This is a genomic window from Calidithermus chliarophilus DSM 9957 (genome assembly GCF_000430045.1).
Lineage (GTDB): Bacteria > Deinococcota > Deinococci > Deinococcales > Thermaceae > Calidithermus > Calidithermus chliarophilus.
In genome coordinates, this window is the sequence record NZ_KE387023.1 from 2,588,929 (window position 1) to 2,681,287 (window position 92,359).

Annotated in this window: 95 protein-coding genes; 44 read left to right on the forward strand and 51 right to left on the reverse strand. The window is 69.2% G+C overall.

Going from position 1 to position 92,359, the window contains the following annotated elements; all coding sequences use genetic code 11:
• Window positions 1-87: 87 nt before the first annotated feature.
• Window positions 88-837 (reverse strand): hypothetical protein, encoded by a 750-nt coding sequence (locus MEICH_RS24930; RefSeq protein WP_157202767.1) that lies wholly within the window; start codon window positions 835-837, stop codon window positions 88-90.
• A 66-nt stretch (window positions 838-903) separates the two neighbouring features.
• Window positions 904-1,749, reverse strand: a complete 846-nt coding sequence (locus tag MEICH_RS0112535) for a hypothetical protein (protein WP_036218542.1) — start codon at window positions 1,747-1,749, stop codon at window positions 904-906.
• A gap of 117 nt (window positions 1,750-1,866) precedes the next feature.
• On the opposite strand from MEICH_RS0112535, the gene thrB reads away from it, so the two are divergent.
• Window positions 1,867-2,751, forward strand: a complete 885-nt coding sequence (gene thrB / locus MEICH_RS0112540; RefSeq protein ID WP_036218543.1) for a homoserine kinase — start codon at window positions 1,867-1,869, stop codon at window positions 2,749-2,751.
• Window positions 2,736-3,500, forward strand: coding sequence for a DUF4388 domain-containing protein (locus MEICH_RS0112545; protein WP_027892910.1), 765 nt, complete (start codon window positions 2,736-2,738; stop codon window positions 3,498-3,500). Before thrB ends, MEICH_RS0112545 begins: the two co-directional genes overlap by 16 nt.
• Before the next feature lie 384 nt (window positions 3,501-3,884).
• Here MEICH_RS0112545 and MEICH_RS24935 read toward each other — a convergent pair whose 3' ends face one another.
• From MEICH_RS24935 to MEICH_RS0112560, 3 genes are all read right to left on the reverse strand, one after another.
• The gene (locus MEICH_RS24935) at window positions 3,885-3,971 is read right to left on the reverse strand and encodes a 30S ribosomal protein THX (protein WP_036218544.1); all 87 of its coding nucleotides are present in this window, start codon (window positions 3,969-3,971) and stop codon (window positions 3,885-3,887) included.
• A gap of 11 nt (window positions 3,972-3,982) precedes the next feature.
• Window positions 3,983-4,276, reverse strand: coding sequence for a 30S ribosomal protein S20 (gene rpsT / locus MEICH_RS0112555; protein ID WP_027892911.1), 294 nt, complete (start codon window positions 4,274-4,276; stop codon window positions 3,983-3,985).
• A gap of 136 nt (window positions 4,277-4,412) precedes the next feature.
• Complete coding sequence (locus MEICH_RS0112560; protein ID WP_157202768.1) at window positions 4,413-4,796, reverse strand: hypothetical protein; 384 nt, start codon at window positions 4,794-4,796, stop codon at window positions 4,413-4,415.
• 50 nt (window positions 4,797-4,846) lie between these two features.
• Here MEICH_RS0112560 and tyrS point away from each other — a divergent pair, with 50 nt between their 5' ends.
• The gene (gene tyrS / locus MEICH_RS0112565) at window positions 4,847-6,133 is read left to right on the forward strand and encodes a tyrosine--tRNA ligase (RefSeq protein WP_027892913.1); all 1,287 of its coding nucleotides are present in this window, start codon (window positions 4,847-4,849) and stop codon (window positions 6,131-6,133) included.
• Between the two features lie 204 nt (window positions 6,134-6,337).
• Here the strand turns inward: tyrS and MEICH_RS0112570 are convergent, their stop codons facing one another.
• From MEICH_RS0112570 to MEICH_RS0112620, 11 genes are all read right to left on the reverse strand, one after another.
• Window positions 6,338-6,910, reverse strand: coding sequence for a Rieske 2Fe-2S domain-containing protein (locus MEICH_RS0112570; RefSeq protein WP_027892914.1), 573 nt, complete (start codon window positions 6,908-6,910; stop codon window positions 6,338-6,340).
• On the reverse strand, window positions 6,907-7,893 hold the full coding sequence (locus MEICH_RS0112575; protein ID WP_084542290.1) for a c-type cytochrome: 987 nt from the start codon (window positions 7,891-7,893) through the stop codon (window positions 6,907-6,909). Before MEICH_RS0112575 ends, MEICH_RS0112570 begins: the two co-directional genes overlap by 4 nt.
• Complete coding sequence (locus tag MEICH_RS0112580; RefSeq protein WP_027892916.1) at window positions 7,890-8,357, reverse strand: cytochrome c-type biogenesis protein; 468 nt, start codon at window positions 8,355-8,357, stop codon at window positions 7,890-7,892. Before MEICH_RS0112580 ends, MEICH_RS0112575 begins: the two co-directional genes overlap by 4 nt.
• Window positions 8,354-8,890 carry a TlpA family protein disulfide reductase gene (locus MEICH_RS0112585; protein WP_027892917.1) on the reverse strand — a complete coding sequence of 179 codons (537 nt, stop codon included), beginning with the start codon at window positions 8,888-8,890 and terminating at the stop codon, window positions 8,354-8,356. The genes MEICH_RS0112580 and MEICH_RS0112585 overlap by 4 nt, the downstream gene beginning before the upstream one ends.
• Window positions 8,887-10,908 carry a heme lyase CcmF/NrfE family subunit gene (locus tag MEICH_RS0112590; RefSeq protein ID WP_027892918.1) on the reverse strand — a complete coding sequence of 674 codons (2,022 nt, stop codon included), beginning with the start codon at window positions 10,906-10,908 and terminating at the stop codon, window positions 8,887-8,889. The genes MEICH_RS0112585 and MEICH_RS0112590 overlap by 4 nt, the downstream gene beginning before the upstream one ends.
• Window positions 10,909-11,014: 106 nt before the next feature.
• Window positions 11,015-11,443, reverse strand: a complete 429-nt coding sequence (gene ccmE / locus MEICH_RS0112595) for a cytochrome c maturation protein CcmE (RefSeq protein ID WP_027892919.1) — start codon at window positions 11,441-11,443, stop codon at window positions 11,015-11,017.
• Window positions 11,444-11,522: 79 nt separating this feature from the next.
• Window positions 11,523-11,645 carry a hypothetical protein gene (locus MEICH_RS30475; protein ID WP_275052618.1) on the reverse strand — a complete coding sequence of 41 codons (123 nt, stop codon included), beginning with the start codon at window positions 11,643-11,645 and terminating at the stop codon, window positions 11,523-11,525.
• A gap of 13 nt (window positions 11,646-11,658) precedes the next feature.
• Window positions 11,659-12,351 carry a cytochrome c biogenesis protein CcsA gene (gene ccsA / locus MEICH_RS0112605; RefSeq protein ID WP_036218545.1) on the reverse strand — a complete coding sequence of 231 codons (693 nt, stop codon included), beginning with the start codon at window positions 12,349-12,351 and terminating at the stop codon, window positions 11,659-11,661.
• A gap of 101 nt (window positions 12,352-12,452) precedes the next feature.
• Window positions 12,453-13,127: a heme exporter protein CcmB gene (locus MEICH_RS0112610; RefSeq protein ID WP_027892921.1), complete on the reverse strand. Its 675-nt coding sequence runs from the start codon at window positions 13,125-13,127 to the stop codon at window positions 12,453-12,455.
• 142 nt (window positions 13,128-13,269) lie between these two features.
• Complete coding sequence (locus MEICH_RS0112615) at window positions 13,270-13,857, reverse strand: ABC transporter ATP-binding protein (RefSeq protein ID WP_027892922.1); 588 nt, start codon at window positions 13,855-13,857, stop codon at window positions 13,270-13,272.
• 53 nt (window positions 13,858-13,910) lie between these two features.
• Window positions 13,911-14,600 (reverse strand): cytochrome c biogenesis CcdA family protein, encoded by a 690-nt coding sequence (locus tag MEICH_RS0112620; protein WP_027892923.1) that lies wholly within the window; start codon window positions 14,598-14,600, stop codon window positions 13,911-13,913.
• Between the two features lie 119 nt (window positions 14,601-14,719).
• Between MEICH_RS0112620 and MEICH_RS0112625 the strand changes: the two genes are divergently transcribed.
• The 5 genes from MEICH_RS0112625 to MEICH_RS0112645 all read left to right on the forward strand — a co-directional run bounded on the left by MEICH_RS0112625 (window position 14,720) and on the right by MEICH_RS0112645 (window position 19,017).
• A complete protein-coding gene (locus MEICH_RS0112625) occupies window positions 14,720-15,283 on the forward strand; it encodes a cob(I)yrinic acid a,c-diamide adenosyltransferase (RefSeq protein ID WP_027892924.1) in 564 nt (187 codons plus the stop codon).
• Window positions 15,284-15,334: 51 nt separating this feature from the next.
• Window positions 15,335-16,117: a cobalamin-binding protein gene (locus tag MEICH_RS0112630; protein WP_036218546.1), complete on the forward strand. Its 783-nt coding sequence runs from the start codon at window positions 15,335-15,337 to the stop codon at window positions 16,115-16,117.
• Window positions 16,114-16,416: a hypothetical protein gene (locus tag MEICH_RS0112635; RefSeq protein ID WP_027892926.1), complete on the forward strand. Its 303-nt coding sequence runs from the start codon at window positions 16,114-16,116 to the stop codon at window positions 16,414-16,416. The genes MEICH_RS0112630 and MEICH_RS0112635 overlap by 4 nt, the downstream gene beginning before the upstream one ends.
• A 262-nt stretch (window positions 16,417-16,678) precedes the next feature.
• Window positions 16,679-17,662: a GlxA family transcriptional regulator gene (locus MEICH_RS0112640; protein ID WP_051304141.1), complete on the forward strand. Its 984-nt coding sequence runs from the start codon at window positions 16,679-16,681 to the stop codon at window positions 17,660-17,662.
• Window positions 17,659-19,017 (forward strand): DJ-1/PfpI family protein, encoded by a 1,359-nt coding sequence (locus tag MEICH_RS0112645; protein WP_027892928.1) that lies wholly within the window; start codon window positions 17,659-17,661, stop codon window positions 19,015-19,017. Before MEICH_RS0112640 ends, MEICH_RS0112645 begins: the two co-directional genes overlap by 4 nt.
• Here the strand turns inward: MEICH_RS0112645 and MEICH_RS0112650 are convergent.
• Complete coding sequence (locus MEICH_RS0112650) at window positions 19,004-20,770, reverse strand: WD40 repeat domain-containing protein (protein ID WP_245587647.1); 1,767 nt, start codon at window positions 20,768-20,770, stop codon at window positions 19,004-19,006. The genes MEICH_RS0112645 and MEICH_RS0112650 overlap by 14 nt on opposite strands.
• A gap of 115 nt (window positions 20,771-20,885) precedes the next feature.
• Between MEICH_RS0112650 and MEICH_RS0112655 the strand changes: the two genes are divergently transcribed.
• Together MEICH_RS0112655 and MEICH_RS0112660 are read left to right on the forward strand one after the other, a co-directional pair.
• Complete coding sequence (locus MEICH_RS0112655; RefSeq protein ID WP_027892930.1) at window positions 20,886-21,794, forward strand: biotin--[acetyl-CoA-carboxylase] ligase; 909 nt, start codon at window positions 20,886-20,888, stop codon at window positions 21,792-21,794.
• A 12-nt stretch (window positions 21,795-21,806) separates the two neighbouring features.
• On the forward strand, window positions 21,807-22,400 hold the full coding sequence (locus MEICH_RS0112660) for a biotin transporter BioY (protein ID WP_027892931.1): 594 nt from the start codon (window positions 21,807-21,809) through the stop codon (window positions 22,398-22,400).
• A gap of 165 nt (window positions 22,401-22,565) precedes the next feature.
• On the opposite strand, the gene MEICH_RS24940 is transcribed toward MEICH_RS0112660, so the two are convergent.
• Window positions 22,566-22,811: a magnesium transporter gene (locus tag MEICH_RS24940; protein WP_036218548.1), complete on the reverse strand. Its 246-nt coding sequence runs from the start codon at window positions 22,809-22,811 to the stop codon at window positions 22,566-22,568.
• Between the two features lie 37 nt (window positions 22,812-22,848).
• Here MEICH_RS24940 and MEICH_RS0112670 point away from each other — a divergent pair, with 37 nt between their 5' ends.
• Together MEICH_RS0112670 and MEICH_RS0112675 are read left to right on the forward strand one after the other, a co-directional pair.
• Entirely contained in the window at window positions 22,849-23,439 is a 591-nt protein-coding gene (locus MEICH_RS0112670; protein WP_027892932.1) for a cysteine hydrolase family protein, read from the forward strand.
• Window positions 23,432-24,055, forward strand: coding sequence for a DNA-3-methyladenine glycosylase family protein (locus MEICH_RS0112675; protein ID WP_338025493.1), 624 nt, complete (start codon window positions 23,432-23,434; stop codon window positions 24,053-24,055). The genes MEICH_RS0112670 and MEICH_RS0112675 overlap by 8 nt, the downstream gene beginning before the upstream one ends.
• Window positions 24,056-24,264: 209 nt before the next feature.
• Here the strand turns inward: MEICH_RS0112675 and MEICH_RS0112680 are convergent, their stop codons facing one another.
• From MEICH_RS0112680 to MEICH_RS0112690, 3 genes are read right to left on the reverse strand one after another with little or no spacing between them, the layout of a single operon-like run.
• Window positions 24,265-25,392, reverse strand: a complete 1,128-nt coding sequence (locus MEICH_RS0112680) for a PQQ-dependent sugar dehydrogenase (RefSeq protein WP_027892934.1) — start codon at window positions 25,390-25,392, stop codon at window positions 24,265-24,267.
• 33 nt (window positions 25,393-25,425) lie between these two features.
• On the reverse strand, window positions 25,426-26,262 hold the full coding sequence (locus MEICH_RS0112685) for a hypothetical protein (protein ID WP_027892935.1): 837 nt from the start codon (window positions 26,260-26,262) through the stop codon (window positions 25,426-25,428).
• A gap of 24 nt (window positions 26,263-26,286) precedes the next feature.
• A complete protein-coding gene (locus MEICH_RS0112690) occupies window positions 26,287-26,751 on the reverse strand; it encodes an Lrp/AsnC family transcriptional regulator (RefSeq protein WP_084542291.1) in 465 nt (154 codons plus the stop codon).
• A gap of 95 nt (window positions 26,752-26,846) precedes the next feature.
• Between MEICH_RS0112690 and MEICH_RS0112695 the strand changes: the two genes are divergently transcribed.
• From MEICH_RS0112695 to MEICH_RS0112745, 11 genes are all read left to right on the forward strand, one after another.
• On the forward strand, window positions 26,847-27,200 hold the full coding sequence (locus MEICH_RS0112695) for a cupin domain-containing protein (RefSeq protein WP_084542292.1): 354 nt from the start codon (window positions 26,847-26,849) through the stop codon (window positions 27,198-27,200).
• Window positions 27,201-27,208: 8 nt separating this feature from the next.
• Window positions 27,209-28,093, forward strand: coding sequence for a drug/metabolite exporter YedA (gene yedA / locus MEICH_RS0112700; RefSeq protein WP_051304229.1), 885 nt, complete (start codon window positions 27,209-27,211; stop codon window positions 28,091-28,093).
• A gap of 30 nt (window positions 28,094-28,123) precedes the next feature.
• Window positions 28,124-29,353, forward strand: coding sequence for an MFS transporter (locus MEICH_RS0112705; protein WP_036218550.1), 1,230 nt, complete (start codon window positions 28,124-28,126; stop codon window positions 29,351-29,353).
• 305 nt (window positions 29,354-29,658) lie between these two features.
• Complete coding sequence (locus MEICH_RS0112710; protein ID WP_027892940.1) at window positions 29,659-30,231, forward strand: hypothetical protein; 573 nt, start codon at window positions 29,659-29,661, stop codon at window positions 30,229-30,231.
• A 12-nt stretch (window positions 30,232-30,243) separates the two neighbouring features.
• Window positions 30,244-31,041 carry a histidinol-phosphatase HisJ family protein gene (locus MEICH_RS0112715; protein ID WP_027892941.1) on the forward strand — a complete coding sequence of 266 codons (798 nt, stop codon included), beginning with the start codon at window positions 30,244-30,246 and terminating at the stop codon, window positions 31,039-31,041.
• Between the two features lie 7 nt (window positions 31,042-31,048).
• Complete coding sequence (locus tag MEICH_RS0112720; RefSeq protein WP_027892942.1) at window positions 31,049-31,834, forward strand: DUF4037 domain-containing protein; 786 nt, start codon at window positions 31,049-31,051, stop codon at window positions 31,832-31,834.
• A 41-nt stretch (window positions 31,835-31,875) separates the two neighbouring features.
• The gene (locus MEICH_RS0112725; RefSeq protein ID WP_027892943.1) at window positions 31,876-33,462 is read left to right on the forward strand and encodes a DNA polymerase/3'-5' exonuclease PolX; all 1,587 of its coding nucleotides are present in this window, start codon (window positions 31,876-31,878) and stop codon (window positions 33,460-33,462) included.
• Window positions 33,463-33,536: 74 nt separating this feature from the next.
• Entirely contained in the window at window positions 33,537-33,971 is a 435-nt protein-coding gene (locus MEICH_RS0112730) for a prepilin-type N-terminal cleavage/methylation domain-containing protein (protein WP_027892944.1), read from the forward strand.
• Between the two features lie 14 nt (window positions 33,972-33,985).
• A complete protein-coding gene (locus MEICH_RS0112735) occupies window positions 33,986-34,471 on the forward strand; it encodes a prepilin-type N-terminal cleavage/methylation domain-containing protein (protein WP_027892945.1) in 486 nt (161 codons plus the stop codon).
• A 9-nt stretch (window positions 34,472-34,480) separates the two neighbouring features.
• On the forward strand, window positions 34,481-35,329 hold the full coding sequence (locus MEICH_RS0112740) for a PulJ/GspJ family protein (protein WP_027892946.1): 849 nt from the start codon (window positions 34,481-34,483) through the stop codon (window positions 35,327-35,329).
• Window positions 35,326-37,242: a DUF4900 domain-containing protein gene (locus tag MEICH_RS0112745; RefSeq protein WP_338025495.1), complete on the forward strand. Its 1,917-nt coding sequence runs from the start codon at window positions 35,326-35,328 to the stop codon at window positions 37,240-37,242. The genes MEICH_RS0112740 and MEICH_RS0112745 overlap by 4 nt, the downstream gene beginning before the upstream one ends.
• Before the next feature lie 256 nt (window positions 37,243-37,498).
• Here the strand turns inward: MEICH_RS0112745 and lpdA are convergent, their stop codons facing one another.
• The 5 genes from lpdA to MEICH_RS0112770 form a co-directional block, all read right to left on the reverse strand.
• The gene (lpdA, locus tag MEICH_RS0112750) at window positions 37,499-38,893 is read right to left on the reverse strand and encodes a dihydrolipoyl dehydrogenase (protein ID WP_027892948.1); all 1,395 of its coding nucleotides are present in this window, start codon (window positions 38,891-38,893) and stop codon (window positions 37,499-37,501) included.
• 50 nt (window positions 38,894-38,943) lie between these two features.
• A complete protein-coding gene (locus tag MEICH_RS0112755) occupies window positions 38,944-39,318 on the reverse strand; it encodes a four helix bundle protein (RefSeq protein ID WP_027892949.1) in 375 nt (124 codons plus the stop codon).
• 36 nt (window positions 39,319-39,354) lie between these two features.
• Complete coding sequence (locus MEICH_RS0112760) at window positions 39,355-40,791, reverse strand: dihydrolipoamide acetyltransferase family protein (RefSeq protein ID WP_027892950.1); 1,437 nt, start codon at window positions 40,789-40,791, stop codon at window positions 39,355-39,357.
• Between the two features lie 83 nt (window positions 40,792-40,874).
• Window positions 40,875-41,849, reverse strand: coding sequence for an alpha-ketoacid dehydrogenase subunit beta (locus MEICH_RS0112765; RefSeq protein ID WP_027892951.1), 975 nt, complete (start codon window positions 41,847-41,849; stop codon window positions 40,875-40,877).
• Between the two features lie 77 nt (window positions 41,850-41,926).
• Complete coding sequence (locus MEICH_RS0112770) at window positions 41,927-43,033, reverse strand: thiamine pyrophosphate-dependent dehydrogenase E1 component subunit alpha (RefSeq protein WP_027892952.1); 1,107 nt, start codon at window positions 43,031-43,033, stop codon at window positions 41,927-41,929.
• Between the two features lie 327 nt (window positions 43,034-43,360).
• Here MEICH_RS0112770 and MEICH_RS0112780 point away from each other — a divergent pair, with 327 nt between their 5' ends.
• Complete coding sequence (locus MEICH_RS0112780) at window positions 43,361-43,795, forward strand: 23S rRNA (pseudouridine(1915)-N(3))-methyltransferase RlmH (protein ID WP_027892954.1); 435 nt, start codon at window positions 43,361-43,363, stop codon at window positions 43,793-43,795.
• 158 nt (window positions 43,796-43,953) lie between these two features.
• Here the strand turns inward: MEICH_RS0112780 and MEICH_RS0112785 are convergent, their stop codons facing one another.
• Window positions 43,954-45,120 (reverse strand): MFS transporter, encoded by a 1,167-nt coding sequence (locus tag MEICH_RS0112785; protein ID WP_027892955.1) that lies wholly within the window; start codon window positions 45,118-45,120, stop codon window positions 43,954-43,956.
• A gap of 66 nt (window positions 45,121-45,186) precedes the next feature.
• On the opposite strand from MEICH_RS0112785, the gene MEICH_RS0112790 reads away from it, so the two are divergent.
• Window positions 45,187-45,516, forward strand: a complete 330-nt coding sequence (locus tag MEICH_RS0112790) for a hypothetical protein (RefSeq protein ID WP_027892956.1) — start codon at window positions 45,187-45,189, stop codon at window positions 45,514-45,516.
• Window positions 45,517-45,711: 195 nt separating this feature from the next.
• Here the strand turns inward: MEICH_RS0112790 and MEICH_RS0112795 are convergent, their stop codons facing one another.
• Both MEICH_RS0112795 and MEICH_RS0112800 read right to left on the reverse strand, forming a co-directional pair.
• Complete coding sequence (locus tag MEICH_RS0112795; protein ID WP_027892957.1) at window positions 45,712-46,362, reverse strand: TapB family protein; 651 nt, start codon at window positions 46,360-46,362, stop codon at window positions 45,712-45,714.
• Between the two features lie 47 nt (window positions 46,363-46,409).
• Window positions 46,410-47,303 (reverse strand): DMT family transporter, encoded by an 894-nt coding sequence (locus MEICH_RS0112800; RefSeq protein WP_027892958.1) that lies wholly within the window; start codon window positions 47,301-47,303, stop codon window positions 46,410-46,412.
• Between the two features lie 95 nt (window positions 47,304-47,398).
• Between MEICH_RS0112800 and MEICH_RS0112805 the strand changes: the two genes are divergently transcribed.
• From MEICH_RS0112805 to MEICH_RS0112830, 6 genes are all read left to right on the forward strand, one after another.
• Window positions 47,399-48,523 carry a Re/Si-specific NAD(P)(+) transhydrogenase subunit alpha gene (locus MEICH_RS0112805; RefSeq protein ID WP_027892959.1) on the forward strand — a complete coding sequence of 375 codons (1,125 nt, stop codon included), beginning with the start codon at window positions 47,399-47,401 and terminating at the stop codon, window positions 48,521-48,523.
• A 24-nt stretch (window positions 48,524-48,547) separates the two neighbouring features.
• The gene (locus MEICH_RS0112810) at window positions 48,548-48,841 is read left to right on the forward strand and encodes an NAD(P) transhydrogenase subunit alpha part 2 (protein WP_027892960.1); all 294 of its coding nucleotides are present in this window, start codon (window positions 48,548-48,550) and stop codon (window positions 48,839-48,841) included.
• Window positions 48,842-48,898: 57 nt separating this feature from the next.
• Entirely contained in the window at window positions 48,899-50,254 is a 1,356-nt protein-coding gene (locus MEICH_RS0112815; RefSeq protein ID WP_027892961.1) for an NAD(P)(+) transhydrogenase (Re/Si-specific) subunit beta, read from the forward strand.
• Window positions 50,255-50,634: 380 nt separating this feature from the next.
• Window positions 50,635-51,903 (forward strand): ABC transporter substrate-binding protein, encoded by a 1,269-nt coding sequence (locus MEICH_RS0112820; RefSeq protein ID WP_027892962.1) that lies wholly within the window; start codon window positions 50,635-50,637, stop codon window positions 51,901-51,903.
• A gap of 105 nt (window positions 51,904-52,008) precedes the next feature.
• Window positions 52,009-52,887, forward strand: a complete 879-nt coding sequence (locus MEICH_RS0112825) for a carbohydrate ABC transporter permease (RefSeq protein WP_027892963.1) — start codon at window positions 52,009-52,011, stop codon at window positions 52,885-52,887.
• Window positions 52,880-53,725, forward strand: a complete 846-nt coding sequence (locus tag MEICH_RS0112830) for a carbohydrate ABC transporter permease (protein WP_027892964.1) — start codon at window positions 52,880-52,882, stop codon at window positions 53,723-53,725. Before MEICH_RS0112825 ends, MEICH_RS0112830 begins: the two co-directional genes overlap by 8 nt.
• 341 nt (window positions 53,726-54,066) lie before the next feature.
• Here the strand turns inward: MEICH_RS0112830 and MEICH_RS27215 are convergent, their stop codons facing one another.
• The 10 genes from MEICH_RS27215 to MEICH_RS0112880 all read right to left on the reverse strand — a co-directional run bounded on the left by MEICH_RS27215 (window position 54,067) and on the right by MEICH_RS0112880 (window position 66,627).
• Window positions 54,067-55,944: a glycoside hydrolase family 36 protein gene (locus MEICH_RS27215; protein ID WP_051304143.1), complete on the reverse strand. Its 1,878-nt coding sequence runs from the start codon at window positions 55,942-55,944 to the stop codon at window positions 54,067-54,069.
• Window positions 55,941-56,930 (reverse strand): Gfo/Idh/MocA family protein, encoded by a 990-nt coding sequence (locus MEICH_RS0112840; RefSeq protein ID WP_027892965.1) that lies wholly within the window; start codon window positions 56,928-56,930, stop codon window positions 55,941-55,943. The genes MEICH_RS27215 and MEICH_RS0112840 overlap by 4 nt, the downstream gene beginning before the upstream one ends.
• Window positions 56,927-57,973 carry a zinc-binding dehydrogenase gene (locus MEICH_RS0112845; protein ID WP_027892966.1) on the reverse strand — a complete coding sequence of 349 codons (1,047 nt, stop codon included), beginning with the start codon at window positions 57,971-57,973 and terminating at the stop codon, window positions 56,927-56,929. Before MEICH_RS0112845 ends, MEICH_RS0112840 begins: the two co-directional genes overlap by 4 nt.
• A gap of 109 nt (window positions 57,974-58,082) precedes the next feature.
• On the reverse strand, window positions 58,083-59,765 hold the full coding sequence (locus tag MEICH_RS0112850) for a sugar phosphorylase (RefSeq protein WP_027892967.1): 1,683 nt from the start codon (window positions 59,763-59,765) through the stop codon (window positions 58,083-58,085).
• A gap of 114 nt (window positions 59,766-59,879) precedes the next feature.
• Entirely contained in the window at window positions 59,880-61,163 is a 1,284-nt protein-coding gene (locus tag MEICH_RS0112855) for an MGH1-like glycoside hydrolase domain-containing protein (protein ID WP_027892968.1), read from the reverse strand.
• 2 nt (window positions 61,164-61,165) lie between these two features.
• Complete coding sequence (locus MEICH_RS0112860; protein ID WP_027892969.1) at window positions 61,166-62,230, reverse strand: ABC transporter ATP-binding protein; 1,065 nt, start codon at window positions 62,228-62,230, stop codon at window positions 61,166-61,168.
• A 142-nt stretch (window positions 62,231-62,372) separates the two neighbouring features.
• Window positions 62,373-63,173, reverse strand: coding sequence for a carbohydrate ABC transporter permease (locus MEICH_RS0112865; protein WP_027892970.1), 801 nt, complete (start codon window positions 63,171-63,173; stop codon window positions 62,373-62,375).
• Complete coding sequence (locus MEICH_RS0112870; RefSeq protein WP_027892971.1) at window positions 63,170-64,021, reverse strand: carbohydrate ABC transporter permease; 852 nt, start codon at window positions 64,019-64,021, stop codon at window positions 63,170-63,172. Before MEICH_RS0112870 ends, MEICH_RS0112865 begins: the two co-directional genes overlap by 4 nt.
• A gap of 258 nt (window positions 64,022-64,279) precedes the next feature.
• A complete protein-coding gene (locus tag MEICH_RS0112875) occupies window positions 64,280-65,566 on the reverse strand; it encodes an ABC transporter substrate-binding protein (protein WP_027892972.1) in 1,287 nt (428 codons plus the stop codon).
• Between the two features lie 17 nt (window positions 65,567-65,583).
• Entirely contained in the window at window positions 65,584-66,627 is a 1,044-nt protein-coding gene (locus tag MEICH_RS0112880) for a LacI family DNA-binding transcriptional regulator (RefSeq protein WP_027892973.1), read from the reverse strand.
• A 204-nt stretch (window positions 66,628-66,831) separates the two neighbouring features.
• On the opposite strand from MEICH_RS0112880, the gene MEICH_RS24950 reads away from it, so the two are divergent.
• Window positions 66,832-69,189 (forward strand): glycoside hydrolase family 31 protein, encoded by a 2,358-nt coding sequence (locus tag MEICH_RS24950; protein ID WP_051304144.1) that lies wholly within the window; start codon window positions 66,832-66,834, stop codon window positions 69,187-69,189.
• A 270-nt stretch (window positions 69,190-69,459) separates the two neighbouring features.
• On the opposite strand, the gene MEICH_RS0112890 is transcribed toward MEICH_RS24950, so the two are convergent.
• The 4 genes from MEICH_RS0112890 to MEICH_RS0112905 form a co-directional block, all read right to left on the reverse strand.
• The gene (locus tag MEICH_RS0112890; protein WP_027892974.1) at window positions 69,460-69,786 is read right to left on the reverse strand and encodes a DUF503 domain-containing protein; all 327 of its coding nucleotides are present in this window, start codon (window positions 69,784-69,786) and stop codon (window positions 69,460-69,462) included.
• 6 nt (window positions 69,787-69,792) lie between these two features.
• Window positions 69,793-70,647, reverse strand: coding sequence for a formate dehydrogenase accessory sulfurtransferase FdhD (gene fdhD / locus MEICH_RS0112895; protein WP_027892975.1), 855 nt, complete (start codon window positions 70,645-70,647; stop codon window positions 69,793-69,795).
• Complete coding sequence (locus MEICH_RS0112900) at window positions 70,577-72,856, reverse strand: FdhF/YdeP family oxidoreductase (protein ID WP_027892976.1); 2,280 nt, start codon at window positions 72,854-72,856, stop codon at window positions 70,577-70,579. The genes fdhD and MEICH_RS0112900 overlap by 71 nt, the downstream gene beginning before the upstream one ends.
• 322 nt (window positions 72,857-73,178) lie before the next feature.
• Window positions 73,179-74,168, reverse strand: a complete 990-nt coding sequence (locus tag MEICH_RS0112905; RefSeq protein WP_027892977.1) for a malate dehydrogenase — start codon at window positions 74,166-74,168, stop codon at window positions 73,179-73,181.
• 373 nt (window positions 74,169-74,541) lie between these two features.
• On the opposite strand from MEICH_RS0112905, the gene MEICH_RS0112910 reads away from it, so the two are divergent.
• The 3 genes from MEICH_RS0112910 to MEICH_RS0112920 all read left to right on the forward strand — a co-directional run bounded on the left by MEICH_RS0112910 (window position 74,542) and on the right by MEICH_RS0112920 (window position 78,524).
• Window positions 74,542-76,266: an NAD-dependent malic enzyme gene (locus tag MEICH_RS0112910; protein WP_027892978.1), complete on the forward strand. Its 1,725-nt coding sequence runs from the start codon at window positions 74,542-74,544 to the stop codon at window positions 76,264-76,266.
• A gap of 104 nt (window positions 76,267-76,370) precedes the next feature.
• Complete coding sequence (gene hspR, locus MEICH_RS0112915; protein WP_027892979.1) at window positions 76,371-77,090, forward strand: heat shock protein transcriptional repressor HspR, fused homodimer type; 720 nt, start codon at window positions 76,371-76,373, stop codon at window positions 77,088-77,090.
• 114 nt (window positions 77,091-77,204) lie between these two features.
• Window positions 77,205-78,524, forward strand: coding sequence for a dipeptidase (locus MEICH_RS0112920; RefSeq protein WP_027892980.1), 1,320 nt, complete (start codon window positions 77,205-77,207; stop codon window positions 78,522-78,524).
• A 196-nt stretch (window positions 78,525-78,720) separates the two neighbouring features.
• On the opposite strand, the gene MEICH_RS0112925 is transcribed toward MEICH_RS0112920, so the two are convergent.
• From MEICH_RS0112925 to MEICH_RS0112945, 5 genes are all read right to left on the reverse strand, one after another.
• Window positions 78,721-79,830, reverse strand: a complete 1,110-nt coding sequence (locus MEICH_RS0112925) for an acyltransferase family protein (RefSeq protein WP_027892981.1) — start codon at window positions 79,828-79,830, stop codon at window positions 78,721-78,723.
• A 152-nt stretch (window positions 79,831-79,982) separates the two neighbouring features.
• Window positions 79,983-80,822, reverse strand: a complete 840-nt coding sequence (locus MEICH_RS24955) for an SGNH/GDSL hydrolase family protein (protein ID WP_157202769.1) — start codon at window positions 80,820-80,822, stop codon at window positions 79,983-79,985.
• A gap of 176 nt (window positions 80,823-80,998) precedes the next feature.
• On the reverse strand, window positions 80,999-81,766 hold the full coding sequence (locus MEICH_RS0112935) for a 2-phosphosulfolactate phosphatase (protein WP_027892982.1): 768 nt from the start codon (window positions 81,764-81,766) through the stop codon (window positions 80,999-81,001).
• Entirely contained in the window at window positions 81,763-82,440 is a 678-nt protein-coding gene (gene rpe / locus MEICH_RS0112940; protein ID WP_036218551.1) for a ribulose-phosphate 3-epimerase, read from the reverse strand. The genes MEICH_RS0112935 and rpe overlap by 4 nt, the downstream gene beginning before the upstream one ends.
• A gap of 81 nt (window positions 82,441-82,521) precedes the next feature.
• Window positions 82,522-83,199, reverse strand: a complete 678-nt coding sequence (locus MEICH_RS0112945; protein WP_027892984.1) for a Crp/Fnr family transcriptional regulator — start codon at window positions 83,197-83,199, stop codon at window positions 82,522-82,524.
• 89 nt (window positions 83,200-83,288) lie between these two features.
• Between MEICH_RS0112945 and MEICH_RS0112950 the strand changes: the two genes are divergently transcribed.
• The 4 genes from MEICH_RS0112950 (at window position 83,289) to MEICH_RS0112965 (ending at window position 86,799) form a co-directional block, all read left to right on the forward strand.
• On the forward strand, window positions 83,289-83,915 hold the full coding sequence (locus tag MEICH_RS0112950) for an ABC transporter ATP-binding protein (protein WP_036219268.1): 627 nt from the start codon (window positions 83,289-83,291) through the stop codon (window positions 83,913-83,915).
• 234 nt (window positions 83,916-84,149) lie between these two features.
• Window positions 84,150-84,866, forward strand: coding sequence for a phosphorylase family protein (locus MEICH_RS0112955; protein WP_027892986.1), 717 nt, complete (start codon window positions 84,150-84,152; stop codon window positions 84,864-84,866).
• Window positions 84,867-84,874: 8 nt separating this feature from the next.
• Complete coding sequence (locus MEICH_RS0112960; protein ID WP_027892987.1) at window positions 84,875-85,678, forward strand: enoyl-CoA hydratase/isomerase family protein; 804 nt, start codon at window positions 84,875-84,877, stop codon at window positions 85,676-85,678.
• A gap of 212 nt (window positions 85,679-85,890) precedes the next feature.
• Window positions 85,891-86,799 (forward strand): phosphohydrolase, encoded by a 909-nt coding sequence (locus tag MEICH_RS0112965; protein ID WP_051304146.1) that lies wholly within the window; start codon window positions 85,891-85,893, stop codon window positions 86,797-86,799.
• 285 nt (window positions 86,800-87,084) lie between these two features.
• On the opposite strand, the gene aroH is transcribed toward MEICH_RS0112965, so the two are convergent.
• A complete protein-coding gene (aroH, locus tag MEICH_RS0112970; RefSeq protein ID WP_027892989.1) occupies window positions 87,085-87,453 on the reverse strand; it encodes a chorismate mutase in 369 nt (122 codons plus the stop codon).
• A gap of 131 nt (window positions 87,454-87,584) precedes the next feature.
• Here aroH and rpmE point away from each other — a divergent pair, with 131 nt between their 5' ends.
• Window positions 87,585-87,800, forward strand: coding sequence for a 50S ribosomal protein L31 (rpmE, locus tag MEICH_RS0112975; RefSeq protein WP_027892990.1), 216 nt, complete (start codon window positions 87,585-87,587; stop codon window positions 87,798-87,800).
• Window positions 87,801-87,972: 172 nt separating this feature from the next.
• Window positions 87,973-88,587, forward strand: coding sequence for a thymidine kinase (locus tag MEICH_RS24960; RefSeq protein WP_036218552.1), 615 nt, complete (start codon window positions 87,973-87,975; stop codon window positions 88,585-88,587).
• A 54-nt stretch (window positions 88,588-88,641) separates the two neighbouring features.
• Here MEICH_RS24960 and MEICH_RS0112985 read toward each other — a convergent pair whose 3' ends face one another.
• Window positions 88,642-89,064: a hypothetical protein gene (locus tag MEICH_RS0112985; RefSeq protein WP_027892991.1), complete on the reverse strand. Its 423-nt coding sequence runs from the start codon at window positions 89,062-89,064 to the stop codon at window positions 88,642-88,644.
• A 79-nt stretch (window positions 89,065-89,143) separates the two neighbouring features.
• The gene (locus MEICH_RS0112990) at window positions 89,144-89,788 is read right to left on the reverse strand and encodes a TetR/AcrR family transcriptional regulator (protein ID WP_027892992.1); all 645 of its coding nucleotides are present in this window, start codon (window positions 89,786-89,788) and stop codon (window positions 89,144-89,146) included.
• A gap of 83 nt (window positions 89,789-89,871) precedes the next feature.
• Between MEICH_RS0112990 and MEICH_RS0112995 the strand changes: the two genes are divergently transcribed.
• The 3 genes from MEICH_RS0112995 to xth form a co-directional block, all read left to right on the forward strand.
• Window positions 89,872-90,531 (forward strand): GntR family transcriptional regulator, encoded by a 660-nt coding sequence (locus MEICH_RS0112995; RefSeq protein WP_027892993.1) that lies wholly within the window; start codon window positions 89,872-89,874, stop codon window positions 90,529-90,531.
• Entirely contained in the window at window positions 90,528-91,541 is a 1,014-nt protein-coding gene (locus MEICH_RS0113000) for a 1-aminocyclopropane-1-carboxylate deaminase (RefSeq protein WP_027892994.1), read from the forward strand. The genes MEICH_RS0112995 and MEICH_RS0113000 overlap by 4 nt, the downstream gene beginning before the upstream one ends.
• Window positions 91,542-91,638: 97 nt before the next feature.
• The coding region (gene xth / locus MEICH_RS24965) for an exodeoxyribonuclease III (RefSeq protein ID WP_036218553.1) at window positions 91,639-92,359 on the forward strand (721 nt) is incomplete at its 3' end.

Below are 92,359 nucleotides of genomic sequence, written 5' to 3' on the forward strand. Positions count from 1 at the left end.
GGGACCGGCGGGGCCGGGTGGGGCTCTTAGCCCACGAGCTGGCCGACGCGCTGCCCGAGGCTCGAGCGGCGCTCGAGCGCGGGGAGGTCAGGGCTTTCTGGGCGTGGGGGTCGCCCCCAGGCTCGGCCCGCGGGTAGGGATCGCCACCCGGGAGCCGGTCCACACCAGCAGGCTGATCCCGCCGAGCCAGAAGAGGTCGTAGAGCACCGTGACCCACCGGGCGTCGCCCCCCAGCACCGCGACCACCCGCGCCAGGCTCACCAGCACCAGCGCCAGGCTCAGGGCGCTCAGGCTGCGGGCGATGCGGCCACCCGCCAGCACGGCGGTCTGCTGGAGGTAGAGCACGGTCAGGAAGAACACCACCCCCTGGAAGAGCATGCTGAGGGCGCTCGAGTCGCGGAAGGCCTGCACGAACACCACCAGCAGCGCCGCGGTCAGCCCGGCGATCAGCGTGAAGCGCAGGGCGTTGCCCTGCGGGTAGAGGCCGTTGCGCTCCATGGCCCACGGCAGCAGCGCCCCCATGGCCAGCACCAGCAGGGCGCTCAGCAGGTAGAGCCCCTCCCGCAGGCCGTCGGCGCTCGTGAAGCCGGGGTTCAGGCGCGTCAGGGAGAGCAGGAAGTCCCCGGCGCCCAGCACCGCCAGCCCCAGCGCCAGGCCGAGCAGGGGCAGGCGCACCACCGAGGGCGAGCGGTAGGCCAGGCCCACCAGCATCGCCGCGCCCAGGAAGTCGGCCAGGGTTACGGAAAGGCTACGCACGAAGTCGCTGGATAGGGCACCGACGGCCCAGGCCAGCCACAGCCCGGCCATCAGGTACATCGGAATTGTCAGGCTCCCCATGAGGCGATTGTAACAGCACGCACACCTCTACCCCGGTCTCGCCGAACCGGGCGCGCCGCGACCCCTTCAGCGCGGCCGCTGGATGAGCTGTTCGAAGAGCTTGGCCGCGCCGGGCTCGAGGGTCTGGGTAAGCCACCGCGCCAGCCCCTGGCGCAGCAGCTCCGGGTTTTCCTCGGGGAGCGACTTGCGCAGGCGCTCGAGCGCCCCCGCCGCCCCCCGGCCCATGTACTCGCGCAGCACCTGCTCCACCGACTCCCACATGCGGTCGCTCTGCTGGCGGCGGCGCTCCTCCTCCTCGCGCTGCAGCACCTCGAAGAGGTCCTGGGGGGCCTTGCCGGGCGACTGCAGCAGGTGGACCCGCCCCTCGCGTAGGTCGCGCGGGAGGTCGGGGGAGAACACCGGCTGCCCGCGGTAGAAGTACCAGGCCCGCCCCGCGCTGCCGTCCTCGACCACCAGGGCCCCGCTGAAGTGCTCCTGCCGCAGCGAGTCGAGCAGGGTCTCCAGTTGCAGCGAGCGCGGCGCCACGGCCAAAAAGCGCGGCGAGCCCTGGGTGAGGGCCAGCAGGCAGGGGATGCCCTCCAGGCGCAGCTTATAGAGCGAGAGCCCGCCCAGGGCGAGCTCGGCCATGAGGTTGCGGTAGGCGGTGGTGCCCGCCTCGTAGCCCTGGGGTTCCTGGCGCCAGGCCTCGAGCAGCCGCCCCTTGTAGAACACCAGCAGGCCGTGGCCCTTGGGCAGCTTGGCGAGGGCGAAGCCGGTGAATTGCGACTCGCGCAGGCGCTGGACGAACTCCGGGGTCAACAGTTCGCCGGGGACCCACTCGGTGAGGGGGTCGTTCTGGGGGAGGAAACCGAAGAGGTAGGCCAACAGGGCAGGACTGACGGTGTCGAGAAGACCACGCGAAGCTGTATCCATCAACGTTTACCCCCGGTTTTTGCGCCACGCGGTGTTCGTCCCGTCATCCGCCGAGGCGGGCGTGCGAGCCGGAAAGCTAGGCCCCAGTGTAGCATGGCCCCCCGCGCTGCTTTCGGTATGATTACGGGCGTGCTAGAGGTACTGGTTCCGGCAACCCTCGCCAACCTGGGCTCCGGCTTCGACGCGTTAGGGGTGGCCGTGGACGTCTACCTCACGGTCCGGGCCGAGCCCGCCCCGTGCGACCGCTTCGTGTACGCCGGGGAGGGCGCCGTTCCCCCCACCCCGGACAACCTCGTCCACCAGGGCTACCGCGCCGCCTGGGCCGAGCTGGGCCAGGCCGCCCCGCCCGTCGCGCTGTGGGCCGACAACCCCATCCCGCTGGCGCGGGGCATGGGCAGCAGCTCGGCGGCCCTGGTCGCGGGGGCCGCCGTCGCCGACCGCATGAGCGGGGGCAAGCTGGGCAAGGACGGGGTCTTCGCCGTCACCGCCCGCATCGAGGGCCACCCCGACAACGTTGCCCCGGCCGTTTACGGGGGCTTCGTGGCGGCCCTGGCCGATCCCCCCCTCGCCATCCCGCTGCCCGTCCCCGACGTGCGCTTCGTGCTGGCGATCCCGGCCTACGAGGTGCCCACCCCGCTGGCCCGGGCCGCGCTGCCGAAGCTTTACCCGCTGCAAGACGCGGTGTTCAACCTCGCCCGCAGCGCGCTGTGGCCGGCCGCGCTGGCGAGCGGGCGCCTCGAGGTGCTGCGCGAGGCCGCCCGCGACCGCCTGCACCAGCCCCACCGCGCCCACCTGATGCCGGGGCTGGAGGGGGCGCTCGAGGCCGCCTACGCCGCCGGGGCCCTCGCGGCCTTCGTAGGGGGCGCAGGCCCGACCCTGGCGGCCGTCGTCCGGCCGGGCCTGGAGGCGCCCGTCCGGGAGGCGCTCGGCGGGTATGCCGGTTCGGGCGGCCGAACCCTTATTCTAGGACCGGGAGCAGGGTACACGTGGAAGGAGACCTGAGCACCATTCCGATCGCCGACGTCATGGAGTTGCTGCATGGCGGGCGTCGCACGGGGCGTCTGGAGCTGAAAGTCGGCGACTTGCCCCTGACCTTGCACTTCGTAGGCGGCGAGGTGGTGGACGGGGGGATCTGGGACTGGACGGGCCTCGAGGCCATCAGCACCTTCCCCCTCTACGCCCACGAGGGCCGCTTCGAGTTCATCAACGAGCCGCACAGCGGCACGCCCCTCATGGGCTTCAAGACCTTCATGGGCGAGTGGGCCCGCCTCAACGACGAGTGGAGCCGCTTTCACCGCCTGCTCGACTCGCCCAGCCGCGTGGTGGAGAGCCCCCGCCCCATCGAGCCCTTCACCGTGCTGGTGGGCGGCAAGAGCGTCAGGGCCGCGGCCAAGGCCTGGGGCGTCCCCCTGATCGTGGCCGCGGAGCGGGCCTGGCGCGGCCTGCACGAGGGGGACCTGGTGCCCCTGCGCAAGTACGCCTGGTTCGCCCTGCGCATCCGCCACCCCTCCGCCCGCCGCACCCAGGCCGGGGCCCTCACCCGCCTCGAGGACCGCATCACCGTCGCCCTCGACGGCACCCGCAACATCGGCGAGATCGTCCAAACGGGGGGCCTCGAGCTCAGCGCCGTGCGCCGCTACCTCATCGGCGCCCTGCTCTCGGGCGAGATCCAGCCCCCCGGCCGCGGCTGGCTGCTGCGCGACCTGCTGTGGGAGCTCGAGGCCGAGACACGGACCACGTCGCCGGCTTGAGGGTGCGTGTTGGGCACTCGGTGCCCAACGCCGATGGCCGAACGCCGATAGCCCATAGCCGATAGCCGATAGCCTCGTTGAAATCAATCATCCACTGGGGTTGTGCCCGGCCCAACAGCTAACTACAGCCCCACCTCCCAGGAGACGGGCGCTCGTGCCGTGCTGCCCGCCCCGGCCGGGGTGTGCGGCTCGCGAGGGAGGGGGTGACGGGGGTGTCGGGGGAGCTGAGGGGGAGGTGATGGGGAATCGCCTCTCCCTAGCTCCCCCGACGGCGGAACCGTGGTCGCCAAACCAAAGCACCGCAAACCAACCCCATCCCCCACAAGCACTAGAAGAAAAACCCTCGAGCGCTGGGCTCGAGGGGAACGGGTCAGGCCTTGACGGTTACTTCTTGTTGGAGCGGGGGCGGTACTTGCCGAAAGTGCCGCGCCAGATCTTGCCCCGCCGGGTGCGACGATCGCCCTTGCCCATGTTCAGCTCCTTCAGGCGTTAGCCGGGTTCAGCAGCTTGTGGATGCTCGCCATCAGCCGCGACTTGCGGCGGGCGGCGGCCCGCTTGTGCAGGGTGGAGCCCTTGGAGGCCTTGTCGATCAGGCTCTCCGCGTAGCGCATGACCTTGGTAGCCTCCTCGGCGTTGCCGGATTGGGCCAGGGTCAGGGCCTTCTTGGTCACGGTCTTGATGGTCGCCTTCTTCGAGCGGTTGAGGGCCCGCCGCTTGAGGGACTGGCGGTGCCGCTTCATCGCGGAAGGGTTACGGGTGCTTTTCTTCTGTGCCATGTTTCTCCTGAATCAAGACTGCCGGGCCACACCTTTGGGGCTCCGGGCAAACCGCTCACAAGTCTAGCACATGCATGAGCGATTTACCAAGCCGCCACCGGCCACGCAACCCCCAAGCGCGGCGGGGCGGCCCGCGTCAATACTCGAAGCGGGTGCCCACCCAGTCCATGCGGACGTAGCCCTTGGCGTCCTGCAGGCGGAAGCGCACGGTGTAGAGCCCAGGGTTGACGTAGAACAGCGCGATGTCGTTGAAGCGGCCCTTGTAGCGCCGGGCCTGCCCGACCTGGCGGCCCCCCTGGAGGAGACTGAGCTCGAGCGCCCCGTCGTTGAGCTGGCCGTCGAGCTTGACCTTCACGGCGGCGTTGACCCCGGTGACGCGGAGGTTGTACTTCTGTTCGCCGTTGTATTTCCAGTACACCATCGGGACGAAGGGCGGATAGCCCACCCCCAGCCCCACCTGCTCGGCGTAATAAGCCAGGGCTGCACCCAACAGCACCAGTATCAACAGTAGACGCAGCACGGCCCCAGTATATGCAGGAAAGGGCTTTTTCAGCGGTTATACTTGTGCGCATGACGGTTGAGGAAACCCTTAACTCACTCAAACGCGCTGCCGTGGAGGTCATTCCCGAGGAGGACCTGCGCCGCAAGCTCGAGTCGGGCCGGCAGCTCACCATCAAGCTCGGCCTCGACCCCACCCGCCCCGACATCCACGTCGGGCACGCGGTGGTGCTGCGCAAGATGCGCGAGTTCCAGGAGCTCGGGCACAAGGTGGTCATCATCATCGGCGACTTCACCGCCATGATCGGCGACCCCTCCGGCCGCAGCGCCACCCGCCCGCCCCTCACCCTGCAGGAGACCCGCGAAAACGCCAAGAGCTACGTCGAGCAGGTCTCCAAGATCCTGCACCGCGACCCCGAGCGCTTCGAGCTGCGCTACAACTCGGAGTGGCTCGAGCGCCTCACTTTCGCCGAGGTCATCAAGCTCGCCTCGCAGGTGACCGTGGCGCAGATGCTCGAGCGCGAGGACTTCAAGAACCGCTACACCTCGGGCACGCCCATCTCGATCCACGAATTCCTCTACCCCTTCGCCCAGGGCTACGACTCGGTGCCCATCCGGGCCGACGTGGAGATGGGCGGCACCGACCAGAAGTTCAACCTGCTCGTGGGCCGCGAGGTGCAGCGCGCCTACGGCCTCGAGGAGCAGGTGGCCTTCATCATGCCGCTGCTCGAGGGCTCCGACGGGCGCAAGATGTCGAAGAGCTACGACAACTACATCGGCATCAACGAGGAGCCCGCGGTGGTGTTCAAGAAGCTCATGCAGGTGGTGGACCCGCTCCTGCCGCGCTACCTCGAGCTGTGCACCGACCTCACGCCCGAAGAGATCGCGCAGGTGCTGGCGAAGGGCGGCCCCGTGGGGGCGCACCGCGTGCTCGCCCGCCTGGTGACGGGCGCCTACGCCCAGGGCCTCGTCCCCACGCGCATCGACCGCGCGTTCTACGAGGAGCTCGGCTACAGCCTCGAGGCCGCCGGCCACGACCGCGACGCTGGGTCCGTCGAGGCCATCCGCCAGGCCGAGGAGCGCTACTACCAGGTGGCCCGCAACGTCATCCCCGACGACATCCCCGTGGTAAGGGTCCCCCCCTCCGAGCTCAGCGACGGGGCCATCCCGGTCGCGCGCCTGTTCACCCTGGCCGGCCTCACCGCCTCCAACGGCGAAGCCAAGCGCATGATCCAGAACAAGGGCCTGCGCATCGGCGGGGAGGTCGTGGCCGACCCCAACGCCCAGGTCGCGCTCGAGCAGCCGCTGGTGCTCCAGCGGGGCAAGGATAAGTTCGTGAGGGTAGAGGTGGGGGGATGAGGGACGTCGATAGTCGATAGCGGATAGCCGATAGCTGAACGCCAAACGCCCGACGACGGGCACGGGTCGTACGCCAAACGCCAAACGCAAGACGCAAGACGCTTTGGCCCTTAACCCTTGACCCTAGGTCCTCGACAAGCCAGAAACCACAGGCCACCAGCCATGAGCTGACGGCTGACGGCTGATGGCTAAAAGCTGACCGCTTCAGCCCTGCTCGATCGGGCGGAGCGGGGTCTCGTGGCCGGTGGCGTAGATCGTCCCGTTTTGGGCCTCGAGCCGTAGTCTCGGCAACGGGAAGCGCGGCGGGCCGTACACGGCGCGGCCGCCTTGCAGGGGCTCGAAGGCGCCGAAGTGGCAGGGGCAGCCTAGGAAGGGGTGGTCGGTGCGGTAGTTGTAGGCGATGGCGCCGAGCTCGGGGTTGTCCACGTAGTTCACGGTGCAGCCCTGGTGGGTACAGACGCGGGAGAGGGCCAGGAAGTGGGCGCCGTCGAGCTCGAGGCTCCCCGAGACCGGCCGGGGCAGGCGGAAGGCCACGGCCTGCAGCTTGCGTTCGGCCGTGCCGATGCGGACGGGGTATTCGAAGTACTTGAACGACCAGGGTTGCTCGAGCTCGCCCGCGTCGGCGACCCGGACCCTCGGCCCGTCCTTCCACACCGGCTCGGCCACGCCGGTCTTGAGGAACTGGATGTAGACGGTGCGGTAGCCCAGCCAGCCGAAAAACCCCGCGGCGATGGCGCTGGGGATGATCCAGATGATGTCGCGCCGTCCGAGTTTCATAGGCTTTTGAGGTAGGCGATGAGCTCCTCGAGCTCCTGTGCGCCCATCGGCACGGCGGGCATGCTGCCGCGCCCCCTGGTGACGATCTCGCGCACGGCCTCGGGGACCTTGCTCGCAGGGTTACCCTTGAGCGCCGGGCCGCTGCCCCCTTGGGCCTGGGCGCCGTGGCAGGCGGCGCACTTCTGCAGGTAGACCCGCTGGCCTGGTGAGGCGGTCTGTAGCTGCTGGCGGGCGGTCTGGATCAGGTTGTCCACCTGCGCCGACTCGCCCCCGGCGGCCTTGTAGCTCTCCCAGGCCCGCACGGCGTCCTCGGCGCGGCCCATCTGGAAGTAGATGTTGCCCAGGAAGAGCCAGCCCTCCGGCTCGGAGGGGTCGGCGCGGGTGGCGACCTCCAGCACGGGCAGGGCCTGCTCGCTGCGCCCGGCGAAGAACAGCAGCATGCCCAGGCGGCGCAACGCCACCACGTTGCGCGGCTCGAGCTTGGCGACCTCGAGGTAGCCCTGGCTGGCGCGCTCGAAGTCCTGCACCTCCCAGGCGGCGTTGGCGTAGGCCAGCCAGTCCTGGGCCTGGTTGCTCGCGCGGGCGCGGCTCTCGAGGTCGCGCAGCCGGGCGGCCTCGGCCCGGCTGGTGATGATGGTCTCGCCCGGCAACCGGGGCACGGTGAAGCGCCACAGCCCGGCCCCCACCACCAGCAGGCTCACCGTGACCACGGCCAGGGCGGCGGGGGAGAGCTTGCGGGGCGCGGGGGCGGGGTGGCCCAGGTCGGCGAGTTCGCGTTCCAGGCGCACCGCCTGGGCCAGCAGCCGCCTGCGCTCCTCGCCCTCGGCCTCGCGGGCCTGGCTCTTGAGCAGCTCGAGCTCGGAGCGCAGCTCCTGGGGGCGGGGGCTTTCGGGGAAGGGCTGGGAGGGGCTGAACAGCGGGCGCAGCACGTAGGCCAGGGCCAGCACGAGCAGCAGGGCGAAGGCAAGGTAGGCGATGATCATGGGGTTCGGCGGTGGGGGTCGGGGGGCTGGTGCAGCTCGGCCTCGAGGCGGGCGATCTCCTCCTCGGAGACGTCGGCGGGCACGGCCCGGGCGCGGGTGGCGGCCAGGTAGCGCCACAGGCCATAGGCCAGCAGGGCCAGCCCGATGAGGGGCGAGAGCCAGACCCACAGGGTGAGGCCCTGCTTGGGCGGCTCGTAGAGGATCCAGGGGCCGTAGCGCTCGACGAAGAACTGGCGGATCTCGGCCTCGCTCTTGCCCTGGGCCAGTTGCTCGGCGATCAGGCGGCGCATCTCCTGCGCCACGCCCGAGTTCGACTCGCTCGCCGACTCGCCCTGGCACACCGGGCAGCGCAGGCCCTTGGCGATGCGGAAAACCTCGGGGGAGAGGTCGGGGGGCGGGGTGGTCTGGGGCGGCTGGGCCAGCGCCAGGCCCAGCAGCGTCAGCAGCAGCAGGGCGAGCCTCACAGCCCCTCCAGCCCGGCCTTGCGGAGCATGTCCCGCAGCACCGCCTCGTTGACGGGGCCCGCGTGGCGCTGCAGCACCTTGCCCTCGGCGTCGATGACGAAGGTCTCGGGGACCCCGTAGGTGCCGTAGTCCACGCCGAGCGTGCCCTTGGGGTCGAAGACGCTGGGGAAGCTCAGGCCGTACTCGCGGATGAACTCCAGCGCCTTGGCTTCGGTGTCCTGCACGTTGACGCCCAGGATCAGCAGCCGGTCGCGGTAACGCCGCCAGTAGGCCTCCAGCAGCGGGGCCTCGTCGCGGCAGGGCAGGCACCAACTGGCCCAGAAGTTGATCAGGATAGGCCTGGAGCCCACCTGCTCGCCCAGCTCGAGCCGGTCGCCCCACTCGGCGCGGTAAGGCTGCAGCAGCGGCCGCTCGAAGGTGGGCGCGGGCTTGCCCACCAGCACCGAGGGGAGGGCGTTGGGGTCGGGGCGCTGCAGGCCCCACCAGAACAGCCCCCCCAGCGCCAGCACCAGCAAAGGCCAGAAGCGCCTCATGCGGGGGCACCTCCCGGGGCCTGCTGCCGCTGGGGCGCGGGGCTGGGCCAGAGGATGTACAGCGTGCCCAGCGCCATGACGGCCCCCGCGACCCACAGCCACAGCACCAGCGGCGTGACCACCAGCCGGAGCGTGGCCCACTGCCCGCGCTCGGTGTCGAAGGCCTGGAGGATGAGGTAGTAGTCGTTGTAGAGGGTGTACTTGAGGTCGGGCGCGTGCAGGCCCTGGTTGCCCATCTGCGGGTAGAAGTTGAGGCGGGTGGTGTAGGTGCCGTCGGCCCACAGGCCCCGGCGGTCCACGCCGCGCACCTCGACCCGGGCGTACACCGACTGGCGGTTGCCCTGATCCTCGACCCCCACGTTGCGCAGGGTCATCTCCACCCCGGCGGTTCGCCAGCTCTCGCCCAGCCGCAGCGTCTTGGACTCCTCGAAGCGGTAGGTCTGGCTGAAGGCGATGGTGAGGGCGGCCAGCGCGAAGCCCACGTGCACGACGTGGCTGCCGAAGCGGCGGCGCGAGCTCGAGGCCAGCTCGAGGAAGGCCCGCCCGCGCGAGACGCCCAGCGCCCTCGAGCGCTCCCGCACCCCCTGCCCGACCATCAGGGCCACGGCCGCGAGGTTATAGACGAACAGGCCCACGGCCAGGGCCACGCCCAGCGTCAGGCCCAGCAACAGGCCCGCCGCCGTGCCCGCGGCCAGCGCCACGCCCAGCACGACGAGGTTGCGCCGGATCTCCCCGCCCGTGTTGCGCCACGGCAGCACCGGCCCGACCCCCATCAGCAGCAGCGCGGCCACGCCCAGCGGGGCCGAGACCTGGTTGAAGAAGGGCGCGCCGATGGAGACCTTGGCCCCGCTCAGCGCCTCCACCACCAGCGGCCACACCGTGCCGATGACCACCACGAAGGCCATGGTGCCGAAGAGCAGCGAGCCGGCCAGCAAGGCCCCCTCGCGGGTGCGCCAGCGCACCTCGCCCGCGTCGCGCACCTCGCCGCTGACCTTGCTCAACAGGCCCAGCCCCAGCGCGAGCACGCCCAGCAGGAAGGCCAGGAACAAGCTGCCCACCGGGCCGTCGCCGAAGGCGTGCACCGACTGGACCACGCCCGAGCGGGTCAGGAAGGTGCCGAACACCGTGGCCGCGAAGGCCAAGGTGATGTAGGCGAAGTTCCAGGGCTTGAACATGCCCCGCCGCTCCTGCACCTGCGTGGTGTGGAGGAAGGCGGTAGCCAGCAGCCAGGGGATGATCGAGGCGTTCTCCACCGGGTCCCAGGCCCAGTAGCCGCCCCAGCCCAGGATCTCGTAGCTCCACCACTTGCCCGCGAAGATGGCGGCCGTGAGGAAGCCCCAGGCCACCAGCGTCCACCAGCGGGTCTCGAAGATCCAGCTCTGGTAGCGGCGGGCCACCATGGCGGCCACCGCGTAGGCGAAGGGCACCGACAACCCCACGAAGCCCAGGTACATCAGCACCGGGTGTACCGCCATCATCCAGTGGTTCTGCAGCAGCGGGTTGGTGCCGCGCCCGTCGGCGGGCGGGTTGGGCACCGCGTCGAAGGGGTGGGCCACGAAGACCATCACCGCGAAGAAGAAGACCTGGGTGGCGAAGAGCACCCCCAACGCCACCGGGGCCCGCCAGGGGTCGAGGAGCAGGGTGCGGCCGGTCGTCGCCGAGCCCTGCACCTGCACCCGCCTCGAGACCAGCCAAGTGTACATCGCCTGCAGGGTGCCCCACAGCAAGATGGAGCCCTCGAGCGCGGCCCAGGGCGTCACCAGCGTCACCCACAGCGGGTCCTTGACCGAGTGGTGCAGCGCCACGTAGCGCACGCTGAAGTCGTGGGTCAGCAGCGCCCACTCCAGCGCCCCGAAGCTCACCAGGGCCGAGAGGAAGGCCACGGGGGCGACGCGGCGGGCGGCCTCGAGGTAACGCCGGTCCTGCGCCCACCAGGAAAGCCCCGCCAGCACCAGCCCCACCAGCGACAGCACCAGCGTGGCGAGCAGCGCGACCCCGCCCAGGAGGCCGGGGGTCATGTGAGCCCCCTTCGAGGGCGCTCGACGCCCGACGCCGTGCGCCGGAAGCCGGACGCCGCGGGTTCAGCGTCCGGAACCCGCAGGTTCGGGCGTTCGACGCCGGCCCTCACTCCGCCTCCTCGATCAGCTTGCGGATCTGCTCGGGGGTGTAGCCCTCCTTGGGGGCCTGGTAGCCCTCGGAGTGCTTGACCAGCAGGTTGGTGCTGACGAAGGTGCCCCCCTGGAACTTCCCCTCGATCACCACGCCCCGGTTCTCGCCGAACAGCGCCGGGGGCGTGCCCTTGGCCTGCACCGGGAACTCGGTCACGCCGTCGGTGACGACGAAGCGCAGGTCGAGGGTGTCCTTGTTGTAGTCCACGGTCCCGGCCTTGACCAGCCCGCCCAGCCGCACCTGGCGGTTCTGGCAGTTGGCCTGGTTCTGCAGGCACTCGCTGGGGGTGTAGAAGTAGACCAGGTTTTGCCCCAGCCCCCCGAAGATCAGGTAGGCCAGCGCCCCCACCACCACCACGATGCCGATGATGTGCTTGGGTTTCAATTGCACCTCCACGAAAAGATGCCGATAGCCGGTAGCCGCTCGCGCTGGGCGTTCGGCGTCGGGCGCTCGGCGTTTGGCTTCACTTCTCCCGCCGGTAGCGCCACAGCAAGTAGCCCAGGTAGCCCAGCAGGCCGCCGTAGCCGAGTATGTAGGTCCAGACCACGAAGGGGTTGTAGGGGTTTTGCAGGATGCTGCCGTCCATAAAGCTCACCTCGTTAGCCGGCCTGGGGGCTCATCTCCTGGCGCACGGCCTCGCGCTCGGCCAGCAGGCTGCGGACGCGCACGAAGGCCACGAAGAGGATGCTGAAGGCAAGGATGTTGACCAGGAGGGCGGGCAGCATGGCGGGGTCGAAGTTGCTGCGCCCGGTGGTGGGGTCGAAGGTCTGGGTCTGGTGGATGCTGCGCCACCACTTGACCGACATGTAGGTGATGGGCACGTTCACGGCCCCCAGGATGCTGATGGCCGCCGAGGCCTTGGCCCGCAGCTCGGGGTCCTCGATGGCGCTGCGCACCACGAAGTAGCCGATGTAGACCACCAGCAGGATGGCGAAGGTGGTCAGGCGCGGCTCCCAGGTCCAGTAGACCCCCCAGGTGGGCCGCCCCCACAGCATCCCGGACAAGAGCGTGAGGCTCAGGAACAGCAGGGCCACCTCGATCACGGCGGTCGCCACGCGGTCGTAGTGGGGCTTGCTTGTAGCGAGGTAGAGGACGGAGTACGCCACCGCGATGAACAGGGCCACCAGCCCCACCCAGGCCGAAGGCACGTGCAGGAAGATGATGCGGTAGACGTGGCCCTGGTTGGCGTCGGGCGGGGCGGTGAAGGCCAGGAAGGCCCCCACCCCCAGCGCCAACAGGCCCAGGATCAGCGAACCCAGGGTCAGCGCATTCATCGGTTTAGTCTGGCTCATAGCAGTCTCCTTGATCTTTCTTACGCCATTCTCGGACAAGACGGATGTGAGGGCTACCCCTAAGCTCAGGCTGGCTCGAGGCTGGTCACGGCGCGGTCACGCTACCCTTCCAAAACATAGGGGAAGAGCAGGCCGCACAGCGTCACGTAGATGACATCGAAGACCAGGAGCAACTGCCACCAATTGAACACTTCCCCCAGCGGCAGGCCCTCCACCAGCGAGGCCGTCGCCTTCACCGAGGCCAGGACCACCGGCACCACCACCGGGAAGAGCACCAGCGGCAGGAGGGCTTCACGCCCGCGCAACCGGGCCAGCATCCCGGCATAAAAGGTGGACACGGAGGCATAGCCGATGCTTCCCAGCACCAGTGTGACCAGGATGCCGGGCAGCGCCGAGAGGGGCAAGTAAAAAAGTCCCGCCGTCAGGAACAGCAGCGCCCCGCCCACGATCAGCAGCAGCAGGAGCTGAAACAGCAGCTTGCCGTAGTAGAGCCACTCGCGGCTCCCCGGGACGAGCAGGAGGTCGTCGAGGGTGTTGTCCTCGACCTCGAGCCCGAACGCCCGCCCCGCCAGCAGGCTCCCGGCGAAGGCCAGCGCCACCCACAGCACGCCCGGCGCGGCCTTGCGCAGGTCGTCTTGGTTGGGGCCTAAGGCCAGCCCCAGGATCAGCAGCATGGTGAAGAGGAAGAACACCGCCGCCAGCAGGCCGGTGCGCCCGCGCAGCTCGAGGGTGAGGTCGCGCAGGGCGAGCCAGAAGATGCGGGTGAGGAGGGTCATGGTGTGCACGTCGAAGGCCGAATGCCCAACGCCCGGCGCCGAACGCCGAACGCCGAACGCAAAACGCAAAACGCAAAACGCCGAGTGCCGAGGGTTGAGAGCTGATCGTGGGTTGAGCAGGCAGGAAGCGGCGGCATGGCGTTCAGACGGCGGGGGAGAGCTCGAGGGTGCGGGTGGCGAGGCGCTGGACCCAGCCCCGGTCGTGGGTGGCGAGCACGACGCCCCCGGCACTTTTGGCCTCCAGGATCAGGGCCTCGAGCAACTCGCGCCCCTGGGCGTCGAGGGCGGCCTCGGGCTCGTCGAGGAGCCAGATGTCGGGCCGCTGGAGGCGCAGGCGGGCCATCGCCAGGCGCTTTTTCATGCCGCTGGAGTAGCCCAGCACCGCCTTGCCGGGCGGGAGCCCCACCGCCTGCAGGGCGGCGGCGATGGCGCCGGGCTGGGGGGAGCGCCCCTCGAGCCGCAGCGCGTAGCTCAGGTTTTCTTCTCCGGTGAAGTGCCGGTGAAAGGCCGGGGGGTTGGCGAGCAGCCCCACCCTGCCCTGCCGCGCGACCCTCCCCCCGCTGGCCCGCATCAGCCCGGCCAGCAGCCGCAGCAGCGTGGTCTTGCCCACGCCGTTGGGGCCCAGCAGGGCGACCACCTCGCCGGGCTCGAGGCGGAAGTCCAGGCCACGGATCACCCAGTCGCGCCCGTAGCGCTTGGAGAGGGACTGGGCCTCGAGCAGGGGACTCATCGGGGGCTTAGCCTAAACGAGCCGGAATGATTCGCACAAGGAGCCGGCGCGCGTCACCTGCCCAGGAAGCCGTTCTCGAGGTCCAAGAGCCACTGGGGCGTGATCTTGAGCAGGTAGCTGTTGAGGATGGTGAACTGGTCGGTGACGAGCAGCACGCCGATGAGCACCAGCACCACCCCCGCCGTCACCTCGAAGGCGTGGGAGAGCCGGGCCGCCCGGCGCAGGAAGCCCCGAACCCGGTCGGCGAAGAGCGCGACCAGCAGGAAGGGGATCGCCAGGCCCAGGACGTAGGCCAGCAGGGGGGAGACCCCGCCGCCCGCGGCGGTCAGGGTGTAGATGGCCCCCAGCACCGGGCCGATGCAGGGGGTCCAGCCCAGGCCCAGCACCACGCCCAGCACGAAGGCCCCCCAGGGGGTCTGGGTGTCGCCCTGGTAGCGCAGGCTGACGGCTCGAGTCAGGAAGGCGGGCTTGAGGCCCAGCATGTACAGGCCGAACAGGACCAGCACCACCCCCCCGATCTTGCTCAGCAGGTCGCGGCTGCCCAGGAGCAGGCTGCCCAGCAGGGTGAAGGGCAGGCCCAGCACGACGAAGATCGCGCTGAAGCCCAGCACGAAGAACAGGGCGTTGCGGATCGGGCGGCCCTTGTCGCCCCCCAAGTAGAGCAGGTAGGTGGGCACCAGCGGCAGCACGCAGGGGGAGAGGAAGGACAGCATCCCGGCCAGGAAAGCGATGGGCAGGCTCATACAACTGGATCTACGCTAGGCCATCCCGAGCGGGACGTGTGTACCCTGACTGACCTTGGGCGGGGCAACTGTGCGGCGTGACGGTGGTGGGGCCGTGCGGCTGGGGGTAGATTGGGGCTATGAAGATCTACACCAAGACCGGCGACCGGGGCGAGACCGGGCTCTACGGGGCCGACCGGGTGCCCAAGGACCACCCGCGGGTCGAGGCCTACGGCACGGTGGACGAGGCCAACAGCGCTATCGGCGTGGCGCGGGCCGCGCTGGGCGAGGCCCACCCCGACCTCCAGGCCGACCTCGAGTACCTCCAGAACGCCCTCTTCGACCTCGGCGCCGACCTCGCCACCCGCTTCGGCGGCCCCTACGAGAAGAACCTCGCCCGCATCGACGCCCAGGACGTGGCGAGGCTCGAGGCCCTCATCGACCGTTACCAGGAGGAGGCCCCCAAGTTCACCGGCTTCATCCACCCCGGCGGCCACGCCGCCGCCGCCGCCTTGCACCTCGCCCGCACCGTGGTGCGCCGGGCCGAGCGCCGGGTGGTCGAGCTGATGCACGCCGAGGAGGTCAACGCCGAGGCCGTGCGCTACCTCAACCGCCTCTCCGACCTGCTGTTCACGCTGGCCCGGGTGGTCAACCAGCGCGAGGGCTTCCACGAGGAGAGGTGGCTCGTCAAGAAACGCCGATAGCTGATGGCCTATAGCTAAAAAGCTCCAGCTATCCGCTATCCGCGAGGGCTTATGCGACTCATCAGCCTGACCGCATCCAACACCGAGATCGTCTGGGCGCTGGGCTGCCTGGACCGGCTGGTGGGCGTGGACGACCACTCCGACTTCCCGGCCCAGGTGCGGCAACTGCCGCGCGTGGGCCCCGACCTCCGGGTGGACCTCGACGCCGTGGAGCGCTTGCGGCCCGACCTGGTGCTCGCCAGCCTGAGCGTGCCGGGCATGGAGCGCGTGGTGCAGGGGCTGGCCGAGCGGGGGATCCCCCACGAGGTGCTCGACCCCGAGAGCCTGCAGGACGTGTACGCCGACATCGAGCGGGTGGCGGGGTGGCTCGAGGTGCCCCGCCAGGGGGAGCACGTGGTGCGGGCCATGCGCCGGATGATCGCCCAGGCGCGGGGGAGCCTGCCGCGCTGGGTGCGGCCCCCACGGGTGATGGTGGAGTGGTGGCCGCGCCCGATGATCGCGGCGGGGCGCCGGAGCTGGGTGACGGGGCTGCTCGAGGCGCTGGGGGCCGAGAACGCCTTCGCCCACCTGGACGTGCGCTCCAAGCCCCTGACCCCCCAGGAGGTGGAGGCCGCCGCGCCCGACCTGATCACGGTCTCCTGGTGCGGCGTCCGCAAGCTGCGCCCGGAGGTGGCGCTGAAGCGGGAGCTCGACGTCCCCGCGCTCCGCTACCGGCAGGTGTTCCCCCTCGAGGAAGCCTACCTGGGCCGCCCCGGTCCCCGGCTGGCCGAGGGGGCCAGGCGCCTGGCCGAACTCCTGGCCCGCTCCCCCTACGCCTGGGGGGTGAGCCGGTGAACGCGCTCAAGGTGGTCACGCTGTGGGTGCGCCCGCCCGAGGAGCACGCCCTGCCCGAGGCCAGGGAGACGCTCGAGGCCCTGCTGGCCAAGTTCTACGCCAGCTACCCTGAGTACGAGGGGAGCGTGGTGTTCTCCCAGTCCCCGCGCTGGCCGCGCTACGCCTTCGTCTACACCCACCCCGGCTGCACCGGCCTGCTGCCCGAGGCGGGCCGGTACCTGCAGCGGCTGCTCGAGCACGCCTTCCGGGGCAGCGAGGTGCGGGCGTACGGGCGGCCGTGGCCGCTGGAGCAGGAATAGAAGGGCCGTACGTCGTACGCGATACGCAAGACGCGAGACGCCAAACGCTGAACGTCGAACGTCTATAGGGCCGGGCCTCAAACCCGGCCTCTAACACCAGACCACGGTCCACGGGCCCCCGGCATACCGGCTATCCGGCCATCAGCGACTTCGGCAAGAAGGTCTATCGGCGTAATCCGTCCGGTCTTCGGTCGGATCAGCCCTTGCGGCGGGCAGGCAGGGGCGGGCACCATTGACCCATTAGGACCCCTGGAGACTGCCTATGACCCCCCAACCCTTCCCTCCCGAACCTTCTCGCCGCGTCCTTTTCCTCCTGCTCCCCGAGGTCAACCTGCTCGACCTGGCCGGCCCGGCCCAGGTCTTCGCGGCCGCGGCCTCGCTGGGGGCGAACTACTCGCTCGCCTTCTGCGCCCACCAGCCCGAGATGGTGAGCGCCCAGGGGCTGGCGTTCGCCCGCCTCGAGCCCCTTCCCCCCGTCGGCCCGCGCGACCGGGTGCTGATCCCGGGGATGGAGCTGGCCCGCTATGCCACGGGGGAACTGCGCCTCGAGCCCGCCGTCCGGGAGTGGTTGCGCGGGGCTTACGCCGCCGGGGCCCACCTGGTCTCGGTCTGCACCGGGGCTTTCGTGCTGGGGGAGGCCGGGCTGCTCGACCACCGGCGCTGCACCACGCACTGGTCGGCCATCGAGGCCCTGCGGGCGCGCTACCCGCTGGCCCGCGTCCAGGACGCCGTCCTCTTCACCCACGACGGCCCCGTCACCACCAGCGCCGGGATCGCCGCGGGCATCGACATGGCCCTGTCCGTCGTCGAGCAGGAGCGCGGCCCGCTCTTCGCCGCGCAGGTGGCCCGCCAACTGGTGGTCTACCTGCGCCGCAACGGCACCCACGCCCAGACCAGCGTGTTCCTGCAGTACCGCACCCACCTCCACCCGGGCGTCCACCGCGCGCAGGACTTCCTGTTGGAGAAGCTCGCCGAGCCCGTCTCGCTCGAGCAGGTCGCCGCGGCGGCCCGCATGAGCGTGCGGAGCCTGTCGCGGGCGTTCCGCGAGGCCACCGGGCTGACCCTGACCGCCTACCGGCAGCGGCTGCGCCTCGAGCTCGCTCGCACCCTGCTGCACAACCCCGAGCTCAGCATCGAGGACGTGGCGCTCAAGACCGGCTTCGCCGACGTGCGCCACTTCCGCCGGCTGTGGAGCCGGGAGTTCGGCTTTGCGCCCTCGGCGGCGCGCCAGAGGGGGCAGGCATGAGACGGGTCCTGGCCGCGCTGCTGTACTCCCTGGCCTTTTTGCTCCCGGTCTTGATCGCGGGGGGCCTGGGCTCGTGGGCGTCCATGCGCGCCGCCATGTCCCCCGCGCCCCGCGAGCTCGTGAGCCGGGCCGAGCCCGCCGCCCGCCCGCCCTACGACCCCCGCAAGCCTACGGTGGCCGTCGTGCTGGGCGAGGGCGTGAGCGAGGTCACCGACGTCCTGGGGCCCTACGCGCTGTTCGCGCAGTCGGGTGCTTACAACGTGTACGCGGTGGCCTCGAGCCGGGCCCTGCGCACCCTGACGGGCCACCTCGACGTGCTGCCTCACTTCGCCTTCGCCGAGCTCGAGGCGCTGCTGGGCCGTGCCCCCGACGTGGTGGTGGTGCCGGCCATGCTCGAGGTCGGGTCGCCCGCCAACCGGCCGGTGCTGGAGTGGCTGCGGAAACAGGCCCGCGCCACGCTGCTGTTCTCCTGGTGCACCGGCGCCGAGGTGCTGGCGGCCGCGGGCGTGCTCGACGGGAAAGACGCCACGACCCACTGGGCCGACCTGGGCCGGCTGGCGGCCCGCTACCCGAGGGTGCGCTGGCGGGCCGGGGTGCGTTACGTCGACGCGGGCGCGGTGCTCACCTCCGCCGGGCTGCTGTCGGGCATCGACGCCACCCTCTACCTGCTCGCCAAGCGCCACGGCCCGGCGATGGCCGAGGCCGTGGCCGCGCAGGTCCGCTACCCTGCCCCCGAATTCCTGCGCGACCCCAGGATGGAGCCCTTCGCCTTCCGGCCCCCCGACGGCATCTACCTGCTCAACACCGCCTTCCGGTGGCGCAAGCGCGAGGCCGGGGTGTGGCTGTACGCGGGGGTCGGGGAGCTCGAGCTCGCCGCGATCTTCGACGTGCACGCGGGCTCCTTCACCCACAACCTTCACACCTTCGGCCAGGGCACGGTGCGCTCGAGGCACGGCCTCTACCTCGTGCCGCGCTACACGCCCGCCGGCCTGCCCCCCGTGGGGCGCGTGCTCGTCCCCGGCGCGGCCAGCGACCTCGACCCGGAAGCCAGGGGCCAGTTGGCCGCCCGACAGCCCGGCGCGGGGATCACCTACCTCCACGCCGCCCCCGCCTTCGCCTTCGACCCCGCCTTGCAGGACCTCGCCCGGCAGGAGAACTTGCCCACGGCCCTGTTCGCGGCCAAGCGGCTGGAGTACCGGCGGCGGCTCGAGCTCTCCGGCCCGGGCTGGCCGCTCGGCCTGCTGGCGCTTCCCCTGCTGCTAGGCGTGACCGGAGCGGGGTGCGCCCTTGTTTTGCGCCGGAGGCTGGGCCGGCGCGTCGGGAAGCGCCCCCTGCCGGGCGCTACCTCGCCCTGAACACGCTCAGCGTCCCCCCGCGCTCCAGCGTCCCGCTGCCCACCACCAGCCCCGAGGAGGGCCAGGCCAGGCCGTAGACCGGGCGCACGAAGCCGGCGAGGGTCTGCTCGAGGGTGCCGCTCGCGGCCTTCCAGACCCTCACGGTTTTGTCCCAGCCGCTGCTGGCGAGCTCGCCGCCGGGGCTCCAGGCCAGGGCCTGCACCGCGCTGGTGTGGCCCTCGAGGGTGCGCAGGGGCTTCCCGCTCCGGGCGTCCCACAGCCGCACCGTGCCGTCGAAGCCGCCCGTGGCGAGGACGGTGCCTTTGGGGTCGAGCGCCAGGCTGTAGAGCGCGCCCTGTTCGGTGAGCACCCGCCGCAGAGGCCGCCCCTGCACGTCCCACCAGACCAGGGTCTGGTCGGCGCTGGCGCTGACGAAGCCCTCCCCCGCCCAGGCCAGCCCGGTGACGTCGTACTCGTGGCCGCGCCAGTCGTGCAAAAGCTTACCGCTGCGCCACTCCCACAGCTTGATCACCTCGTCGCGCCCGCCGCTCGCCAGCCCTTTGCCCGCCGGGTGCCAGGCCAGGGCAGAAACCCCGTCCCCGTGGCGCCCGAGGGTCTGGAGCAGCCTGCCGCCGGCGACTTCCCAGACGCGGACGGTGCCGTCGGCGCTGCCGCTGGCGAGGTGGCGGCTGTCGGGGGAGAAGGCCAGCACGCTGACCTCGAGCTCGTGCCCCCGCAGCTTGTGGAGCACGCGGCCCTGGCGGTCCCACAGCCACACCTCCTTGTCCCGGCCGCCGCTCGCCACGAAGCGCCCGTCCGGGCTGTGGGCCAGCGCGCCCACCGAGGCGGCGACGGGCTCGAGGGCCCGCACCAGCTTCCCCTCCGGGCTCCACAGCCGCACCCGGCCGTCGTCGTGGCCGCTGACCACCCCGCCCGCGCGGTCCCAGGCCAGGCACAGCACCGAGGCGCTCGTCCAGCCCCGCACGGGGCGGCCCCTCTCGTCCCACACGGCGATCTTCCCGTCCTGGCCGCCGCTGAGGAGCCGGTCGCCCGCGGGGTTCCAGGCGAGTGCGGTGACCACCTGGCCGTGGGCCGGGATCTGGCCCAGGGGCTGCCCCTGGGGGCTCCACAGCCGGATCACGCCCTCGCGGTCGCCGGTCGCCAGCAGCCCTTTGCGGCCCCAGTCGAGCGCGTGCACCCCCTGCGGCCCCAGCAGGGGCAGCGGGCGCCCGGTCTGCCGGTGCCACAGCTCGACGCCCTCGAGCCCCCCGCTGGCGAAGTACTCGTCCCCCGGCGCGAAGGCCAGGCCGTAGACCCAGCCCCGGGCCCCCGGGTAGGTGCGCAGGGTCTGGCCCTCGAGGCCCCACAGCCGCACCTCCCCGTCGGAGGCGGCGCTCAGCACGCTGCGCCCGTCGCGGCTGAAGCGCAACCCCCAGACCTCGCCCGAGTGGCCCCGGTAGGTGCGCAGTGCCGGGCCGGGCTGCGGGCCCCACAGCCGCACGGTGTTGTCGGCGGCCCCGCTGGCCAGGAGGGTCCCGTCGGGGCTGTAGCTCAGCGCCCGCACGGTGTCGAGGTGGCCGCTCAGCAGGCCCCGGGGCTGCCCCTCGAGGCTGAAAAGCTGCACGTAGGCGTCGGCGGCGACGGCCAGGGTTCGGCCGTCCGGGCTCAGCGCGAGCGCTCCGGGGGGGCTACGGTGGCCCTGCCAGGTCCCCGCCGGCAGGAGCGGGGCCGCCCAGGCCAGCCCCAACAGGGGGAGCCAGAACAGTCGGTGCACCGCTCCAGCTTAGCGCCCGGGGGGGAGGGGGCGGGGGTCCACTAACGGGTGAGGATTGAGGTCAGCTAAAGGGTGGAGCGCGCGTCTGCCGACCCTGGAACGGTAGCATAGGGGCGTGCATCACCGGTTGTTGAACCTGCTCAGCGAACAGTTCCAGCCCAGCCGGATTCTAGGCGAACAACTCGGCGTCGACCGCGACCAGGCCCGCTACCTGGTGCAGCGCCTGGTCCACGAGGGCTACCCGGTCGAGGTTTCCAAGGCGCTGGGGGTGCGGGTAGCGCCGGGGACCCCGCTGCCCCACCTCCTGGCCCCCCGCCTGCGCGGCAGCTTCGGTCAGCCCTACCGCTACCTGGGCCACACCACCAGCACCCAGGACGAGCTGCGGCGGTGGGCCGAGGAGGGGGCCCCCGAGGGCGCGGTGGTCCTGGCCGAGCGCCAGACCGCGGGCCGGGGACGGATGGGCCGCCCCTGGGTGAGCACGCCCGGGGCCTCCCTGACCTTCTCGCTGCTGCTGCGCCCCCGGGTCCCCGTCGCCCTGCTGCCGCTGGCGGTGGGGGTGGCCTTGCGCGAGGCGGTGGGCCTGGGCGGGCTCAAGTGGCCTAACGACCTGCTGGCCCCCGACGGGCGCAAGCTGGCCGGGATCCTGGTCGAGGCCAAGGCGGGGAACCCCGTGCCCGGCGTGGTGATCCTGGGGATCGGGCTCAACGTCCTGCCGCCCGTGCCCCCCGCAGGGGCGGCGCTGAGCGAGTTCGCGCCGGTCAACCGGGCCGAGTTGCTGGCGAGCATCCTCGAGGAGCTGGAAAACCAATATGAAAACCTCTCCAAGCCCGAGCGCGTCCTGGAGGACTGGAAAAAGTACAGCGTCACCCTGGGGAAGGAGGTGAGCATCCGCACCCCGCGCGGGGAGATGCAGGGCCGGGCGCTGGACCTAGCCGAGGACGGGGCCTTGGTGGTAGAGTCTCAGGGCGGAACTGAACGGATCGCCGCTGGCGACGTATCCCTCATCGGTAGATTAGGAGGCTGAGCGATGAATCCAATGAACCCGACCCAGACCCTGCCCTATACCCCCCTGGTCAAGACCCTGCTCCCCACCCGCAGCGCCCTGCGCGACCTGCTGCTGGTGCTAGGCGGCAGCTTCTTCGTGGCGCTGTGCGCCCAGGCCTCGATCCCCACCCAGCCCGTGCCCATCACCCTCCAGACCCTGGGCGTGCTGCTGGTGGGCGCCGCCCTGGGCAGCCGCCTGGGCTTCTTAGCCCTGGTGGCGTACCTGCTCGAGGGCCTGGCGCTCCCGGTGTTCGCGGGCGGCAAGACCTGGGCCGCCACGTCCTTCACCGCCGGCTACTTAGTCGCCTTCCCGTTGGCCGCCTTCCTGGTGGGCTACCTGGTCGAGCGCTTCGGCACCGACCGCAGCCCCTGGAAGACCCTCGTCGCCATGCTGCTGGCGAACCTGGTGATCTACGCGCTGGGCGTGCCCTGGCTGGGCTACATGCTGGCCGGGATCGGCAAGTACGCCGGCGTCGAGGCCGTGCTCCAGGCCGGGATGATCCCCTTCCTGGCCGGCGACCTGGTCAAGGCGGTCATCGCCGCGGCGCTGCTCCCGACGGCCTGGAGGCTCATTGGCCGCAGGTAACTGGGCCGAACGTCGAACGCCCAACGCCGGGCGCGAAAACGTGTCAATGGCCGAGGGTCAACGGTCCCCTCACCCCAGCCCCTCTCCCAGCAGGAGAGGGGTTTTCTCTTCGCTGGAAGGCTTTCTGGCTCGCGAAGATACCGCGCGCGGTGCCAAACCAGGGCCTCAGTCTCGAGGCCCCTGGCCTTCCTCCGGCTCGTCCTCGAGCGGCTCGGCGCCGCGGCCCTGGGCCAGCCGCCGCAGGAACAGGGGCATCAGCACTTTGTACAGCAACGCGGCCAGCAGGCCGAAGGGCAGGCTCAGCGCCAGGGCCACCCATAGCCCCAGGGCCTTGGCCTGGAACCCGGCGACCAGCAACGCCACGGTTGCGCCCAGCATCAGCGCTTCGCGCCACGAAACCTTGAAGTCCATGTCACGCTCCCAATCTAGAATAGGGGTGGAGAGAGCCATGGTTGAAATTCCGGAAATCCCCCGTCACCCCCAGGTCAGCCTACCGGCCCGGCAAACCGCCCTCATCATCGTGGACATGCAGAACGACTTCGTGGAGCCCGAGGGCACGCTCTTCGTCCCCGACGCGCCCAAGACCCTACCGGCTATCGCCGGGCTGCTCGAGCGCGCCCGCGAGGCCGGGGTGCGGGTGGTCTACACCCAGGACTGGCACCCCGAGGACGACCCCGAGTTCAACATCTGGCCCCGCCACGTGGTGCACAACACCTGGGGCGCCGAGATCGTGGACGCGCTCAAGCCCCGCCCCGACGAGACCGTCATCCGCAAGGCCCGCTACGACGGCTTCTACGGCACCCAGCTCGAGCACCTGCTGCACCTGTGGGGCATCCGGCACGTGGTGATCGTGGGCACGGTGGCCAACATCTGCGTGCTGCACACGGCGGGCAGCGCGGCGCTGCGCTGGTACGACGTGGTGCTGCCCGAGGACGGCACCAGCGCCCTCACCCCCTTCGACCTCGAGTCGGCCCTGCGCCAGGTGACGTTTTTGTACCAGGGCAAGGTAACCACCTGCGCCGGGGTGCAGTTTGTCTAGGCCCCAGCGGCAGAAGGCGGCGGCCGCGAACGGCGCGGTCGAGTTCGCCGACCCGCTGATGGCCGAGCTCCAGCGGCGCTTCGGCCCCGCCCCCTTCCGTCCCCACGCCGCCGAGGTGCGGCCCGCCTACCCCACGCTGGTGAGCTCCATCGTGGGGCAGCAGCTCTCCGGCAAGGCGGCCGAGACCATCTGGAAGCGGCTCGAGCAGCGCTTCGCCGTCGAGCCCGCCGTGTTGGCCGCCGCCGACCCCGACGACCTGCGCGCCCTGGGGCTCTCCCGGGCCAAGGTGAGCTTCGTCCACGACCTCTCGCGCTTCGCCTTGGGGGGCGGCCTCGACGACCTCGAGCACCAGTCCGACGAGGAGATCATCGCCCACCTCACCCAGGTCAAGGGCATCGGGGTCTGGACGGTGCAGATGTTCTTGATGTTCGGCCTGCGCCGCCCCGACGTGTGGCCCGTCCTCGACCTCGGGGTGCGCAGGGGCCTCGAGCGGGTCTACGGGGTGAGTACCAAGGCCGAGCTCGAGGCCCTCGGCGAGCGTTTCCGCCCCTTCCGTTCCCACGCTGCTTGGTACATGTGGCGGGTGGTGGAGAATGCTGGGGCGGGTGGTTTGTAGCTGATAGCTGAACGCCTAACGCCGATAGCCCATAGCCGATGGCTAAACGCAAAACGCCAAACGCAAGACGCAAGACGCAAAACGCAAGACGCCTTGTCACCCCCCTTAGCAAGGGGGGCTGGGGAGGGGTGCCTTTCCACCACGAGCCACACGCCACCAGCCTTTCGCTCTTCGCCGACGGCTGACGGCTGACCGCTTCCGGCTCCCAACTACCGCGTACCGAACACGACCAGCATGCCGTTGCGGTCGTCGGTGACGTAGAGCCTGCCGTCGGGGCCGGCCTTGACGTCTACCGGGGCTCCCAGTTTGCCGCCGGGCAGTACCCAGGACTTGATCAGGTCGGCGGGGTTGCCGTTGGGGACGCCTTTGGCGTCTACGGGGAAGGCCACCAGGCGGTGGCCGTACTTGCGGTAGCCGTGGTAGCCCACCACCAGCCAGCCCCGATAGGGCTGGGGGCCGCCGGTCCAGTAGGTCATGCCCAGCGGGGCGGCGTGGGCGGGGAGCAGCACGGCGGGCTTGCGGGTGTTGGCGCAGGGGTAGTCGGGGAACTCGGGGGCGTTGCGGGCGTTCTCGTAGCAGTAGGGCCAGCCGTAGTTGGCGCCGGCCTCGAGCACGTTTAGCTCGTCCTTGGGGTGTTCCTCGTCGTCGAGCTTGGGGTCGGCGGCGCTGATGGCGTCGCGGGAGTTCTCCCCCTGGAGCACGGTGCCCGAGGGGTGTACGGCCAGGGCCATGGAGTTGCGCAGGCCACTCGCCAGCACGCCCCAGCCGCTGACCTTCCCGCTGTCCCAGTCGAAGGTGTAGCGCCGCACCAGCCCGTTGGTCTGGGCTTCGCGGCAGGCGGCCTTGCCCTGGTCCTGCTGGCAGTTGTCGCTGGCGCTGCCGACGTTGACCAAAAGGCGCCGGTTGGCGTCGAAGACCATTTGGGTGAGGGGGTGGCGGCCGTTGCCGGGGAGGTTGGTGATGACGTACTCCTTGGCGGGCTTGCCCAGGCTGAAGCGGAAGATCCGGCCGGCCTCGCCCACGTAGACCTTGCCGTCGGGGCCTAAGGTGATGCCGTTGGGGCGGTCGAGCTGGGTGAACAGGCGCTGGGGGGCGTAGCCTTTGGCCCTGGCGAGCAGGGTCACGGCGCCGCGGTTGGGGCCCCAGCCGCCCATCTCGACCACCAGGACGTCGCCGTTGGCCAGGGGAAGCACGCCCCTGGGGAAGTTGAGGCCGCTGCGAACGACCCCGGCGCAGAAGCCGGCGGGGGTGGCGACCTCGAGCTCGCGGAAACCCAGGCAGTTTTGGGCCAGGGCGGGGGCTAAGGTCAGGGCCAACAGCGCGAGAATTCGCTTCACGCCTCCCACCCTAAGCCACGAGACCCGCCAGGCTCAACCCTGGGCCAGGCGGCGGCCGGCCTCGAGCACCCGCACCCCGTGCCGGACGGCCTGCCGCGCCGCGTCGGAGTCGGCGTAGCCCGAGCGGTAGAAGTCCCAGGCGCACAGGTAGAAGCCCGCGTAGTCGGCGGCCAACCCGGCCTGCCCCGCGGCCTCGAGCCGCCCGATCAGGTGGGTGCGGTTGTGGCCCCAGGCTTCCTCGAAGCTGTAGCCCAGCAGCGAGAGCGCCCGCGAGGCGGTGGGCCCGACCCGCCAGGTGAGCTGGCGCAGGCAGTGGAAGAGGTACTTGCCGGGCATGTCCATGAAGTTGAGGGGGAAGGCCCGGAGGTCTTCGGGTTTGGCGCGCTCGAGCAGGCCCCAGCGGTCGGCCTCCCGCACGGCCTCGCGGTCGGTGAGCGGGTGAACCTCGGCGTAGGGCTTGCCCAGGAGGGTCTGCACGACGGGGGCGGGGGAGGGGGAGAAGGTGGGGCTCTCCAGGAAGCGGTTGATGACCTGGATCTGGGGGCGGGGCAGGTGCAGGGGCTGGGGGGCGCGACGGAAGAAGCGGCGCTCGAGGTCGGCCTGCACCGCCAGGGCCCGCTCGAGGTCGTCGAGCAGGTCGGGGTCGTGCAGGAGGAGCTGCACGTCGAGGTCGGAGAGCTCGGGCACGTAGTCGAGGGGGCTGTCCCAGGGCTTGAGGGCCGAGCCCTTGGCGTAGATGCCCACGAAGGCCCCCTCCCCGAGCTGGCCCAGCAGGGCTTCCACCACCGACTCCAGCATCATGCTGACCTCGAGCCGGAGCCGGGTCTTGGAGGGGTAGGCCTGGTCCCAGAGGGGCGGTCTCAGGGGCATAGACCGCCCATCCTAGCAGGGTTTCTACTCGGGCTCAACGGGGATCAGGGGCCGGTTCTCGAACTGGGTGGAGAGCACCACAGTCGAGGTGGTGCGCGAGACGCCGGGCACCCGCTTGATGCGGTAGAGCAGCCGCTCGAGGTCCTCGGGGGTGGCGGTGCGGGCCTTGAGCAGCACGTCGATGTCGCCGGCGGCGCTGTGGCACTCCTCGACCTCGGGGAAGTCGCCGAAGGTGGGGGCCACGTCGGCGCAGGTGGCGTCGTTCTGCAGCCGCACCGCGATGTAGGCGGTCACCTGCAGCCCGATGGCCTTGGGGTTGACCTGAATCCGGTACGCCTCGATGACCCCTTTGCGCTCGAGCTTCTTCACCCGCTCGTGCACGGCAGCGGCCGAAAGCCCCACCCGTGCGCCGATTTCCGCGTAGGAGAGGCGGCTCTCCTTCTGCAGCTCGAGCACGATGGCCCGGTCGATCGCGTCTAGCTGAACCATGTTCGGCATTCTACCACGCACCCGAATGAGATATAGACGAAATGGTATTCGGTTTTATATCATTGGGTTATTCGTGGTGTTGCCCGGAGGTGATTATGGCCCTACCGCTCAATGACCGAACCGCATTCGATATCACAACCCTTCTGGCCCGGCGGGAGCGAGCGGGGAAGCCCTACCTCGAGTTCCTCCGGGTCCCCGCGCTGAGCGGCGGGCTGTACGTGCTGGGGGCCGGCAGCGCCGGCCCCCAGCAGCCCCACGCCGAGGACGAGGTGTACGTGGTGATGGCCGGGAAGGGCAAGATCCGGGTGGGGGAGGACGTGTACCCGGTGCAGGCCGGGAGCGTGGTGTTCGTGGAGGCCCTGGTGGAGCACAAATTCTTCGACGTCGAGGAGCGGTTGGAGATCCTGGTGTTTTTCGCCCCGGCCGAGCACAGCCGGAAGGGAGCTTGAGCATGCAGATGCAAAAGGTTCTGCCCCGTGCCGCCGGCGACGGCTGGATGGTCCTCGTCGCCCTGCTGGCGCTGTACCTGATCTGGGGCTCGACCTACCTCGCCATCGTCTACATGGTCGAGACCATGCCTGCGCTGCTGGCGACGGGGGTCCGCTTCCTGGTGGCCGGCGGGGGGATGTTCCTCGTGCTGCGGTTGCGCGGCGCCCCCGCCCCAACCCGCGCCGAGTGGTGGGGCGCGGCCCGCGTGGGCACGCTGCTGATGGGCGGGGGCATGGGGATGGTAGCGCTGGGCGAGTCGCTGGGGGTGGCCTCGGGGCTGGCGGCCACCATCATCGCCACCATGCCGCTGTGGCTGGCCCTGTTCGGCCGGCTGTGGGGCGAGAAGACCCGCCGCCTCGAGTGGCTGGGCATGGCGCTGGGCTTCGCCGGGGTGGCGCTGCTGATGCTCGAAGGCAACCTGCGCTCCAACCTCGTCGGCACCCTCCTGATCTTCCTGGCCCCGGTCTGCTGGGCCTTCGGCTCGGCCTGGAGCCGCCACATGACCCTGCCCAAGGGCATGATGGGCAGCGCCGCCGAGATGCTGGTGGGGGGCGGGGTGCTGGTGGTCATGGGCACGCTCCTGGGCGAGCGCTTCACCCAGGTGCCCAGCCCCGGGTCCCTCGCTGCCTGGGCCTACCTGGTGGTCTTCGGCTCGGTGGTGGGCTACAGCGCCTACATGTTCCTGCTCTCGAGGGTGCGCCCCGCGCTGGCGGGGAGCTACGCCTACGTCAACCCGGTGGTGGCGGTGCTGCTGGGGGTGGCCCTGGTGGCCGAGCCCATCACCGTGGTCACCCTGCTGGCCCTGCCGGTGATCCTGCTGGGGGTGGGGCTGGTAGCCCTGGCCCGGCGTTAGGCTATACCCTTAGCCATTCGCGGAGGACTCGTGAGCGACAGGCGCATCTTCTACGGCTGGGTCGTGGTGGCGGTGGCGGTGCTGGCGACGCTGGTCGCCGCCGGGATTCGCTCGGTGCCGGGGGCCTTGCTGGTCCCGGTGGAGCAGGACCTGGGCTGGAGCAAGACCACCATCTCGGTGGCGGTGTCCATCGGCTTAGTGCTCTTCGGGCTGGGTGGCCCCTTCAGCGGCTACCTCATGGACCGCTACGGCCCGCGCCGCATCACCCTCTTCGGCCTGCTGCTGATGAGCCTGAGCATGGCGGGCAGCGCCCTCATGACCCAGGTCTGGCAGCTCAACCTGATCTGGGGCGTGGTGAGCGGGGTGGGCACCGGCATCGTGGGGAGCGTGCTGGGCGCGACGGTCGCCAACCGCTGGTTCATCCGGCAGCGGGGATTGGTCATGGGGATTTTCGGCGGGGCCACCTCGGCGGGGCAGCTCATCTTCATCCCCGCGCTGGTGGCCTGGGCCACGGGGCTGGGCTGGCGCGAGGCCAGTTGGGTCATGGTGGGGGTGGCGCTGGCGGTGATGGTGCCCATCTTCCTGCTGATGAGGGACAGCCCTGCCGAGATCGGGGAGCGGCCCTTGGGGGCCGCAGCGGGAAGTGCCCCCGCTAAGATCACCGCCGACGCCGGGGTGATGGGCCGGGCGGTGCGCTCGAGCACCTTCTGGCTGCTGGCGGGCACCTTCTTCATCTGCGGCGCGACCTCCAACGGCCTCATCGGCGTCCACTTCATCCCCTACGCCGTGGACTGCGGCATCTCGCAGGGCGTGGCCTCGGGGATGCTGGCCCTGCTGGGCGCGATGAACTTCGTGGGCACCATCGCCTCGGGCTGGCTCACCGACCGCTACGACCCCCGCAAGCTGCTGTGCGTGTACTACGTGTTCCGCGGCTTCTCGCTGCTGCTGCTGCCCTACGCGGTGACCCCTGAGACCATGGTCCCCTTCGCCATCCTCTTCGGCCTCGACTACATCGCCACCGTCCCCCCCACCGTGGCCCTGGTGGCCGACAACTTCGGGCGCCAGAACGTCGGCACGGTTTACGGCTGGGTCTTCGCCGCCCACCAGCTCGGCGCGGCCTTCGCCTCCTGGGCCGGGGGCAGCGTGCGCGACGCGCTGGGCGAGTACAACCTGGCCTTCTTTGCCGCAGGAGCCGTAGCGATCATGGGCGGAATGCTGTCGCTGGGCATCCGGCGGGCGTTGCGGCCGGTGGTGGCTTGAGGGGGTGTCGGTAGCCGAACGCCGATAGCTGATAGCCGAACGCCAGACGCCGAACGCCAGACGCCGAACGCCAGACGCCTTTTCTTTACCCCCCTTAGCAAGGGGGGCTGGGGGGATACCCCCTCCCCGCACGCGGGGAGGGAAGGGGTGGGGTGAACCACGAGCCACGGGCCACGAGCCACGGGCCACGAGCTGACGGCTGACCGCTGACGGCTGAAGGCTTACCGCCGTCTACCACAAGCCACACGCCACGCTACGAGCCACAAGCCTCCCGTCTCCTGCCTCTACGGCCTATAATCGGGCCGATGATTTTCCCCCTGAACAAAGCCCCTGCCGCTGGTGAAGTGGCCGATCTCCAGAAGCTCCAGGCCGCTGGGCTGCCGGTGGTGGCTACTGTGGTGTTGCAGGGCCTCGAGACCGAGTTCTACCAGCTCGCCAACCTGGCCGAGCAGATCCGCAACGCCTTCGCCGGGGTCTTCGGGGCGCGGCTCGACGAGGAGCGGCTCGAGGCCGCCTGTGCCCAGGCCGAGCGGCTGGTGCGGGAGAGCTACCTGCTGCCCGAGCGGGCCGAGGAGGTGCGGCGGGTGCTGCCGGAGGGCCGCTTGCTGGTGCGCTACGCGGGCGAGGCGCCCTTCGCCCTCGAGCCCTCCTCCCAGGAGGCGCTATGGGCGCTCAAGCGGCTGTGGGCCTCGAGGTGGCAGGTGGACAGCGTGCTCGAGCGCGCCCCCACCCTGGCCCCGCCCGAGGTGGCGAGCCTGGTCCAGGCCGCTGGGGGCGACCTGCTGCCCGACGAAGCCCTGGCCCAGCGCGCTTCGGCGGTGCTGGGCCGCGGCGTGCAGGTCTGGGCCTCGAGCGGCCAGGTCGCGCGGCTCGCCTGAGAAGGGGGAACCGTGTTCGACTCGCACATGCACACCCCCCTCTGCCGCCACGCGGTGGGGCACCCCCTCGAGTACGTCGAGGCCGCGCGGAAGGCGGGCCTGCAGGGCGTGGTCTTCACCGACCATAGCCCCATGCCCCCCTGGTTCGACCCCGAGGTGCGCATGAGCCTCGAGCAATTGCCCCTCTACCACGCCACGCTCGAGCGCGCCCGGGAGCAGGCCGGGGACTTCTACGTGGGGATCGGGCTCGAGGCCGACTACCACCCCGGCACCGAGGGCTTCGTGCGGCGGATGGTGGCGGGCTACGCCTACGACTACGTGATCGGCTCGGTGCACTACCTCGGGGCCTGGCCCTTCGACAACCCGGCCTTCGCCGCCGACTTCGACGAGCGCGACCTGCGCGAGCTGTACCGCGAGTACTTCGGGCTGGTGGTGCGGGCGGCCCGCTCGGGGCTCTACCACGCCATCGGCCACCTCGACCTGCCCAAGAAGTTCGGCCACGTCCCGCCGGAGGGCTACCTCGACCTGGCGGAGGAGGCCCTGCGGGCCATCGCCGGGGAAGGGCTGGCCCTGGACGTCAACACGGCGGGCTGGCGCAAGCCGGTGGGGGAGGTGTACCCCGCGCCCGCGCTGCTGGAGCGGGCCCGTGAACTGGGCATCCCTGTGGTGCTGGGCTCCGACGCCCACGCGCCCGGGGAAGTGGGCCACCGCTTCGCCGACGCGGCCGCGGCGCTGCGCTCGGCGGGCTACCGCGAGGCGCTGGTCTACCGGGAAGGACGAGGACGGCCCTACGCGCTCGAGGTACGATGACGCCCTCGTGACCGCCCCCTCCGCACTCCTCCCCCGCCTCACCGAGGCCTTCGCCGAAATCCCCGAGGTCGAGGCCCTGCTGCTCGCCGGCTCCCAGGCCGCCGCTACGGGCGACGCCCTCTCCGACTACGACTTCTACGTCTACGGGGAGTGTCCGGTGCCCCTCGAGGCCCGCCGGGCCCTCTTCCGCCGCTTCGACGCGCGCATGGAGCTCGACAACCGCTACTGGGAGACCGAGGACGACGGCGTGGTGGAGGGGGTCGCCCTCGAGGTGATCTACCGCCCCTGGGCCTTCATCGAGGAGCAGCTCGAGCGCACCCTCGCCCGCTGCGAGGGCTGGGTCGGCTACAGCACCTGTTTCTGGCACAACTACCTCACCTCGCGGGTCTTGTTCGACCGCACCGGACGGGCCGCCCGCCTGCAGGAGCGCTGCCGGGTGCCCTACCCCCCTGCCCTCAAGGCCAGCATCCTCGAGAAGAACCTCCCCCTGCTGGGCGGCTCCGTCACCGACTACCCCGGCCAGGTCGCCAAGGCCATCGAGCGCCGGGACTGGGTGAGCCTCAACCACCGCGTAGCAGCCTTCCTGGCGAGCTACTTCGACGTGCTCTTCGCCCTCAACGAGCTGCCCCACCCCGGGGAGAAGAAGCTGGTGCGCCTGGCCCAGGAACGCTGCCCGAAGCTCCCGCCCCACTTCGCCCAGGACGTCGAGGCCCTCACCGCGCCCGGCTACCGCGCCGAGGAGATCCCACAGCGCCTGGAGCGCATGGCGCGCGAACTCCGGGCCCTGGCCTAGCGCTTTTGGCTCCCCGGCGCGGCTCCCGTTAGGCTAAGGCCATGAACCGCAAAGAGCTGGCCGGGATGCTCGAGTACGCCGCCGACCTGATGGAGGTGCTGGGGGAGGGGGAGTTCCGGGCCCAGGTGTACCGCCGGGCCGCCCGCAACATCGAGAAGCTCGAGGCCGACCTCCAGACCCTGGCCGCGCAGGGCTTCCGAGGGGTCCCGGGCGTGGGCCCCTCGCTCGCGCCCATGCTCGCCGAGATCGTGCACAGCGGCGAGTTCGCCTACATGGCCGAGCTCGAGGCGCAGGTGCCCCCCGGCGTGCTGGAGTTCTTCCGGGTGCAGGGGCTGGGCCCCAAGCGCATCCGGGCGCTGTGGGAGCACGGCGTGGACTCGCTCGAGGAGCTCATCCGCCACGGCGAGGCCGGGCGGCTGCGGGGCATCCCCGGCTTCGGGGCCAAGACCGAGGCCAACCTGGTCCAGGCGGCGCGCTTCGCGCTCGAGGGCCTGCGCCGCGTGCTCTACGGCGAGGGGGTCGAAGCCGTCGAGCTGCTGCTGGCCGACTTCGCGAACGCCGGCCTCCGGGCCGAGGTGGCCGGGAGCTTCCGGCGGGGCCTCGAGACGCTGGGCAACCTCGACTTCGTGGCCCTGGCCGAGCCCGAGGCCGTGCAGCACGCCCTGGGGCGCTACCTCGAGCGCCTCGAGGGCACCGTCTGGCACGGGCACCTGGGGGGCCTGCCCCTCAAGGTGTTCTGCGCGACCCCCCAGAACTACGGCACCGTGCTGGTGCGGGCCACGGGCTCACTGGCCTTCCTCGAGTCGCTGGGCGCCCTGCCGGAGGCCCCCACCGAGGCCGAGGTCTTCGAGCGCCTGGGACGCCGGCCGGTCTCGCCCTACTGGCGCGAGCCCGAACACCTGGGCCTGGAGGAGCCCGTCCAGCCCCTGCGCCGGGAGGACCTGCTGGGCCTCATCCACTGCCACTCCACCTACTCCGACGGCACCGCCAGCCTGCGGGCCATGGCCGAGGCCGCCATCGCCGAGGGCTACGGCTACATGGTCATCTCCGACCACTCCCAGTCGGCGCCCTACGCGGGGGGCTTGGGGCCGGAGCGGGTGCTCGAGCAGTGGGCCGAGGTCGAGCGCCTCAACGCCGAGCTCGCCCCCTTCCGCATCCTCAAGGGCATCGAGTCCGACATCCTCCCCGACGGCTCCCTCGACTACCCCGACGAGATCCTTGCCGGCTTCGACGTGGTGATCGGCAGCCTGCACTCCGGGCTCAAGCTGCCCCGCGAGGCCCAGACCGAGCGCCTGCTGAAGGCGCTGGACAACCCCTACCTCACGGTCCTGGGCCACCCCACCGGGCGCCTGCTGCTGCGCCGCCAGGGCGCCGACGCCGACTGGGAGCGGGTGCTCGAGCGCGCCGCCGAGCGGGGCGTGACCGTCGAGATCAACTGCAACTACTACCGCTGCGACCTCGACTGGCGCCTCGCCCTGAAGTGGCGCGACCGGCTGCGCTTCTCCCTGGGGACCGACGCGCACAGCGTGGAAGGGATTCAGACCATCTCCTACGGCCTGGTCCTGGGGCGTAAAGCCGGCCTGGGCACCGCGCACGTGATTAATTGCCGGCCCGAGGGCCAGCGTTAAGCGAACTTAACCCAAAATTTCGACCCCCTGGTAAGGGGTAGGCTGTTACGCCTCCACGTAACTAGGCTTGGGGCGTGATAAGACCTCGAGGGTTGACCCTTATCGAGCTGCTGCTCGTCATCGCCCTGATCGGGATCGTGCTCGGGGTCATGGCGGTCTCGAGCCGCAGGATGCTCGGCAACCAGGAAGCTAAGGCGGGCCTCAACTCCGTACGGCAGATCGTGTGGCAGGGGGCTACCGCCGCCGCCAGCCGGGGCCAGCGCCTCGACCTCGTCCGTGTCGGACGGCGCCTCCAGGTGCAGACCCAGGAGAGCACTCCCCGGGTGATCCGCTCCGTGGACCTGACCGCCGCTCTGAGCGCGCAGCTCCCCAACGGCACCTGGTTCAGCTTCACGCCCCCCGGGAAGGTCATCTTCCCTACGGGGTTCGCCCAACCGGTCAACGTCACGGTCAACGGGCGTTCGTACTCCCTCAGCTTCTCGCTGATCGGGGAAGTCAAGGTGCAGTGAACGAGGGCACGGCTATGAATAGACGAGGGTTGACGCTCATTGAAGTGATAGTGGCACTGGCCGTGCTGGGCATAGCCCTGTCGGCTTTCATGCTCCTGATCCTCGGGAATATGCGCCAGAACGTCGAATCGGGGGGGCGCACCGAGGCATCCCAACTGCTGAACTACTTCGGGCGCCGGCTGGTAGGGGCCGACGACGAGGTGATGCCGGACAGCGCCTCCACCTACCGGGAGTGGAACTACGGGACGCTCAGCACCAACTTCCCCGACCTGACCAGTGAGGGGAACTTCGCCAACCCCAACCTCTACCGCGCGAGGATCACCAACGAAGGCACGCCCACCTGGGCGGTGAGCGGCGGCCTCAACCTCAGCAGCCTGCGGGCATACCGCATCCAAGTGTGCTGGCGTGGCGCACAGGGGGAGTCGTGCGTGGAGGCCCGAACCGTCGGGGCCGCCCCCGTGGCGGGTGGGGCGGCAGCACCCCTGCCCGGCATCAACTAGGAGAAGGGCATGCGCAGAGCTAGAGGCTTCACCCTTATCGAAATCCTGGTCGCCCTGGCCGTGCTGATCACGGTGACGGCGATCGCGTATAACGGCATGATCCAGTCGCTCCAGACGCAAAGCGACCAGGAGGCCGCGACCAACTCTCAGGCGAAGCTGCGAAGGGTGATGGAGGTGATCACGCAAGACCTGCGCAGCGCGATCTTCGGCGGGATCATCAACCAGCCCTACACCCCCACCGCGCGGGCGGTTTCCTTCGGCCTCATCGACGGCGGGGCCGGGTATCCGGTCGTCAACAAGCAGGACCAGTACGCCGACATCCTCTCCGCGGCGGCGACGGCGTCCGCTTTGGGGATCGGCGTCAACGACCAGCTCCTGATGGTCAATGGCGCGCAGTCCATCGTGTTGCCCGTTTCCGGCGTGGCCCAGAACGGTCAGCCCAGCCAGTGGAGGCTCTCCCACTCCTCCTGCCGCAACCCGCTCGCCTACGCCCCCACGGGCACCCTGGTTTTCCGCATCCGGGCCATGGGGATCCGTTACGACCCCGACCAGGACACCCTGTACACCCGCGAGGGCGGCACGGAGCAGGCCATGGCCTTCGATATCACGAACTTCCGCATCGACTACGTCTACACGAGCTCGAGCGGCACCCTGCGGACCTGGGATTTCTCCGGCGGTGCTTTCCCGGGTATGACCTTTACCGACGCGGGCACGACCTACACCCTCCAGCGCTTGCAGGTGGTGATGGAAGCGCGGGAAATCTCCCGGGGCCGTGCCATCACCAGGACGTACACCGGCCAGGTGGAGCTCCTCAACAACGGCACCTACGCCATAGGGACGGTGGTCTCATGCTCATGAGAAAGTCGCACGGCATCGCTCTGGTCATCACCCTCGTTTCGATCCTGGTCGTCGGCGGCGTCTCGGCCCTGATGTTCAGCCGGATGCTCGACGAGATGCGCCACAGCCGGGACAACACCGCGGTCGTTCAGACCCTCATGCTGGCGCGTGGCGGGGCCAACGTGGCCGGGGCGTTGCTCACGGGGCCCGTGAGGGACCGGTTGCAGCAGGTGGTGAACGCGACCTCGAGCACCACCAACCGCTGGAGCTACGGGGGGAACAGCAGCGGGACCCGCCCGGACCCCGCCACCGTCGCGAGCGACCTGGCGACCGTCGCGAGCCAGCTCCAGACCGAGGTCAATAGCCTGGTGTGCGACCTCAACCCGGCGCCTGCGAGCTCCGGGGCTACCGTGCGGGTACGGGTGTACTTCACCAACACGGCCTGTGCGGGGTCCGCCACTTACCCCAGCGGCGTGGGGCTGCCCACGGGGGTCAAGCTGCCGTCCGGGCGTTTCGTGGACGGTGCTCCCCGGGGTGGCACCGGGCAGAACAACCTCCAGCAGTACTCCCTGCCTTTCGTGATGGTCGCCGAGGCCGCCCAGGGCATCTACCAGCGTAACGTCGTGCTGCAAGGGGAATTCCGCTTCCCGATCGGGCGCAGCAGCTTCGCCCGCTACGCGTTGTTCACCAACGTCCACACCGCCCGCGGGGGCGGGGACGTGTGGTTTACGGACCGGACCCTTTTCGACGGCCCCGTACACACCAACCAGTACTTCCGCTTCTACCGCAGTCCCTGGTTCGGGGGCGAGGTGACCAGTGCCGGGTGCGCGTCTCCGGGAGCGTCGAGCTGCAGCGGGAGCGTCACCCCTGGGGCGCGGTTCATGTCTTCCGACGGCAGCCGCCAGACCTTTATCGCTGAAAGTGCAATGTCCCCCAGCGCTTCCGCCCCGACCTACCGGGGGACCCAACCCACGTTCACCGACGGCGTGAGCTGGAACTCGAGCTTCGTCAAGCTGCCGGACAACGACAGCCGCCAACGCGACGCCGCCGACGACCGGGGACTGCGCTTCACGAGCAACCTCTACTCCCTCGAGCTCTACGCGACCGACAGCAACGGCAACCTCCTGACCCGCAACTCCTCGGGGGAGTGGCAGCCCACGGCCACCTACCAGTACATCAAGGCCTGCACCAGCTCGAGCAGTTGTACGGAGTACCGCTACGCGGACGGCCCCAGCAAGGTGCTGTATCGCAAGAGCGGCAGCAGTTGGGTGGCGGTGCAGAGCAACTTCAACGGGGTCATCTACGTCGACGGGAGCATTAACCGGTTGCGCGGGCCCAGCCGGGTGCCCGCCAACAGCACCAACCCCGACGACGCTCCTCCCGCCCTCGCGCACTTCGCGGAGATCACCATAGCGGCCCGGGACGACATCCGCATCACGCGCGACCTCAAGTACGAGAACCCGCCGTGTGACTCCAGCCCCACCCGCAATACCGACGGCAGCGTGACCCGGGCCACCTGTGACGACCTGGAGGTCAACAACATCCTCGGGATCTACGCTCAAGGAACCTCCTCCGACCCGGCCGACGTCCTCATCGGCGGGGGCGACGCGTCCAGCGGGCTGCGTGCTCCTCAGAACATCGCGGTCCAGGGGGTGCTCATGAGCTCGACGGGCATCGTCGGGGTCGAGAATTACAACGACCTCTCGCCTTCCGGCGACGTGCACCTGCTGGGCGGGGTCATCGAGTACTACTACGGGGCTTTCGGCACGTTCAACCCGTCGACCGGGGCTCCTACCGCCGGTTACGGGCGCAAGTTCACCTACGACCAGCGCATGCTCAACGGCAAGGCGCCGCCTTACTTCCCCACCACCGAACTCGACGAGGTGGGTACGCCTCGAGTCATCAGCTTCGGGCAGCGCGAGCAGGTCTACTGATACCGGATTCGAAAAGATAACCTCATTTGACAGAAAAAGTCAGAGGCTATCTTTTCGGATCCCAGAGCACACCCCTCCCTGACGGGAGGCGAAGAAAGCGTATCCCTTCCAAGGGGCGCTACCGCCCTCCGCTACGCGGATAACTTCGGCCCTGTCAGTCCGGCGCCGTCCGGCGCCGGACTGGCCGAATCGGGTATGACCCGCCCACACGAAGAACGCCCCGGCCCCCGAGGGGGCCGGGGCACCGGCTTTCGGCTCAGCGGTTGGCGATGTGGATGGCCTGCTTGTGCAGGTGCTCGGCCGCCTCCATGATCCCCTCCGAGAGGGTGGGGTGCGCGTGGACCGTGAGGGCCACGTCGGTGACAGTAGCACCCATCTCCAGCGCCAGCGCCGCCTCGCCGATCATGTCGGAGGCGTTGGGGCCGAGGATGTGCACGCCCAGGAGCAGGTCGGTCTCGGCGTCGCCGACGAGCTTGATCAGGCCGTCGGTGGCCTCTAGGGTCATGGCGCGGCCCGAGGCGGAGAGGGGGAACTTGCCCACCTTGACCTTGTAGCCGGCCTTGGCGGCTTCCTCCTCGGTCATGCCCACGGCGGCCCACTCGGGGGAGGTGTAGACGACGTTGGGGATCTGGTAGTCCATCACGGCGTTGCCCCCGGCGGCGTTCTCGGCGGCGACGAGGCCCTCCTTCATGGCCTTGTGGGCCAGCAGGGGCGGGCGGGTCACGTCGCCGATGGCGTAGATGCCGGGCACGCCCGTCTCCATCTTCTCGTTGGTGGGGACGTAGCCGCGCTCGTCCACCTTGACGCCGATGGCCTCGAGCCCCAGCCCCTTGCCGCGCGGGCGGCGCCCGGTGGCCACGAGGATCTTGTCCACCACCAACGTGCTCTGCTCCCCGGACTTTACGTCCTCTAAGGCCACGTGCAGGCCGTCCTTCTTGCGCTCGACCTTCACGCCCTTGGTGTTGGTCTTGATAGCGATGCCCTGCTTGGTGAGCACCTTGGCGAGGAGGTTGGCGGTCTCGGGGTCGGCGGCGGGCAGGATCTGGCCCATGAACTCGATCACCGTGACCTCGGCGCCCATGCGCTTGTAGACCTGGGCGAACTCGAGGCCGATCGCCCCGCCCCCGATGCACAGCAGGCGCTTGGGGAACTTGTCCTCCACCCGCAGCGCGCCCGTAGAGTCGATGATGTCCTTCTGATCCACCTCGAAGCCGGGCAGGGTGTTGGGCTCGGAGCCGGTGGCGATGATGAAGGTCTTGCCCTCGATGCGCTCCCCGCCGACCTCGATGGTCTTGGGACCTACGAACTTGGCGAAGCCGGTCTTGAGCTCGACCTTATTGCCCTTGAACAGCTGCGAGACCCCGCCGGTGAGCCGCTTGACGATGCCGTCGCGCCAGCCCCCCAGCTTCTTGAGGTCGATCTTGGCGTCTTTGACCTCGAGCCCGAAGCTCGCGCCGTGCTTGACGCCCTCGAGTTCCTCGGCGGCGTGCAGAAGGGCCTTGGTGGGGATGCACCCCACGTTCAGGCAGACCCCGCCCACGTACTCCGCCTCCACCGCCAGCACCTTCTTGCCGAGCTGGGCCGCCCGGATCGCCGCGTGGTAGCCGCCGGGGCCGGTGCCGATGACGATCACATCGTAGACAGTTGACATAGCGCTCCTATTATGAGCTAAACGCAAGACGCAAAACGCAAAACGCGGGACTAATCCTGCTTGAGCGTACTGATCAGGGCGTTGATCTTGGCGTTTAGCCGGCCCGCTTGATCAGTTAGGGTGTCATAGGCCGATGCATCCAAGAGGCCGAGCCTGACAGCAACCTGCAATCCTGCCAGGGTTTCGAGAAGAGACCCTCGAGCGTTGTGAAGAAACCGGCAGAAGTCCTTGTCCGTCCCGCGTCCGCGGCCTTCCGCAATGTTGAGCGCGATCGAGGTGGCTGCCCGGCAAACCTGATCCGTTAGCCTGTACTGCTCGGCTTTGGGGAAAGCGGCTGTGACCTTGTAAATTTCGGCTGTCATGTCCAGAGCGAGTTGGTAGACCTCGAGGTTCTCGAAGCCGAAGCGGTTGTTGAAGTTGCCCATGCGTCGCGTTTTGCGTCTAGCGTTTTGCGTTTTGCTTTAGATGGCCTCGAGCAACAGCAGGTCGGGCTTCTGCAGCAGCCGGATGACCTCCTTGCAGAACATCGCGGCCTCGGCCCCGTCCACCAGGCGGTGGTCGAAGGAGAGCGAGAGGTACATCATGTGCCGCACCTTGATCTCGTCGTTCTCCATCACCATCGGGCGCTTCTGGATGGAGTGCACGCCCAGGATGGCGGCGTCGGGCACGTTGATGATGGGGAAGCTGAAGAGCGCGCCGATGGAGCCGATGTTGGTGACGGAGAAGGTCGAGCCGCTCATGTCCTCGGGGGCGAGCTTGCCGCCCCTGGCCTTCTCGGCCAGCTCGTTCACCTCGGCGGCGAGCTCGAGCACGCTCTTGCGGTCGACGTCCTTGAGCACCGGCACCACCAGCCCGGCGTCGGTGGCGACGGCCATGCCGATGTTGTAGTACTTCTTGAGGACGATCTCCTGGCGGGCCTCGTCCATCGAGGAGTTGAGGCTGGGGAACTTCTTGAGCGCGCGGGCGATGGCCTTGAAGATGAAGGGCAGGTAGGAGAGCTTGACGCCCTGGCGCTCGGCCTCGGCCTTCAGGCGCGCGCGCAGCTCGACGAGCTCGGTCAGGTCGGCCTCGTCGACGCTGAGGGTGCGCACGGTGTAGAGGTGCGAGGCCACCATCTGGTTGGCGATGGCCCGGCGCAGGCCGCGCAGGGGGACGCGCTCCTCGAGCCCCTCGTAGCCCTTGGGCGACTTGTACTGCACGGGGGCGGGGAACCCCGCAGGGGCAGGGGCCTGCACAGGCGCCGGGGCCGGGGCGGCGGGCTGAGGCGCGGCAGGCGCGGGGCTCTCGGCCCTCGACCCTTGCCCCTCGGCATAGCTCTTCACGTCCTCCACCCGCACGCGGCCGTTGGGGCCGGAGCCGGGGATCTGGGTGATGTCCAGGCCCAGGTCGCGGGCCATCTTGCGCGCGGCCGGGACCGCGATGACCCGCCCGTGCTTGTTGACCCCGGCCTTGGGGGCCTCGGCCACGGCAGCTTTGGCCTGGACGCCGGCGGCGAAGGGGTTCCTGACCTGCTCCTGCTTGGTGTCGGGCTTGAACAGCGAGAGGTTGGCCCCGTCGTCCTCCTGGACGTTGCCGGGCTCCACGATGGAGCGCTCCTCGGCGGCCTGGAGGCTGGGCGCGGGGGCGGGGGCCTTGTCGCTGATGGTCTGGGCGACCTCGCCGGGCTCGGCGATGGTGGCGATGGGGGCGTGCACCGGCACCACGTCGCCCTCCTTGACCAGCTTTTTGATCAGCACGCCTTCATAGGGGCTGGGTAGCTCGACCGTCACCTTGTCGGTCATGACCTCCACGAAGGGCTGGTCTTTCTTCAAGAGGTCGCCTTCGTTCACCAGCCACTTGAGGATTTCCCCCTCGACAACGGACTCTGCCAGCTCGGGCAGAACGATCTCTTTAGGCATAGCGACTCCTTCTCCTTTGCATATTCTAGACGGCCCGTTGCATAAAGCCGCTCGTCATCCGGCTACGCGCGGCCCGCCGGCGGTCAGTAATCCAGCACCCGCTTCGCCGCGTTGAGGATGCGGGTCACGGTGGGCATGTAGAGCTTGTCCTGGGCGTAGGGGTAGGGGATGTCGAAGCCAGTGACGCGCACGGGGGGCGCCTCGAGCTCATCGAACAGCTCCTCCGAGACGGTGGCGGTGACCTCGGAGGCCACGCTCGCCATGCGGGGGGCTTCGGAGATCATGAGCACCCGGCCGGTCTTGGCGACCGAGTTCAGCACGGTGTCCTTGTCCCACGGCAGCAGCGAGCGCAGGTCGATGACCTCGGCCTGGATGCCCGCGGCGGCCATCTCGTCGGCGGCCTTGAGCGTCTCGATCATGCTGCCGCCGTAGGAGACGAGGGTGAGGTCGCTGCCCTCGCGCCGCAGGGCGGCCTTGCCGATGGGGATGAGGTAGTCGTCCTCGGGCACCTCCTCCTTGACGGCGCGGTAGAGGCGCTTGGGCTCCATGAAGACCACCGGGTCGTCGTCGCGGATGGCGCTCTTGAGCAGGCCCTTGGTGTCGTAGGGCCCGGAGACCACCACCACCTTGAGCCCGCCGGTGTGGGCGAAGTGGGCCTCGGGGCTCTGGGAGTGGTGGTGCCCGCCCTTCACGCCGCCGCCGGTGGGCATGCGCACCACCATGGGCGCGGTGAACTGCCCGCCCGAGCGGTAGCGCAGCTTGGCGGCCTGCGACACGAGCTGGTCGAAGCCGGGGAACACGTAGTCGGCGAACTGGATCTCGGCCACCGGGCGCATGCCGTGGGCGGCCATGCCCACCGCCGCGCCGATGATGGCGGCCTCGGAGAGCGGGGTGTCGATCACCCGCTCGGGGCCGTACTTGTGCTGTAAGCCTTCGGTGGCGAGGAACACGCCCCCGCGCTTGCCCACGTCTTCGCCGAACACCACCACCCGGTCGTCCCGGGTCATTTCCTCGTCCAGGGCCTTGGTGATGGCCTGGATCATCGTCATCGTCGCCATTTGGGTCCTCCTGTCGTAGGCCTAACGCCATACGTCCTGCGCAAGGTGAGCGTAAGACGTACGACGTAGGACGCGCGTTAGCGCAATTCGTCCAGTACCAGCTTCCGCTGCTCCTCGAGGTGCCAGGGGCGGCTCGAGAGCACGTCCTCGAACATCCACTCGGCCGGGGCCTCGCCCGCGGCCTCGGCTTCCTGCAAGGCGGCCTCGAGGTCGTGCGCGACCTGGGTGCGCAGCTCGTTCTCGGCGGCGCTGTCCCACAGGCCGCGGTGCTCGAGGAACTTGCGGAAGCGCACGAGGGGGTCCTGCTTGCGGGCGGCGTCCACCTCGGCCTTGGGGCGGTAGCGGGTGTCGTCGTCGGCGGAGGAGTGGGGGCCGTAGCGGTAGACCTCGAGCTCGACGAGCGCCGTGCCCGCGCCGGCCCGGGAGCGCTCGATCACGTGGCGCATGACGTAGTAGCTCGCCAGCACGTCGAGCCCGTCGACGCGGTAGCCCGGGATGCCGTAGGCGTGGGCCTTGTCGGAGATGGTGTGGGAGGAGGTCTGGTGGGAGTAGTCGACGCTGATGGCGTAGCGGTTGTTCTCGCAGACGAACACGGCGGGGGCGTTCTGCACGGCGGCGAAGTTGATGCCCGCGTGCCAGTCGCCCTCGCTGGTGGCCCCGTCGCCGAAGGTGCACACCGCGACCTGATTGGTGCGGCGCAGCTTCATGCTGATGGCGGCTCCGGCCGCCGGGGGGATGTGCGAGGCGATGGCCGAGCAGACGGTGAAGATGTTGAGCTTTTTGGAACCGGGGTGCGAGGGCATCTGCCGGCCCTTGGCGGGGTCGGCGGCGTTGCCCAGCATCTGCCCGAAGAGTTCTACCATCGGGACGCCCATGGCGAGCATCAGGCCCATGTCGCGGTAGTAGGGGAAGAGCCAGTCGTGGCCGCGCTGCAGGGCGTGGGCGATGCCCACGTGGGCGGCTTCGTGCCCGGCGTGGGGGGCGATAAAGCTGGTCTTGCCGGTGCGGATGAGGATGACGAATTTCTCGTCGAGCATCCGCGCGGCCACCATGTCGCGGTAAAAGCCCTTGAGGGTGGCCTCGTCGAGGTCGAGCTCAAACGGCGCGATCCACTCCCCTTCGGGCGATAGCAGCCGGATGGGCTCGAGGCTAAAGGGTTCGAAACCGGTTTTGTCTTTAATCATGCCGAACCTCCAGACCTGGGGAGGATCCCCTTTGGGGCGGCGAGGCCGCGCACCAAGCGGAGGGCGTTCCGCCAGGCGTCATGACCCTGGGTAAGGGCCACGTCCAGCAAAGCACCCTGCCCCTTTGTAAGGGACTCGGGAGCCGTCAACGAAAAACCCCGGCGAGGGTATGCCGGGGCCGAGGCCGGGGAAAGGCCGATGATGACCAGCTTTAGCGCTCCAACCATCCCCATCGTCAACCTCTCGATCCTCAGATTATAGCCTCGGCCGTGTGAGAGGATACCTCGAGATGCAACATTCGGGGTATTAACCCGTTACATTGAGCCCGTGCGCGTTCGCGTGTGCGTGGTGGGCAAACCCCGGCTCGAGTACGCCCGGCTGGGGCTCGAGGAGTACGCCGGCCGCCTGAGGAAGGGCCGGAAGTTTGAGCTGGTTCATGTTCGCGAGGGCACCCAGGCCCAGGAGGGCGAACGGCTGCTCGAGGCCAGCCAGGGCTTCGTGCGGGTGGTCCTCGACGAGCGCGGCCAGCTCGTCGACACCCTCACCCTCCACAAAAAGCTCACCGGCTGGGAGATGACGGGGGAGAAGGTGGCCTTCCTCATCGGTGGCGCCGAGGGCCACGCGGAGGAAACTCGGGCTCAGGCCCACTGGCTGCTGTCGCTGTCGAAGCTGACCCTCCAGCACGAGCTGGCGCTGGTGGTGCTGCTCGAGCAGCTTTACCGGGTGGAGACCATCAAGCGGGGGGAGCCGTATCACCGGTGAATGGCTCTGATAGCCCATAGCCGAACGCCGAACGCTCAACGCCCGGCGCGGGTCGTACGTCCTATGTCGTACGCGAGACGCAAAACGCAAAACGCAAGACGCAAAACGCAAGACGCAAGACGCAAAACGCTTTGGCCCTTGACCCTCGGCCCTCGACCTTAGCTCCCCGTCTTGAGCATTGGGGCGTACAGCACTACCGCTGACACCAGGAGCCCGAACCAGATCGCCAGTGCCAGGGGGTAGCCGCTGGCCTGGACCACCACGCCCATGCCCAATTGCAGCAGGAAGACGCCGATGAAGCCCATGAAGTTGACGGCCGTGGTGGCCCGCCCGGTGAGTTCGGGGGGGAAGATCAGCCGGGCTTGGGCCAGTGAGAGGATGTTGAAGCCGCCGCAGAAGCCGATCAAGGCGTAGGTGATGTAGAGGAGGCCGTCGGGCATGGTGCTCCACAGGGCCAGGGTTCCCACGGCCAGGGCGAGCACGAGGCTCGCTCCCATGTACACGCGGGACAGGCCCAGGCGGTCGGCGAGCAGGCCGCAGGAGAAGAAGCCGAAGATGGCGGCCAGGGAGAAGACGAAGAGGAAGTTGCCGACCTCGAGGCTATCGAGCCCCCGCACCCGGTAGAGGTAGGCCCCACCCCACAGGGTCTGCCAGGCCAGGAAGCCCCCGCCCAGCACGAAGTTGAGCCAGGCGATACGCCAGAAAGCCGGGCTGCGCCAGACGGTGGCCGAGCCGCCCGCGGCGCTCGAGCGCGGCAGCGCCACCCCGGGCGGGGTGTTGCGCACCAGCAGCACCACCAAAACCGCCACCGCCACGATCACCAGCGTCCCCCAACTGAACACCCCCCGCCAGCCCAGCGCCTCCTTGAGCACGGCCAGCGGGGTGGCCGCCGCGATGGCCCCTAGCCCGCCCAAGGCCACGTAGACGCTGCTGATGGTGGCGTAGCGGTGGGGCGGGAACCACAGCGAGAAGGCCTTGAGCGCCCCCATGAGCGCCCCGGCGAACCCCACCCCCAGCAACGCCCGCCCCAGCGAGAGCACCTCGAAGCTCTGCGCGTTGGCGAAGAGGAAGGCCCCGGCCGCGCCCACCAGCATCAGCGCGGGGTGGACGAAGCGCGGCCCGTAGCGGTCGAGCAGCGAGCCCAGGGGCAGGTTGACCAGGGCGAAGGCGAGGTAGAAGAGGCTGGTCATCAGGCCGAGCTGGGCAGGGGAGAGCCCCAGGTCGCGCTGGAGGTCGGCGGAGATGACCGCGTTGGCCGAGCGGAAGAAGTAGGAGAGGAAGTAGGCCAGCAGCAGCACCACGAAGACGCGCAAGGCAGCGGGCATGACGCGATCATCCTACCGCCTGGGGCGGCGTTTCGGGGTTCGGCCTCGAGGCCGTAGGCTAGTCCCATGCGCCCGACCCTGAGCTCCACCCTCTGGCTCGAGCTGCTCGGCGGCCTCCTGATCGTCCTGGGCGCCCTGGTGGCCTGGGCCGCCCTCTTCATCGCCAACCACCCGCCCGACCCCGCCCTCAGCCAGAACCTCCTGCGCATCCGCATCGACCTCGGCGGCTTCGTGGAAGGGGTGGCCTCGAGGCTCTCCGTCGTCGGGGCCGTGATGGCCGGGACCGGGGCCGTGCTCTTCTTCGGCGCCCACCTGCTCATCCGCACTTTCCGCGCCGTCCTCGGCCTGGCTACGGCGTTCGCCCTAGGCGTGTGGCTGTGGATCCGTCTGACGTGAGGAAAGGCCCATGGCTAGTGGCGAAAGGAACACCCCTCCCCGGCGCCGGGAGGGGATATCCCCCCAGCCCCCCTTGCTAAGGGGGGAACAAGGCGTTTGGCGTTTGGCGTTCGGCGTACGACGCAGGAGATACGACGTACGACCCGCGTTTAGCGTTTTGCGTCTTGCGTTTGGCTATCGGCTATCAGCTATCGGCTACTTCTTCAGCGACACCAACTCCGTCGTAATCCCCGCCATCACCGACTTCACCATGCCGACCCCCTCGGCGTACCAGGCGGTCCCGGCGAGGCTCTGGGCGGGCATGGGCTGGTTCTGGCCGCCGACGTTCATGGCCATCTCGGTCTTGGTGGTGGTCTCGACCTTGAAGGCCTGGAAGGTGCCCGCCGGCACCTTGACGGCTTCGCGGGCCGTGATCTTGGCGTCGGTGCTGGACTTGCCGGTCATGGTCATCTTCTGGCCGCCGCTGTCGAAGCTGCCTTTGAGGTCGTAGCTGTAGGTCCAGGCCAAGCCCACGCGGAATTGGGACGGGATCGCTACCCCCTTGGCGTTGGTGGTCTCGAGCTTGAAGCCCTGGTTCTGGCCGAAGGAGCCCTGGTCGAGCGACACCAGCCCCTTGGCGTCGCAGCGCCAGCGCAGGTCGAAGGAGCTTTCCTTGGTGGTGTAGCGCAGGGTGAAGCCCTGGTCGCTGACGTTGGTGACGGTGAGGCTGTAGGTCTCGTTGACCTGGCCGCTCTGCTTGTAGGTCCAGGTCCAGCCCTTGCGCACGGGGTAATAGGGGTGGTCGCACTTGGCCCAGCCCAGGCCGAAGGCGGCAATGCTCAGCAGGAGTATGGCCCAATGCTTCATGTCGGTTCCTCCAAGCCCTACACTACCGCGCGGCTGTTACTCGAGCGTTAAGAGCGGTTGCCCAGCACCGCCAGCACCACCCCCGCCAGCATCACCACCGCCCCCGCCAGCACCTGCGGGCCGGGCAATTCGCCGAACAGCGCGAAGGCCAGCAGGCTGGCGCCGATGGGCTCGAGCAGGATCACCAGCGTCACGATCACCGGGCTGATCCACCGCACCGCCCAGTTGAAGCTGGTGTGGCCCACCAGTTGGGGGATCAGGGCCATCAGCAGCACCCACACGTAGAACATCGGGGGGTAGCCGGTGAGGCCGGTCTGGAAGAGGGGCGGCAGCGTGAGCAGGACCACGGCGGCCGTACTGTAGGCCACCGCCGCGTAGAGCCCGATGCCGAAGCCCCGGTGCTGGGCCTCGCGCCCCAGCAGGAAGTAGCAGGAGGCCGCCAGGGCCCCGAGCAGGGCCAGCAGGTTGCCCAGGGTGGGGTTGGAGCCAGGGTTGGAGCTGTCGCCCAGAGCGATCACCACGCCCCCGGCGAAGGCCACGGCGATCCCCGCCAGGGTGAGGCCGCTGGGGCGCTGCCGCAGCCAGAGCCAGGCGATGAGGGCGACCCAGATGGGGTTGGTGTTGACCAAGGTGGTGCTCACTGCGATGGAGGTGAAGGAGATCGAGGTGATCCAGGTGGCGAAGTGCACGGCCAGGAAGACCCCGGCCAGCACGGCATAGGCCCAGGCCCCGCGCCCCAGCCGCGCCCCCTGCAGCGCCCGCCAGGCGGGGAGCAGCAGCAGCGAGGCCGCCGTGAGCCGCAGGGCGCTGATCACCAGGCTCAATCCCGGGCTCTCGAAGCCGGCGGCGCCGGTGGCGAGCCGCACCAGCACCGAGCCGAAGGAGATCGCCAGAACGCCAGCGCCCAGGACGAGCGCGAGGGTGAGGTTGCCGGGTCGCACGGGCCTGATTGTATCCCGCGTGGGGCATCTGTCCTGGGTTCAGGTGGTAGGAAGCATGGGTATACTCAGGCCAGTTAGCGTCAATCGGAGGAGCTATGGTGCAGATCGCGGTGCCAAAAGAAACCGCGCCCGGCGAGCGCAGGGTAGCCCTTACCCCGGAGGTGGTGGCCCGGCTGGTCAAGGAGGGCTGTGCGGTGCGGCTCGAGGCCGGTGCCGGGGCATCGGCCTTTTTCACGGACGAGGCCTACCGGGAGGCGGGGGCCGAGATCGTCCCGGCGGAGGCGGTGCTCGAGGGGGCCCAGGTCGTGCTCACGGTGGGGCCGCTCGAGGCCTCCGCGCTGCCGCACGTCTCGCACGAGGCCATCCTCATCGGCTTCCAGTACCCCCACCGCGACCCCAAGCGGGTGGAGGCCCTGGCGGATTGGGGCATCAGCACGCTGGCGATGGAGCTCATCCCCCGCATCACCCGCGCCCAGAGCATGGACGCGCTCTCCTCGCAGGCCACGGTGGCGGGCTACCGCGCCGCCCTGATCGCGGCGCAGCTCTCCAGCCGCTTCTTCCCCATGCTCACCACCGCCGCCGGGACCATCCGCCCCGCGCGGCTGATGGTGATGGGGGTGGGGGTGGCCGGGCTCCAGGCCATCGCCACCGCCAAGCGCCTGGGGGCCAACGTCTGGGCCTACGACGTGCGCAAGGCGGCGGCGGAGCAGGCGCTGAGCCTGGGGGCCAAAGTGATCGAGCTGCCCATCAGCGCCGAGGGGGAGGGCGGCTACGCCCGCGAGCTCACCCCCGAGGAGCAGGCCATCCAGCTCGAGGCCCTCGCCCGCCAGGTCGGCCAGATGGACGTGGTGATCACCACTGCCCAGATCCCCGGTCGCCGGGCCCCGGTGCTGGTCACGGCCGAGATGGTGGGCCGCATGGCGCCGGGCTCGGTGATCGTGGACCTGGCGGCGGAGTCGGGGGGCAACTGCGAGCTGACCCGGCCCGGGGAGACCGTAGAGGTCGGGGGGGTGCGCGTCGCCGGGCCGCTCAACCTGCCCAGCGAACTGCCCGTCCACGCCAGCGAGATGTACGCCAAGAACCTCTACAACCTCTGCAAGCTCCTCGTCAAGAACGGCGAGCTGGCCCCCGACTGGTCCGACGAGATCCTGGCCGGGGCGCTGCTCACCCACCGTCACGAGATCACCCACGGCCCCACCAAGAGCCTGGTGGGGGCCTGAAACGATTTCCGGGAGGTTTGAACTGTGGATAGCACCTGGGCAGCGCTCTACATCTTCCTGCTGGCCGCCTTCACCGGCTACGAGGTCATCAGCCGGGTCCCGGTGATCCTGCACACCCCGCTGATGTCGGGCTCCAACTTCATCCACGGCATCGTGCTGGTGGGGGCGATGGTGGTGCTGGGCCACGCCGACACGCTGCTCGAGCAGATCATCGGCTTCGTGGGCGTGGTGCTGGGCGCGGCCAACGCCGCCGGGGGGTACGCCGTCACCGAGCGGATGCTCGAGATGTTCGAGCGGAAGCCGAAGGGGGGTCAGTAGTCCGTCGTCGGTGGTCTATCGCCCGAGCTATCGACCATCGGCTATCGGCGTCTTCTTATGGATACCTTCGTTCAACTCGCCTATTTCCTCACCGCGCTGGTCTTTATCCTCGGCCTCAAGCGCATGGCGGCGCCCGGCACCGCCCGCAGCGGCATCGTGTGGGCGGGGCTCGCGATGGTCGCGGCCACCCTGGTCACCTTCCTCACGCCGGACATGCGGAACTTCGGGCTGATGATCGTGGCCCTGGTGCTGGGCACCGTGATCGCCTGGGTGGCGGCCAAGCGGGTCGCCATGACCGACATGCCGCAGATGGTGGCCATCTACAACGGCATGGGCGGCGGCGCGGCGGCGGCCATCGCCGCGGTCGAGCTGCTGCGCGGGGAGTTCGAGAGCACCGGCCTGATGGGGCTGGCCCTGCTGGGGGCCCTCATCGGCGCGGTCTCCTTCACCGGCAGCATCATGGCCTTCGCCAAGCTGCAGGGCCTCACCAGCAGCCGCCCCCTGATCTTCCCCCTCCAGCGCCCCGTCAACCTGGCGGTGCTGCTGCTGGCGGTGGCGCTGGGGGTGTGGGTGCTGCGCGACGACGCGGGGCTGTTCATCCTGCTGTTCTTCGTGGCGGCGCTGGCCTTCGGCGTGCTGATGACCCTGCCCATCGGCGGCGGGGACATGCCGGTGGTGATCTCGCTGTTCAACGCCTTCACCGGGCTGGCGGTGGGCTTCGAGGGCTTCGCCATCGGCAACCCGGCCCTGATCGTGGCGGGGACGGTGGTGGGCGCGGCGGGCACGCTGCTCACCGTGCTCATGGCGCGGGCCATGAACCGCTCGATCACCAGCGTGTTGCTGGGGGGCTTCGGGGTCGAGCAGTCCGGGGGCGAGGTCAAGGGCAGCCTCAAGCCCATCGACCTCGAGGACGCCGCGGTGATGCTGGGCTACGCCTCCAAGGTGATCTTCGTGCCCGGCTACGGCATGGCGGTGGCCCAGGCCCAGCACAAGCTGCGCGAGCTCTCCGACTTGCTCGAGGCCAAGGGCATCGAGGTCAAGTACGCCATCCACCCCGTCGCAGGCCGCATGCCCGGCCACATGAACGTGCTGCTGGCCGAGGCCGGCGTGGCCTACGAGAAGCTCTTCGACCTCGAGGAGATCAACCCCGAGTTCCCCACCGCCGACGTGGCCGTGGTGATCGGGGCCAACGACGTGGTCAACCCCGCCGCCCACCGCAAGGGCTCCCCGCTCTACGGCATGCCCATCCTCGACGTGGACAAGGCCCACAACGCCATCGTGGTCAAGCGCGGCCAGGGCAAGGGCTTCGCCGGGGTGGAGAACGAGCTGTTCTACGCCGACAACACCCGCATGCTCTACGGCGACGCCCAGGACGTGCTGGGCAAGTTGGTGCAGGCGTTGAAGAGGTTGTAGAGGGTCGATGGTCGATAGCTGATAGTCGATAGCTGATAGCTGATAGCTGAAGGCGAAACGCCTTATTACCCCCCTTAACAAGGGGGGCTAGGGGGGGATATTCTCTCCGCCATTGGCGGAGAGAGTTCCTTTCACCATGAGCTACAGGCCTTTCGCTGACGGCTGATGGCTGACCGCTAAAAGCTGCCTGCTAATTCCAGTGAAAAATGCAGACCCAGGGCTTGACACGGACGTGCGGCGGGCGGTAATGTGCAGCCCGGAAGCAATTCCAACAGTTTTTGGCACGCGGAGCGAATACCAAAAAAGAATTTGGTCAATCGGGCGGTCGCCGTTTGCGTGCAGTAGGCTGCTGGAAACGCTTCCACGGTAAGGAGGAGTCAATGAAGGCAAGCAAGTGGCTGATCGTGGCCCTGTCGCTGACGGTGGGTGCCGCTGCCCTGGCTCAAGGGGTGACCATCCGCGTAGCGGGGGATTCCACTGCGGTGGGTGAGGGTGGCCGGTGGATGAAGGCCAAGGCCGAGGAGTGGGCCAAGAAGACCGGGAACAAGATCGAGTACATCGACTCGCCCGCCGACACCAACGACCGCCTGGCGCTTTACCAGCAGTACTGGGCGGCCAAGAGCGCCGACGTGGACGTGTACATGATCGACGTGATCTGGCCGGGCATCGTGGCTCCCCACGCCGCCGACCTCAAGCAGTTCTTCACCCAGCAAGAGCTCGCGCAGTTCTTCCCGCGCATCGTGGAAAACAACACCATCAAGGGCAAGCTCACCTCGATCCCCTTCTTCACCGACGCCGGGCTGCTGTACTACCGCACCGACCTGCTGCAGAAGTACGGCTACTCCAAGCCCCCGGCCACCTGGGCCGAGCTCGAGGCCATGGCGACCAAGATCCAGGCCGGCGAGCGCGCCAACAACAAGGACTTCTGGGGCTTCGTGTTCCAGGGCAAGAGCTACGAGGGCCTGACCTGCGACGCGCTCGAGTGGATCTACTCCTTCGGCGGCGGCCTGGTGGTCGAGGCCGACGGCAAGATCTCCATCAACAACGCCAACGCCCGCGCTGCCCTCACCACCGTGCGCGGCTGGGTCGGCAAGATCGCCCCTCCCGGCGTGACCAGCTACGCCGAAGAGGAAGCCCGTAACGCCTTCCAGAACGGCAACGCCGCCTTCATGCGCAACTGGCCCTACGCCTACGCGCTCGGCCAGGCCGACGGCAGCCCCGTCAAGGGCAAGATCGGCGTGACCGTGCTGCCCAAGGGCCCCGGCGCCAGCGGCAAGAACGCCGCGACCCTGGGCGGCTGGCAGCTCATGGTCTCGGCCTACTCCAAGAACCAGAAGGTGGCCGCCGACCTGGTGCGCTACTTCACCAGCGTGGAGGTGCAGAAGGACAACGCCATCAACCTGTCCCGCCTGCCCACCCGCCCGGCGCTCTACAACGACAAGGACGTGCTGGCGAAGAACGCCTGGTTCAAGGACCTGCTGCCGGTGTTCCAGAACGCCGTGGGCCGCCCCTCGGGCGTGGCCGGCGCCAAGTACAACCAGGTTTCCGAAGCCTTCTGGACCGGCGTCCACGAGGCCATCAGCGGCCAGAAGGCCGCCGACGTGGCCCTGAAGGAGATCGAGACCAAGCTGCAGCGCATCCTGCGCTAAGGCTCGGGCGACGGGGGCTGGGTATCCCAGCCCCCCGCTTTTTAGTTATGCTTTCGATCGAGCAACACGGGAGGCTGTGAAATTGCCGATGGAGGCAGGTGAAGAATGCTGAGTGTCCGTCAAACCCGCTTGGCCTGGCTGCTGGTGCTGCCCACCTTGCTGGTGGTGGCGCTGGTGGCGGGGTATCCCCTGGCTCAGGTGTTTTATTACTCCTTTTTCAAAGCGGACATCGCCTTTGTGGAACAGCCCGAGTTCGTGGGCTTTGAGAACTACCTCTTTTTGCTGCGGGACCCCGACTTCCGCCAGGCCTTCTGGAACACCCTGCAGTTCACGTTCTGGTCGGTGGGCCTCGAGACCATCCTGGGCCTGGCCATCGCCCTCATCGTGCACTCCAACTTCAAGGGGCGCGGGCTGGTTCGCACCGCCATCCTGATCCCCTGGGCCATCCCCACGGTGGTCTCGGCCAAGATGTGGCAGTGGATGCTCAACGACATCTACGGCGTGGTCAACGTCATCGGGACCAAGCTGGGCATCCTGAGCACCAAGGTGGCCTTCCTGGCCAACCCCAACCTGGTGCTGCCCGCGATCATCGCGGTGGACGTGTGGAAGGCCACCCCCTTCATGGCCCTGCTGCTGCTGGCGGGCCTCCAGCTCATCCCCTCCGACATCTATGAAGCCGCCGACATCGACGGCGCGAGCAAGTGGCAGCAGTTCTGGACCCTGACCCTGCCCCTCCTCACCCCGGCGCTGGTCGTGGCCCTGATCTTCCGCACCCTCGACGCGCTGCGGGTCTTCGACGTGATCTTCGTGATGACGGGGGTGAACACCGCCACCAAGAGCCTCGCGGTCTACAACCGCCAGACCCTCATCGACTTCCAGGATTTGGGCTACGGCTCGGCGGTGTCGGTGGCGATATTGGTGATCATCATGGTCTTCGTGGTGCTGTACATGCGCTTCGTCGGGGGGGTGGGGCGCAATGACTAAGGGCCTGTGGCTGGTCGTCCGGCGGGTCCTGTTCTACGCGCTGGTGGTGTTCGTGGTCGTCTACAGCGTGTTCCCCTTCTACTGGGCGGTGATCTCGAGCTTCAAGCCTAGCGACGCGCTGTTCAGCTCCAACCCCAGCTTCGTGCCCATCCCCTTCACGCTCTCGCAGTACGAGAACGTCTTCAGCGGCGCGGCCTTCGGGCGCAACCTGGTCAACTCGCTCATCGTGGCGGGCTTCGCCACCCTGATCTCGCTGGTGCTGGGCGTGCTCTCGGCCTACGCGCTGGGCCGCCTGCGCTTCCCGCCGCGCAACGCGGTGCTCTACATCGTGCTGGCCATGACCATGTTCCCGCAGGTCTCGGTGCTCTCGGGCATGTTCGTGCTGCTGCGCCAGCTCGACCTCTTCAACACCTACGGCGGCCTGATCTTCTCCTACCTGCTCTTCACCCTGCCCTTCACCATCTGGGTGCTGACGGGCTATTTCCGGGGGCTGCCGCGGGAGCTCGAGGAAGCCGCCTACGTGGACGGGGCCACCCCCATGCAGACCCTCATCCGGGTGATGCTGCCCCTCACCGGCCCCGGCCTGGTCACCACCGGCCTGCTGGCCTTCATCCAGGCCTGGAACGAGTACCTTTTCGCCCTGACCTTCACCATCGGCAACCAGGCCAAGACCGTGCCGGTCGCCATCGCCTCCTTCGGGGGGGCTACCCCCTTCGAGATCCCCTGGGGCTCGATCATGGCGGCCTCGGTGATCGTGACGGTGCCGCTGGTGATCATGGTGCTGGTGTTCCAGCAGCGCATCGTGGCGGGGCTGACGGCGGGGGCGGTGAAGGGGTAGGTTGTTGGGGGTCGATACCCGATAGCCGAACGCTGAACGCTCTCTCTCTACCCCCCCCTTGGCAAGGGGGGCTGGGGGGATACTCCCTCCCCGCGGGCGGGGAGGGCGGGGGAGGGGTTTCCTTCACCACGCGCCACGAGCCTCCCGCTGACGGCTGATGGCTGATACCAGATTCGGTCAGTTCGTTCCCGAATGGGGACGAACTGACCCGACCGAAGGGAGACGCTTTCTTCGCCGACCGTCAGGGAGGGGTGTGCTCTAGGATCCGAAAAGATAGCCTCTGAAGGTCTTTGGTTTGGGTGATTATCTTTTTGAATCCGGTATGAAAGCTGTCAACCGCCTCACGGCAGCCGCTCGGGGACGTGCTCGAGCCGCTCGCGGCTTAGAAACAGCAGGGTGCCCTGGTGTGGGGGGAGTTCAAGCGTCAGCTCCTCGAGGGGTCTCTGTCCTGGGGGGCCTTTGGCCGGGTCGAGGGCGAAAAGGGGGGGCTCGAGGCCGAGGTCGGCCAGGGGGTAGCGCCGGGGGGCGGGCTCGTCGGTGGGGTTGAAGAGGAAGACGGCTGCTCCGTGGGCCGGGTTGCCGCGCACCTGCACGAGCACCGGGTCGCCGGTGCCGAGCAGGGGGAAGCGGCAGCCGCCGGGGGCGGCCTCCAGGCACTGCCGCCACAGCTCGAGGCGGGCGGGGGAGAGCTCGTCGAGGGCGTCGCTGGTGAGCATGACCCCGCCCATCATCGCGGCGAAGCGGGTCAGGGATTCCTGCTCGAGGGGGCTCAGGTGGTGGAAGCGCTCGCGCAGCAGCACGCAGTCGGGGTCGGCCTCCCACAGCAGGTGGTTGCCGAAGTTGCGCAGCGCCAGCCCGTGCAGCCGCTCGCGGGCGTCGGACGGCCACTCGGCCCCCACGTCCCGCCCGGTGCGGATGCCGTCCACGAGCCCCACCGAGGGCCATAGGGGAGCGCCGCAGCCCACCCACAGCGCCTCCCCGATCTCCTGGCGGATCATCCGGGCCACCGTGCGCCAGATCTCGACGCGGGTGAGGCCGGGGGTGTGGTGGAGGGCGCGGTCGGGGCCGTGTTCCATGCCGAAGAACATGAAGTCGGTCTTGAAGTAGGCGCAGCCCCACTCCCGCCGCCAGGTGCGCAAGACCCGGCGCAGGTGCTCGAGCGCCTCGGGGTGGGTGGCGTCGAGGACGTAATACTCCTCGCTGCGCTTGTGCCAGCGGAACTCGCCGTAAAAGCGCATCTGCACCAGCGGGCCGCCGGTCTGCCGGTCGCGCACCACCCAATCCGGGTGAAGGCGGTAGAGGCGGCTGCGGTTGCCCACCACGAAGGGCGCGATCCACAGGCCCGGGACGAAGCCGGCGGCCCGGACGTCGTCGAGCAGGGGCTTCATCCCGCGGGGGAACTGCGGCCTGACCTCGAGCCAGTCGCCCATCTCGGGGGTGAAGCCGTCGTCGATCTGGAAGACCCGCATGGGCAGCCCTTCGCGCCGGGCCACTTCCCCCACGCCCCGCAGGTGCTCGAGCAGGTTCTCCTCGCTGATCGAGCCGTAGAGGTTGTACCACGAGCACCAGCCGGTGATGGGCTCAGGGGGGCGGCGCGGGGGCGGGTCGGCGGCCTGGGCAACGGCCCGGGCCCACTCCCGCAGCGCCGCCTCGACCCCGGCGTGGGCGAAGGCCAGCAGGGTCTCCGAAGCGCAGCGCCCGCCGGGGCCAGGGGCCTTGCGGTCCCAGAGGGTCTCGACGGTCAGGCCGTCCGGGGCCAGCGTGAAGCGGTGCTGGAAGCGGTCGTGCCGCTCGAAACCCAGCACCGCGCTGCCCGGGCCTTCGCGGGGGAGCAACTGGGTCAGGGCGTAGCCGGTGCGGGGTTGGGGGATGGCCTCGAGGTCTACGTACTCCGCCCCGTCCCAACTGTGGTAGCCCTGGCGCAGGGCGGCCCGCACCCCCTCCAGCCGCGCGAAGTGCAGCCCGAAGCTGTCGAGGACGAGATCGGCGGGGGAGTCCTCGAGCCGGTAGCTCACCCGGCAGCGGTCGCCCTCTACCCGCGCCTCCAGGCCGAAGCGGCCCTCGGGGAGGGCGTACTCGAGGCTCAGCCCGTGCGCATCCTCCCGGACGTGCGTGGGCTCGGCGCGGTGCGTCGTCCCGTTCACCACCGGGTAGCACCGGCGCAGCGCGACGCGGGACGAACGCAGGCTCAGGGCGTGGTCCTCGAGCAGCGGCCTCATCGCAGCCGCACCTCCTGCCCGGTCTCGGCGGACTGGCGGGCGGCCAGGGCGAACTCGAGCGACTTCGCGCCCTCCCGGATGGGCGTGCGGGCGGGGCGGTCGTCGCGGATGGCCCGGATGAGGTCGTGCATCTGGGCCAGGAAGAGGTCGCGGGCCGACCCGACCTCGAGGGGGGGTTGCTCGGGGCCGGTAGTGAAGTGGAAGGTGGCGCGGTTGGGGTCGGTGAAGTCGGCGGTGAGCTTCTGCGCGACCAGACGGAAGTCCTTGATCCAGCGGCCCGGGATGGCCCCGTTGGTGGCGTAGACCACGCCCAGCGCGCCCCCCTCGAAGGCGGCGACGGTGGCGCTCACGTCCTCGGCGGTGTAGCCGGGGGTGTCGCGGTGGAAGAGGTTGGCGGCCTTGGCGTAGACCGTCACGGGGTCGCCCAGCAGGTAGCGCAGCAGGTCGAAGAGGTGGATCACCTGCTCGACCATCTGCCCCCCCGAGCGGGCCCGGTCGCGCCACCAGGGGGCGTGCAGGGCGTTGCAGAAGTAGCGGGCGCTGACGAGCCCGACGGGGCCGGTGTCCAGGCTTTGCAGGCGCTCGAGCGCCTCCCCGAAGCGGTACATGAAGCCCACCTGGGTCTTGATGCCCGCCTGCTCGGCGGCCTCCACCATGCGCCAGGCCAGGGGGAGCTCGAGGGCGATGGGCTTCTCGATGAGCAGGTGGACCCCGCGCCGTGCGGCCTGCTCCACCTCGTCGGAGTGGCCGTAGGGCGGCAGGGCGACGATCAGGAGGTCGAGGCCGGCGTGCTCGAGCAGGGCGTGGTGGTCGGCGAAGACGGCGGCCTTGCCGTCGGTGAACTCCGCGGCGAGGGCCTGGGCCTTGTGGAGGTTGCGGTCGCAGAAGGCGACGAGCCGGGCTTCGTCCTGCAGCTCGAGCAGCACCCGCGCGTGGGCGCGGGCGATGCCGCCGCAGCCGAGGATGCCGACACGAAGGCGCTTCATGGTTGTGGGAACTCCAGCACGGCCTGCACCACCTGCTCGGGGGTCTGGTCGAGGGCTTCGAAGAGCGCAGCGGCCTCCTCGAAGGGCCGGACGTGGGTGACGAGGGGGCGCAGGTCGAGCACGCCCTCGTGCTGGAGCCGGATGGCGGTCTGGGCCTGGCGCACGTCGTCCCAGCGGTACTTGAGCTCGGGGTCGGGGCCGGAGATCTGCGAGCAGACGAGGTTGATGCGGTTGTGATGGAACTCCTCGCCCAGCCGCAGGCCCTGGGCCTCGCCCTGGAAGAAGCCCATCGCCACCACCCGCGCCGAGTAGGCCGCCGCCCGGATGGCCTCGTTCAGGGCCTGGGTCGAGCCCGTGACCTCGAGGCACACGTCGGCCCCGCGCCCGCCGGTGAGGTCCTTGACGGCCTCGGCCACCTTGACGGCGCGGGCGTCGAGGGTGACGGGGGTGCCCAGCCTCCGGGCGAGCTCGAGGCGCGCCGGGTGCAGGTCCACCCCGATCACCAAAGCCCCCGAAGCCCGGGCCATCTGCGCCACGATCTGGCCCAGCGCCCCCAGCCCGAACACCGCCACCGTCTCGCCCAGCCGGATGCGCGCGTCGTGGACGCCGTTGAGCGCGATGGAGCCGATGCGCGAGAAGATGCCCAGCAAGGGGTCGAGGCCCTCGGGAAGCTGCCGGGGCCGCAGGTAGGCCGCGCTCAGTACGGCGTGGGTGGTGTGGTTCCACACCCCGAATACCCGCGTCCCGGGGGGCAGGTCGCCGGCGGCGGAGCCCGCCTCCACCACCTCGCCCACCTCCTCGTAGCCCCACCCGCGCAGGGGATAGGGCGTGCTGGGGGCGGCGTCGGCGAGGAAAAGCCGCCGCTTGGGGTCCCAGCGCTTGTGGACGTAGGGGTTGGTGCCGCGGTACGCAGTGAGTTCGGTCCCCGCGCTGATCCCGGAGTAGAGCGTGCGCACCCGCACCTCCTCCGGCCCCAGGGGCGGGTCGTCGTAGTCCTCGAAGCCGATCTGGCGGGGGGCGGTGAAGATCAGTCGTCGTGCCACGGGAGTCCTTTCAGTCGAGAAATGTCGATAGTCGATAGCCCATAGCCCCTCGCGTTTAGCGTCTTGCGTCTTGCGTTTTGCGTTCGGCGTTCGGCGTTCGGCGTACGGCCTACTCGTCCACCACCCAGGCCGCCTGGTAGGGCCGGAGGATGCCCGTGAACCACTTCCCGCTGACGAGGTCGCGGCCCACCCGGCTGACCACCTGCGAGCGGGACGTGACGTTGATGTAGCAGCCCACGCTCTGCTCGCCGCCGCCGCGCACGATGCGCAGCACCTCCTTGGAGGGCAGGACCTGCTGGGGGGCGTTGGGGTGGAAGGCGGGGTGGGAGGCGCGCACGCGCAGGAGGTGGGTGTAGGCCGCCAGCACCTTCGAGGCCCTCGAGCCGGGGTCGCTGAGCAGGTCGCCGAGCTCGGCCTGGGTGAACTTGTGCCGGTTGAGCCGCCGGTTGATGCCGCTGGCCTCGAGCGCTTCGTGGTCGGAGGGGGAGCCCAGGAGGCTGTGGACGTAGACGCCGGGCACCCCTTGCAGGCTGAGCAGCACGGCGTTGGCGGCCATGAAGCGGGCGATCTGCAGGCTTTCGGGCTCGGGCTCCTCGAGGTAGGGGTGGTTGAGGGCGTCGAAAAGCGTCAGGCACAGCTCGTAGGGCACCGGGCCGTCGGGGGTGTCCTTGTAGTTGACCCGGCCGCCGTGGTCGAGGGCCATCTGCATCAGGGCCGCGATCTCGACGGGCTCGAGGATGCCGCCCGCGGGCACCACGCCCAGCCCGTCGTGCGAGGCGAGGAAGTTGAAGAAGGTGGTGTGGGGGGAAGGGGGCTCGAGGGCGGCGGCCCACTGCGCGAGCTTGGTGGCGTCGCCGGTGCGGAAGGTGTGCAGCACCAGCGGCGGCAGCGGGAACTGGTAGACCATCTGCGCCTCGTCCTGCCCGTCGCCGAAGTAGGCGACGTTGTCGCGGTGCGGCACGTTGGTCTCGGTGACGAGCAGCACCCAGGGGGCCACCGCGTCGAGCACCAGGCGCAGCAGCTTGACGATGCGGTGCGCGCCCTCAAGGTGCATGCAGGAGGTGCCGATCTCCTTCCAGATGAAGCCCACCGCGTCGAGCCGGATGAGCTGCGCCCCGTGGCGCACGTAGTGCAGCAGGGCCGAGACGACCTCGAGCAGCACCTCGGGGTTGGCGTAGTTGAGGTCGATCTGGTCGGGGGAGAAGGTCGTCCAGACCAGCTTCTCGCCGCTGGGGGTCTGGAAGGGGGTGAGCAGGGGCAGGGCGCGGGGCCGGAACACCGCGCTGAGGTCGGTGCCGGGCGGGGCGGTGATGAAGTAGTCGCGGTACTTGGGGTCGTCCTGCAAGAAGCCCTGGAACCAGGGGCTCGAGGCCGAGACGTGGTTGCACACCAGGTCCACCATCAGCCGGAAGTCCTTCCCGATGGCCTCCACGTCCGACCAGTCCCCCCACCCCGGCTCGACGGCCTTGAAGTCCACCACGCTAAAGCCGTCGTCGGAGGTGGAGGGGTAGAAGGGCAGGATGTGCACCCCGGAGAACGCCCCCTGCAAGTTCTCGAGCAAGAAACCGTGCAGGGTCCGCAGGGGCGGCTCGCCCTCCGCGTGGATCTGGTCGCCGTAGGTGATGAGGACGGCGTCCTTCTCGCTCCAGCGCCCGGGGCCCGGGCCGGCCTCCGCCTTGGGGAAAGCCTCGAGCAGGTTCTGCAGCCGCTCGAGCACGCTCCAGGCCTGAGGGGGGTAGAGGAACTCGAGGTGCTCCAACATCCGGTGGGCAATCTCGGAAGGAATCGGCATTGTTAGTACAAAGATATTACCGGGAGGCATTAGCGATCAGCCGTCAGCGGTCAGCCGTCAGCCGCCGGCGTCGAGGGCCAAGGGGTCTGGCGTCTTGCGTCTTGCGTTTGGCGTTTAGCCATCAGCACCCTCCGCCGCCCAGTCCAGCCACGTCGCCGCCGTCCAGGAGAAATTCCCCCCGCCCAGCCCGGCGCCGCTCACGGGGTGGTAGTACTCGCTGAAGCCCGAGACTTCGGCCAGATCGCGGGTGTCCTGGCGCAGGCGCTCGGCGAGGGCGAGGTGGCCGTACTCGCGGAAGCCGGTGGCGACGAGGCGGTTGACCACCGCCCACACCGGGCCGCGCCAGTAGCGCTGGGGCTCGAACTTGGGGTGGGTGGGGTCGGTGCTGGGCACCAGGTAGCGCACCTGGCGGCCCCAGGCCTCGAGGGTACGGGCCAGCCGCTCGGCCCGCTCTGGGCTGGCGGTCCCCGCGTACAGCGGCAGGAAGGAGGCGTTGGTGCCGACGCGGATGGGCGCGTCCTGCACGAGGTCGTAGTTGTAGTAGAGCCCGCTCTCCTCGTCCCACAGGCCCTCGATGGCGGGTCCGCTGGTCCGGAGCCAGCCCTCGATCTCGGCCTCGTCGCCAAAGCCGAAGCGCTGCGAGAGCCACAGCAGGTCGCGGTTGGCGCGGTGCAGCACGCAGTCGATGAGCAGGCTGACCACGCGGAAGGGGCACTCGCGGTGCAGGCGCAGTTGGTCGAAGCCGGCGCGCTTGTAGACCTCGAGCAGCGAGAGAAAGCGGTCGTACTCGGCCTTGTGCGGGCGCTGGCTGGGGTCTACGTGGCTGGTGTCGCGGCGGGTGTAGGGCGGGAGGTCGGGGTCCACCGGGACACGGGCTAAGGCCTCGTCCCAGGCCGGGCTGTTGTCGGCGCCGGTCTCCCAGGGGTGGAGGGTGGTCATGAGGCCGGTGTTCTGGGGGTCGCGCTCGCGCTTGAACCAGCGGTGGTAGGCCAGGATCTTGGGGTACAGCGCCCGGGCCTTTTCCTCGGCACGGGCCTGGTCCTGGGCCCGCTCGAGCATCCAGCGCACGAAGGTCGCCAACACCGGCGGCTGGGTGATGCCCGAGGTGGGCGGGGTGTGGGGGGCTCCCCAGCGGTCGGGGCCGGGGAAATAGCTGGCCTCGGGGCGGTGGAAGACGATGTGCGGCAGCATCCCGCCGGGCCACTGGCCCCCGAAGAGCAGCTCGAGCTCCTGCCAGGCCCGCGCCTCGTCGAACCTCATCCAGCCCAGCGCGGTAAAGCCCGCGTCCCACAGCCACTGGAAGGGGTAGAGCCCGGCCGTGGGCACGGTGAAGCCGCCCCGGTCGTTGGCCCTGAGGATGCGGATGGCTTCCTGATCCAGCGATTCACGAGTCTGCATGGCTACCTCGCGTGGCCCAGCGCCTCCCCGCTTCCGGGGTCGTGCCAGCGCAGGCGGCCCGGCTGGGGCCTGAGCCACAGCGTCTGGCCCGGCCGGGTTTCGAAGTCGGGGGGCACCGTGACCTTGAGGTGCTGCCCCTCGTAGGCCAGGGTGAGCAGCAGGTGCGGCCCCAACGGCTCGACCACCAGCACCTCGGCGGGGAAGCTCTGCGGCTGGGGCTGAGGGTGGGCCTCGAGGTCCTCCGGGCGCACGCCCAGCAACACCTCGCGGCCCTGCGGCGCGGCGGGCAGGTCCAGCGCCAGGGTTTGGATCTTGGCCTGCGACCCTTCCACCGGGAGCCTGAGGAAGTTCATCGGCGGGCTGCCGATGAAGCCGCCCACGAACGTATCGGCGGGCTCCTGGTAGATCTTCATGGGCACGTCGTACTGCACCACGTTGCCCGTGCTCATCACCGCGATGCGGTCGGCCAGGCTCATGGCCTCCACCTGGTCGTGGGTCACGTAGAGCGTGGTGGTGCGGCTCTCGGCCAGCAGGCGCTTGAGCTCGGCCCGCATCTCCAGGCGCAGCAGCGCGTCGAGGTTGGAGAGGGGTTCGTCCATCAGCAGCACCTCGGGCTCGACGGCCAGAGCCCTTGCCACCGCGACGCGCTGGCGCTGCCCGCCCGAGAGCTGCGCGGGGTAGCGCCCCAGCAGCCCCTCGATGTGCATGAGCGTGGCCGCCCGGTCCACCTGCGCCCTGACCCGCTCCGGCGAGGCCTTCTGCATCCTGAGCCCGAAGGCGATGTTCTCGAAGACGGTGAGGTGGGGAAAGACCGCGTAGTTCTGGAAGACCATCGCGATCCTGCGCGAGCGCGGCGGCAGCGCCGTCACGTCACGCTCCCCGATGAACACGCGCCCCGTGTCGGCGTGCTCGAGCCCCGCGATGATCCGCAGCAGCGTGGTCTTGCCGCAGCCCGAGGGCCCCAGCAGCACCACGAACTCCTGGTCGCGCACCTCGAGCGAGACCCCGTTGAGGGCGCGCACCTTGCCGAAGAGCTTGATGATGTTTTCCACCCGGATTCCGGCCATAGACCTCCTTAGGGTCGATAGTCGATGGTCGATGGTCGATAGCCGGACTCGGGTCGTACGTCCTACGTCGTACGCCTTGGCCCTCGACCCTCGACGCCACCAGCCACGAGCCTTCCAGCTTTCGCTGACCGCTGAAAGCTCCTCACCGGTTCGCGATCCCCCACAGCGTGAACAGGTAGCGCCGGATCACGAAGATGAACACCAGCGCGGGCACGATCAGGAAGAAGCCGCCGGCGAAGCGGAAGGGGAGGGGGGAGTCGTTGAGGGCGGTGAGGAGGAAGGCGGGGAGGGTGCGCTCGCGCAGGGTGAGCAAAGTAGCGGCGAAGACCTCGTTCCAGGAGATCACGAAGGCGAAGATGGCGGTCGCGGCCAGCCCGGGCAGAGCCAGGGGCAGCACCACCTTGAGGAAAGCCTGAACGCGGGTGCAGCCCAGCGTCCAGGCGGCCTCCTCGAGCTCCTTGGGGATGCCCAGGAAGAGGCTGCTGGTGACCAGCACCGCGAAGGGCAGGGCTAAGGCGGTGTGCACCAGGGCCACGCCCAGCGCGGTGTCGTAGAGGCCAAGGTTGATGAAGCGCACCGCCAGGGGGATCGCCAGGATCGCCAGGGGGAAGGCGCGGGTCATCAGGATCAGGACACGGTAGGCGTCGGCCCCGGCGAAGCGGTAGCGGGCCAGGGCGTACCCGGCGGGAGCGCCCAGCAGCACCGCCAGCACCAGCGTGAGGCCCGCCACCAGAAAGCTGTTGCGGATGGCCTTGCCCACCCCCTCGACCCCGAAGAAGAAGGAGATGGTCTCCAGCGAGAACTGCTGCGGCAGGATGCCCTTGGGCCAGGCGAACACCGAGGCCCGGTCGCTGAAGGCCAGGGTGGCGATGAGGAAGATGGGCACCAGCACCCACAGCGCCAGCAGCACCGCGAGCGTGAGGTAGACGAGGCGCGCGTTCATGCGGCCGCCTCCTGCTTGGGGCGCATCAGCCGCAAATAGACGAGCGTCGCCACCACCGAGATGCCCAGGATCAGCACCGAGTAGGCCGCCGCCACCCCGGGGCTCTGGTAGGCGTTGTACCAGAAGTAGGCCTCCCCGGCCAGCACCGGCAGGTTGCGCCCGCCCAAGGCCACCACCACCGCGAAGACCTCGAGCGCCAGGATCGTCCGCAGGATCAGGGCCACCTGCAGGCTGGGCATCAGCAAGGGCAGCGTGACCCGCCAGAACCGCCGCCAGGGCGTCGCCCCGAACACCTCGGCGGCCTCGCCGTACTCCTTGGGGATGAGCTGCAACCCCGCCACCAGGATCACGAAGACGATGGCCGTTGCCCGCCACACCTCCGCGGCCACCACCGCCAGGAAGAGCATGGCCGGGGTCTCGTAGCTCAGCCACAGCCGGGGCTCCTGGATGACCCCCACCGCCTGCAGGAAGCTGTTGAGGTAGCCCCGCTCGGTGAAGATGGCGAGCCACGCGATGCCTGCCGCCAGGTCGGAGATGCCCAGGGGGATGGTCCAGACGTACAAGAACAGGTCGCGGCCCCGGTTGATCCCGCCCAGCAGCATCGCCATGCAAAGCGCCAGCACCACCTGCAGCGGCACCATCACCACCGTCAGCAGCACGGTGTACCTCACGGCGTCCTTGAAGTAGAGGTCGGAGGCCATGCGCTGGAAGTGCTCGAGCGTCCAGCGCCCGTCCCCGCCCCGCACCGACAGCAGCAAGGCCTCCACCAGCGGCCAGGCGAACAGAAACAGCAAAAACAGCACGCTGGGCAGGATCAGCACGTAGGGGATGTACCGTTCACTCCGCATAAGCCCCTTTGTGTGTCGAATGCTGAAAAGGGTCGATAGTCGATAGCTGATAGTCGATAGCCGAACGCGGGTCGTGCGTCGTACGTCGTACGCAAGACGCCAAACGCCAAACGCAAAACGCAAGACGCAAGACGCGAGACGCCTTGGCCCTAGACCCTCGACGTCCGCGGGAAGGGGTAACCACTAGCCACGCGCTGCGAGTCATACGCCTTCCGTCTTTTGGCTATCGACCATCGACTATCAGCCATCGACCTCTGGCTAATTCACCGGGCACGGGCCGTTGCTGGCGGGGTCGGGCGACCAGCAGGGGGCCTTGGTGTCGTTCATGACGCGGCGGAGGTTGGCTGCCTCGGCGTCGAGCACGCGCCGGATGTCCTCGCCCCGCAGGATGATGCGGGCGAAGGTGTCCTGGAAGACCTTGTTGTACTCCCCGCCCTTGGCCCCCAGGCCCACCGGGAGCAGGCTGGGCAGGGCCACGTTGCTCTGGGCCTGCCGGGCGATGGCGTCGGCGCCCATGCGGGTGCCCTGCGGGAGGTTGTCGGGGAGCTTGGTCTGGATGACCGGGAAGAAGCCGTTCTCCACCAGGGTGGTGAGCTGCACCTCGGGGCGGGTCAGGTACTCGATGAGGGCCACGGCCCCGGCGCGGTTGGGCGCGTTCTTGGGGATGGCGAGCCCGGCGAGCACCGGCATGAAGCCGCGGCCGTAGGGGCCGATGGGGGCGGGGAAGGCCACGAAGTCGTTGGGTTTCTGGTTCAGGCCGTCGCGCAGGCGGGCGATGTGGTCCCAGGCCACCCAGACCTCGCCGGCCAGCAGCGGCTCCTGCATGAAGTCGTAGGTCGTCGATTGGGGGTTGACGTACTGCCACAGGGCCTTGAACTCGCTCCACATGCGGTGGGCCTCGTCGCTGCGGAACTTGCTCACCGCGCTCTTGGTGTACGAGGGGTAGAGGTAGCCCTGGGTGAAGCGGTGCATCAGCCCGCGGGGGCCGGCGGGGAAGCCCAGCAGGCGCTTGCCGGTGGCCTTCTGCAGGTTGGCGCCCCACTCGCGCAGTTGCGAGTAGGTGAGCGTGTTGACGTTGGCCCCGGCGGGGAGGTACTGCAGGGCCTGCTTGTTGGCCACCATGATGTAGGTCGCCTGCATCCAGGGGATGTAGTACTGGTTGCCCGTGCCCATCTTGCCCAGGTTGACGAAGGTGGGGGAGAACTTGCGGTCCTTGAGCTGGGCCATCACGTCGTCAACGGGCTCGAGCGCCCCGGCCGAGATGAGGGGCGGGAAGTCGCCGTGCAGCCCGCCCACCAGGCTGACGTTCACCTTCCCGGCCCGCGCCTCGGAGAGGATGCGGTTGGTGAAGGGGGCGTTGTCTTCGGGGATGAACTCCACGCGCCCGGAGAAGTCCTTGAGGATGACCTGGCGCATGCGCTGGGCCTCCTCGATGGGGGTGAACTGGGTGGAGACGAACAGCACCGACGGCTGCTGCGCGACCACCGCGGCCAGCGCCACCAGCAGCCCACCGACCAAGCTGAACCCGATCCACTTCTTCCTCATGCCTGCCTCCTTCTCGCCTAGCTTTGCGGCGGCCCGTCCGACCCCCGCAGGATCAACTCGGGCACCCAGATCTCCTGCAACTCCTCGGCCGGCGTCCCGGCCAGCCGGGCCAGCAGCATCTCGACGAGCCGCCGCCCCATCTCCCGGAAGGGCTGGTGCAGGGTGGAGAGGGGCGGGTCGGTGTAGTGGGCCTGGGGGATGTCGTCGTAGCCGATGACCGAGACCTCCTGGCCGGCCTTGAGGCCGCGCTCGCGCAGGGCCCGCAGGGCCCCCAGGGCCATCAGGTCATTGGCGCAGAGGATGGCCGTAGGGGGCCGGGGCAGGTCCAGCAAGGCCAGGGTGAGGCGGTAGCCGCTCTCCTCGCTCAGGTCGCCCTCGAGCACCCACTCCCGCCGCAGGGGAAGCCCGGCCTCCTCCAGCGCCCGCCGGTAGCCCGCCAGGCGGTGCTGGGCGAAGTTGAGCTCGTGGGGCGCGCCGATGAAGGCGACGGCGCGGTGCCCCAGAGCGATGAGGTGCTGGGCGGCCTGGCGGAAGCCGCGCTCGCCGTCGATGTCGAGGTAGGGGAAGGGCTCGTGGATGAGGTCGCTGCGCCCGTGGACCACGAAGGGAACCTTGTGCTCGAGCAGGTACAGGATGCGCTCGTCGCGCTGGCGGGTGCGGGCGAGCACCAGGCCGTCGACGCGCTTGCCCTCGACGAGGCGCTGGTAGCTCGCCAGCTCCTGCGGCCCCGGCGGGCTGGTGGTCACCAGCAGGTCGAGGCCGGCCCCCGAGAGCCCCTCGCCCAGCCCGGCGAGCAGCTCGAGGAAGAAGGAGTCCGCGAAGCGCCCCTGCGGCGCGGGGATCACCACCCCCACCGTCTCGGCGCGGCCCTTGCGCAGGCGCTGCCCCAGCGGGTTGGGGCGGTAGCCCAGCCGCGCGGCGGCCTCGAGCACCCGCTCCCGCGTGGCCGCGCTCACCCGCTGCGGGTTGTTGAGCACCCGCGACACCGTGGCGATGGAGACCCCGGCCTCCTGGGCCACCTTGCGGATGTCGGCGCTGGTTGGGGCAGGGCTGCGCGGCAAACCACCCTCCGGGAGCAGGCTAAAGGGCCTGCTGCTGCACGAGATGTAAACGTTTTCCATTACCCTAGCACCGCGCGGCCCCTTTGGCAAGCCCTCGGCCTCGAGCCTCGGCAGGGACGCCATTCCCGGCGGCATGTCCACGCCGAGGGCTTGTTTATACCCCGTCTAACTGCATTCACCGGGTGAGTCGGGTATTTTAGAACGATGCACGAAGTCCGATTCAACGCCTTCCATTACCGCGACGATGCCCTCTACCTCGAGGGAAGCTATTTCAAGGGCCGGGTCCAGCTCCTAGAGAAGGAGGGGGTGAGGGCCTGGCGGGTCTTCGTCTGGCACCGCCTGGAGGACGCCGAGAAGGGGAGCTGGGTGCTCGAGGGGCTCAAGCCCCTGCCCTTCAGCGTCTACGACGACATGACCTGCACCGCCGAGGGCATGCCCGACCTCAAGCTCTGGCTCGACCCCTTCGGCTTCCGCTGGGAGGGCCTGGACGCGCTGGAGCTCGAGGCGCACCGCTTCGGGCAGCTCGGCAAGTCGAGCGTGTGGCACACCAGCGAGTGGACCGCCTTCCACGAGGTCAACGACGGGCTGCCGCTGGGGGCGGGCATGTCGCTCTTGGTCAAGGAGAAGCCCGAGCGGCGCTACTACGGCCTGGGCGAGCGCACCGGCTTCCTCGACAAGAAGGGCCGTGCCTGGACCAACTGGGCCACCGACGACCCCATCCACTACCCCGACACCGATCCCCTCTACCAGGCCCACCCCTTCCTCATCGGCTTCGAGGACGGCCGGGCCTGGGGGCTCTACCTCGACGAGACCTGGCGCACCGTCTTCGACTTAGCCTCCGCCGAGGACCACCAGACCATCCTCCGCACCGACGGCCCCACCTTCGACCTCTACCTCATCCCCGGCCCCGGCCTCAAGGAGGTCGTGCACAACTACACCGCGCTGGTGGGCCGCGCCAGCCTGCCGCCTTTGTGGGCGCTGGGCTACCACCAGTGCCGCTACAGCTACACCCACCAGAGCCTCGCGCTGGAGATCGCCCGCGAGTACCGCGACCGCGACATCCCCCTCGACGCCTTGTGGCTCGACATCGACTACATGGACGGCTTCAAGGTCTTCACCTTCTCCCCGGGCCGCTTTCCCGATCCCAAGCAGCTCACCTCGAGCCTGCAGGAGATGGGCGTCAAGACCGTCACCATCGTGGACCCCGGCGTCAAGAAGGAGGCCGGTTACCCGGTCTACGAGGAGGGGCACGCCCGGCAGTTCTTCGTGCGCTCGCACCGCGACGAGGAGCTGTGGGGCGAGGTCTGGCCCGACCCCGCCGTCTGGCCCGACTTCACCCGCCCCGAGGTGCGCGAGTGGTGGGGCGGGCTGCACCGCTTCTACCTCGAGCAGGGCATCGCGGGCATCTGGAACGACATGAACGAGCCCGCCGCCTTCAGCGTCTTCGGCCAGACCCCCCCCAAGGACAACCGCACCCTGCCCAGCTCCGCCCGCCACGGCAACCACTACCACGCCGAGGTGCACAACCTCTACGGCTACGGCATGTGCCAGGCCACCTACGAGGGCTTGCGGCGGCTCGAGCCGGGCAAGCGCCCCTTCATCCTCACCCGCTCGGGCTTCGCGGGCATCCAGAAGTACGCGTTCGTCTGGACCGGCGACAACCACTCCTACTGGGAGCACCTGGAAGGCTCCATCCCCATGATCCTCAACCTCGGCCTCAGCGGGGTGCCCTTCACCGGGGCCGACATCGGCGGCTTCTCGGCCCACGCCGACGGCGAGCTGCTGGCGCGCTGGACCTGGCTGGGGGCCTTCTACCCCTTCATGCGCAACCACTCCGGCAAGACCAGCCGCCGCCAGGAGCCCTGGGTCTTCGGGCCCCGCTGGGAGGAGTCCATCCGCGAGGCGGTGCGCTTCCGCTACCGGATGCTGCCCTACCTCTACACCCTGGCCCAGGAGGCCGCCGCCACCGGCCTGCCGCCCATGCGGGCGATGGTGCTCGAGCACCCCCAAGACCCCGAGGCCCCCGTCCTGCACGACCAGTTCATGTGGGGCAGCGACCTGCTGGCCGCCCCTGCACTGCGCCCCGGCCAGCGGCACCGCCTGGTCTACCTCCCGCAGGGCGAGTGGCAGGAGTTCTGGACTGGCGAGACCTTCGAGGGCCCGCTGCACCTGCCCGTGACGACCCCCCACGACCGGGTCCCGCTGTTCCAGCGGGCGGGCAGCGCCGTCCCTACCACCCGGGTCGAACCCCACACCACCGACGCCTACTGGGAAGTGCTGCGCTGGCAGGTCTGCTTAGGCCCCGAAATCCGTGGCCGGGTCTTCGAGGACGCGGGCGAGGGCTACGGGCCGGGCCAGGTGAGCGAGCTCGAGGGCACCTACGACGGCTACACCCTGCGCCTGGCCTTCACCGACCGCTCCGGCCAGCCCCGCCACCGCGTCGAGGCCGTGATCCACGGCGTGCGCGAGCCCCAGGGTGGCCCCGGGGTCTACCACTACGACCCGCAAACCCAGACGCTGACCGTAGACCTCACGTCGGGGGTGGTGGAGGTTCACTGGTGAGGTTGGTGGTTGATGGCTGATAGCCGATAGCTGATAGCCAAACGCAAGACGCAAAACGCAAGACGCAAAACGCAAGACGCGGGTCGTACGTCGAACGCCGAACGACAAACGCAAGACGCAAGACGCCTTGTTCCCCCCTTAGCAAGGGGGGTTAGGGGGGATAAACCCTCCCCGCGCGCGGGTAGGGCCGGGGTGGGGTTCCTTTCAGTACGAGCCTTCCGCTGACCGCTGACGGCTGACTGCTGACGGCCGGTGGCTGACTGCTGCCAGCTACCTCGCATGCAACGGCAGGAACGCCTCGAGCTCTAGCTCCTCCACGTGCCAGTCCTCGTGGGCGATCTGGAACTCGCGCTGCTCGGCCATGAACTGGGCGGCTTCGCGGAGGACGGTCTCCACCCAGACCCCGTCGTAGCCGAGCAGGCTGAAGCCCACCACCTCCCACTCGTGGTCGTCCTGGCCGGCCAGGCGTGCGGCCGAGACCGGGTAGCGGCTGCGCAGGCGTTCGATGGCCGGCTTGACCAGGGCGCGTTTTTCCTTGAGGCTCTTGACCCAGGGCATCTCGAGCCGCGCCGTGTAGACCCCTAGATAGGCCTTCATTCCCCCTCAGGGTAGCAGGATTCGCTCGGGAGCGCTGTAGACGTTGAAGGATTCGCGCAGGAAGCCCACCAGCGTGAGGTTAAATTGCCTCGCGAGCTCCACGGCCAGGCTCGAGGGGGCCGAGATCGCGGCCAGGACGGGCGCTCCGGCGGCCAGGGCCTTCTGGCACAGCTCGTAGCTGGCCCGCCCGCTCACCAGCACCAGCCGCTCGCGCAGGGGCAGGTGGCCCTCGAGCAGCGCCCAGCCGATGAGCTTGTCGAGCGCGTTGTGCCGGCCCACGTCCTCGCGCACGGCCAGCAGGTTGCCCCCCAGGTCGAACAACGCCGCCGCGTGGAGGCCCCCGGTGCGCTCGAACAACCCCTGGGCCTGGCGCAGCTTCTCGGGGAGGCGGGGCAGGACCTCGGCCCGCACGCGGCTCGCGTCCTCCAGCGGGCGCTGCCCGCGCAGCTCGAGCTGCTCCAGCCCGGCCTTGCCGCACACCCCGCAGGCGCTGGTGGTGTAGAAGTGCCGCTCGAGGCGCTCGAGGTCGGGGATGCCCTCGCCGCGCAGCTCCACGTTGACGATGTTGTACTGCTGGGCCTCGCCGGGGTCGGTGCAGTAGGCGATCCGCCGAATTTCATCGCGGCTGCGGATCACCCCCTCGGCGTAGAGGAAGCCTGCCGCCAGCTCGAAGTCCTGGCCCGGGGTGCGCAGCGTGACGGCCACTGTCTGCCGCTGCTCTCCCGCCAGCAGGCGGATCTCGAGCGGCTCCTCGGTCACGAGGTCGTCGCTGTGGGCGCGGGCGCGGCCCTCAGCCACCCGAAGCAACGACGTCCGGACCTTGGCCGGGGGCCGGGTGCGGCTGGAGTTCGATGAAGGCATAGGCTTCCTTGTAGGCGGGGATCTTGGCTTTCTCCGAGCGCAGGTTGGGGTCGAGCAGCACGTTGCCCTCGGGCCAGTGGACCTGCAGGGTGCCGGGCCGCACGGGGGCGGGGAAGACCTGGCACTCCAGCCGCCCCAGCGGGTTGCTCAGCCAGACCTGCTGGCCGGGCTGAAGCCCCAGCCGCCGCGCGTCCTCCGGGCTGATGAGCACCGCGTCGCGCGGCGCGGAGTTCACCGGGTCCTTCGCCGCGTGCACCATGCTGTTGAACTGCTTGCCCCGCCGCGTCACCAGCCGGAAAGCGCCGGGGGGGACCTGGGGCCGGGGAACCTCCACCGCCCGGAAACGCGCCTTGCCGTCCGGGGTGGGGCAAACCCCGCCCGCGCAGAGGTGGGGGCCGCCGTACTGGAAGGCGTCGCCCTTCTTCGCCAGCCGCTCGATCCCCGCGTACATCGGGACCACCCGGGCGATCTCCTGGCGGATGGCGGCGGTGTCGGGGAAGTGCAGCCGGTCGGCGAGGTCGCCCCGCGTCTTGCGGGCGACCTCGAGCAGCACCTCCCACTCGGGGCGGGCCTGCCCGATGCGCGGGCCGGGGATCTCGGGGCTATAAATCACCCGCCGCTCGGTGCTGGTCTCGGTCACGCCGCCCGGCACCTCGTAGCGGGTGGTGGCCGGCAGCAGGATCACCTCGCCCCCCGGCTCGGCGAGCATCTGGCTCGAGAGCACGATGTCCTGGTGCACCCGCAGCTCGACCGCCTCCAGCGCCTGCCGCACCCGCTCGGGGTCGGGCAGCACCTCGAGGAAGTTGCCCCCCACGCTCCACAGCACCTCGAGCTCGCCCCGCGAGGCGGCCTCGAGCATCTCCGGCGCGGTGAGCCCTGGCCGGTCGGGGACCGGGAAGCCCCACTGCGCCTCGAGCGCGCGGGCGTTCTCCGGGTTGATGGGCACGACCCCCGGGAACACGCTGGCGTAGGCCCCCATCTCGGCCCCGCCCTGCACGCCGGAGTGCCCCCGTATGGGCATCAGGCCGCAGCCCTCGCGCCCTAAGTAGCCCCGCGCCAGCCCCAGGTTGATGATCGCCTGTACCGCGTCCTCCCCGGTGCGGTGCTGGGTGATGCCCATGCTCCACACCAGCACGGCCCGCTCGGCCTCCATCAGCATCCGGGCGAAGGCCAGCATCTCCTGGTGCGAGACCCCGCTGCTGGCCTCCAGCTCCTCCCAGCGGGCCGCCCGCAGCGCCTGGACGAGCGCCTCGAAGCCGGTGGTGTGCGCCTCGATGAAGCGCTCGTCGAGGCCGCCCTGCTCGAGCAGGTGCTTCAGGGTCCCGGTGATGAAGGCGATGTCGCCCCCCGGCTGCACCAGGAAGAAGTGGTCGGTGATCTTGGTGCCGAAGAGCGCGCTCTCGGGGTCGGAGGGCACCCAGTAGTGCTCCATGGCCGGCTCGCGGTAGGGGTTGACCACCGCCACCTTGGTCCGGGCCTTCTTGGCGTAGTAGAGGTACTTCATCATCACCGGCTGGTTCACGGCCACGTTAGAGCCGAAGAACACCACCAGGTCGGTGCCGATGAGGTCGCGGTAGCTGCACGTCGTCGCCGCCACCCCCAGCGACTCCTTGAGCGCGACGGTGCTGGGCGAGTGGCAAATGCGGGCGGCGTTGTCGATGTTGTTGGAGCCCAGCGCCCGCACCGCCTTCTGGGCCGCGTAGTAGGTCTCGTTGGGGATGCCCCGGCTGGTCAGGTAGAAGCCCATCCGCTCGGGAGCGGTCGTGCAGAGCTTGAGCGCGATGCGGTCGAGCGCCTCGGCCCAGGGGATACGCCGGAAGCCTTTCTCGCCCTTTTTGCGGTGCATGGGGTAGGGGAGACGCCCCAGCTCGCGCAGCTGCGCCGAGGACTTCTCCCGCAGCGCTTCCACGTCCTCGAGCACCCCGACGTCCAGCGGCCCCATGGTGTTGAGCCGAAGCAGCCGCAGCCGCACGTTGCACAGGTGGATCCCCTGGATGGTCCAGTCGCGCATCCCGTACGTCCCCAGCGCGCACCCGTCGCACACCCCGTCCTGCAGGATGCGCCAGGCATACGCCAGGTTGTCGGCGTTCTCCCCGATGGCCCGGAAGACCTCTGCGAAGTTGTTGGGCTTGTTCAGCCCCAACCCGAAGGGACGCCTCGAGACCCACAGCTCCGGATTCCACCCTTTCTTGACGGGTCTAAGCCCCACAGAACCTCCGAATGCCGCTATTCTACCGGCCCTGACCCTCCGTGAGTCGAACGCAGCACCCAATAAAAGCAGAGATATTCCTCACGAGCAAATTATCGTGAATGAAATCACTAGTTATTGCAGTGGTTAGCCATCAGCAGTAAGCGCGTGGCTCATGGCCTGTGGCGAAAGGAACCCCTCCCCGCGTGCGGGGAGGGGGTATCCCCCCAACCCCCCTTGCTAAGGGGGGTAAACAAAGGGCGTATTGCGTCTTGCGTACGGCGTAGGACGTAGGACGTACGACCCGCGCTTAGCGCTCGGCGTTCAGCGTTCAGCGCACGCCCTACTTGATCAGCCCGAGCTGCAACACCGCGTCGCGCTCTTCGGCGAGTTCCTTAGCCGTGGCGTCCATCTTCTGGCGGCTGAACTCGTTGATGTCGAGGCCCTGCACGATCTCGAAGTCGCCGTTCTTGCACACGCAGGGGAAGCTGTACACCAGGCCCTCGGGGATGCCGTAGGAGCCGTCGGAGGGGATGGCCATGCTCACCCAGTCGCCCTCGGGGGTGCCTAGAGCCCAGTCACGCATGTGGTCGATAGCGGCGTTGGCGGCGCTGGCGGCCGAGGAGGCCCCGCGGGCTTCGATGATCTCGGCGCCGCGCTTGGCGACTTTGGGGATGTAGGTGCCCGCGTACCAGTCGTGGTCGCCTACCAGCTCGTAGGCGTTCTGGCCGTTCACCTCGCAGTGGTAGAGGTCGGGGTACTGGGTGACGGAGTGGTTGCCCCAGATGGTCATCTTCTTGATCGCGGTCACCGGCACGGTGAGGCGGGTGGCGAGCTGGGAGATGGCCCGGTTGTGGTCGAGGCGGGTCATGGCGTGGATCTGGCGGGGCTCGAGGTTGGGCGCGTTCTTGTAGGTGATGAGCGCGTTGGTGTTGGCCGGGTTGCCCACCACCAGCACCTTCACGCCCTTGCGGGCGCTGTCGGAGAGGGCGCGGCCCTGCGCGGTGAAGATGGCCCCGTTGGCCTGGAGCAGGTCGGCGCGCTCCATGCCCTGCTTGCGGGGCATCGCGCCCACCAGCAGCGCGTAGTTGGCGTCACCGAAGGCCACGTTGGGGTCGTCGGTGGCCACCAGGCCGGCTAAGGTGGGGAAAGCACAGTCCTCGAGCTCCATGATCACGCCCTGCAATGCCTTGAGGGCGGGGGTGATCTCGAGCAGTTGCAGGATGACGGGCTGATCCTTGCCCAGCATCTCCCCGCTGGCGATGCGGAAGAGCAGGCTGTAACCGATCTGACCGGCGGCGCCGGTAACCGCGACACGTACGGGCGACTTCATGAACACTCCTTTCGATCTGCCACGCCCTCTTGGGCGGGTGTTTGCCGCCCAAGATCATACCCTTGTCGTGCGGTGTACGTCATACGCCGGAAGCCGGACGCTGAACGCCGATAGCTCATAGCCGATAGCCGATAGCCAATAGCCAAACGCAAGACGCAAAACGCCAAACGCCTTGTTCCCCCCTTAACAAGGGGGGTTGGGGGGATACCCCCTCCCCGCGTGCGGGGAGGGCTGGGGTGGGGTTCCTTGCACCACGAACCACAGGCTGCGCGCCTTTTGCTGACGGCTGAAAGCTGATAGCTGACGGCTTACCGCTTTTCATCTCATGAAAATATAGCGCACCTGATGAAATGACGTTAGGATAGCTGGCAGTATGAGCGTCAGCCGGTATTACGACGTCAAGCGTGACGAGCGCGGCCAGCGGTATCTCGAGCCCTACATCAATGGTTTTTCGCTGCTGGGGCTGCCGCTATTGAATAAGGAATCGGCTTTTACCCGCGAGGAGCGGCGGTTGCTGGGGCTCGAGGGGCTGTTGCCGCCGCACGTCTCGACGCTGGAGGAGCAGAAGGAGCGGCACTACCGGCGTTACCGCCTGCAGTCCTCCGACCTCGAGAAGCACATCTTCCTGCGCACGCTGCAAGACCGCAACGAGGTGCTGTTTTATGCCCTGCTCGCCGACCACATGTCGGAGATGTTGCCCATCCTCTACACGCCGACGGTGGGGGAGGCGGTCAAGGAGTTCTCGGCCATCTACCGATTCCCGCGGGGATTCACCGCCTCCACCTTCGACATTGACCACGTCGAGCAGACCCTCGCCAACGTGCCCCTCGAGGAGGTGCGGCTCATCGTCGCCACCGACTCCTCGGCCATCCTGGGCATCGGGGACCAGGGCTTCGGGGGGCTCGCCATCGCCATCGGCAAGCTCTCGCTGTACACGGCGGCGGGCGGGGTGGGCCCCGACAAAACGCTCCCCGTGGGCCTCGACGTGGGCACCGACCGCCAGGACCTGATCTCCGACCCGCTCTACCTGGGGGCCAAGCACCGCCGGCTCACCGGGGAGGCCTACTTCCAGTTCCTCGACAAGTTCGTCGAGGCCGTGCGCAAGCGCTACCCCAAGGCCCTCATCCAGTGGGAGGACTTCAGCAAGGACACGGCCTTCGCCGTGCTCGAGCGCTACCGCAAGGTGCTGCCCTCCTTCAACGACGACATCCAGGGCACCGGGGCCGTCACGCTGGCCGGGGTGCTCTCGGCCTGCCGCGTCAAGGGGGAGCTGCTCGGCGACCAGCGCATCATCGTCTACGGCGCGGGGGCGGGCGGGATCGGCGTGGCCTGGGCCCTGAAGCAGGGGCTCATGCGCGAGGGTCTCAGCGAGGAGGAGGCCCTCTCCCGGCTGTTCGTGCTCGACTCCCAGGGCCTGCTGGTGGAGGGGCGGCGCATGGAGCCCTACAAGCAGGCCTTCGCCCAGAAGGCGGCGGCGCTGGAGGGCTGGAGCTATACGGGCAACGTCCCCAACCTCATCGAGGTCATCCAGAACGCCCGGGCCACCGTGCTGCTGGGCCTCTCGGGCCAGCCGGCCTCCTTCACCGAGCCCATCGTCAAGGCCATGCTCGCCAACACCCCCCGCCCGGCCATCTTCCCCCTCTCCAACCCCACCTCCTCCTCCGAGGCCCTGCCCGAGGACCTGGTGCGCTGGACCCACGGCACGGCGATGGTGGCCGCGGGCAGCCCCTTCGCGCCCGTCGAGTACGAGGGCCGCACCTACCCGGTAGGACAGGGCAACAACGCCTTCGTCTTCCCGGGGCTGGGCTTCGGCGCGGTGCTGGCGCAGGCCCAGGAGGTCACCGACGCGATGGTGCTCGAGGCCGCCTACGCCCTCTACGACTACACCTCGACCCACCACCCCGACCGGGTGTACCCGCCGGTGGGCGAGCTGCGCGAGGTGAGCAAGTTCGTCGCGGCGCGGGTGATCCGCCGGGCCATCCAGGAGGGGGTGGCCCGCTCGGAAAAGCTCAAGCACCTCGACTTCACCGGCCTGAAGGATTTTGTCGAGGACCGCTTCTGGAAACCGCAGTACCTCCCCTTCAAGCCGCCTAAGTGAGGGCGCAGCGGGTTTACGGCCGGCCCTGTGTGAGCCGATCTTCAGCGCCGGCCGAAGATAACCGTATAATCAGGCCATAAGGGCCGGAGGCGGCCTCGGGGCTTATGGACAAGGACAGACCGGTTTACATCATCTCGGTAGCGGCCGAGCTGGTGGACATGCACCCCCAGACGCTGCGCCTCTACGAGCGCAAGGGCCTCATCGAGCCCAAGCGTTCGGGGGGCAAGACCCGCCTCTACTCCGAGCGCGACGTCGAGAAGCTGCGCGAGATCCGGCGCCTGACCCAGGAGCTCGGGGTCAACCTGGCCGGCGTGGAGGAGATCATGCGGCTGCGGGAGGAGCTGTGGGCGCTCGAGCAGCGCTTCCGCACCGAGGCCGAGCGCCTGCAGAAGGAGCTGGGGGAGAAGCTGCAGGGCCTGCGGATGCCCCCCGCCCTGCCCGCCCCCTCCGAGGGCAAGCCCAAGCGCAGCGTCCCCGACAAGGAGCGCCCCGTCTACGTGATCTCAGTGGCTGCGGAACTCGTGGACATGCACCCCCAGACCCTGCGCCTCTACGAGCGCAAGGGGCTGGTCAAGCCCCGCCGCTCCGGCGGCAAGACCCGGCTCTACTCCGAGCGGGACGTGGAAAAGCTCCGGGAGATCCGCCGCCTGACCCAGGAACTGGGCGTGAACCTGGCGGGCGTGGAGGAGATCATCCGGCTGCGCGACGAGCTCGACAGCCAGCAAGTGCACCTCGAGGCCGAGGTCGCCCGCCTGCGCCTGGCCCTGCTGCGCGAGCTGGGCTCGGGCGAGGGCGAGAAGGAAAAGACCCCGACCGCGGGCTGAGGGCCCTGCGTCTAAGCCCGCCCGGCTCCGGGCGGGGGCGGCCCCTTCGCCCGGGCGCTATGCCGTTCACGCCTGCCTTTTCGCCCTTCGTGCCCGCGCCCGTATAATCGCCCCGTGAGCCATCTCGAAAACCTGCTCGAGTTCCTCCGCATCCCTTCGGTCTCCGCCAACCCCGACCACAAGGCCGACGTCGAGCGGGCCGCCGGCTGGCTCGAGGCCAAGCTCGCCGGCCTGGGCTTCGCCGCCGAGGTCATCCCCACGCCGGGCCACCCCATCGTCTACGCCGAGAAGATGGTCAGCCCTTCGGCCCCCACGGTCCTGATCTACGGCCACTACGACGTGCAGCCCCCAGACCCTCTCGAGCTGTGGCACACCCCGCCCTTCGAGCCGGTGGTGCGCGACGGCCGCATCTACGCCCGCGGCGCCTCCGACGACAAGGGCCAGGTCTACGCCCACATCGCCGCCGTGGAGAACCTGGGCGCCGAGCTGGGCGTGAACGTGAAGTTCCTCATCGAGGGCGAGGAGGAGGTGAGCTCGATGCACCTCGAGCCCTTCGTGCGGGCCAACCGCGAGCGCCTGAAGGCCGACGTTCTCCTCATCTCCGACGGCTCGATGTACGCCCCGGGTGTGCCCAGCCTCGAGTACGGCCTGCGCGGCCTGGTGTACATGGAGGTGCAGCTCGAGGGCGCCGCCCGCGACCTGCACTCGGGCACCTACGGCGGGGCCGCCCCCAACCCCGTCCACGCCGCCGCCTGGATGATCGCCCGGCTCAAGGGCGAGGACGGGCGCATCCTGGTCCCCGGCTTCTACGACGCGGTGCGCCCGCTGAGCGAGGCCGAGCGGGAGAACTTCGCCTCGCTGCCCTTCGACGCCACCGCCTTCGCCCGCTCCATCGGCGCCGACGCGCTGCCGGGCGAGCCGGGCTGGGGGGCGCTCGAGCGCACCTGGGTGCGGCCTACCCTCGACGTCAACGGCATCTGGGGCGGCTACCAGGGCGAAGGCTCCAAGACCGTCATCCCCGCCAAGGCGGGCTTCAAGTTCTCCATGCGCCTCGTCCCCGACCAAGACCCCCACGCCATCCGCGAGGCCGTCACCGCCTACCTCCACCAGATCCTCCCCGAGGGCTACCGCATGAACATCCTCTACCACGGCATCGGCAAGCCCGTCGTCACCGACCTCGAGTCCCCGCCCATGCGCGCGGCGGCGCAAGCCCTCGAGCAGACCTGGGGCCGCAAGCCCGTCTTCACCCGCGCCGGGGGCAGCATCCCCGTCGTGGCCGACTTCCAGGAACTCCTGGGCATGCCCATCGTGCTGCTGGGCATGGGCCTCAACGACGACAACCTCCACTCGCCCAACGAGAAGTTCGACCTCGAGTGCTTCGAGAAGGGCATCCAGGCCAGCGAGAAGCTGCTGCGGCTGTTGGCTCAAGGGTAAGGAGCGGAAAGCGGGAAGCGGTCAGCTATCAGCCGTCAGCCGTCAGCTTGTAGCTCGTGGTTACCCCTCCCCGCACGCGGGGAGGGGGTATCCCCCCTGCCCCCCTTATTAAGGGGGGTGAAGAAAGGGCGTTTTGCGTCTTGCGTTTAGCGTTTGGCGTTCGGCTATCGGCGTTCGGCGTTCGACCCTCGATCCCCTACCCCCCACCCACGATCCACGCCAGCCGCGTCCGCCGGATCTGCTGCGTGATCCAAAGGCTGATGCCGTAGACCAGCACGAACCAGCTAAACCAGATGGCGATGCGCAACAGCGGGTTGGGGACGTAGTCGGGCACCCGGTCGAAGAAGGTGAAGCTGCGGTCGAGGCCCAGGGCGAACAGCGCGAGGGTGATGGCCGACTTGCCCAGGATGTTGATGAGCACCTGAACCAGGTGGATGCCGTAGCTGTCCTTACGCACGTCCACGAAGGAGGGGGCCAGCCGCCAGGGGAGCTTGAGGATGACGACCAGGCAGATGAGGGCGTAGATCTGGTTGCTGAGCCTCAGGCCGTCGTAGGGGTTGAGCGAGCCGAGGTGGATCAGCAGCCGGGCCTCGGCGGTCGCCAGAATGAGCCCGAGCGTCGTCGCGGCTAAAACTTTCCACCAGGGCAGGGCCAGCACCCAGGCCTGGACGCGCTCGAGGTTGCGGTACAGCCACAGGCCCAGCCACATGTAGAACAGGAAGCCGAAGAAGGCGAAGGAGTGGATGGGGGTGAACCACTGGAAGTACTGGTTGACCCCGTAGACCACGCTCGCCCCCAGGGCAGCCGCGGGAAACCAGGGCTTCCACCAGTGCTGGCGCAGCAGCAGCATGACGGCGAGGGAGAACAGCAGCACCGGGATGTACCAGAAGGCGGTGAAGAAGGTGGTGTGCCAGATCTCGAGGGGGATGTCGACGAGGCGGAACTTTCCCAGCGAGATCAGGCGGGCGAAGGTGATGCTCAGCAGGACCGCCAGCCACACCAGATAGGGCTTGCCGATGCGGTTGACCCGGTCGCGGTAGTACTCGAGCACCCGAAACTGCGGCTTCTGCATCTTCGAGGCCATGAGGAAGGCCGTGATGACGAAGAAGGTCAGGATGCCGAAGCCGCGCAGGGCGACGACGGCGCTCTCGAGCAGCGAGGGCGTGGGGTCGACCTCGAACCAGTTGGTGTGCAACAGGACGATGCAGACGATCGAGAGGAAGCGCGCGTTATCGACGAAGAGGTACCCTTCGGTCCTTTGCGGATGCGCAGGAATGGAGCGGCTGCCGGCGAAGCTCTTCTGCATGGGGTCTCCAGGGTCGGCAATGGAACAGCAGGGCACTGGCTATCCAGGCGTAAGTTTATGGGTTGGGCCGTTACCGAGATGTTACCCGGAAGTCGCGCCGAAATTCAGCCCACGAGGCGGGCTCGTGGGCGGGGTACGGCAGGGGGTAAGAGTCAGGGCATGGCCTGCAATAGGCCTTTGACGTAGCTCGCCATGCAGGCGTAGGTGAAGTCGCTGGGGTGGAAGTGGTCCTCCGCCAGGAGCCGGGTGAAGGGCAGGCGTAACTCGGTAACGAGGTGCTTCATGATGGTGTAACGCGGCACCAGCGGGACCCCCGCGGCGTCGGCGATTTCGGCCAGGGCTTCCTGGTAGCGGCGGTAGCGCTCGTTCTGGGCGGCCTCCGGGAAGAACTGCCCGTCCATGAGGATCACCTCGATGCCGCGCTCGCGCAGGGTGGTGAGGGCGAAGGTGACGCTGCGCTTGAAGGCCGCGAGGTCGGTGCGGTTGATGGCGTCGTTGGTGCCGGTCTGCCAGATCACCAGATCCGGCTTGAGGGCGAGGACTTCCTGCTCGAGCCGCACGACCAACTGCTGGTTGACCTGCCCGCCCTGGCCCTTGTTGATGACGGTGACGGAGCTGGCGGGGAAGGCCTGCTTGAGCAGGTCCTGCAGCACCGCGGGGAAGGCGGCTTTGGGGGAGGAGGCCCCTACGCCCTCGGTGCTCGAGGTGCCGATGGCTACGATGGTGACGGGCATCCCGGCGCGCAGCTTGTTCACGGTGTTACGGATCTGGCGGGCAGGGGGGTTGGGGAACTTGTTGTACTCACAGAGCGCGATGGGGTTCGGTTCGCCCTGGGCCTGGGCGAGGGACGGCCCCGGCCATGCCAGAGATGCGGCGAGCCCCGCGAGTAAATAGGAACCAAACCGTGGCATGACGGGAAAAAGCTTAACCCGGAATTGGAACAGCGCATGTGATATGGCACAGAATGAGTAGGGGACCCGGTCCCGGCACATCTTCACCTCCCGGCGTCGGTGCGACAAAATACCCGACGATACCGAAAGCCTAGACTGCGGGCGCAATGCAAACGCAACGGAGGTGGCGCGATGATTTCTCCGGCTGCTGGCCGAAAGGCAGCTCGTATCTGGTTTTAACCACGGGCCACGGGCTACCGGCCACGGGCCATTTGTTCTTAACCCTCGCTCGAGGCCGCCCCGGCCCGTTGGGGCTGGTAGCGGCGGAAGATCAGGGCTTCGCCGACGCGGCCCTCGAGCACGGGCACCGCCGGGGAGGCGGCGACCCGGGCGCAGAAGGGGACGTCGGCCTCGAGGCCCACGCGCTGGAGGCTCTTGGCGGCGAGGGAGAGGCCGAGGGGCTCGAGGGGGTCGGGGTAGGTGCGGCGGGTGGCGAGGGCGATGAGGGTGCCGTCCTGGAGGTCGTAGCTGCCCATGAGCTGGATGAACTCGGCCAGCACCCCGGCGGTGTAGGTGTCGTCGAGGCCGACCTGGCCCCCGGCCCCCGCGCACAGGATCGCCACCTCCTCGGTGGCGAGGTCGTTGGCGAGGCGGGCCGCGGCGTGGGCGTTGTAGAGCGAGGCCAGCAGGACGTGCTTGGCGGTGGCCGCGGCGATGTGGGCGGCGCGGGTGCCGTTGGTGGTCGCCATCACCACGGTTTTGCCGGTGACGGGGGCCTCCAGGGCCTCGCGCGGGCTGTTGCCGTAGTCGAAGCCCGCGGGCATCAGGCCCCCCTCCTCCCCGGCGATGACCACGTCGTGGTCCTTGAAGGCGCGGGCCTGCTCGAGGCCGGCGCTGATGTAGATGGCGCTGGCCCCGGCCTCGAGGAAGGCCGCGGCGGTGGTGGTGGCGCGGATGACGTCCACCACCAGCACCACGTCGGGGTAGGTGAGGCCGGGCTGGGGGAGCAGGTCCACCCGCAGGCGCTTGGGCGTCGAGGCGTTCACAGCCCCTCCCGCAGGGCCTGGAGGTTGTGGGCCACGCCGGCTTTGCCGTTGAACACGCTCGAGCCCGCCACCAGCACCTGGGCCCCGGCCTCGGCGCACTGACGGGCGGTCTCGCGGTTGATGCCCCCGTCCACCTCGATCAGGCAGGCGGGGTTCATCTCGTCGACCATCTGGCGCAGCAGGCGCAGCCGGGGGAGGCTGCCCGCGATGAAGCTCTGGCCGCCGAAGCCGGGGTTGACGGTCATGAGCAGGGCGATGTCGAGGTCGGGGAGGAGGGGCTTGAAGAAGCCCAGCGGGGTGCCCGGGTTGATCGCCAGCCCGGCCTTGAGGCCGAGCTCGCGGACGCGCTGGACGGCGCGGTGGGCGTGGGGGGTGGCCTCGGCGTGGACGGTGAGGTGGTCGGCGCCGGCGCGGGCGAAGTCCTCGAGGTAGCGCTCGGGCTCGACGATCATCAGGTGCACGTCGAGGGGGACGCGGGCGACGCGCTTGAGGGCTTCGACCACCACCAGGCCCATGCTGATGTTGGGCACGAAGCGGCCGTCCATCACGTCGACGTGGATCCAGTCGGCTCCGGCGTCCTCGGCCTCGCGCACCTGCTCGCCCAATCGGGCGAAGTCGGCGGCGAGGATGCTGGGGGCGATGCGGATTCGCGGGGAGATAGCAGGCTCGGACATAGGGCGATCGGTCGCAAAGCGCAAACAGACCGGCTAAGGTCGGCTCAGTCTACGGGGTTCGTGCGGTTGTGGCTGGGTAATTTAGCGCAAGCCGAGCATGACCTCTTCAAGGCCGGAGGGGTCGAGCAGTTCCACCGAACCGCTGCCCAGCTTGACCAGCTCCTCGTCGCGCAGGGCGTGCAGCACGCGCGTGACGGTCTCGCGGCTGGTGCCGGAGAGCTGGGCGAGCTCCATGTGGGTCAGGCGCAGCTTGTTGCCGCCGTTGTAAAGCTGGCGGCTGAGCTTGATCAGGGCGTAGGCCACCCGCCCCCGGGCCTCCTCGAAGGAGAGGACCTCGAGCTCGAGGTCGGCCTCGCGCAGGCGCTTGGCGAGGATCACCGCCAGGTTGTGCAGGATCTCGGGGTAGCGGCGCACCAAGCTCCAGTAGCCGTCCTGGTAGAGCACCAGCAGCACCGCGTCCTCCACCACCTCGGCGCTGGCCGAGCGGGGCTGGTCGTCGAGGAGGCTCATCTCCCCGAACACCTCGCCGGGGCCCAGGTAGGCGAACATGCGCTCGCGCCCGTCGAAGTAGGTGCGGTAGATGCGCACCTTGCCGCTTTGCACCACGTACAAGGCCGCCCCCAGGTCGCCGGCCTCGAAGATCAGTTTGCCTGCGGGGTAGCTGCGGGCCACGAAGGCCTCGCGGGCCACCTGGAGGGCCGCTTCAGGGACCCCCTGAAACAGCGGCGTCTGGGCTAGCGCTTGGGTGTCGGTGAGCATTGGCCTTAATCTATAGGCTGAGGTCATCGTTTGCCAAGCGCGAAGGCGCCGACGATGAAGCCGAACCCTCCCGTCAGGAGCCGTCCGTGGTGCTCGACGTCGTAGACCTGAGCTATTCCTACCCCGAAGTCCAACTCTTCGACCGCCTCACCTTCTCCCTCCGCCCCGGCGACGCCCTGGCGCTGCTGGGCCCCTCGGGCAGCGGCAAGACCACGCTGCTGCACCTCGTAGCCGGGCTGCTGCGCATCCAGCAGGGCGAGGTGCGCTGGGAAGGCCGCCCCATCGCCCCCTTGAGCGAGGAGGAACTGGCCCGCCTGCGGCTTTCCTACCTGGGCCTGGTGTTCCAGCACCACTACCTCCTGGCCGAGCTCACCGCCCTCGAGAACGTCCTCGTCACCGGCTACCTGGCGGGCGAGGTGGACCGGGAGTGGGGCCTCGAGCTGCTGCGCAAGGTGGGCCTCGAGGCCCGCGCCCACCTCCTCCCCAAGGCCCTCTCCGGCGGTGAACGCCAGCGCGTGGCCCTGGCCCGCGCCCTCTACAAACGCCCCAAGCTCCTCCTGGCCGACGAACCCACCGGCTCCCTCGACGCCCGCAACGCCGAGCGCATGGTCGAGCTGATGAAAAGCCTCTGCCGCGACCTGGGCACCGCCCTGCTCATCGCCACCCACGACGAGCACCTGGTCACGGATTTGCCAGAATTGCGGCTGGGGGGGTAGCCGAGGGCTGAAGGGTGTATGGGGGAGGGAATGGAGGCTCGTGGCGTGCGGTGAAAAACCCCCACCCCAACCCTCCCCGCCCGCGGGGAGGGGGTATCCCCCCCAGCCCCCCTTGCTAAGGGGGGTGAAGAAGGGGCGTTTCGCGTCTTGCGTTTGGCTATCAGCTATCGGCTATCGGCTATGGGCTATCGACCCCCGACGCCCCACCCCCCGAACCCGGTATGCTGAACCGGTATGGCTTTGCATATCCGTGCCAACCTGGGCGACATCGCCCCTCTCGTGCTCCTGCCGGGTGATCCCGGCCGGGCCGAGTGGATCGCCGAGACTTTCCTCGAGGACGTCAAGACCTACAACACCTACCGGGCGCTGCTGGGCTTTACCGGGACCTACAAGGGAGTGCCGGTCTCGGTCCAGACCAGCGCGATGGGCGGGCCCTCCACGGCCATCGTGGTCGAGGAGATCATCAACCTGGGGGTGAAGGCCATCATCCGGGTGGGGACCACCGGGGGCATCGACGGCAAGGTGGAGGCCGGGACGCTGGTCATCGCGCAGGGCGCGGTGCCGCTCGACGGCACCACCCGGCAGTACCTCGGCGGGCGTCCCTATGCGCCGGTGGCCGACTGGGACGTGCTCGAGGCCCTCGTCGGCTGCACGCGTGAGGCGAAGCTGCCCTACACCGTGGGCCTGATCTCCACCGAGGACGCCTTCTACGCCACGAGCCCTGAGGCGGCCCGCGAGTGGGCGAAGTTCGGCGTGGTCTCGCTCGAGATGGAGTCGGCGCCCCTGTTCCTTATTGCCAAGATGCGCGGCGTGCGGGCCGGGACCATCCTCACCGTCTCCAACCAGATCGGCGACACCTCCTTCGTGGCCCAGGAGATCCTGCAGGCCGGGGTGGAGAACATGACGCGGGTGGCCCTCGAGGCCCTGCTCAAGCTGAAGGACAAGATCTGAGGTCGAGCATGAAAGAGCCTTTTGAAAGCCAGATCCCCGAGTTCGAGTTCCTCTCTTACGAAGTGCGCGAGCGGGTCGCCGTCGTCACCATCCGCCGCCCCCAGGCCCTCAACGCGCTCAACCAGGACCTGCTGTTCGAGCTCGCCGCCGTGACCGACGTGATCACCCAGGACCCTGAGGTGCGGGTGGCGGTGTTCACGGGCGAGGGCCGGGCCTTCGTGGCCGGGGCCGACATCTCCCAGATCGCCGACATCCAGGACGCCTTCGCCGGGCGCGAGTTCGCGCTGCTGGGCCAGACCGTCTTCAACGAGATCGCGGCCCTGCCGGTGCCCACCATCGCCGCCATCAACGGCTTCGCGCTGGGCGGGGGCCTCGAGCTGGCCCTGGCCTGCGACCTCCGCGTGGCGAGCACCAAGGCCAAGCTGGGGCTGCCCGAGGTGAGCCTGGGCATCATCCCCGGCTTCGGCGGCACCCAGCGCCTGCTGCGCCTGCTGGGGCGGGGCCGGGCCCTCGACCTCATCTTCACCGGGCGGCACGTCCCGGCCGAGGAGGCGCTGCAACTGGGCCTGGTCAACCGCGTGGGCGAGGAAGCGCTGGAGCTCGCGCTCGAGCTCGCCCGCTCCATCCTCAAAAACGGCCCGGTAGCCCTGGCGCTCGCCAAGGAGGCCGTCACCCGCGGCGAGGGCCTGGAGCTCGACGAGGCGCTCGAGGTCGAGGCCGACCTCTTCGGCTTCGCGGTCACGACCCAGGACATGAAGGAGGGCACGCGCGCCTTCCTGGAGAAGCGGGCGCCGGAGTTCAAGGGGGAGTAGGGGCGTACGGTTAGCGCTGATAGCCGATAGCCGAACGCCTAACGCCTAACGCGGGTCGTACGCCGTACGCAAAACGCAAGACGCCAAACGCCCTGGCCCTAGACCCTCAACGCTGGCGGGGAGGGCTGGGGAGGGGTGCCTTTCACCACGAGCCACAAGCTGACGGCTGTTCGCTGACCGCTGAAGGCCTAAAGCTTACCGCTCAGGGCTTTATGCCCTACAATTGCCGAGTGGACGAGCCCAACAAGGTCCAGGAGCACGTTGTCCAGCTCACCAGCCCCAAGGCCAAGCTCTACCTCGAGGCCGACACCGCCATCCGGCGCGACCTGCAGGGCTTTCCCAAGGCCCTGCAAGCCTATGACCTGCTCTCGATGGACCCCGAGGCGCGGGGCCACTGGGACATGTCCAACTACATCACCATGCGCAAGCTGGGCTACAACGACCACGGCCGGGTCCACGCCCTGCTCACGGGGTCGGCCAGCGTGGCGATCCTCAAGCTGCTGGTGGAGGCCGGGGCCAAGCCCGACGTCATGGAGAGCGGGGTCGGCGACCTCGACGACACCTACTTGGTGGTGCTGCTCTCGACCATGTTGCACGACATCGGCAACCAGGTGCACCGCCAGCACCACGAGGCCTTCGGCGTGACGCTGGCGATCCCCCTCATCGACCGCATCCTCGAGAAGCTCTACCGCGACCCCGAGCAGCGCACCGAGCTGCGCAGCTTCATGCTGCACAGCATCTACACCCACGACCTCATCGCCGACCCGCTCACGCTCGAGGCCGGCGTCACCGCCGTCGCCGACGGCACCGACATCACCAAGGGCCGCGGCCGCAAGGCCTTCGCGTTGGGCTCGGTCGACATCCACTCCATCAGCGCCCTCGCCGTAGACGAGGTGCAGATCATGAAGGGCGAGCGCGTCCCCGTCGAGATCCGCGTGGTGATGAACAACTCGGCCGGCCTGTTCCAGGTCGAGGAGACCCTGACCCGCAAGGTGCTCAACAGCCCCATCCGCAGCATGGTCACGGTCACGGCGGCCACCCGTGACGAGCTCCCCGGCGACCAGCGCATCATCCGGCGGGTGCGGCTGCATCCGACGGAGCCGAGGTTTACGCTGGATTGATGGCGTGGGGTATACGCCGAACGCCTAACGCCGAACGCCGATAGCCGGGCGCGGGTCGTACGTCCTACGTCTTACGTCGTACGCGAGACGCAAGACGCAAAACGCAATACGCAAGACGCAATACGCCAAACGCCAAACGCAATACGCCTTGTTCCCCCCTTAGCAAGGGGGGTTGGGGGGGATACCTCCTCCCTGCCGGCGGGGAGGGTGGGGGAAGGGGGCTTTTCACCACGAGCCTGCAACTTCTCGCAACTTCGATCCCGTCCCTCGCCACCTCGCAGGACGCTACTGTGCGCTCTCGAGGTCGGGCCGTAGGCGTACGGCTTCGCGAAGGTATACGTGGCGGACCTGCTTTTGGGGGAAGTCAGTGTTCCAGAGCATCATCACGCGGATGACGCGGGGGAGGGAGCCGGGGACGGGCACCTCGCGGGAGTTGATGAGGGGGACCATCTGCATGCCGAGCTGGCGGGCGGCTTCGGCGGGGAAGGCGGCGTTGAGGTCGTCGGTGAGGGTGAAGATCATGGCGCCGATGGAGTCGAAGTCGGTGATGCGGTTGACCTCGAGCATCTTCTGCAGCAACTCGCGCGTGGCGCTCAGGATGGCTTCGCGGCTGTTCTCTTCAACGGTGATGGCTCCACGGACCCCTCTGACCATATGCGGGTGATTCTACTCCACGCGCGCGGCGCGGCGGGCGTTGTGGGGCTCGAGCTTGAAAGCGCCGCCTCCGGCTGGTACACTCTTGAAGTTGCCCGCACGACCAAGATCGTGCGAAAGGAGCCTCCGAGATGAAGAAGAACCTTCACCCTAAACTGGTGCCGTGCAAGATCATCTGCAACGGCGAAGTGGTGCTCAACACCTACTCCACCAAACCCGAAATCCACGTCGAAGTGTGGAGCGGTAACCACCCATTCTGGACCGGCCAGCAGCGCTTCGTCGACACCGAAGGCCGCGTGGAGAAGTTCCAGAAGCGCTTCGGCGATTCCTACAAGCGCAAGAAGTAAGAGCGCTTCCCACGAATACCCCGCACGGGGTAAAACACCCGCCGGGATCGGCGGGTGTTTGTGGGAGGCGCGGTAGGCGCTGCACCCCTCAGCCCCCTGTTCCGGCCGGAGCGGGGGGCTGAACTTTAGGGGGTTGTTGCGGCCAGAGGCGGCGGGTAAACTCGGCCCCGACATGCCCCATCTGCCTTTGCTCCCTGGATGGATTGAAGTGGTGGTCGGCCCGATGTTCTCAGGCAAGTCGGAGGAGCTCATCCGCCGGGTCAAGCGCGCCCTGATCGCCGGGCAGCGGGTGATGGTGTTCAAGCCCCGCATCGACGACCGCTACCACGCCTCCGACGTCACCAGCCACGACGGCAAGCGGGCCGAGGCCGTCGCGGTGCGGGACTCGGTCGAGCTGCGGGCCCACCTCGGCGAGGAGATGCCCGAGGTGCTGGCCGTGGACGAGGTGCAGTTCTTCGACCAGGGGCTCGTGGATCTGGCGCTCGAGCTCGCCGACCACGGGGTGCGCGTGATCCTGGCGGGCTTAGACCAGGACTTCCGGGGCGAGCCCTTCGGGGTCATCCCCCAACTGCTGGCGAAGGCCGAGTACGTCGAGAAGCTGGCCGCGGTCTGCCCGGTGTGCGGCGCCCCGGCCACCCGCACCCAGCGGCTCATCGGCGGGCGCCCGGCCCGCTACGACGACCCGGTGATCCTGGTGGGGGCCAGCGAGAGCTACGAGCCGCGCTGCCGCAAGTGCCACGTGGTCGAAGGGCACCCCAGCGGGCGGCAGCGGGCCCACAGCCACTGAGCTTCGAGCCTCGCGCCGGGGTCGCCGTCAGCCATGGCGACCCCGGCGCTACGCTCACTTCACCCCGCCCAGGCTCGAGCCCCACAGGTGGAATATCCCGATCAGCAGGGCGACCAGGGAGAACCAGGGGTTCTGCGGCAGGACCGCGCGGCCTTGCCGGATCATGACCAGCTCCGCGAACACCGCCAGGCCGCGCAGGGCGTAGACGCTGCCGATGCCCCACAGGACGGGAACCTGGAGGGGGAGCGGGGGGATTGCCCCGGCCCCTGCCAGCGCGTAGCAGCCGAAGGCCGTGAACACCAGGGCGAGGCCGAGGGTGAGCGCGGCCGGAGCCGGGGAGCCCCGTTCCGCGCTGCGGGCCATGCCCTCGCCCGCCCCGAAGAACCGGTAGGCGGGCGCGCCCTTCCAGGCGATCCAGACGTGGAGCAGGGCCAGAATAAAGCTGCTGCCTGCGCTGATGACGAGTATCGGGTTCATAAGGCTCCTTTGCCATTCCTTCGCCAGCCGGTGGCGGTGGGGACGTGCTGACGGGCCCGTGGGGGCTGCGGCACCGTTTTTATGCCTCCTTGCCGAAGAACCCCCGCAGAACCAGCTCTACCACGTGTTTCTTGCGTGCCACGAGGAACTCGGGGTCGCCGGGGTCGATGCCGAGCGCGGGGAGAAGCGTTTGGCGGTGGGCGAAGGGGAACCAGCACAGGCCCATCAGGCTGATGGTGAGCTGCTTGAGATCGGTCGAGGCCACGCCCTCGGGCGGCAGGTAGGCCTGGATGGCGGCGATCCCCGCCTCGAGCGCGCGCACGTGCACCGGGTTTTCGCCCAACGCGCCGCCGCCCTTGAGGGCCTCGTGCTCCACCAGACGCACGAAGTTGGGATTGCCCGCGATGAAGTCGATGTAGCCCCCCAGCCCGGCGGCGAGGACCTCACGGGGGCTGGCGGCTTGGGCGGCGCGGCCGGCGGCGAGGGCGATCTCACGCAGGGCGGTCTGGAAAATCCTGTCCAGAACAGCCTCATAGAGCTCCACTTTGGAGCCGAAGAAATAGCCCGGGGTTCCCCTTGAAACCCCTGCCCGCTTGCCGATCTCGGCGAATGAAACCCCGTCGAACCCCTTCTGGGCGAAGAGTTCCTCGGCCGCGTCGAGGATCGCCGACCGGCTCCGGCCGGCGTCACGGGTTTTGGGGGCTGGCGCTAATTTGCTTGACATCCAGCAAGTTATACCCCGGAACGCCCAGGGCCGCAAGGGTCGGGTGGGTTGATTAAATTGGATCCACTGGATACACTCAGGCCATGCCGAAGAGCCCCGAGAGACCCCCCACCACTTCGCCGGACTGGGTCGCCGGGCAACTGCGCGAGCGCATCCTGAGCGGGCACTACCCCGGGGGAACGGCCCTTCGCCAGGAGGAATTGGCCGAGGAACTGGGCGTCAGCCGGATGCCGGTGCGCGAGGCCTTGCGGCAACTGGCGGGGGAGGGGCTGCTGACCCTCTACCCCCACCGGGGGGCGGTGGTGGCCGAGCTCTCCGTCGCCGAGCTCGAGGAGATCTACGAGATGAGGTCGGTGCTCGAGCCCCTGGCCCTGCGCCTGGCGATCCCCGGGTTGGGCAAGGCCCAGTTGGGCGAGGCCGAAGACGCGCTCGACGCGGCCGAGCACGAGCGCGACGGGCGGCGGCTGAGCGAGCTCAACTGGCAGTTTCACGCCGCCCTCTACCGGCCCGCGGGCCGCCCCCGGCTGCTCGCCACCGTCGAGACCCTGCACCTCAACGTCGACCGCTACATGCGGATGATCCTCACGGTGGTGCACCACCGCGAGCAGTCGGACCGTGAGCACCGCGCGCTGCTGGAAGCTTGCCGGGCGCGGGAGGCCGATCGGGCGTGTGCGCTGCTGGAGCAGCACATCGTCGAGGCCGGGCAGCGGCTGGTGCGGTTTTTGCAAAAGGAGAAAGCGTGAAGCTCGAGAAGTTCCCCCGCCACCCCCTGACCTTCGGCCCCTCGCCCCTCCACCCCCTGCGGCGGCTCTCCGAGCACCTGGGCGTCGAGGTCTGGGCCAAGCGCGAGGACTGCAACAGCGGCCTGGCCTTCGGCGGCAACAAGGTGCGCAAGCTGGAGTACCTCGTCGCCGACGCCCTGGCCCAAGGCTGCGACACCCTGGTCTCCATCGGCGGGGTGCAGTCCAACCACACCCGCCAGGTGGCGGCGGTGGCCGCCCACGTGGGGCTCAAGGCCCTGCTGGTGCAGGAGCACTGGGTCAACTACGAAGACCCCATCTACGACCGCGTGGGCAACATCCTGCTCTCGCGCATCCTGGGCGCGGAGATCGAGCTCAGCCCGGCCGGCTTCAGCATCGGCCTGCGCGAGAGCTGGCAGCGGGCTTTGGACAAGGTGCGGCAGCGCGGGGGCAAGCCCTACGCCATCCCGGCCGGGGCCTCCGACCACCCGCTCGGGGGGATCGGCTACGCGCGCTTCGCCCAGGAGGTCGCGCAGCAGGAGCGCGAGCTGGGCGTCTTCTTCGACCACGTCGTCGTGTGCTCGGTGACCGGCAGCACCCAGGCAGGGATGGTCGTGGGCTTCGCCGCGCAGGAGCGGCCGCGCCGGGTGGTGGGGGTGGACGCCTCGGCCAAGCCCGCCGAGACCCGCGCCGCCGTCCACCGCATCGCCCGCTTCACGGCACAGGCGCTCGAGCTCGGCCGCGACATCACCGACGAGGACGTGATCTTGCTCGAGGACTACGCCGGCCCCGAGTACGGCCTGCCGAGCGCGGGCACCCTCGAGGCCATCCGGCGGGCGGCGCAGCTCGAGGGCATGATCACCGACGTGGTCTACGAGGGCAAGTCGATGCACGCGCTCATCGACATGGCCCGCAAGGGGATGTTCGAGAAGGGCTCGCGGGTGCTCTACGTGCACCTGGGCGGGGCCCCGGCCATGAACGCCTACGCCGCACTGTACCCGCCCCGAGACTGAGGGCGATCGGCGCGGACGTCGCCGGCGGCCGGTGGCCGTGGGGACCGGCCTCGAGCCTGTGCCCCTGCCGAAGGCTAGACTGGGGCCAGAGGTCGCCATGCGCATTGTTACCTGGAACGTCAATTCCCTGCCGGTTCGCCTCCCCCAAGTCCTGGAGTGGCTCGAGCTGCACCGCCCCGACGTGCTCGCCCTGCAGGAGACCAAGGTCGAGGACGCGCTCTTCCCGCGGGCGCAGCTCGAGGCCGCCGGCTACCACGCCGTCTTCTCCGGCCAGCGCACCTACAACGGGGTCGCCATCCTCAGCCGTCACGAGCCGCAGGACGTGCAGGCGGGCATCCCCGGCCTCGAGGACGAGCAGCGGCGGGTGATCGCGGCCACCGTGAACGGGGTGCGCGTCGTCAACCTCTACGTGCCCAACGGCGAGTCCCTGCACTCGCCGAAGTTCGACTACAAGCAGCGCTGGCTCGAGGCCCTCGCCCGTTGGCTCCGTGGGGTGCTCGAGGAGCACCCCACGACGGTGGTGCTGGGGGACTTCAACATCGCCCCCGAGCCCATCGACGTGTGGAGCCCCAAGCGCTTCGAGGGGCAGGTGCTCTTCTCCCCGGCCGAGCGCGCCGCCTTCCGCGGGCTGCTGGCGCTGGGCCTGCACGACAGCCTGCGCGAGCTCGAGCCCGAGGCCCGCGTCTACTCGTGGTGGGACTTCCGGGCCGCCGGCTTCCAGAAGGACCAGGGCGCGCGCATCGACCACGTCCTGGTGAGCCGGGCCCTGGCGCCCGAGCTGCGCGCGGCCTGGGTGGACCGGGCGGCGCGGGGCGTGG

Coding starts and splice junctions, on each gene's coding strand:
- MEICH_RS24930 (WP_157202767.1), bottom strand. CDS start 837: ATGGGGAGCCTGACAATTCCGATGTACCTGATGGCCGGGCTGTGGCTG.
- MEICH_RS0112535 (WP_036218542.1), bottom strand. CDS start 1,749: ATGGATACAGCTTCGCGTGGTCTTCTCGACACCGTCAGTCCTGCCCTG.
- thrB (WP_036218543.1), top strand. CDS start 1,867: ATGATTACGGGCGTGCTAGAGGTACTGGTTCCGGCAACCCTCGCCAAC.
- MEICH_RS24935 (WP_036218544.1), bottom strand. CDS start 3,971: ATGGGCAAGGGCGATCGTCGCACCCGGCGGGGCAAGATCTGGCGCGGC.
- rpsT (WP_027892911.1), bottom strand. CDS start 4,276: ATGGCACAGAAGAAAAGCACCCGTAACCCTTCCGCGATGAAGCGGCAC.
- tyrS (WP_027892913.1), top strand. CDS start 4,847: ATGACGGTTGAGGAAACCCTTAACTCACTCAAACGCGCTGCCGTGGAG.
- MEICH_RS0112570 (WP_027892914.1), bottom strand. CDS start 6,910: ATGAAACTCGGACGGCGCGACATCATCTGGATCATCCCCAGCGCCATC.
- MEICH_RS0112575 (WP_084542290.1), bottom strand. CDS start 7,893: ATGATCATCGCCTACCTTGCCTTCGCCCTGCTGCTCGTGCTGGCCCTG.
- MEICH_RS0112585 (WP_027892917.1), bottom strand. CDS start 8,890: ATGAGGCGCTTCTGGCCTTTGCTGGTGCTGGCGCTGGGGGGGCTGTTC.
- MEICH_RS0112590 (WP_027892918.1), bottom strand. CDS start 10,908: ATGACCCCCGGCCTCCTGGGCGGGGTCGCGCTGCTCGCCACGCTGGTG.
- MEICH_RS30475 (WP_275052618.1), bottom strand. CDS start 11,645: ATGGACGGCAGCATCCTGCAAAACCCCTACAACCCCTTCGTGGTCTGG.
- ccsA (WP_036218545.1), bottom strand. CDS start 12,351: ATGAGCCAGACTAAACCGATGAATGCGCTGACCCTGGGTTCGCTGATC.
- MEICH_RS0112610 (WP_027892921.1), bottom strand. CDS start 13,127: ATGACCCTCCTCACCCGCATCTTCTGGCTCGCCCTGCGCGACCTCACC.
- MEICH_RS0112615 (WP_027892922.1), bottom strand. CDS start 13,857: ATGAGTCCCCTGCTCGAGGCCCAGTCCCTCTCCAAGCGCTACGGGCGC.
- MEICH_RS0112620 (WP_027892923.1), bottom strand. CDS start 14,600: ATGAGCCTGCCCATCGCTTTCCTGGCCGGGATGCTGTCCTTCCTCTCC.
- MEICH_RS0112625 (WP_027892924.1), top strand. CDS start 14,720: ATGAAGATCTACACCAAGACCGGCGACCGGGGCGAGACCGGGCTCTAC.
- MEICH_RS0112630 (WP_036218546.1), top strand. CDS start 15,335: ATGCGACTCATCAGCCTGACCGCATCCAACACCGAGATCGTCTGGGCG.
- MEICH_RS0112640 (WP_051304141.1), top strand. CDS start 16,679: ATGACCCCCCAACCCTTCCCTCCCGAACCTTCTCGCCGCGTCCTTTTC.
- MEICH_RS0112645 (WP_027892928.1), top strand. CDS start 17,659: ATGAGACGGGTCCTGGCCGCGCTGCTGTACTCCCTGGCCTTTTTGCTC.
- MEICH_RS0112660 (WP_027892931.1), top strand. CDS start 21,807: ATGAACCCGACCCAGACCCTGCCCTATACCCCCCTGGTCAAGACCCTG.
- MEICH_RS24940 (WP_036218548.1), bottom strand. CDS start 22,811: ATGGACTTCAAGGTTTCGTGGCGCGAAGCGCTGATGCTGGGCGCAACC.
- MEICH_RS0112670 (WP_027892932.1), top strand. CDS start 22,849: ATGGTTGAAATTCCGGAAATCCCCCGTCACCCCCAGGTCAGCCTACCG.
- MEICH_RS0112685 (WP_027892935.1), bottom strand. CDS start 26,262: ATGCCCCTGAGACCGCCCCTCTGGGACCAGGCCTACCCCTCCAAGACC.
- MEICH_RS0112690 (WP_084542291.1), bottom strand. CDS start 26,751: ATGGTTCAGCTAGACGCGATCGACCGGGCCATCGTGCTCGAGCTGCAG.
- MEICH_RS0112695 (WP_084542292.1), top strand. CDS start 26,847: ATGGCCCTACCGCTCAATGACCGAACCGCATTCGATATCACAACCCTT.
- yedA (WP_051304229.1), top strand. CDS start 27,209: ATGCAAAAGGTTCTGCCCCGTGCCGCCGGCGACGGCTGGATGGTCCTC.
- MEICH_RS0112710 (WP_027892940.1), top strand. CDS start 29,659: ATGATTTTCCCCCTGAACAAAGCCCCTGCCGCTGGTGAAGTGGCCGAT.
- MEICH_RS0112725 (WP_027892943.1), top strand. CDS start 31,876: ATGAACCGCAAAGAGCTGGCCGGGATGCTCGAGTACGCCGCCGACCTG.
- MEICH_RS0112735 (WP_027892945.1), top strand. CDS start 33,986: ATGAATAGACGAGGGTTGACGCTCATTGAAGTGATAGTGGCACTGGCC.
- MEICH_RS0112740 (WP_027892946.1), top strand. CDS start 34,481: ATGCGCAGAGCTAGAGGCTTCACCCTTATCGAAATCCTGGTCGCCCTG.
- MEICH_RS0112745 (WP_338025495.1), top strand. CDS start 35,326: ATGAGAAAGTCGCACGGCATCGCTCTGGTCATCACCCTCGTTTCGATC.
- lpdA (WP_027892948.1), bottom strand. CDS start 38,893: ATGTCAACTGTCTACGATGTGATCGTCATCGGCACCGGCCCCGGCGGC.
- MEICH_RS0112755 (WP_027892949.1), bottom strand. CDS start 39,318: ATGGGCAACTTCAACAACCGCTTCGGCTTCGAGAACCTCGAGGTCTAC.
- MEICH_RS0112760 (WP_027892950.1), bottom strand. CDS start 40,791: ATGCCTAAAGAGATCGTTCTGCCCGAGCTGGCAGAGTCCGTTGTCGAG.
- MEICH_RS0112765 (WP_027892951.1), bottom strand. CDS start 41,849: ATGGCGACGATGACGATGATCCAGGCCATCACCAAGGCCCTGGACGAG.
- MEICH_RS0112770 (WP_027892952.1), bottom strand. CDS start 43,033: ATGATTAAAGACAAAACCGGTTTCGAACCCTTTAGCCTCGAGCCCATC.
- MEICH_RS0112785 (WP_027892955.1), bottom strand. CDS start 45,120: ATGCCCGCTGCCTTGCGCGTCTTCGTGGTGCTGCTGCTGGCCTACTTC.
- MEICH_RS0112790 (WP_027892956.1), top strand. CDS start 45,187: ATGCGCCCGACCCTGAGCTCCACCCTCTGGCTCGAGCTGCTCGGCGGC.
- MEICH_RS0112795 (WP_027892957.1), bottom strand. CDS start 46,362: ATGAAGCATTGGGCCATACTCCTGCTGAGCATTGCCGCCTTCGGCCTG.
- MEICH_RS0112805 (WP_027892959.1), top strand. CDS start 47,399: ATGGTGCAGATCGCGGTGCCAAAAGAAACCGCGCCCGGCGAGCGCAGG.
- MEICH_RS0112815 (WP_027892961.1), top strand. CDS start 48,899: ATGGATACCTTCGTTCAACTCGCCTATTTCCTCACCGCGCTGGTCTTT.
- MEICH_RS0112820 (WP_027892962.1), top strand. CDS start 50,635: ATGAAGGCAAGCAAGTGGCTGATCGTGGCCCTGTCGCTGACGGTGGGT.
- MEICH_RS0112825 (WP_027892963.1), top strand. CDS start 52,009: ATGCTGAGTGTCCGTCAAACCCGCTTGGCCTGGCTGCTGGTGCTGCCC.
- MEICH_RS0112830 (WP_027892964.1), top strand. CDS start 52,880: ATGACTAAGGGCCTGTGGCTGGTCGTCCGGCGGGTCCTGTTCTACGCG.
- MEICH_RS27215 (WP_051304143.1), bottom strand. CDS start 55,944: ATGAGGCCGCTGCTCGAGGACCACGCCCTGAGCCTGCGTTCGTCCCGC.
- MEICH_RS0112840 (WP_027892965.1), bottom strand. CDS start 56,930: ATGAAGCGCCTTCGTGTCGGCATCCTCGGCTGCGGCGGCATCGCCCGC.
- MEICH_RS0112850 (WP_027892967.1), bottom strand. CDS start 59,765: ATGCCGATTCCTTCCGAGATTGCCCACCGGATGTTGGAGCACCTCGAG.
- MEICH_RS0112855 (WP_027892968.1), bottom strand. CDS start 61,163: ATGCAGACTCGTGAATCGCTGGATCAGGAAGCCATCCGCATCCTCAGG.
- MEICH_RS0112860 (WP_027892969.1), bottom strand. CDS start 62,230: ATGGCCGGAATCCGGGTGGAAAACATCATCAAGCTCTTCGGCAAGGTG.
- MEICH_RS0112865 (WP_027892970.1), bottom strand. CDS start 63,173: ATGAACGCGCGCCTCGTCTACCTCACGCTCGCGGTGCTGCTGGCGCTG.
- MEICH_RS0112870 (WP_027892971.1), bottom strand. CDS start 64,021: ATGCGGAGTGAACGGTACATCCCCTACGTGCTGATCCTGCCCAGCGTG.
- MEICH_RS0112875 (WP_027892972.1), bottom strand. CDS start 65,566: ATGAGGAAGAAGTGGATCGGGTTCAGCTTGGTCGGTGGGCTGCTGGTG.
- MEICH_RS24950 (WP_051304144.1), top strand. CDS start 66,832: ATGCACGAAGTCCGATTCAACGCCTTCCATTACCGCGACGATGCCCTC.
- MEICH_RS0112890 (WP_027892974.1), bottom strand. CDS start 69,786: ATGAAGGCCTATCTAGGGGTCTACACGGCGCGGCTCGAGATGCCCTGG.
- fdhD (WP_027892975.1), bottom strand. CDS start 70,647: ATGCCTTCATCGAACTCCAGCCGCACCCGGCCCCCGGCCAAGGTCCGG.
- MEICH_RS0112905 (WP_027892977.1), bottom strand. CDS start 74,168: ATGAAGTCGCCCGTACGTGTCGCGGTTACCGGCGCCGCCGGTCAGATC.
- MEICH_RS0112910 (WP_027892978.1), top strand. CDS start 74,542: ATGAGCGTCAGCCGGTATTACGACGTCAAGCGTGACGAGCGCGGCCAG.
- hspR (WP_027892979.1), top strand. CDS start 76,371: ATGGACAAGGACAGACCGGTTTACATCATCTCGGTAGCGGCCGAGCTG.
- MEICH_RS0112925 (WP_027892981.1), bottom strand. CDS start 79,830: ATGCAGAAGAGCTTCGCCGGCAGCCGCTCCATTCCTGCGCATCCGCAA.
- MEICH_RS24955 (WP_157202769.1), bottom strand. CDS start 80,822: ATGTGCCGGGACCGGGTCCCCTACTCATTCTGTGCCATATCACATGCG.
- rpe (WP_036218551.1), bottom strand. CDS start 82,440: ATGTCCGAGCCTGCTATCTCCCCGCGAATCCGCATCGCCCCCAGCATC.
- MEICH_RS0112945 (WP_027892984.1), bottom strand. CDS start 83,199: ATGCTCACCGACACCCAAGCGCTAGCCCAGACGCCGCTGTTTCAGGGG.
- MEICH_RS0112955 (WP_027892986.1), top strand. CDS start 84,150: ATGGCTTTGCATATCCGTGCCAACCTGGGCGACATCGCCCCTCTCGTG.
- MEICH_RS0112960 (WP_027892987.1), top strand. CDS start 84,875: ATGAAAGAGCCTTTTGAAAGCCAGATCCCCGAGTTCGAGTTCCTCTCT.
- MEICH_RS0112965 (WP_051304146.1), top strand. CDS start 85,891: ATGCCCTACAATTGCCGAGTGGACGAGCCCAACAAGGTCCAGGAGCAC.
- aroH (WP_027892989.1), bottom strand. CDS start 87,453: ATGGTCAGAGGGGTCCGTGGAGCCATCACCGTTGAAGAGAACAGCCGC.
- rpmE (WP_027892990.1), top strand. CDS start 87,585: ATGAAGAAGAACCTTCACCCTAAACTGGTGCCGTGCAAGATCATCTGC.
- MEICH_RS24960 (WP_036218552.1), top strand. CDS start 87,973: ATGCCCCATCTGCCTTTGCTCCCTGGATGGATTGAAGTGGTGGTCGGC.
- MEICH_RS0112985 (WP_027892991.1), bottom strand. CDS start 89,064: ATGAACCCGATACTCGTCATCAGCGCAGGCAGCAGCTTTATTCTGGCC.
- MEICH_RS0112990 (WP_027892992.1), bottom strand. CDS start 89,788: ATGTCAAGCAAATTAGCGCCAGCCCCCAAAACCCGTGACGCCGGCCGG.
- MEICH_RS0112995 (WP_027892993.1), top strand. CDS start 89,872: ATGCCGAAGAGCCCCGAGAGACCCCCCACCACTTCGCCGGACTGGGTC.